The sequence below is a fragment of the Pseudomonas sp. B424 genome (assembly GCF_055408345.1).
Map to the genome: position 1 here is coordinate 223509 of NZ_JBUZTL010000003.1, position 112899 is coordinate 336407.

Annotated in this window: 102 protein-coding genes (2 of these 102 running past the window's edge); 49 read left to right on the forward strand and 53 right to left on the reverse strand. The window is 60.4% G+C overall.

Features of this window, described 5'->3' with window-relative positions; translation table 11 throughout:
- Together metF and ACZRMS_RS05770 are read left to right on the forward strand one after the other, a co-directional pair.
- Window positions 1–82: the final stretch of a methylenetetrahydrofolate reductase [NAD(P)H] gene (metF, locus tag ACZRMS_RS05765; RefSeq protein WP_463994485.1), read on the forward strand. 764 nt of this gene lie to the left of the window's left edge; the window shows 82 of its 846 coding nt (coding positions 765–846); the start codon falls outside the window, past its left edge; the stop codon is at window positions 80–82.
- A gap of 385 nt (window positions 83–467) precedes the next feature.
- Window positions 468–2327, forward strand: a complete 1860-nt coding sequence (locus tag ACZRMS_RS05770) for a DEAD/DEAH box helicase (RefSeq protein ID WP_463994486.1) — start codon at window positions 468–470, stop codon at window positions 2325–2327.
- 134 nt (window positions 2328–2461) lie between these two features.
- Here the strand turns inward: ACZRMS_RS05770 and ACZRMS_RS05775 are convergent, their stop codons facing one another.
- Window positions 2462–3037 (reverse strand): YceI family protein, encoded by a 576-nt coding sequence (locus ACZRMS_RS05775; RefSeq protein ID WP_048361234.1) that lies wholly within the window; start codon window positions 3035–3037, stop codon window positions 2462–2464.
- Between the two features lie 32 nt (window positions 3038–3069).
- A complete protein-coding gene (locus ACZRMS_RS05780) occupies window positions 3070–3621 on the reverse strand; it encodes a cytochrome b (protein ID WP_463994487.1) in 552 nt (183 codons plus the stop codon).
- Window positions 3622–3898: 277 nt separating this feature from the next.
- Between ACZRMS_RS05780 and ACZRMS_RS05785 the strand changes: the two genes are divergently transcribed.
- The 3 genes from ACZRMS_RS05785 (at window position 3899) to ACZRMS_RS05795 (ending at window position 6977) form a co-directional block, all read left to right on the forward strand.
- Window positions 3899–5305 (forward strand): adenosylmethionine--8-amino-7-oxononanoate transaminase, encoded by a 1407-nt coding sequence (locus ACZRMS_RS05785; RefSeq protein WP_463994488.1) that lies wholly within the window; start codon window positions 3899–3901, stop codon window positions 5303–5305.
- A gap of 147 nt (window positions 5306–5452) precedes the next feature.
- On the forward strand, window positions 5453–6172 hold the full coding sequence (locus ACZRMS_RS05790) for a 16S rRNA (uracil(1498)-N(3))-methyltransferase (RefSeq protein WP_463994489.1): 720 nt from the start codon (window positions 5453–5455) through the stop codon (window positions 6170–6172).
- A gap of 457 nt (window positions 6173–6629) precedes the next feature.
- Window positions 6630–6977: a DUF6124 family protein gene (locus ACZRMS_RS05795; protein WP_463994490.1), complete on the forward strand. Its 348-nt coding sequence runs from the start codon at window positions 6630–6632 to the stop codon at window positions 6975–6977.
- Window positions 6978–7063: 86 nt separating this feature from the next.
- Here ACZRMS_RS05795 and ACZRMS_RS05800 read toward each other — a convergent pair whose 3' ends face one another.
- Genes ACZRMS_RS05800 through ACZRMS_RS05810 form a run of 3 tightly spaced genes read right to left on the reverse strand, consistent with a single transcriptional unit; the run spans window position 7064 to window position 9602 of the window.
- A complete protein-coding gene (locus ACZRMS_RS05800) occupies window positions 7064–7966 on the reverse strand; it encodes a transporter substrate-binding domain-containing protein (protein WP_463994491.1) in 903 nt (300 codons plus the stop codon).
- Between the two features lie 23 nt (window positions 7967–7989).
- Entirely contained in the window at window positions 7990–8340 is a 351-nt protein-coding gene (locus ACZRMS_RS05805) for a RidA family protein (protein ID WP_463994492.1), read from the reverse strand.
- 29 nt (window positions 8341–8369) lie between these two features.
- Window positions 8370–9602 (reverse strand): D-amino acid dehydrogenase, encoded by a 1233-nt coding sequence (locus tag ACZRMS_RS05810; protein ID WP_463994493.1) that lies wholly within the window; start codon window positions 9600–9602, stop codon window positions 8370–8372.
- Between the two features lie 109 nt (window positions 9603–9711).
- Between ACZRMS_RS05810 and ACZRMS_RS05815 the strand changes: the two genes are divergently transcribed.
- Window positions 9712–10620: a LysR family transcriptional regulator gene (locus ACZRMS_RS05815; protein ID WP_463994494.1), complete on the forward strand. Its 909-nt coding sequence runs from the start codon at window positions 9712–9714 to the stop codon at window positions 10618–10620.
- 110 nt (window positions 10621–10730) lie between these two features.
- Here the strand turns inward: ACZRMS_RS05815 and ACZRMS_RS05820 are convergent, their stop codons facing one another.
- From ACZRMS_RS05820 to ACZRMS_RS05830, 3 genes are all read right to left on the reverse strand, one after another.
- Entirely contained in the window at window positions 10731–12722 is a 1992-nt protein-coding gene (locus ACZRMS_RS05820) for a pyrroloquinoline quinone-dependent dehydrogenase (protein WP_463994495.1), read from the reverse strand.
- Entirely contained in the window at window positions 12719–13093 is a 375-nt protein-coding gene (locus tag ACZRMS_RS05825) for a hypothetical protein (protein ID WP_463994496.1), read from the reverse strand. Before ACZRMS_RS05825 ends, ACZRMS_RS05820 begins: the two co-directional genes overlap by 4 nt.
- Before the next feature lie 139 nt (window positions 13094–13232).
- Entirely contained in the window at window positions 13233–14492 is a 1260-nt protein-coding gene (locus tag ACZRMS_RS05830; RefSeq protein ID WP_463994497.1) for a cation:proton antiporter, read from the reverse strand.
- A 199-nt stretch (window positions 14493–14691) separates the two neighbouring features.
- Here ACZRMS_RS05830 and ACZRMS_RS05835 point away from each other — a divergent pair, with 199 nt between their 5' ends.
- Both ACZRMS_RS05835 and ACZRMS_RS05840 read left to right on the forward strand, forming a co-directional pair.
- Window positions 14692–15525 (forward strand): EamA family transporter, encoded by an 834-nt coding sequence (locus ACZRMS_RS05835; RefSeq protein ID WP_463994498.1) that lies wholly within the window; start codon window positions 14692–14694, stop codon window positions 15523–15525.
- 13 nt (window positions 15526–15538) lie between these two features.
- On the forward strand, window positions 15539–15925 hold the full coding sequence (locus tag ACZRMS_RS05840) for an MAPEG family protein (RefSeq protein ID WP_463994499.1): 387 nt from the start codon (window positions 15539–15541) through the stop codon (window positions 15923–15925).
- A 128-nt stretch (window positions 15926–16053) separates the two neighbouring features.
- On the opposite strand, the gene mltA is transcribed toward ACZRMS_RS05840, so the two are convergent.
- Window positions 16054–17202, reverse strand: coding sequence for a murein transglycosylase A (gene mltA / locus ACZRMS_RS05845; RefSeq protein ID WP_463994500.1), 1149 nt, complete (start codon window positions 17200–17202; stop codon window positions 16054–16056).
- 128 nt (window positions 17203–17330) lie between these two features.
- Here mltA and ACZRMS_RS05850 point away from each other — a divergent pair, with 128 nt between their 5' ends.
- Entirely contained in the window at window positions 17331–17780 is a 450-nt protein-coding gene (locus ACZRMS_RS05850) for a c-type cytochrome (RefSeq protein ID WP_463994501.1), read from the forward strand.
- 62 nt (window positions 17781–17842) lie between these two features.
- Here the strand turns inward: ACZRMS_RS05850 and ACZRMS_RS05855 are convergent, their stop codons facing one another.
- The 4 genes from ACZRMS_RS05855 to ACZRMS_RS05870 all read right to left on the reverse strand — a co-directional run bounded on the left by ACZRMS_RS05855 (window position 17843) and on the right by ACZRMS_RS05870 (window position 22365).
- Window positions 17843–18238: a DUF1090 domain-containing protein gene (locus ACZRMS_RS05855; protein WP_048361220.1), complete on the reverse strand. Its 396-nt coding sequence runs from the start codon at window positions 18236–18238 to the stop codon at window positions 17843–17845.
- A gap of 68 nt (window positions 18239–18306) precedes the next feature.
- On the reverse strand, window positions 18307–19971 hold the full coding sequence (gene ligB / locus ACZRMS_RS05860) for an NAD-dependent DNA ligase LigB (protein ID WP_463994502.1): 1665 nt from the start codon (window positions 19969–19971) through the stop codon (window positions 18307–18309).
- Between the two features lie 188 nt (window positions 19972–20159).
- Window positions 20160–21350, reverse strand: coding sequence for a methionine adenosyltransferase (gene metK, locus ACZRMS_RS05865; protein WP_463994503.1), 1191 nt, complete (start codon window positions 21348–21350; stop codon window positions 20160–20162).
- A gap of 19 nt (window positions 21351–21369) precedes the next feature.
- Window positions 21370–22365: an ArsR/SmtB family transcription factor gene (locus ACZRMS_RS05870; protein ID WP_463994504.1), complete on the reverse strand. Its 996-nt coding sequence runs from the start codon at window positions 22363–22365 to the stop codon at window positions 21370–21372.
- 261 nt (window positions 22366–22626) lie between these two features.
- Here ACZRMS_RS05870 and tkt point away from each other — a divergent pair, with 261 nt between their 5' ends.
- From tkt to fba, 5 genes are all read left to right on the forward strand, one after another.
- Window positions 22627–24624 carry a transketolase gene (tkt, locus tag ACZRMS_RS05875; protein ID WP_463994505.1) on the forward strand — a complete coding sequence of 666 codons (1998 nt, stop codon included), beginning with the start codon at window positions 22627–22629 and terminating at the stop codon, window positions 24622–24624.
- 150 nt (window positions 24625–24774) lie between these two features.
- Complete coding sequence (gene epd / locus ACZRMS_RS05880) at window positions 24775–25830, forward strand: erythrose-4-phosphate dehydrogenase (protein ID WP_048361216.1); 1056 nt, start codon at window positions 24775–24777, stop codon at window positions 25828–25830.
- Window positions 25831–25856: 26 nt separating this feature from the next.
- Window positions 25857–27020: a phosphoglycerate kinase gene (locus ACZRMS_RS05885; protein ID WP_463994506.1), complete on the forward strand. Its 1164-nt coding sequence runs from the start codon at window positions 25857–25859 to the stop codon at window positions 27018–27020.
- A 32-nt stretch (window positions 27021–27052) separates the two neighbouring features.
- Entirely contained in the window at window positions 27053–27271 is a 219-nt protein-coding gene (locus ACZRMS_RS05890; RefSeq protein ID WP_048361466.1) for a lipoprotein, read from the forward strand.
- A 249-nt stretch (window positions 27272–27520) separates the two neighbouring features.
- On the forward strand, window positions 27521–28585 hold the full coding sequence (fba, locus tag ACZRMS_RS05895; RefSeq protein ID WP_004419605.1) for a class II fructose-bisphosphate aldolase: 1065 nt from the start codon (window positions 27521–27523) through the stop codon (window positions 28583–28585).
- Window positions 28586–28680: 95 nt separating this feature from the next.
- Here fba and ACZRMS_RS05900 read toward each other — a convergent pair whose 3' ends face one another.
- Window positions 28681–29079, reverse strand: coding sequence for a hypothetical protein (locus ACZRMS_RS05900; protein ID WP_463994507.1), 399 nt, complete (start codon window positions 29077–29079; stop codon window positions 28681–28683).
- A 188-nt stretch (window positions 29080–29267) separates the two neighbouring features.
- Between ACZRMS_RS05900 and ACZRMS_RS05905 the strand changes: the two genes are divergently transcribed.
- Together ACZRMS_RS05905 and ACZRMS_RS05910 are read left to right on the forward strand one after the other, a co-directional pair.
- The gene (locus ACZRMS_RS05905) at window positions 29268–29768 is read left to right on the forward strand and encodes a M48 metallopeptidase family protein (protein WP_463994508.1); all 501 of its coding nucleotides are present in this window, start codon (window positions 29268–29270) and stop codon (window positions 29766–29768) included.
- A gap of 130 nt (window positions 29769–29898) precedes the next feature.
- Complete coding sequence (locus tag ACZRMS_RS05910; RefSeq protein ID WP_463994509.1) at window positions 29899–30195, forward strand: winged helix-turn-helix domain-containing protein; 297 nt, start codon at window positions 29899–29901, stop codon at window positions 30193–30195.
- Window positions 30196–30201: 6 nt separating this feature from the next.
- On the opposite strand, the gene ACZRMS_RS05915 is transcribed toward ACZRMS_RS05910, so the two are convergent.
- The 11 genes from ACZRMS_RS05915 to betI form a co-directional block, all read right to left on the reverse strand.
- Window positions 30202–30654, reverse strand: a complete 453-nt coding sequence (locus ACZRMS_RS05915; protein ID WP_463994510.1) for a GNAT family N-acetyltransferase — start codon at window positions 30652–30654, stop codon at window positions 30202–30204.
- Between the two features lie 64 nt (window positions 30655–30718).
- The gene (gene yccS, locus ACZRMS_RS05920; RefSeq protein WP_463994511.1) at window positions 30719–32893 is read right to left on the reverse strand and encodes a YccS family putative transporter; all 2175 of its coding nucleotides are present in this window, start codon (window positions 32891–32893) and stop codon (window positions 30719–30721) included.
- 187 nt (window positions 32894–33080) lie between these two features.
- Window positions 33081–34259: a BaiN/RdsA family NAD(P)/FAD-dependent oxidoreductase gene (locus tag ACZRMS_RS05925; protein ID WP_463994512.1), complete on the reverse strand. Its 1179-nt coding sequence runs from the start codon at window positions 34257–34259 to the stop codon at window positions 33081–33083.
- Between the two features lie 154 nt (window positions 34260–34413).
- Window positions 34414–35751 carry an ATP-dependent RNA helicase DbpA gene (gene dbpA, locus ACZRMS_RS05930; protein ID WP_241486165.1) on the reverse strand — a complete coding sequence of 446 codons (1338 nt, stop codon included), beginning with the start codon at window positions 35749–35751 and terminating at the stop codon, window positions 34414–34416.
- 150 nt (window positions 35752–35901) lie between these two features.
- Window positions 35902–37332, reverse strand: coding sequence for a multidrug transporter subunit MdtD (gene mdtD / locus ACZRMS_RS05935; protein ID WP_463994513.1), 1431 nt, complete (start codon window positions 37330–37332; stop codon window positions 35902–35904).
- Window positions 37333–37468: 136 nt separating this feature from the next.
- Window positions 37469–38806, reverse strand: coding sequence for a TldD/PmbA family protein (locus ACZRMS_RS05940; RefSeq protein WP_463994514.1), 1338 nt, complete (start codon window positions 38804–38806; stop codon window positions 37469–37471).
- Complete coding sequence (locus ACZRMS_RS05945) at window positions 38806–40248, reverse strand: TldD/PmbA family protein (RefSeq protein WP_463994515.1); 1443 nt, start codon at window positions 40246–40248, stop codon at window positions 38806–38808. Before ACZRMS_RS05945 ends, ACZRMS_RS05940 begins: the two co-directional genes overlap by 1 nt.
- Window positions 40249–40415: 167 nt before the next feature.
- Window positions 40416–41111, reverse strand: a complete 696-nt coding sequence (locus tag ACZRMS_RS05950) for an RraA family protein (protein ID WP_463994516.1) — start codon at window positions 41109–41111, stop codon at window positions 40416–40418.
- A gap of 292 nt (window positions 41112–41403) precedes the next feature.
- Window positions 41404–43107, reverse strand: a complete 1704-nt coding sequence (betA, locus tag ACZRMS_RS05955; protein ID WP_463994517.1) for a choline dehydrogenase — start codon at window positions 43105–43107, stop codon at window positions 41404–41406.
- A gap of 149 nt (window positions 43108–43256) precedes the next feature.
- A complete protein-coding gene (betB, locus tag ACZRMS_RS05960; protein WP_463994518.1) occupies window positions 43257–44729 on the reverse strand; it encodes a betaine-aldehyde dehydrogenase in 1473 nt (490 codons plus the stop codon).
- 109 nt (window positions 44730–44838) lie between these two features.
- Window positions 44839–45432, reverse strand: a complete 594-nt coding sequence (gene betI / locus ACZRMS_RS05965) for a transcriptional regulator BetI (RefSeq protein WP_463994519.1) — start codon at window positions 45430–45432, stop codon at window positions 44839–44841.
- A 476-nt stretch (window positions 45433–45908) separates the two neighbouring features.
- Here betI and ACZRMS_RS05970 point away from each other — a divergent pair, with 476 nt between their 5' ends.
- On the forward strand, window positions 45909–47846 hold the full coding sequence (locus ACZRMS_RS05970) for a BCCT family transporter (protein WP_463994629.1): 1938 nt from the start codon (window positions 45909–45911) through the stop codon (window positions 47844–47846).
- Between the two features lie 111 nt (window positions 47847–47957).
- Here ACZRMS_RS05970 and choV read toward each other — a convergent pair whose 3' ends face one another.
- The 3 genes from choV to ACZRMS_RS05985 all read right to left on the reverse strand — a co-directional run bounded on the left by choV (window position 47958) and on the right by ACZRMS_RS05985 (window position 50991).
- Complete coding sequence (choV, locus tag ACZRMS_RS05975) at window positions 47958–49136, reverse strand: choline ABC transporter ATP-binding protein (RefSeq protein WP_463994520.1); 1179 nt, start codon at window positions 49134–49136, stop codon at window positions 47958–47960.
- Window positions 49133–49978, reverse strand: coding sequence for a choline ABC transporter permease subunit (gene choW / locus ACZRMS_RS05980; RefSeq protein ID WP_463994521.1), 846 nt, complete (start codon window positions 49976–49978; stop codon window positions 49133–49135). Before choW ends, choV begins: the two co-directional genes overlap by 4 nt.
- 68 nt (window positions 49979–50046) lie before the next feature.
- Entirely contained in the window at window positions 50047–50991 is a 945-nt protein-coding gene (locus ACZRMS_RS05985) for a choline ABC transporter substrate-binding protein (protein WP_463994522.1), read from the reverse strand.
- Between the two features lie 345 nt (window positions 50992–51336).
- Here ACZRMS_RS05985 and ACZRMS_RS05990 point away from each other — a divergent pair, with 345 nt between their 5' ends.
- Both ACZRMS_RS05990 and gbdR read left to right on the forward strand, forming a co-directional pair.
- Window positions 51337–52713 (forward strand): L-serine ammonia-lyase, encoded by a 1377-nt coding sequence (locus tag ACZRMS_RS05990; RefSeq protein WP_463994523.1) that lies wholly within the window; start codon window positions 51337–51339, stop codon window positions 52711–52713.
- A gap of 434 nt (window positions 52714–53147) precedes the next feature.
- On the forward strand, window positions 53148–54251 hold the full coding sequence (gene gbdR / locus ACZRMS_RS05995) for a choline metabolism transcriptional regulator GbdR (protein WP_463994524.1): 1104 nt from the start codon (window positions 53148–53150) through the stop codon (window positions 54249–54251).
- Between the two features lie 101 nt (window positions 54252–54352).
- Here gbdR and ACZRMS_RS06000 read toward each other — a convergent pair whose 3' ends face one another.
- From ACZRMS_RS06000 to ACZRMS_RS06020, 5 genes are all read right to left on the reverse strand, one after another.
- Complete coding sequence (locus ACZRMS_RS06000) at window positions 54353–54610, reverse strand: hypothetical protein (RefSeq protein ID WP_463994525.1); 258 nt, start codon at window positions 54608–54610, stop codon at window positions 54353–54355.
- 111 nt (window positions 54611–54721) lie between these two features.
- Entirely contained in the window at window positions 54722–55189 is a 468-nt protein-coding gene (locus tag ACZRMS_RS06005) for a thioesterase family protein (RefSeq protein ID WP_463994526.1), read from the reverse strand.
- Window positions 55190–55200: 11 nt separating this feature from the next.
- Window positions 55201–56166, reverse strand: a complete 966-nt coding sequence (locus tag ACZRMS_RS06010; protein ID WP_463994527.1) for an L-carnitine dehydrogenase — start codon at window positions 56164–56166, stop codon at window positions 55201–55203.
- Window positions 56167–56304: 138 nt separating this feature from the next.
- Window positions 56305–57192, reverse strand: a complete 888-nt coding sequence (cdhC, locus tag ACZRMS_RS06015) for a 3-dehydrocarnitine:acetyl-CoA trimethylamine transferase CdhC (protein WP_463994528.1) — start codon at window positions 57190–57192, stop codon at window positions 56305–56307.
- Window positions 57193–57264: 72 nt separating this feature from the next.
- A complete protein-coding gene (locus ACZRMS_RS06020) occupies window positions 57265–58191 on the reverse strand; it encodes a choline ABC transporter substrate-binding protein (RefSeq protein ID WP_463994529.1) in 927 nt (308 codons plus the stop codon).
- A gap of 165 nt (window positions 58192–58356) precedes the next feature.
- On the opposite strand from ACZRMS_RS06020, the gene ACZRMS_RS06025 reads away from it, so the two are divergent.
- Together ACZRMS_RS06025 and ACZRMS_RS06030 are read left to right on the forward strand one after the other, a co-directional pair.
- Complete coding sequence (locus ACZRMS_RS06025) at window positions 58357–59298, forward strand: GlxA family transcriptional regulator (RefSeq protein ID WP_463994530.1); 942 nt, start codon at window positions 58357–58359, stop codon at window positions 59296–59298.
- 359 nt (window positions 59299–59657) lie between these two features.
- Window positions 59658–59882: a hypothetical protein gene (locus ACZRMS_RS06030; RefSeq protein WP_463994531.1), complete on the forward strand. Its 225-nt coding sequence runs from the start codon at window positions 59658–59660 to the stop codon at window positions 59880–59882.
- Between the two features lie 16 nt (window positions 59883–59898).
- Here ACZRMS_RS06030 and ACZRMS_RS06035 read toward each other — a convergent pair whose 3' ends face one another.
- Both ACZRMS_RS06035 and ACZRMS_RS06040 read right to left on the reverse strand, forming a co-directional pair.
- Entirely contained in the window at window positions 59899–60306 is a 408-nt protein-coding gene (locus ACZRMS_RS06035; RefSeq protein ID WP_463994532.1) for a DUF3010 family protein, read from the reverse strand.
- Between the two features lie 130 nt (window positions 60307–60436).
- Window positions 60437–60838 (reverse strand): lysozyme inhibitor LprI family protein, encoded by a 402-nt coding sequence (locus ACZRMS_RS06040; protein WP_463994533.1) that lies wholly within the window; start codon window positions 60836–60838, stop codon window positions 60437–60439.
- 229 nt (window positions 60839–61067) lie between these two features.
- On the opposite strand from ACZRMS_RS06040, the gene ACZRMS_RS06045 reads away from it, so the two are divergent.
- The 7 genes from ACZRMS_RS06045 (at window position 61068) to ACZRMS_RS06075 (ending at window position 69965) form a co-directional block, all read left to right on the forward strand.
- On the forward strand, window positions 61068–62045 hold the full coding sequence (locus ACZRMS_RS06045) for a dipeptidase (RefSeq protein ID WP_048361185.1): 978 nt from the start codon (window positions 61068–61070) through the stop codon (window positions 62043–62045).
- Window positions 62046–62111: 66 nt separating this feature from the next.
- Window positions 62112–62642, forward strand: coding sequence for a DUF5943 domain-containing protein (locus ACZRMS_RS06050; RefSeq protein WP_463994534.1), 531 nt, complete (start codon window positions 62112–62114; stop codon window positions 62640–62642).
- A gap of 15 nt (window positions 62643–62657) precedes the next feature.
- Complete coding sequence (gene dgcA, locus ACZRMS_RS06055; RefSeq protein ID WP_463994535.1) at window positions 62658–64718, forward strand: dimethylglycine demethylation protein DgcA; 2061 nt, start codon at window positions 62658–62660, stop codon at window positions 64716–64718.
- Window positions 64719–64852: 134 nt separating this feature from the next.
- Window positions 64853–66796, forward strand: a complete 1944-nt coding sequence (dgcB, locus tag ACZRMS_RS06060; protein ID WP_463994536.1) for a dimethylglycine demethylation protein DgcB — start codon at window positions 64853–64855, stop codon at window positions 66794–66796.
- Window positions 66793–68034, forward strand: coding sequence for an electron transfer flavoprotein subunit alpha (gene etfA / locus ACZRMS_RS06065; protein WP_463994537.1), 1242 nt, complete (start codon window positions 66793–66795; stop codon window positions 68032–68034). Before dgcB ends, etfA begins: the two co-directional genes overlap by 4 nt.
- A gap of 60 nt (window positions 68035–68094) precedes the next feature.
- Window positions 68095–68865, forward strand: a complete 771-nt coding sequence (gene etfB, locus ACZRMS_RS06070) for an electron transfer flavoprotein subunit beta (protein WP_463994538.1) — start codon at window positions 68095–68097, stop codon at window positions 68863–68865.
- A gap of 527 nt (window positions 68866–69392) precedes the next feature.
- Complete coding sequence (locus ACZRMS_RS06075; protein ID WP_463994539.1) at window positions 69393–69965, forward strand: N-acetyltransferase family protein; 573 nt, start codon at window positions 69393–69395, stop codon at window positions 69963–69965.
- Between the two features lie 26 nt (window positions 69966–69991).
- Here ACZRMS_RS06075 and gbcA read toward each other — a convergent pair whose 3' ends face one another.
- Window positions 69992–71284, reverse strand: a complete 1293-nt coding sequence (gene gbcA / locus ACZRMS_RS06080) for a glycine-betaine demethylase subunit GbcA (RefSeq protein ID WP_463994540.1) — start codon at window positions 71282–71284, stop codon at window positions 69992–69994.
- A 282-nt stretch (window positions 71285–71566) separates the two neighbouring features.
- Between gbcA and gbcB the strand changes: the two genes are divergently transcribed.
- From gbcB to ACZRMS_RS06095, 3 genes are all read left to right on the forward strand, one after another.
- Window positions 71567–72667 (forward strand): glycine-betaine demethylase subunit GbcB, encoded by a 1101-nt coding sequence (gbcB, locus tag ACZRMS_RS06085; protein ID WP_463994541.1) that lies wholly within the window; start codon window positions 71567–71569, stop codon window positions 72665–72667.
- Between the two features lie 412 nt (window positions 72668–73079).
- The gene (locus tag ACZRMS_RS06090; RefSeq protein ID WP_463994542.1) at window positions 73080–73304 is read left to right on the forward strand and encodes a hypothetical protein; all 225 of its coding nucleotides are present in this window, start codon (window positions 73080–73082) and stop codon (window positions 73302–73304) included.
- The gene (locus ACZRMS_RS06095; RefSeq protein ID WP_048361176.1) at window positions 73301–73603 is read left to right on the forward strand and encodes a cell division protein ZapA; all 303 of its coding nucleotides are present in this window, start codon (window positions 73301–73303) and stop codon (window positions 73601–73603) included. Before ACZRMS_RS06090 ends, ACZRMS_RS06095 begins: the two co-directional genes overlap by 4 nt.
- A gap of 132 nt (window positions 73604–73735) precedes the next feature.
- Here ACZRMS_RS06095 and ACZRMS_RS06100 read toward each other — a convergent pair whose 3' ends face one another.
- Entirely contained in the window at window positions 73736–74776 is a 1041-nt protein-coding gene (locus ACZRMS_RS06100) for a threonine aldolase family protein (protein ID WP_463994543.1), read from the reverse strand.
- Window positions 74777–75127: 351 nt separating this feature from the next.
- On the opposite strand from ACZRMS_RS06100, the gene glyA reads away from it, so the two are divergent.
- The 7 genes from glyA to fdhA all read left to right on the forward strand — a co-directional run bounded on the left by glyA (window position 75128) and on the right by fdhA (window position 84001).
- Window positions 75128–76381: a serine hydroxymethyltransferase gene (gene glyA, locus ACZRMS_RS06105; protein ID WP_463994544.1), complete on the forward strand. Its 1254-nt coding sequence runs from the start codon at window positions 75128–75130 to the stop codon at window positions 76379–76381.
- A gap of 22 nt (window positions 76382–76403) precedes the next feature.
- Window positions 76404–77654, forward strand: a complete 1251-nt coding sequence (locus ACZRMS_RS06110; RefSeq protein ID WP_463994545.1) for a sarcosine oxidase subunit beta — start codon at window positions 76404–76406, stop codon at window positions 77652–77654.
- 14 nt (window positions 77655–77668) lie between these two features.
- Entirely contained in the window at window positions 77669–78001 is a 333-nt protein-coding gene (locus ACZRMS_RS06115) for a sarcosine oxidase subunit delta (protein WP_463994546.1), read from the forward strand.
- The gene (locus ACZRMS_RS06120; protein WP_463994547.1) at window positions 77998–81015 is read left to right on the forward strand and encodes a sarcosine oxidase subunit alpha; all 3018 of its coding nucleotides are present in this window, start codon (window positions 77998–78000) and stop codon (window positions 81013–81015) included. The genes ACZRMS_RS06115 and ACZRMS_RS06120 overlap by 4 nt, the downstream gene beginning before the upstream one ends.
- Window positions 81016–81095: 80 nt before the next feature.
- Window positions 81096–81728 carry a sarcosine oxidase subunit gamma gene (locus ACZRMS_RS06125; protein WP_463994548.1) on the forward strand — a complete coding sequence of 211 codons (633 nt, stop codon included), beginning with the start codon at window positions 81096–81098 and terminating at the stop codon, window positions 81726–81728.
- 147 nt (window positions 81729–81875) lie between these two features.
- Entirely contained in the window at window positions 81876–82733 is an 858-nt protein-coding gene (gene purU / locus ACZRMS_RS06130) for a formyltetrahydrofolate deformylase (RefSeq protein ID WP_463994549.1), read from the forward strand.
- A 74-nt stretch (window positions 82734–82807) separates the two neighbouring features.
- A complete protein-coding gene (gene fdhA / locus ACZRMS_RS06135) occupies window positions 82808–84001 on the forward strand; it encodes a formaldehyde dehydrogenase, glutathione-independent (protein WP_463994550.1) in 1194 nt (397 codons plus the stop codon).
- A 108-nt stretch (window positions 84002–84109) separates the two neighbouring features.
- Here fdhA and ACZRMS_RS06140 read toward each other — a convergent pair whose 3' ends face one another.
- On the reverse strand, window positions 84110–84784 hold the full coding sequence (locus ACZRMS_RS06140; RefSeq protein ID WP_463994551.1) for an anti-sigma factor: 675 nt from the start codon (window positions 84782–84784) through the stop codon (window positions 84110–84112).
- Entirely contained in the window at window positions 84781–85413 is a 633-nt protein-coding gene (locus ACZRMS_RS06145; RefSeq protein ID WP_463994552.1) for a sigma-70 family RNA polymerase sigma factor, read from the reverse strand. The genes ACZRMS_RS06140 and ACZRMS_RS06145 overlap by 4 nt, the downstream gene beginning before the upstream one ends.
- A gap of 197 nt (window positions 85414–85610) precedes the next feature.
- Between ACZRMS_RS06145 and ACZRMS_RS06150 the strand changes: the two genes are divergently transcribed.
- Window positions 85611–86168 (forward strand): DUF2780 domain-containing protein, encoded by a 558-nt coding sequence (locus ACZRMS_RS06150; RefSeq protein WP_463994553.1) that lies wholly within the window; start codon window positions 85611–85613, stop codon window positions 86166–86168.
- A gap of 3 nt (window positions 86169–86171) precedes the next feature.
- On the opposite strand, the gene ACZRMS_RS06155 is transcribed toward ACZRMS_RS06150, so the two are convergent.
- The gene (locus ACZRMS_RS06155) at window positions 86172–87059 is read right to left on the reverse strand and encodes an acyltransferase (protein WP_463994554.1); all 888 of its coding nucleotides are present in this window, start codon (window positions 87057–87059) and stop codon (window positions 86172–86174) included.
- Window positions 87060–87245: 186 nt separating this feature from the next.
- On the opposite strand from ACZRMS_RS06155, the gene rloA2 reads away from it, so the two are divergent.
- A complete protein-coding gene (gene rloA2 / locus ACZRMS_RS06160) occupies window positions 87246–87746 on the forward strand; it encodes a retropepsin-like aspartic peptidase RloA2 (RefSeq protein ID WP_463994555.1) in 501 nt (166 codons plus the stop codon).
- Window positions 87747–87840: 94 nt separating this feature from the next.
- Here the strand turns inward: rloA2 and ACZRMS_RS06165 are convergent, their stop codons facing one another.
- The 7 genes from ACZRMS_RS06165 to ACZRMS_RS06195 all read right to left on the reverse strand — a co-directional run bounded on the left by ACZRMS_RS06165 (window position 87841) and on the right by ACZRMS_RS06195 (window position 96122).
- Window positions 87841–88017 carry a hypothetical protein gene (locus ACZRMS_RS06165; protein ID WP_463994556.1) on the reverse strand — a complete coding sequence of 59 codons (177 nt, stop codon included), beginning with the start codon at window positions 88015–88017 and terminating at the stop codon, window positions 87841–87843.
- Window positions 88014–89126, reverse strand: a complete 1113-nt coding sequence (locus ACZRMS_RS06170; protein ID WP_463994557.1) for a PepSY-associated TM helix domain-containing protein — start codon at window positions 89124–89126, stop codon at window positions 88014–88016. The genes ACZRMS_RS06165 and ACZRMS_RS06170 overlap by 4 nt, the downstream gene beginning before the upstream one ends.
- Window positions 89127–89254: 128 nt before the next feature.
- Window positions 89255–91669 carry a TonB-dependent siderophore receptor gene (locus ACZRMS_RS06175; RefSeq protein WP_463994558.1) on the reverse strand — a complete coding sequence of 805 codons (2415 nt, stop codon included), beginning with the start codon at window positions 91667–91669 and terminating at the stop codon, window positions 89255–89257.
- 90 nt (window positions 91670–91759) lie between these two features.
- Complete coding sequence (locus ACZRMS_RS06180; RefSeq protein ID WP_463994559.1) at window positions 91760–92737, reverse strand: FecR domain-containing protein; 978 nt, start codon at window positions 92735–92737, stop codon at window positions 91760–91762.
- A complete protein-coding gene (locus tag ACZRMS_RS06185; protein ID WP_463994560.1) occupies window positions 92734–93258 on the reverse strand; it encodes an RNA polymerase sigma factor in 525 nt (174 codons plus the stop codon). The genes ACZRMS_RS06180 and ACZRMS_RS06185 overlap by 4 nt, the downstream gene beginning before the upstream one ends.
- 222 nt (window positions 93259–93480) lie before the next feature.
- A complete protein-coding gene (locus tag ACZRMS_RS06190) occupies window positions 93481–94191 on the reverse strand; it encodes a 3'-5' exonuclease (protein WP_463994561.1) in 711 nt (236 codons plus the stop codon).
- Window positions 94188–96122: a putative nucleotidyltransferase substrate binding domain-containing protein gene (locus tag ACZRMS_RS06195; protein WP_463994562.1), complete on the reverse strand. Its 1935-nt coding sequence runs from the start codon at window positions 96120–96122 to the stop codon at window positions 94188–94190. Before ACZRMS_RS06195 ends, ACZRMS_RS06190 begins: the two co-directional genes overlap by 4 nt.
- A 291-nt stretch (window positions 96123–96413) precedes the next feature.
- Here ACZRMS_RS06195 and ACZRMS_RS06200 point away from each other — a divergent pair, with 291 nt between their 5' ends.
- The gene (locus ACZRMS_RS06200) at window positions 96414–96854 is read left to right on the forward strand and encodes a response regulator (RefSeq protein ID WP_463994563.1); all 441 of its coding nucleotides are present in this window, start codon (window positions 96414–96416) and stop codon (window positions 96852–96854) included.
- Window positions 96855–96925: 71 nt separating this feature from the next.
- On the opposite strand, the gene ACZRMS_RS06205 is transcribed toward ACZRMS_RS06200, so the two are convergent.
- Window positions 96926–99103: a malate synthase G gene (locus ACZRMS_RS06205; RefSeq protein WP_463994564.1), complete on the reverse strand. Its 2178-nt coding sequence runs from the start codon at window positions 99101–99103 to the stop codon at window positions 96926–96928.
- Between the two features lie 426 nt (window positions 99104–99529).
- On the opposite strand from ACZRMS_RS06205, the gene ACZRMS_RS06210 reads away from it, so the two are divergent.
- Window positions 99530–100048, forward strand: coding sequence for a glycine cleavage system transcriptional repressor (locus ACZRMS_RS06210; protein WP_048361156.1), 519 nt, complete (start codon window positions 99530–99532; stop codon window positions 100046–100048).
- A 3-nt stretch (window positions 100049–100051) separates the two neighbouring features.
- Here ACZRMS_RS06210 and rarD read toward each other — a convergent pair whose 3' ends face one another.
- The 5 genes from rarD to ACZRMS_RS06235 all read right to left on the reverse strand — a co-directional run bounded on the left by rarD (window position 100052) and on the right by ACZRMS_RS06235 (window position 105867).
- On the reverse strand, window positions 100052–100939 hold the full coding sequence (gene rarD, locus ACZRMS_RS06215; protein ID WP_463994565.1) for an EamA family transporter RarD: 888 nt from the start codon (window positions 100937–100939) through the stop codon (window positions 100052–100054).
- Between the two features lie 174 nt (window positions 100940–101113).
- Window positions 101114–102088 carry a serine/threonine protein kinase gene (locus ACZRMS_RS06220; RefSeq protein ID WP_048361154.1) on the reverse strand — a complete coding sequence of 325 codons (975 nt, stop codon included), beginning with the start codon at window positions 102086–102088 and terminating at the stop codon, window positions 101114–101116.
- A gap of 191 nt (window positions 102089–102279) precedes the next feature.
- Window positions 102280–104181, reverse strand: coding sequence for a PhoX family protein (locus ACZRMS_RS06225; RefSeq protein WP_463994566.1), 1902 nt, complete (start codon window positions 104179–104181; stop codon window positions 102280–102282).
- A 123-nt stretch (window positions 104182–104304) separates the two neighbouring features.
- On the reverse strand, window positions 104305–105069 hold the full coding sequence (locus ACZRMS_RS06230; protein ID WP_463994567.1) for a TOBE domain-containing protein: 765 nt from the start codon (window positions 105067–105069) through the stop codon (window positions 104305–104307).
- Window positions 105070–105126: 57 nt separating this feature from the next.
- Window positions 105127–105867: a ComF family protein gene (locus ACZRMS_RS06235; RefSeq protein ID WP_463994568.1), complete on the reverse strand. Its 741-nt coding sequence runs from the start codon at window positions 105865–105867 to the stop codon at window positions 105127–105129.
- Between the two features lie 87 nt (window positions 105868–105954).
- On the opposite strand from ACZRMS_RS06235, the gene bioB reads away from it, so the two are divergent.
- The 7 genes from bioB to ACZRMS_RS06270 form a co-directional block, all read left to right on the forward strand.
- Complete coding sequence (gene bioB / locus ACZRMS_RS06240) at window positions 105955–107010, forward strand: biotin synthase BioB (RefSeq protein WP_463994569.1); 1056 nt, start codon at window positions 105955–105957, stop codon at window positions 107008–107010.
- Window positions 107011–107139: 129 nt separating this feature from the next.
- Entirely contained in the window at window positions 107140–108312 is a 1173-nt protein-coding gene (gene bioF / locus ACZRMS_RS06245; protein ID WP_463994570.1) for an 8-amino-7-oxononanoate synthase, read from the forward strand.
- The gene (locus ACZRMS_RS06250; RefSeq protein ID WP_463994571.1) at window positions 108305–109036 is read left to right on the forward strand and encodes an alpha/beta fold hydrolase; all 732 of its coding nucleotides are present in this window, start codon (window positions 108305–108307) and stop codon (window positions 109034–109036) included. The genes bioF and ACZRMS_RS06250 overlap by 8 nt, the downstream gene beginning before the upstream one ends.
- Complete coding sequence (bioC, locus tag ACZRMS_RS06255) at window positions 109029–109841, forward strand: malonyl-ACP O-methyltransferase BioC (RefSeq protein ID WP_463994572.1); 813 nt, start codon at window positions 109029–109031, stop codon at window positions 109839–109841. Before ACZRMS_RS06250 ends, bioC begins: the two co-directional genes overlap by 8 nt.
- Window positions 109838–110518: a dethiobiotin synthase gene (gene bioD / locus ACZRMS_RS06260; RefSeq protein WP_463994573.1), complete on the forward strand. Its 681-nt coding sequence runs from the start codon at window positions 109838–109840 to the stop codon at window positions 110516–110518. Before bioC ends, bioD begins: the two co-directional genes overlap by 4 nt.
- Before the next feature lie 279 nt (window positions 110519–110797).
- The gene (locus ACZRMS_RS06265) at window positions 110798–112603 is read left to right on the forward strand and encodes a phenylacyl-CoA dehydrogenase (RefSeq protein ID WP_463994574.1); all 1806 of its coding nucleotides are present in this window, start codon (window positions 110798–110800) and stop codon (window positions 112601–112603) included.
- Between the two features lie 252 nt (window positions 112604–112855).
- On the forward strand, window positions 112856–112899 hold the start of the coding sequence (locus tag ACZRMS_RS06270) for an acyl-CoA dehydrogenase C-terminal domain-containing protein (protein WP_463994575.1). 1735 nt of this gene lie beyond the right edge of the window; the window shows 44 of its 1779 coding nt (coding positions 1–44); the start codon lies at window positions 112856–112858; its stop codon lies off the right edge, out of view.

The window sequence follows — 112899 nt, forward strand, 5'->3', positions numbered from 1 at the left end:
CGCCCCAGGGTTGCACTTCTATACCCTCAACCAGGCCGATCCGAGCCTGGCGATCTGGAACAACCTCAAGCTGCCGCGGTAAAACATAGTTGCAACGCCTCTCTCTGTGGGAGCGGGCTTGCTCGCGATTGTATCGACGCGATCTATCTGGTGGCCCGCGTCGGCTGCATCGCGAGCAAGCCCGTTCCCACAGTTGTACACCACCACCATTAGCCGTTGGGCAGCATGAAATCGGCGCGCCGTGATTGCTCTGTTATACTCCGGCCTTTCCGCCAGGCTTACGCCCGGCCGCTCGTCCTTGTACAAGTCACTCAACCCCGCTACTGCGCAGCTCTTGCCCGCGCGAGCGGTGCGAATGAGCCTTGTGGACTGGAGCAGGACCGGACGGGATTGCGTCACCTTAAACGCCATTCACGCCAGGCAAGACTATCCCTTTGGGCCAAGCCCTAACTAGAACAGGATTTCTCATGTCCTTTGCTTCCCTCGGTCTCTCCGAGGCTTTAGTCCGCGCCATTGAAGCTGCGGGCTATACCGAGCCTACTCCGGTGCAACAGCGGGCCATTCCCGCCGTGTTGCAAGGTCGCGACCTGATGGTTGCGGCTCAGACAGGTACTGGTAAAACCGGCGGCTTCGCTCTTCCGATTCTGGAAAAGCTGTTCCCCAACGGCCACCCGGACAAATCCCAGCGTCACGGCCCACGCCAGCCACGCGTCCTGGTCCTGACCCCGACTCGCGAACTGGCCGCCCAGGTGCACGAGAGCTTCAAGCTCTATGCCCGCGACTTGAAGTTCGTCAGCGCCTGTGTTTTCGGCGGTGTTGGCACCAACCCGCAGGTTCAAGCCCTGGCTCGCGGTGTTGACGTACTGGTTGCCTGCCCGGGTCGTTTGCTCGATCTGGCCGGTCAAGGCAGTGTTGACCTGTCCCACGTTGAAATCCTGGTGCTCGATGAAGCCGACCGGATGCTCGACATGGGCTTCGTTCACGACGTGAAGAAAGTTCTCGCCCGTCTGCCGTCCAAGCGTCAAAACCTGCTGTTTTCGGCGACGTTCTCCAAGGACATCACCGATCTGGCCGGCAAGCTGCTGCGCAACCCGGAACGCATCGAAGTTACGCCGCCGAACACCACGGTAGAGCGTATCGAACAGCGCGTTTTCCGTCTGCCGGCCACGCACAAGCGTGCCCTGTTGGCGCATTTGATCACCGCAGGCGCCTGGGAACAGGTGCTGGTGTTCACCCGCACCAAACACGGCGCCAACCGTCTGGCCGAATACCTGGACAAGCACGGCCTCAGCGCTGTGGCCATCCACGGTAACAAGAGCCAGAACGCACGGACCAAAGCCCTGGCCGACTTCAAGGCCGGTGCCGTACGTATCCTGGTAGCTACCGACATCGCCGCTCGCGGTCTGGATATCGATCAGCTGCCGCACGTGGTCAACTTCGAGCTGCCAAACGTCGATGAAGACTACGTTCACCGTATCGGCCGTACTGGCCGTGCCGGTCGTTCGGGCGAGGCGATCTCGCTGGTAGCTCCGGACGAAGAAAAACTGCTGAAAAGCATCGAGCGCATGACCAAGCAGAAAATCGCCGATGGCGACCTGATGGGTTTTGACTCCAGCACCGTCGAGGCCGAAAAGCCTGAAGTGCGCGAGCGTCCGGATGTGCGTAACCCGCGCAACCCGCCACGCGGCCCACGCGGCGACGGTCCGGGTAACCCGGGCGGTGGCGGCGGTCGTAAAGACAAAGGCAAGGAAAAGAGCAAAGAGAAGCCGGCGGCTGCTCGCAGCGAGCGTCCTGCTCGTGAGCAAAAGCCACGCGAAGCTCAGCCTGCCCGCGAACAGCGTCAGCCAGCACCTCGCTCGGAGGCCAATGCCAACCGCGCGCCGGACGAGTTCCGCGATGACGATGTGGATAACTTTGGTAACCGCGCTGATTACGTCAGCCCGTACCAGAACAAGAACAACCAGGGCCGTGGTCGCCGCCCGGGTGCTCCGGCAACCGGCACTGGCACTGGCACAGCGCCAGCCGCCCGTACCGGTGGCCGTCAAAATGCCCCGCGTACTGGCACCGGCGCCAGCACTGGCACCCCGCCAGCCAAGCGCAGTGGCCCACGTAGCGGCGCCCCGCGTGACGGTCAAGCCCGTCGCGACAACCGCCCGGCCCGTGACGATGCCCGTCAAGAGCCAGCGGTTAAAGGCCCACGTGAGAATCAGCCGAAGATCATGCACAAGGAGTCGAAAAGCGATCGCTTCCCGACACCTGAGCAGCTCGATCAACTGCCGAACCGTCCTCGTGGCGAAAAGCCTGCGCTGTTGACTCGTAACCGCTGAGTCAAGTCAAAAGCCCCTCACCCCACGCACTCCCTTTGGGGGAGGGCTGGGGGTGAGGGGCTTTTGATTCGCGCACAAAAAACGCCCCGGCTCTCGCAAGCCGGGGCGTTTTTTTTAGCCGTATAAAAGCGCTATTACTTGGCCTTCACGCCTTCCAGCGAGATGTCCAGGGTCAGCGTCTGGTCTGCGCCCGGGCTCTTGATGCCGAAGTCGTTCAGGTTCACAGACGTGGTCGCGTTGAAGCCAGCGCGTTCGCCACCCCACGGGTCCTTGCCTTCGCCGTTGAACGTTGCCTTGAACGTCACTGGCTTGGTCACGCCGTGCAGGGTCAGGTCGCCTGTTACGTCAGCTGTTTTCTCGCCAGTCGGTACAACCTTGGTCGACTTGAAGGTCGCTTCCGGGTACTTGCTCACGTCCAGGAAATCTTTGCTGGCGATATGCTTGTCACGTTCTGCGTGGTTGGAGAACAGGCTTGCGGTTTTCAGGGTGACGTCAATTTTGCTGTCGGCAGGCTTGGCAGCATCCCACGAGAACGTGCCGCTCCAGTCCTTGAAAGTACCGTGAATGAAGCTGAAGCCCAGGTGGCTGACTTTCCAGTCGATAAAGGCGTGCTGGCCTTCCTTGTCGATGGTGTAGTCAGCAGCCATGGCCTGACCTGCGGTCAGCAGTGCAGTACCGAGAGCCAGCGCAGCGAGGGTCTTTTTCAACATATTTTCTATTCCTTTTGAGTTGAGGTTGGACATCAGGCTTTGCGCCCCAGCATACGAGCCAGGGTCGCATCACGATCTATAAAGTGGTGTTTCAAAGCGATCAGGCCATGCAGGCCGGCAAATACCACCACGGCCCAGGCCAGCCACAGATGCACGACACCGGCCACATCGGCCTGGTCCGGCAGGTTGGAAATCAGTGCAGGCACTTCAAACAGGCCGAATACCGGGATGCCCACGCCTTCGGCAGTGGAGATAAGGTAGCCGGCGATCATTACGGCAAACAAGCCCAGGTACAAAAAGCCATGGCCGAGTTTGGCGCCGATACGCGTCGCCCGGCTGTAGCTGGCCAGTGCCGGCGGGGCCGGGCTGAACCAGATCCATACAACCCGTAACAACATCACGGCGAGCAGCGTCAGACCAATGCTTTTATGCAGGTCGGGCGCTTCTTTGCGCCATGGGCTGTAATAGTCCAGACCTACCATCCACAAACCCAGGCCGAACAAGCCGAACACCGCCAAGGCAACGGTCCAATGCATGAAAATGCTGACCGCTCCATATCGGGAAGAAGAGTTACGTAGCTGCATTGCCAACATCCTGTAGGAACTTGAGCCTAAGACTAATGGTTTACCTATCGATTGAAAGCGCATTTTTTTGCTGCAAGGTATCGATAAATACGATCTGTAGCCTGTGAGGCCGATATTAAGCAAGCGTTAACAAGATTTAATGTCGCTCCTGCAGGCCGACCAGCGTCTTTAAGTTCAATACCTGAAATCGTAATGTGTTGTTACACGGTCGCGCATTGCTTAGGCTTGCGCGATTGTTTGCCCGCACACGCCGGGAGCCAGCGCCAGGAGAGTGGAAATGGGCCTGAATAATCAATGGATGCAGCGCGACCTTGCCGTGTTATGGCACCCCTGCACCCAAATGAAAGATCACGAGCAGCTGCCGTTGATCCCGATCAAGCGCGGCGAAGGCGTGTGGTTGGAAGACTTCGAAGGCAAGCGTTACCTGGATGCGGTGAGCTCCTGGTGGGTCAATGTGTTTGGCCACTGCAACCCGCGTATCAACCAGCGCATCAAGGATCAGGTCGACCAGCTGGAGCACGTGATTCTTGCCGGGTTCAGCCATCAGCCGGTGATTGAGCTGTCCGAGCGTCTGGTGAAGATGACGCCTGAAGGCCTGACCCGCTGTTTCTACGCCGATAACGGTTCGTCGTGCATCGAAGTCTCGCTGAAGATGAGCTTTCACTACTGGCTAAATCGCGGCCAGCCGGACAAAAAACGCTTTGTGACCCTGACCAACAGCTACCACGGCGAAACCATGGCGGCGATGTCGGTGGGTGACGTGCCGTTGTTCACCGAGACCTACAAGGCCTTGCTGCTCGACACCATCAAGGTACCGAGCCCCGATTGCTACCTGCGGCCTGAGGGCGTGAGCTGGGAAGAGCACTCGCGCACGATGTTTCTGGCCATGGAGCAGACCCTGGCCGAGAACCACGACACCGTCGCGGCAGTCATCGTCGAACCGCTGATCCAGGGCGCGGGCGGCATGCGCATGTATCACCCGGTGTACCTCACGTTGCTGCGTGAAGCCTGTGACCGTTACGGCGTGCACCTGATCCTCGACGAAATTGCGGTGGGCTTTGGCCGCACCGGCACCATGTTTGCCTGTGAGCAGGCCGGTATTACCCCGGACTTTCTGTGCCTGTCCAAGGCGTTAACCGGTGGCTACTTGCCGTTGGCTGCCTGCGTGACCACCGATGAGGTGTACAGCGCGTTCTACGACGACTACCCGACCTTGCGCGCCTTCCTGCATTCCCACAGCTACACAGGCAATCCGCTGGCGTGTGCGGCAGCCCTGGCGACGTTGGATATCTTCGAAGAAGACAACGTGATCGAGAACAACAAGGCCCTGGCCCAGCGCATGGCCAGTGCGACCGCGCATTTGGTTGACCATCCCCATGTATCCGAAGTGCGCCAGACCGGTATGGTTTTGGCCATCGAAATGGTCCAGGACAAAGCCAGCAAAACCGCTTACCCATGGCAGGAACGCCGAGGGCTGAAAGTCTTCCAGCATGCACTGGAGCGTGGTGCGCTGTTGCGTCCGCTGGGCAGCGTGGTGTATTTCTTGCCGCCTTACGTGATTACCCCGGAGCAGATCGACTTTTTGGCCGAAGTGGCCAGTGAAGGGATCGACATTGCGACCCGCAACACTATCAGCGTGGCCGTACCGTCGAACTTTCATCCGGACTTCCGCGACCCGGGTTAAACCGGGCACACCCTGAATCTCCTGTGGGAGCGAGCCTGCTCGTGATGCAGACGACGCGGTTTTAAGATGAACCGTGGTGATGCCATCGCGAGCATGCTCGCTCCCACAGTGACGTGTGATCAGCATTCGAACTTTCAGAGAACTTACATGAGATTGTCCCGCTTCTTTATCGACGCCCCCTTGAGTCTTGGTGAACATGAATTGCCTGAGGCTCAGGCGCATTACATTGGCCGCGTGCTGCGCATGTCGGAGGGCGATGCCCTGCAAGTGTTCGACGGCTCGGGTTACGAGTTTCAGGGGCGCTTGCTGGAAGTCGGCAAAAAACGCGTACGTGTGTTGCTGGACGAAACCTTCGCCGGGCAAATCGAGTCGCCATTGGCCATCCACTTGGGCCAGGGCCTGTCCCGTGGCGAGCGCATGGACTGGGCGATTCAAAAGGCTACCGAGCTGGGGGTGACTGAAATCACGCCGATCATGAGCGAGCGCTGCGAAGTGCGGCTCAAGGACGAGCGCGCCGACAAGCGACTGGCTCACTGGCGCCAGGTGGCGATCAGCGCCTGCGAGCAATGCGGCCGTTCACGGGTACCGGTGATTCATCCGCCGGTGTTGCTCGGCGACTGGATCAAAACCACCGAAGCGGATTTGAAGCTGGTATTGCACCCGGTGTCAGAACCCTTGGCCAGCCACGAGAAACCTGCGCGCCTGGCGTTCTTGATCGGCCCCGAAGGCGGCCTGACCGATAACGAAGTCGACCAGGCCCAGGCAGCCGGCTACCAGCCAGCGCGCCTTGGCCCGCGGGTGTTGCGCACCGAAACCGCCCCGGTTGTGGCCCTGGCCGTGGCGCAGCAGTTATGGGGTGATTTCTAAGTCAGCCTCACCCCTTTTTTGCTTTTGTGGGAGCGGGCTTGCTCGCGATTTGATCGACGCGGTTATCCAGATAAACCGCGGCACCTGCATCGCGAGCAAGCCCGCTCCCACAAAAGGCGTGGCTTCCAATTTCAGTCGTTTCGTACGACGTTTCTCTTTCATTCTCGTGAAACATCCGAGAAGATTCCGCTCGCTTGCGCCTGTTCAAATCGGGGAATAGTCTCGGCCGATCGCTGCAAAACAGCGGTCGGGTTTAGTCGCCCGGTTTATGAGCAAGGCGCAAGGCGCCACCTTAGTGAGGCGCTTTTTTTCGGCCCCGCTTTATGGTGGCCGTGCGCAGGGCGCCTTCGGGCGCGCCGGTTTCCGAGCTCACCGGTCGACTAACCTGCGTACGGCTGCCACCCATTCGTTTAGTCGCGACATGGTGGTAGCTCCCTAAATGAGCTTGGAGCTGAGCATGAAAAAAATCACCCCCGATCCCCCTGCTTTACCCCTCGATGCTGCTGACAGTCACGACCCGTTGCTGGACCGTGCCGCCGTCGAACGTGCGCTCAATTACTACCTGCAAAACCATAAGCCTCATCGCCCCATAGGCACGGCCATGCTGGCCATCCCGGACTGTGTCAATTCAGAAGCGGCTTTGGCCGAGGCGTCAGACTTGTTGCGCTGTGCGGGTGCCTGCGCGAATGAGGCGGGGAATGGCTTGAGCGGGCCTGCGCGCGATTTGGTGTTGTCGGTCATGCACTTGGTGGAGCTGGCCAAGGGTTATGTCGACAAGTCGCTGGACACGCTGGCAACGCACTGAAGCAGCACGCGCCTGAGTGCAGCAGGCGCGTCTTGGGACAGCTGGTTTGAAGGTGAGGGTGTAACGGACGACTTTTTTTGACGCCCTTACTCCACCGGATCACTCACCGGCGAGGCGATGATTTTCTTCAGCTCGGCAGTCATCGGAAACTCCAGGTTCAGGCCGTTGGGCGGGATTGGTTGCTCGAACCAGCGCTGGTAGATGCCGGTGATTTCTGCGGACTGATACAGGTCAGCCAGGGTCTTGTTGACCACTGCCAGGAACTGCGGGTCATCTTTGCGCACCATGCAGCTGTAGATTTCCCGGGATTGCTCATCCCCTACAACCACCCATTTGTGCGGATCACGGGCCTTGGCGCGTTCGCCGTAAAGCAGCGCGTCGTCCATGTAGAAGGCTACGGCGCGGCCGGTTTCGAGCATCTTGAATGCTTCGCCGTGGTCTTTGGCGCTGATCACGTTCATGCCCATCTTGTGGTCGGCGCTGTAGCTCTTGATAAAGCGCTCGTTGGTGGTACCCGCCGTGGTGACTACGTTTTTTTCGCGCAAGTCATCGAAGCCTTTGATGCCGCTGTCTTTGGCGGTCAGTAACTGGCCTTTGACGTAAATGAACCCATATGAAAATGCCACCTGCTTTTGCCGCTCGGCCGTTACGCCGGTTGAGCCGCATTCCAGGTCAACCGTACCGTTTTGCACCAGCGGGATGCGGGTTTGAGAGGTCACAAGGTTGTATTTGACCTTCAACGGCTTGTCGCCCACTTGATGCTGGATGCGTTCGACGATTTTGTTCGCCAGGTCCACCGAATAGCCCATCGGCTTACCGCTGTTATCACCGACATAAGAAAACGGCACCGAGGCATCGCGATAACCCAGGGTAATACTCCCGGAATCGGCGATTTTCTTGAGTGTGCCCTGCAGTGGGGCCTCATTGGCGTGCACGGTATGGCTGATCAACAGGCCCAGGGTGCAACTGATCAAGGTGAGTTTTTTCATTTTGTTTTTCCCCCTAAAACAGATTAATGACGTACAGCGATCACGCTTATTTCCACCAGCACCTGCGGCCGCGCCAGTTCGGCTTGCAGGGTAGTACGGGTGGGCGCCTTGCCTGCCGACAGCCAGGCTGACCACACGGTATTCATGGCCGCGAAGTCGCGCTGAATGTTTTGCAGGTAAATCGTGGCATTAAGAATGTGGTCCTTGTCGCTGCCGGTCTCGGCCAACAGAGCGTCGATCTTGCTCAAGACCTCTTGAGTCTGCGTCGTAATATCGTCGCTTTGCGTGGGAACTTGTCCGGACAGAAATACCAGCGCCTCGAAAGTCGCGGCGGCGCTCAAACGGTCATTGCTGTTGAAGCGGTGAATCGTCATCGGGCTTTCCTTCTTGTTGGGTGCCGCACTCAGGCGGCCAGGCCTTGCATATCAATGGACGTTTTACGTTGCGCAATCAGCTCGCTCAGCAGGCGCCCGCTGCCGCAGGCCAGGGTGAAGCCCAGTGCGCCGTGGCCCAGGTTGAGCCACAGGTTGCGATAGCCGCTGGCGCCAAGGATGGGCACGCCACTGGGTGTTGCAGGACGCATGCCGGCCCACTCGATGGCGTCGTTATAGTTGCCCGAGTCCGGGAAGGTACTGGCGGCCAGTTGGCGCATTTGCGCCAGGCGTTTGGGGTCCAGTGAAGCGTCGAAGCCGACGATGTCGACCATCGCGGCAATGCGCAATTGCTCGCCGATGCGGGCGTACACAATCTTGCGGTCGTAGTCGGTGATGCTCACTTGTGGTGCTTTTAGCGGGTCGTTCAGGGCCAGGGTGAGGCTGTAACCCTTGAGCGGATACAGTGGCAGCTTCAACCCCGGCAGGCGCAGGGCCGGGCTGTTGTGGCCGGCAGCGAGCACAAGCTGCTCGACCGCCAGCACTTCATCGCCCATTTCCACAGCCTGCACCGCACCGTTGGCATGCCGAAGCCGGGTGACGGTTTTACCCAGCTTGAAGGTGCAACGGCCACTGGCTTTCAAACGGGCGACCAGTTGCTGGCAGAAGGAGTGGCAATCACCGACTTCTTCACTGGGGGTGTAGATGCCGCCGACAAACGCGGACCCCTGCAGGCCCGGCTCCAGGCTGGCGCACTCGCTGGCGGACAGCGCTTGCTGAAATGAGTTGTGGATAACTTTTTTACGGGCTTTATCGAAGTTTGCGGGCTCACGGAACGCCACCAGTTTGCCGTTGCGCTGCCATGCGAAACCGTCCAGGTGATCTTCTTCGCGCCATTGCTGCAGCGTGGCTTGACTGAGCAGTGCCAGGCGCAGCAAGTGGGCACCATTGCGCTGATTGACCGAACTGCGACATGCCGCCATAAACGAGGCCAGCCAGCGCCATTGAGCCGGGTCCATGCGCGGGCGCAGTTTGAGTGGCGAGTCCCCGCGCAGCATCCAGCCCATTGCTTGCCAGGGCACCCCGGCATCGGCCAGCGGAGCCACATAGCGGTAGGAAAGCTGGCCGCCATTGGCGAAGCTGGTCTGGCTGCCCAGGGTTGGCTGAGCTTCGATCACGGTCACTTCAAAGCCGTCGCGCACCAGTGCATACGCCGTTGCCAGCCCGATAACACCCCCGCCGATGATGCACACTCGCTTTGCCATATCTGTCCTTAGCCCACTGTTGAACGGGCTTCAGGTTAGGGGCAGGTGACAGGCGGCGAACAATGAATAAAGATGGTCCTCCCATAAACAAAGGTTATGGACTGCTGCCATGCGCTTGCGTCATATCGAGGTGTTCCAGGCTATTCGCCAGACCGGTTCTGTCAGTGCGGCGGCGCAACTGCTGCATGTATCGCAGCCTGCGGTCAGCAAAGTGTTGCAGCATGCCGAGCAGCGACTGGGCTTTGCGCTGTTTTTACGTGTGCGCGGCAAACTCCAGCCGACCCCCGAGGCGCTGCTGCTGGAGCGTGAAGTCAACAAGGTGACTGAAAGCCTGCAAGGCGTGCAGCGTCTGGCCGAGAGCCTGCGGCGCGAACCGGGGCACCGGTTGCGTATCGGTAGCACGCCGGCATTGGCCCTGTCGTTGATGCCACCGGTGATCAGTGAGTGGACGCGCCGTTATCCTGATATCAGCTGTGAGCTGGTCAGTGCCCATAGTCGTGAGCTGATACAGAACCTGTTGATGCGCGAACTGGACGTGGCCCTGACCTTCAAGTTGCCTGACCATCCGGGGCTCAAGGCCCAGGCGTTGGCCCACGGTGTGCTGGTGGCGCTGGCACCGCGGGGGTTCTGGCCGGATGAAACCGAAGGCGTACCGCTGGCGCTGGAGGAACTGGCGAATGCTCCGATGATCGGGCTGAGCAGTGCCGATCCGCTGTTTGCGCATCTGGACAGCTACCTCAAGACTATTGACCCGCCGCCGCGTATCAGTATCGCCGTACAAACCTATTCGTTGGCGCGGGCGATGGTGGAGTCGGGTGCCGGGTTGACGGTGATTGATCCGTTTACGGCGTTGGGAGCTTCACGGGCGAGCACTTTGATCCGGCCATTGAGCCCGGCGCTGCCGATTACGCTGTATGCGCTGACCCGGGCGGACGAAGCCCCGGCGCATATGCTGGAAGGGTTGCTGCAACTGTTCGCTGAGCGGGCCAGCGAGCAGTTGCAGCGGTTGGCGGGCTGACCACATTTAAAAATGTGGGAGCGGGCTTGCTCGCGATGCAGCCAGCGCGGTGTGCCTGAGCCACCGCGTTGATGCAATCGCGGGCAAGCCCGCTCCCACAGGGTTTGGCGTTATTTCGGCAGCGCGTACACCACCACCTGATCCCCCACCTGATCTTTCATGATCGAGTTGCCGCCCGCGACAAACGCCACGTACTGCCGGCCCTTGTATTCATACACGGCGGGGTTGGCCACGGCGGGGGCCATGACGATGTCTGACCACAGCTCCTTGCCGTCTTCCAGCGCATAAGCCCGCACCTTGGCATCCATGGACGCGCCGATAAACACCACGCCACCTGCGGTCACTGCCGGGCCACCAATGGTTGGCGAGCCCATGCTCTCAGGCATGTACCAGCCGTATTGCTGGACCGCACCCATTGGACGGCGCCATTTCACATCACCGGTGCGCATGTCGATCGCCACGATTTCACCGAAAGGCGGCGCCCAGCAAGGCATGCCTGCCCAGTTCTGCGCGTTCAGCAGGCTCATCCCGAAAGGCGCGCCGATCTGCGGGTAGAACCCGTTTTCGTTGCCCGCGGTTTTCGGCTGTTTGTCGTAGGAAGCGCGATCCCACAGCTTGATCATCTGCACAATGTGCGAGGTGTTCACAATGGCGACCTGGCTGACCGGGTCAAATGCCACACCGCCCCATTGCACGCCCCCGGCACTGTCCGGATAGGCCAGTACGCCGTTGCCTTTGGTGCTGGGTGGCGAGTACATGCCGTTATATTCCAGGCCGTCCCACATTTTCGAGCACTGGCCAAAACCGACGATGTCGGCGATTTTCCAGATTGGCGGCTTTTTGGACTGGTCCATCAACGGTGCAGGTTTGGTCGGGAACGGTTGTGTCGGCGAGTAGACTTCCCCGGCCACGTCACCTTGTGGCACCGGGCGTTCTTCAATTGGCCACACGTCCTCACCGGTTCGGCGGTCAACCGTGAACAGGAAGCCCATTTTGGTTGCTTGCACCAACGCAGCCACGGGTTTGCCATTGACGGTAATGTCCATCAGCGTCGGCGCGGAGTTTATGTCGTAGTCCCACAAGTCGTGGTGAACCCACTGACGGGACCAGACAACCTTGCCCGTATTGATATCCAGAGCGGTGGTCGAGGTACCCAGCGGGATCGGTTTGGTCCGGTTGCCGCCCCAATAGTTGGGCGAAGGTGAGGACACGGGGATGTACAGCAAGCCCAGTGCCGGGTCGTATGACATGGCGGTCCAGATGTTGGCGGTACCGGTTTTACCTGCCTCTTCATCGGGGATCGGTTTGAACTCCCACTCCAGTGCGCCTGTACGGGCGTTGAGGGCAAACAGCGAGCCCGGCGACTCGACTTCATATTCCCAGTCTTTACCGGCCCAGCCGACGATCAGCTTGTCACCGATAACGGTAGGTGGTTGCAGCTGCGACAGCGGCCATTTGGCGTTGACGGTGTTCCATTGGTTGACGTCCACCACACCGTTCTTGCCGAAGCCTTCGCACGGCTTGCCGGTGTCGGCATCCACCGCATACAGCTGCGCGGTCATGTTGCCCAGATACACCATCTTCTGGCAGGCCACGCCCGCTTGCGGGGTCTTCTCCTGCCAATACGACACGCCGCGTGATTTGAGCGCGGGCTGTGTTTCGGCCACCAGTTGCGACTTGGTGTCGTAGGTCCACTTCTCTTTGCCGGTCTCTGGCTCCAGGGCGATGATCCGGTAAAAAGGCGTGCCGACGTACAGCGTGTCATTGGCAAAAATAGGGGTGGCGGACCAGACCGACGGCGGTATTTTGCCGGTGCCGGAGGACATGTCTCCGGTGAAGTACTGCCAGACCTTGGTCAGTTTGCCGACGTTGTCCTTGTTGATTTGAGTCAGTGGCGAATACTTCTGCGCACTCAGTTGTCCGTGAAAGCTGTCCCATTCCTTGCCGCTGGGAATGGGCAGTTTGGCGTCTTCGGCAGAGATGCTGGACGGCGCCAGCAACGGAGGTGGAACGGTGTAGGTGTCTTGCGCGTGGGCGTTGGAAACACCTGCCAGCAAGCACAGCGCCGGTGCAGTCAAAAGATGTTTTTTGATCCCGTTCATATCGCGCTCCTTGTTGGCTTGGCGCCAAAGGTTTCAATGACAACACCCACGGCGTAGACCACCAGAACGGCAACGGACCACCAGCCGTGCAGCAGGCTCGCGGCGAAAATCGTCCCGATTGCACCGGCCCAACTCAAAAAGATGACGAAGTTTCGCAGGCCTCCTGCCTTGGTTTGAACCAGCAGTACGCCCAAAATAAACAGCACGAATTCGGCAAGCATCGTTGTGATTGCCCCCCCGGAATCGGTTACGCCGGACAACGGGGTGAAGAATCGCCAGGCCGTAATGGCCAGGGCGACCAGGGCCGTAATGATCATGATGTAGGCACCGAGATGGCGCCTGGGCGGTGCATAGACAGCAGAAGTACTCATCCCTTTCTCCTTTCCGTTTCATGCCTTCAGGCATCAGGAGGGTGAGTGTAGCCAAGGCGGGAGAAAAGACAGGGAGGAAGCAAACGGCAGGAATCTTTGTGGGAGCGTCGCACCGACGCTCCCACAGGAATTGTGAGTGTCAGTGCGCTTGCTCAACCTCTGCCGGCGCATCCTTGGTCACGTGCCGCACCAGTTTGCCGATGGTCAAACCCTGGAACAGGATCGACGACAGCACCACGATGTAGGTGATGCTCAGGATAAGGTCGCGCTCCGGGCCCAGTGGCAAGGCCAGAGCCAGTGCCACCGAGACACCACCGCGCAGGCCGCCCCAGGTCAGGATGCGGATGGTGCCGCGGGGCACGGTGCGCCAGCGGCGCAGAAGTACAATGGCCGGGGCCACGGTCAACAGGCGCGAGAGCAAAATGGCCACGGCCAGTACGCTGGCAGCCAGCAAATGCAGCCACGAGAACGGCAGCAGCAACAGCTCCATGCCGATCAGCGCAAACAGCAGCGCATTCAGCATGTCATCGAGCAATTCCCAGAAGCCGTCCATGTAGCGACGGGTCATCTCGTTCATGGCCTTGTTGCGGCCCAGATTGCCGATGATCAGACCGGCGACCACCATCGCAATCGGCGCCGACACATGCAGCTCACTGGCCATGGCCGACCCGCCGATCACCAGTGCAAGGGTCAGCATCACTTCGATCTGGTATTGCTCGATGCTCTTGATCATCCGGTACACCAGGTAACCGATCAGACCACCGAACACCACGCCGCCAATGGCTTCGTGGACAAACAGCATCGCGGTGGCGCTCAGGCTCGGGGTTTCGCCCAGTTGCACAATGCCCAGCAACACGGTGAACACCACAACGGCAGTGCCGTCATTGAACAGGCTCTCGCCGACGATGGTGGTTTTCAGCGGCTTGGAGGCGTTGGCGGTACGCAACACACCGAGCACGGCAATCGGGTCGGTGGGGGAAATCAGGGCACCGAACAACAGGCAGTACAAAAAGCTGATATGCCAGCCGAACAAGCCGAAAATCCAGTACGCCAGGCTGCCGATCACCGTGGTGGCGATCAACACGCCGACCGTGGCCAGCAGACCAATGGGCCAGCGATAGCTGCGTACGTCGCTGAAGTTCACGTGCAGGGCGCCGGCAAACAGCAGGAACGACAGCATCCAGTTCATCAGCAAGTCGCCGAAGTCGATCTGGCCGATCAGCTCTTGCACACGCTCTTCGAGACCCGGATAACCGAGCACGCTCAAGCCTTGCAACAGCAGGGAAAACATCAGGGCGGTGACCATCACGCCAATCGTCGGCGGCAGGCCGATAAAGCGGAAGTTCACGTAAGTCAGTAGCGAGGTCAGGCAGATAAACGCAGCAACAAGCTCAAGCATCCGGGATCCTGTGGTGGCGAGAATGAATGGAAACCCGATAGGGTCGGGCTATGTTTGGATGCCGGCGGGGGCGTCAGGGGCACATCCCCGGGGTGCGGCAAACGGACGCGAAGTCCGGGGTCATTGACCTCGACGTTGCACTGAGGTTGCATGGCGGACCTGGCGATGGTTGCAGGTTTATAAAAACAAGGAGTCTGTGGTGCTGGCAACAGCGTTGGTGTTGGTCGCGGCTGTGTTGCACGCGATCTGGAATACCCTGATCAAATTCAGTGGCGAGCGCTTTCTGGTTATCGCGTGCATGGACACGGTAGCGCTGGTGCTGGTTGCGGCACTGGTGGGCTTCGCGTCATTCCCGCCGCCTGAAATCTGGCCGTGGATTTTTGCCTCGGTGCTCTTCGAGCTGCTGTATCGGGTGCTGTTGATTCGCGCTTATCGGGTCGGTGATCTGGGGCTGGTGTATCCATTGATGCGAGGGCTTTCGCCACTGGTGGTGCTGGCGCTGACGCTGACCTTTGCCGGAGAAGCGCTTACCGGGCAGCAAATCATTGGCATTTTGCTAATCCCGTGCGGCATGGCCTGCCTGCTGTGGCAGGGCGGCGGCGGTGATCGTCTGCCGTGGTCGCTGCTGCCGGTGGTCGCACTGATCGGCCTGTGCATTGGCTGCTATACCTTCCTGGATGGTCAGGCTTTAAGGCGCTGGCCGCACCCTCTGGATTATCTGGTCTGGGTCACGTTGCTCAGTGCCTGGCCGTTTCCGCTGCTGGCGATCACCCGCAAGCGGGCTGCGTTTGCGCTGTTTTGGCGTACGCAATGGCGCTTGGGTGTGGCGGTGGGGGTTTGCGTACTGGCCAGCTATGCGCTGGTGCTGTGGGCGATGCAACTGGGCTCGATTGCCGAGGCAGCGGCCCTGCGCGAAGTCAGTGTGATCCTGGTGGTGCTGTTTGGTATGCGCTACCTCAAAGAACCTTTTGGCGGTCCGAGGCTCTTAGCCTGTGGGCTGGTGCTGATCGGCATGCTCGTGATGAAACTCTAAAAAGGAAATTCCAATGACGGTTGCCTTCTGGTGTGTACTGATTGCCTTCTGCCTGACTTACGTGTGCACCGCTTTTGCCAAGTTCAGCGATGGCAAGTTCGGGCCCAGGCAAAACCATGATCCACGTGCATTTCTCGACAACCTTGAAGGTTTTGCCAAGCGTGCCCACAGTGCCCAGCTCAACAGTTTTGAAGTGACACCGGCGTTTGCGGCAGCGGTGATCATTGCCGATATCGTGGGCAACGCCCAGCCTGTGACCATTGATGTGCTGGCGGTGTTATTCATTACCAGCCGCCTGCTGTACATCATTTGCTACCTGGCCGACTGGGCGATCCTGCGCTCCATCGTGTGGTTTATCGGCATGGGGCTGGTGGTCAGCTTCTTTTTTGTGTCGATGTAACGCAATCGGCACACTGTCTGTGGGAGCGAGCTTGCTCGCGATGCAGGCGATACGGTGTGCCTTATGCATCGCGGTGATGCCATCGCGAGCAAGCCCGCTCCCACAAAGATTTCAGTGCGTGCAGGTGCTTACTGCGGCAACGCCGCGCCTTTAGGCCACAGCAGCCAGATATTGCCTTTCTGTTTCATGTCTCCGGCGATTTGCCCTGCTTCAGGGCCGGTGCCGACAAAAAAGTCAGCCCGCACTTCGCCGGCAATGGCGCCGCCGGTGTCCTGGGCCGCAACCGGACGCACGATGGGCTGTCCGTCGGCTTGTGTGGTCGACAGCCACAGCAGGCTGCCCAGCGGGATCACCTTGCGGTCCACCGCTACGCTGTAACCGGCCGTTAGTGGCACGTTCAACGAGCCGCGCGGGCCTTCATTGCTGTCGGGGTTCTGGGTGAAGAACACGTAGCTGGGGTTGCTGGCCAGCATCTCGTGGACGCGCTGCGGGTTGGCCATCGCCCAGGCGTGAATGGTACCCATGGTCACGTCTTCTTTTTTCAGTTCGCCCTGCTCAACCAGCCAGCGGCCGATCGGCTTGTACGGGTGGCCGTTCTGATCGGCATAGCCGATGCGCAACTGACGGCCATCGTCGAGTTGTACCCGGCCCGAGCCCTGGATTTGCAGAAACTGCAGGTCCATCGGGTCGGTCAACCACGCCAGTACCGGCGCATTCAAGCCTTTACTGTTGATGGTTTCTGCGGTGTCGTAAGGCTTGAGCACACGGCCTTCAAGGCGCCCGCGCAGGCGTTTGCCCTTGAGCTCGGGGTAGATGCTGTCCAGGTTGACCACGATCAGGTCGGGCGGTATGCCATAGATCGGCACATTGGCGGCCTGGGTCGACTTGAGGCTGCCAGGGTAAACCGGTTCGTAGTAGCCGGTGATCAGGCCGTCGCTGCTGCCTTCGGCCGAGCGCAAGCTGTACACGTCCAGGTGTGATTGCAGGAAGCTGCTGATGTCGGCCACGCTCGGGCTCTCAGGCAAGGCGGCGGCATCGCCGCACACGGGGCCCCAGTTGGCGTCGGCCTTGAGTCGGGTACAGGCGCTGCGCCATGAAGCAAAACCGCTTTGCAGGTCACTGCCCGTCACTTCAGGCAGTGCGCTCCAGTCAGCCTTGCTGTAGGTGGTGTGTGGCTCGGGTTTGGCGGCGTTTTTGTCCTTGTCGGTGCCATTGCAACCGGCCAGCAACATGACAACGGGCAAGGCCCAGACCAGTGGCTTGAAAAATCTACTCATAGATGAAGTTCCTTCGAGGATTGCCAAGGTCATCTGACCGTCAGGCAGCCCTTGTATTCAATAGGGGTATTGGTCTTTGCAGGTGACGCGAGGATACTGGCGACCGAATTCTGTGACCTGAAGCGACCATGACTTTTAAACGATTGACTGTTGTAGTGCTGGCTTGCCTGACGCTGTCGGCGTGTGGCGGGGTGGATCCCGATTCGCCGCTGGGCCAGCGTAAAGCGATTTTCAAGCAAATGCTAAAGACCAGCGAAGACCTGGGTGGCATGTTGCGTGGCCGGATTGCGTTCGATGGCCCGCGCTTTACCGAAGGAGCGATCAAACTGGATGCTTTGGCTCATGAGCCATGGAGACATTTCCCTCAAGTCAAAGAGACCGATCAGACCAGCGCAACCGATGATGTCTGGCAAAAGCAGGCGCGTTTTCAGCAGTTGGCGCGGGAGTTGGAGGCGGCAACCGGAGAGCTGGTCATTGCCAGCCAGGTAAAGCCCTACAAAGCCGGCAACCTTGCGCCTGCCGTGCAGAAAGTCGAAGACACCTGCAGCGCGTGCCACAAGGAGTTCAGGAATCACTGAGTAACAACGAGCCATATCTACCTGTGTGGGAGCGGCGCTCCCACACAGGTTTTCAGTGAGGCTTACTTATCCAGCTGATCCAGCGCTTCTTGCAGTTCCTTGCGCGATTCGGCCAGTTTGTTTTTGCGCTTGTCGATTTTTTCCGGATCGCCTTTCTTCATGGCTTTGTCCAGGTCGGCCTGACGCTTGCTGACTTCGTGCTTGGCTTCCAGCACCTTGTTTTCGCGTTCCTTGCGCAGGCCCGCGTCGGTGCAATGGGCGGTCACTTCGCTCAGGGCTTTTTCCAGGCCAGCCACCTGATTGTCGTTGCCGTGGGCACGGGCTTGCTCAAGTTGCAGGGTGATGGCTTGTTTCTTGGCCGCGCAGCCGGTCAGTTCCGGTGCTGCATCAGCGGCCATCAACGGGGCAGCCAGCAGGCCGCAGACAGTAAACAGGGCGAGCGGTGAAAGTAATTTCATAAATGGCTCCATGATAAAAAATGACAATACAAATCCAGAAAACCGAAGTGCTGCAGTAGCTCGGGTAGCTAGTCGAAACCGGCAATCCCGGCAGCACGTAAAACTTCACTTAAAGCCTGTACGTTCGGATCACGAAAAAACGCGCTCAATTGTGTAGCACGCCGGGCGCCAATGCCAGGATGTGCCTGCCAGTCCTGAGGGCTGCGTGCGAGCAGTGCTTGCCATGACTGCCCCAAAGGTGCGCCGCCTGCGGGGGGCAAGCCCAGTGCTTTTACCCAGCGCTCGAACGATTGGCGCCGTGCGCCGTTCAAACTGTTGAGCAAGCGCTCGCTGCTGCGTTCGCCGAAGCCGGCAATGTTAGCAAGCTGTGCGGCATCCAGGGTCAACCAATCGAGCAGGTTGTTGATTCGTCCGCTCTGGACCAGCCGGTTCCAGGTTCCTGGCCCGACAAATGGCAGTGCTAAAGCCTTTTTGCTGCTTAGCCATATCAAGCGCGCCAAAAACTGGCTTTCGCACCCGGGGGTCGGTTGCCAGCAGCTCAGGGCGTGGTAGTTATCGGGATGGGGGACCTGTATTTCAATGCGTTCGCTGGCGCGTGACACCACGCTGTCCAGACGTGGAATGGTCATGCCCGCCAGGCTGATGGCGACCTGATCACCGGGGCGGATGTCCAGGCTTTGCCAGCGTCGCAGGGAGCCGGCACTGATGCGTTTGATCCGGCGGTCGTCGAGGCGCACCGGGGTCAGTTCCAGCATCGGCGTGATACGCCCGGTACGGCCGATGTTGAACGTGACCTTGCGCACCTCGCTCACTGCCTGGGCATGGGGGTATTTCCAGGCGGCAGCCCAGTTCGGCGGTTTGGGTTGCCAGCGTTCGGCAGCCGGGCGCTGGCTTTGGCGTAGCACTACACCGTCGCTGGCAAAGGGCAATGCTTCGTTGTACCAGTGCTCGCGCCACTGCCGGGCGTGTTCGAAATGCTCGATTGGCTGGCTGTAGGTCTGACTGTCGGTAAACCCCAGGGCACTCAGTTGGTTGAGCCGCTCGATTTGGGATGCTGGCCCCAGGGGCCAGTCCCAGACAAACAGACCGATCCCTTGACCTTGCTCCGGGCTCATCCGGTTACGTGCCATGAGCCCGGCAACGGTGCTGCGGGCATTAACGCTGCCCTCCTTGGCCTGCACGTGACCTTGCAGGCGCCAATACAGCTCGCCCTGCAGCACGGTGTCGAGCGGTTGCGGCAATTGCAGGGGAATGGAGGGGATGAGGCGGGCCGAACGAGTCCAGTCCTGGCCCTGCCGGCCATCGCCCCGGCTGATGACATGGATCAGCTGACCTTGCTGATAGACCAGCGTTACGGCTACACCGTCGACCTTGGGCTGGATCCATAAGCCCTGGCGGCCTTCGATCCATTGTGTAACCGCCTTTTCATCGGCCAGCTTGGCCAGGCCGGTTTGCACCACCGGGTGCGGCACCGGTCCGCTGGCCGTGCGCAGCGGGTTATCCACAGGCGCATCGGCAAAGCAGCGCTGCCAGTGTTCAAGACGGTTACGCGACTGGTCGTAGGCCGCGTCGCTGACCTGGGAAATACCCTGGCGATGGTAGCTGTCGTCCCAGCCGTTGAGCTGTTGTTTCAGGGCCTGATAATCAGCCTCGTCAGGGCAGGCATCGGCCTGGGTGTGAAAGGTCAGAAGGGCGAGCGCAAGCCCGCTGAAAATACGTAGTGTGGCCAGCATCGTGAGCGTCCTTGCCCGGGGTGGAAGCTTAAGGCTAGTGGAGGATTTTCGAGGCGCGATCCAGGAGATTTACCAGGTATTTCCTTATGCCCCCTTTCGGTGGGGCAAGGCGTTATCCCCGTTGATCTGGACACATAAAAAAGCCCCGAACAGTTGCCTGTCCGGGGCTTTTTATGCAGCAGGTTTAATTACAAACCGGCAGCAGTGCGCAGCTCTTCAGCGCGGTCGGTACGCTCCCACGTGAACGTGGTGAAGGTATCGTCGCCAACCGTTTTGGTCTGCGGCGTGCGGCCGAAGTGGCCGTAAGCTGCAGTTTCCTGGTACATCGGGTGCAGCAGGTCAAGCATGGTGGTGATGGCGTATGGACGCAGGTCGAACACGTCACGTACCAGCTTGATGATTTTGTCGTCGCTGATTTTGCCAGTGCCGAAGGTGTTCAACGAAATCGAAGTCGGTTGAGCAACGCCGATAGCGTAGGAAACCTGGATCTCGCAGCGCTCAGCCAAGCCGGCAGCCACGATGTTCTTGGCAACATAACGACCCGCGTAGGCAGCCGAACGGTCAACCTTGGATGGATCTTTACCCGAGAACGCGCCGCCGCCGTGACGGGCCATGCCGCCGTAGGTGTCAACGATGATCTTGCGACCGGTCAGGCCGCAGTCGCCCACCGGGCCACCGATGATGAACTGGCCGGTAGGGTTGATGTGGAACTGGGTGTCCTTGTGCAGCAGATCGGCTGGCAGCACGTGCTTGACGATCAGTTCCATCACGCCTTCGCGCAGGTCTTTGTACGACACTTCAGGGTTGTGCTGGGTCGACAGCACGATGGCGTCGATGGCTACAACCTTGCCGTCTTCGTAACGGCAAGTCACCTGGGACTTGGCGTCCGGGCGCAGCCAAGGCAGCAGGCCGGATTTACGGGCTTCGGCCTGGCGCTGAACCAGCTGGTGCGAGAAGGTGATCGGTGCTGGCATCAGCACGTCGGTTTCGTTGCTGGCGTAGCCGAACATCAGGCCCTGGTCGCCGGCGCCCTGATCTTCAGGCTTGGCACGGTCAACACCCTGGTTGATGTCAGGGGACTGCTTGCCGATGATGTTCATCACGCCGCAGGTCGCGCCGTCGAAGCCTACGTCGGAGCTGTTGTAGCCGATGTCGGTGATGACATCACGAACGATCTGCTCCAGATCAACCCAGGCCGAAGTGGTGACTTCGCCCGCGATGATTGCTACGCCGGTTTTCACCAGAGTCTCGCACGCCACACGGGCGAACTTGTCTTCAGCAATAATGGCGTCCAGCACCGCGTCAGAAATCTGGTCGGCGATTTTGTCCGGATGCCCTTCAGACACGGACTCGGAGGTGAAAAGGGAGTATTCGCTCATCTCGACGGTTTCCTAATATTTACCGATGGTGAGTGTCGCCAGATGGCCGCTGAAAGTGGCGGACCTGAATCTGGAAACCATTACGTAAGCCTACATAGAGGCTTTCCCCGGGAACGAGTCCCGCAGCGGTGGCCCAATGGGCCAGATCATCTTGTTCAAAACCCAGCCATAAATCACCGCAAGCCTCGCGGGCCCACGCCTGATTATGGCTGCACAACTCTGTTACCAGCAGGCTACCGCCCGGTTGCAACAAAGTTGCCAGTTGCTTCAAAGCTTCGGCCGGTGCAGCGAAATGGTGCAGGACCATGTTCACGACCACGCAGTCGGCTTGCAGCTGTGCCTCGTGCAGCGCGTCGGCCAGGATCAGGCTGACGTTGTTCAGTGACTCGCGTTCACACAGCTGGCGGGCCAGCTCAAGCATTACCGGGCTGTTGTCCAGTGCCGTGACCTGATGGAAGCGGCGGGCCAGGTCGGGCAAGAAGCTGCCGTCGCCGGGGCCGACTTCCAGGGCGGTGGCCGCTGGGTTGAAGCTCAGTTTATCGAGCAGCGTTAAAACGCTGTCCCGGTATTGCGGCAAGCCGGCGATCAAATCCTGTTGAGCGCGAAACTTCTCGGCTATGCGAGAGAAAAAGTCCTGACTGGCGGCTGCACGTTGCTCGTGTACCGCGCTGATTCGCGCCTGTACATCGGCAGGCAAGGTCAGGTTATCGACCTCTTCCAGCAGTGCTGCATGCAGTCTGCCGCCCAGTTGTTCGGTGTGGGGCAGGGCGCGGCGATAAAAAATCGCATTGCCTTCGCGCCGTGTCGCTACCAGCCTGGCTTGAGACAGCACCTTGAGGTGGTGGCTCATCCCGGATTGGCCGGTGGCAAAAATGTGCGTCAGCTCCAGCACACCAAACGAATCGTTGGCCAACGCGCGCAGCACGTTGAGCCGCAGCGGGTCGCCTCCAGCCTTGCACAGGGCGGAGAGCTCGTCGCAATCGTCATGGCGGATTGAAGGCACGCGTAAGTTCATGGGGCCGCAGTCTAGTTACCCGCTCAAGCCCCCGCAAGTTCAATATCGAAAAGTTTTGATATTGGTCGATAAGTGGCACGTTTGTCGGATGGGGTGTGCTTATTAACGAAATGAAATGTCCGATCCTCAACAGATTGACCGCCGGATCAAAGGAAAAACGTTTCAGCTGACTATCTGTCATTGCCCCGAGGGCGGTGCGTGAGGGAAAATGCTCGCCTTTTTTCCGTTTCGATTTAACTTTCAATACCCAGGAGAACAGCGATGCCCAGCCGTCGTGAGCGTGCCAACGCCATTCGTGCACTCAGCATGGATGCCGTGCAAAAAGCCAACAGCGGCCATCCAGGTGCCCCTATGGGTATGGCGGATATCGCCGAAGTACTGTGGCGCGATTATCTGAAGCACAACCCGAGCAATCCTTCGTTCGCTGACCGTGACCGCTTCGTGCTGTCCAACGGCCACGGCTCGATGCTGATCTACTCGTTGTTGCACCTGACCGGCTATGACCTGTCGATCGACGATCTGAAAAACTTCCGCCAGCTGCACAGCCGTACCCCGGGTCACCCGGAGCTGGGCTACACGCCGGGCGTTGAAACCACCACTGGCCCGTTGGGTCAGGGCCTGGCCAACGCCGTGGGCTTTGCCCTGGCAGAAAAAGTCATGGGCGCGCAGTTCAACCGTCCAGGCCATAACGTTGTCGATCACCACACCTACGTGTTCCTGGGTGATGGCTGCATGATGGAAGGCATTTCCCACGAAGTTGGCTCCCTGGCCGGCACTCTGGGTCTGGGCAAGCTGATCGCGTTCTACGATGACAACGGCATCTCCATCGATGGGGAAGTAGAAGGCTGGTTCACCGACGACACGCCAAAGCGTTTCGAAGCCTACAACTGGCAAGTGATCCGCAACGTTGACGGTCACGACCCGGAAGAAATCAAGACCGCGATCGAAACTGCACGCAAAAGCGCCCAGCCAACGCTGATCTGCTGCAAGACCACCATCGGTTTCGGCTCGCCGAACAAGCAGGGCAAAGAAGACTGCCACGGTGCTCCGCTGGGCAACGACGAAATTGCCCTGACCCGCACGGCCCTGAACTGGAACCACGGTCCATTTGAAATCCCGGCTGACATCTACGCCGAATGGGATGCCAAGGAAGTCGGTGCTGCAGTTGAATCCGAGTGGGACAAGCGCTTCGCTGCCTACGCTGCCGAGTTCCCGGAACTGGCAGGCGAGCTGTCCCGTCGCCTGAGCGGCAAGCTGCCAGCTGACTTCGATGCCAAGGCCAATGCCTACATCGCTGAAGTTGCAGCCAAAGGCGAAACCATCGCCAGCCGCAAAGCCAGCCAAAATGCCCTGAACGCCTTTGGTCCTCTGCTGCCAGAACTGCTGGGCGGCTCCGCTGACCTGGCCGGTTCCAACCTGACCATCTGGAAAGGCTGCAAAGGCGTGACGGCTGAAGATGCCAGCGGCAACTACATGTACTACGGTGTGCGTGAGTTCGGCATGAGCGCGATCATGAACGGCGTTGCTGTTCACGGCGGCCTGGTGCCTTACGGCGCGACCTTCCTGATGTTCATGGAATACGCCCGCAACGCCATCCGCATGTCGGCCCTGATGAAGCAGCGTGTGATCTATGTGTTCACCCACGACTCCATCGGTCTGGGCGAAGACGGCCCGACGCACCAGCCGATCGAGCAATTGACCAGCCTGCGTACCACGCCGAATCTGGACACCTGGCGCCCGGCCGATGCGGTGGAATCCGCAGCAGCCTGGAAATTCGCCCTGGAGCGCAACGACGGCCCGTCCGCGTTGATCTTCTCGCGTCAGAACCTCAACCACCAAACCCGTGACGCCGGTCAGATCGCCGACATCAACCGTGGTGGTTACGTGCTCAAGGACTGCGCAGGCGAGCCTGAGCTGATCCTGATCTCGGCCGGTTCCGAAGTGGGCCTGGCAGTTCAGGCTTACGAAGAGCTGACCAAGCAGGGCCGCAAGGTACGTGTGGTTTCCATGCCATGCACCAGCGTGTACGAAGCTCAGGACGCGGGCTACAAGCAGTCGGTTCTGCCGCTGCAGGTTAGCGCGCGTATCGCGATCGAAGCGTCCCACGCAGACTACTGGTACAAGTACGTGGGCCTGGAAGGCCGCGTGATCGGCATGACCACCTACGGCGAGTCGGCGCCTGCGCCTGCCTTGTTCGAAGAGTTCGGTTTCACCCTGGAAAACATCCTGGGTCAGGCTGAAGAGCTGCTGGAAGACTGATCCAGAAGTTGCGTCGTCTGAGCTGCCCTCTTCGCGAGCAGGCTCGCTCCCACAGGGATCTACATAGCCTGTGTGGGAGCGAGCCTGCTCGCGAAAGCGTGGCTCATGTAACGCTGGATTGAAGGATTCACCTTGGTAATCGAGAACCCCATGCCTCAACCGCGTCCTTACAAAGTTGCACTCAACGGCTACGGCCGGATTGGTCGTTGCGTCTTGCGTGCGTTGTTTGAGCGAGGGGCTGCTGCCGGGTTTGAAATTGTTGCACTCAATGATTTGGCCGATATGGCCAGTCTCGAATATTTGACGCGCTTCGACTCCACTCATGGCCGGTTCCCCGGCGAGATACGGATCGAAGGCGACTGCCTGCATATCAATGGCGACTGCGTGAAAGTGTTCCGCAGTGCCACCCCCGAGGGGATCGACTGGGCTGCGTTGGGCGTTGATCTGGTGCTGGAATGCTCCGGCGTTTACAACACCCGCGCCGACGGCCAGCGTTTTCTTGATGCCGGGGCTCCCCGCGTATTGTTTTCGCAACCGATGGCCAGCGACGCGGATGTCGACGCAACCATCGTGTACGGCGTCAACCAGCACAGCCTGACCGGCGAAGAGCGGCTGGTGTCCAATGCCTCCTGCACCACCAACTGCGGCGTGCCGCTGTTGCGTTTGCTGGACCAGGCGTTTGGCCTTGAGTACGTGTCGATCACCACCATTCACTCGGCAATGAACGATCAGCCGGTGATTGATGCCTACCACCACGAAGACCTGCGCCGTACACGCTCGGCGTTTCAGTCGGTGATTCCGGTTTCCACCGGCCTGGCCAAAGGCATCGAACGCCTGTTGCCGGAACTTGCCGGCCGAATTCAGGCCAAAGCGGTACGAGTCCCGACCCTGAACGTGTCGTGCCTTGATATCACCCTGACCACGGCGCGCGACACGGACGCCGCGGAAGTTAACCGCGTACTGCGCGAGGCTGCCACCAGCGGCCCGCTCAAAGGCCTGCTGGCCTACACCGAACTGCCCCACGCCAGTTGTGATTTCAACCATGACCCGCATTCGGCCATTGTCGATGCCAGCCAGACACGCGTTTCCGGCCCACGGCTGGTGAACCTGCTGGCCTGGTTCGACAACGAATGGGGTTTTGCCAATCGAATGATCGACGTGGCAGAGCACTATCTGCACGTTACCCACCCAAAAACTGCTCTCTAACATTAGAAACTCAGGAATTGCGACCCATGACCGTGTTGAAGATGACCGACCTCGATCTGCAAGGTAAACGCGTACTGATCCGCGAAGACCTCAACGTCCCCGTCAAGGACGGTGTAGTCACCAGCGATGCGCGCATCCTTGCTTCGCTGCCGACCATCAAGCTGGCGTTGGAAAAAGGCGCGGCGGTAATGGTCTGCTCGCACCTGGGGCGCCCGACTGAAGGTGAGTTTTCGGCTGAAAACAGCCTCAAGCCGGTGGCCGAGTACCTGAGCAAGGCCCTGGGCCGCGAAGTGCCGCTGGTCAGCGACTACCTCAATGGCGTCGAGATCAAGGCCGGCGACATCGTGCTGTTCGAAAACGTGCGCTTCAACAAGGGCGAAAAGAAAAACGCCGACGAACTGGCCCAGCAATACGCTGCCCTGTGCGACGTGTTTGTGATGGACGCTTTCGGCACTGCCCACCGCGCTGAAGGTTCGACCCACGGCGTCGCCAAGTTCGCCAAGGTTGCGGCTGCTGGCCCGTTGCTGGCTGCTGAACTGGACGCACTGGGCAAGGCGCTGGGTGCGCCGGCCAAGCCGATGGCCGCTATTGTTGCCGGCTCCAAGGTGTCGACCAAGCTTGAAGTGCTCAACAGCCTGAGCCAGATCTGCGACCTGCTGATCGTGGGTGGCGGTATCGCCAACACTTTCCTGGCCGCTGCCGGTCACCCGGTAGGCAAATCGCTGTACGAACCTGATCTGCTGGACACCGCTCGCGCCATCGCCGCCAAGGTCAACGTGCCTTTGCCGACTGATGTGGTTGTGGCCAAGGAGTTCGCCGAAAGCGCCGCTGCTACCGTGAAGCTGATTGCTGACGTGGCTGCTGACGACATGATCCTGGACATCGGCCCGCAAACCGCCGCGCATTTCGCCGAGCTGCTGAAGTCGTCAAAGACTATTCTGTGGAACGGTCCGGTTGGAGTGTTCGAATTCGACCAGTTCGGCAACGGCACCAAAGTGCTGGCCCAGGCTATTGCTGACAGCTCGGCGTTCTCGATTGCCGGCGGTGGCGACACCCTGGCTGCTATCGACAAGTACGGCATTGCTGACCAGATTTCCTATATATCCACCGGTGGCGGCGCATTCCTTGAGTTCGTCGAAGGCAAAGTACTGCCTGCGGTTGAAGTGCTGGAAAGCCGCGCCAAAGCCTGATGGTGTTTCAGGCCCTGAAAGGAAGCATGGACATGGTCAAGTTGTTACCGCTGTTGATGGTCGCGGGCTTTTTGGCCGGTTGCGCCAGTTCCGGCCAGCCAGTGCCCGAGGCTGCAACCCCTGAAGAGAGCGGTTGCTACCAGGCTGACTGGCAGGCGCAAAGCGTACCGCTGGTCAATAAACGCTCAGGGCCTGAAGCGCTGGAAAAGTACGAGTCGCCCAAAGCTTCACAAGAGCGCGGTTGCCCCTGATTTGAAATACAGCCTACTTGTGGGAGCGAGCCTGCTCGCAAAGGCATCAGCACGGTGAGGCAGATTTACCGAGTTGCCTGCATCGCGAGCAGGCCCGCTCCCACGAAGCTATAGCTGAAGCTGTAACGTTTCAGCTACGCAGAATTCGCATTTCAGGGGCAAACCCCTGATCCGCAATAACTTGAATAGCAGCCGCCGCTACGGCAGGCTTGCACGATTAACGACCCTTGTCCGGGAGAGACACACACAATGGCACTTATCAGCATGCGCCAGATGTTGGACCACGCCGCCGAATTCGGCTACGGCGTTCCAGCCTTCAACGTCAACAACCTTGAGCAGATGCGCGCCATCATGGAAGCCGCTGACAAGACCGACTCCCCGGTGATCGTTCAGGCTTCGGCCGGTGCGCGCAAGTACGCAGGTGCTCCATTCCTGCGTCACCTGATCCTGGCTGCAATCGAAGAATTCCCGCATATCCCGGTGTGCATGCACCAGGACCACGGCACCAGCCCTGATGTGTGCCAGCGCTCGATCCAGCTGGGCTTCAGCTCGGTAATGATGGACGGCTCGCTGGGCGAAGACGGCAAAACCCCGACTGACTACGACTACAACGTTCGCGTTACTCAGCAAACAGTTGCTCTGGCGCACGCTTGCGGTGTGTCGGTTGAAGGCGAGCTGGGCTGCCTGGGTTCCCTGGAAACCGGCATGGCTGGCGAAGAAGACGGTATCGGCGCAGAAGGCGTTCTGGATCACAGCCAGATGCTGACCGACCCGGAAGAAGCCGCTGACTTCGTAAAACGCACCCAGGTGGATGCCCTGGCAATCGCCATCGGTACTTCCCACGGCGCTTACAAGTTCACCAAGCCACCTACCGGTGACGTACTGGCGATCGACCGCATCAAGGAAATCCACAAACGCATCCCCAACACTCACCTGGTGATGCACGGCTCGTCCTCTGTTCCACAAGAGTGGCTGGCGATCATCAACGAGTTCGGCGGCGACATCAAAGAAACCTACGGTGTGCCGGTAGAAGAAATCGTTGAAGGCATCAAGCACGGCGTGCGCAAGGTCAACATCGACACCGACCTGCGTCTGGCATCGACTGGCGCCATGCGTCGCCTGATGGCTACCAACCCGAGCGAGTTCGACCCGCGCAAGTTCTTCGGCGCAACCGTAACTGCCATGCGTGACGTGTGTATCGCTCGTTACGAAGCCTTCGGTACTGCCGGTAATGCTTCGAAGATCAAGCCGATCTCTCTGGAAGCCATGTACCAGCGTTACCTAAAAGGTGAGCTGAACGCCAAGGTCAACTAAGACCCCGGCGCGTACTGAAAAGCCCGCAGCGATGCGGGCTTTTTTGTGGGTGTCAGTTGCAGCCCTCACCCCAACCCTCTCCCTCCGGAAGAGAGCTAGGGTGAGGGTTGTGCCTTTAACTGCTCCGGATCGACGCCGTTAGCCCTGAGCAGCGCATCCACCAGCGAGCGGGACATCTCGACCGAGTGCACCAGCGACCACACCAGCCCGCGCTCAATGCCACTGGCGAATACGGTGATTTCGTCCGAGACCTCTTCTGCGCTCTTGAGCATGAGCGAAACATGGGACAACGCCTCTATCGCACGAATATCAGGTAGCACGGCAAACGGTGATTTCGGGCTTATGAGCTGCGCCCGGGTGGGCTTGAGGCTGGCGAGGGAAGCAGGCGGGGCGTGTTGCAGGGCGTCCAGAATTTGCCCGGTGGCGTCATCGTGCTGATGATCATCGCGCTCGATGCGGCTTGCTTTGGGATCGTCGGGCGGCGTCTTTTTCATGTCGGTTCCACAGGGATCATCGGCGACTGGTGAAGATAGCCCTGCGGCTTTCCAGGCTGCAAGCGGCGCTTGTGAACATCGGGTTTTCTCGGAAATTTCCGGCTTTTGGCTGCCTAAAAGTCTGACGTGGGCGCCCGGGGATTGAATTCGCTACACTGGCGCACTTTTACGCTGTGCGTTGGCGCCCCATGACTGTTCTCAAATACCTCCAGGCTTACCCCCAGACCTTGCAAGAGCAGGTGCGCCAAATGATTGAGCGCGACCAGCTGGGCAGTTACCTGAGCGAGCGTTACCCGCAGCGTCACGCGGTGCAAAGTGACAAGGCCCTGTACGCTTACGCGCAGGAGATCAAACAGGAACACCTGCGCAATGCGCCGTCTTTTGACAAGGTGCTGTTTGATAACAAGCTGGACCTGACCCACCGCGCGCTGGGTTTGCACACTGCCATTTCGCGGGTTCAGGGCGGCAAGCTCAAGGCCAAGAAAGAGCTGCGTGTAGCATCATTGTTCAAGGATGCAGCCCCTGAGTTTTTGAAGATGATCGTGGTTCACGAGCTGGCTCATCTCAAGGAATCAGATCACAACAAGGCGTTTTACAAACTGTGCGAGTACATGTTGCCGGGTTATCACCAGCTGGAGTTTGACCTGCGGGTGTATCTGACATGGCGGGATATGCAGGGCAAAACCTGACACTTATCTTGTGGGAGCGAGCCTGCTCGCGATTGCATCACCGTAGTCCGGCAGAAAAACCGCATTACCTGCATCGCGAGCAGGCTCGCTCCCGCAGAAAGCCAGTAACCATCCGCACCAGGAGTTCTGTATGGAAGTCAGCAAAACCAAAAGCAGCTTTTACCGGCGTTTGTACGTGGCCTGGTTGATCGACAGCCAGACCGCCAGCAGCGTGCCTGCACTGACCGAGGTGACCGGCATGCCGCGCCGTACGGCGCAGGACACCATTGCCGCCCTGGCTGATCTGGATATTGCCTGCGAGTTTGAACAGCAGGACGGCGCCCGCAACCATGCCGGGCGCTATCAGATTCACAGTTGGGGGCCGATCGACAAAGCCTGGGTCGGCGAGCATCTGGTGCAGATCAGGCAGGTGCTGGGTTATCCCTGAAGCGGCTTAGCCCCGGCGCATGCCAATGTGCGGGATCTCGTCTTCAAGATAGGTGTCGCCCTCGGCACGAAACCCGTGTTGCTCATAGAACGGCTGCAAATGCGCCTGAGCAGAAAGGAACACGGGTTGCCCCGACCAGTAGTCTTCGATGTTTTCCAGGGCTTTCTCGATCAGGGTGTGCCCCAGCTTTTGCCCGCGACCTTCAGGGGCAATGATCACGCGGCCAATCACTACGTCGCCGCCCTGGGATTCAGGGTCGAGCAGGCGCGCATATGCCACCAGCTGATCGTCCTGCCAACCCATCAGGTGCAACGTATCCCCGGTCAGGTCTTGCCCGTCGACGTCCTGATAGGCGCATTTCTGCTCGGCAACAAATACCTTTGAGCGTAATTCCAGAATGGCGTAGAGCTGTTCTTTGCCAAGGTCGTTGTGATGTTTGCAGAGCCAGTCAGTGGTCACGGTCTTGTCCTTGTTGGAGAGGTGATTAGCCGATAGTAGGCGTGATGCTGACTGGCGCCAAGTTCTAAGGTGCCTTGACCAAATGCGCCGCCAGGGTGCGCAACGGTCCGAGTTGACGGCAAATCAGCGCCAGCTGGGTTTGCACCAGCCGCTGGTTTTCATCGATCTCGTCCGGCATTTGTTCAAGCTCGTTGGCCAGTGTTTCTTCCTCGTCACTCTGTACCGCCACCGCTTGTTTGCTGGCCAGGCCTTGAGCGATCTGGTCGATGCTGTCGGCAATCCTGCGCCCGGCGCCTTCGATCAACTGCTCGCGCACTTCGCCGGGCAATTCGGCGTCGCGGTGGGCGCCCAGGCCTGACAGGTAGCTGAGCAAGGTGTGGGACAGCACCAGAAAGCGGAAACCCATGTCGGCATCCTTACGGAAGTGCCCCGGTTCCATCAGCATGTTGGCCAGGGTGGTCGACAGGGCTGCATCGGCGTTGTGGGCGTTACGTCGCGCCAGCCGATACGCCAGGTTGTCGCTTTTGCCCTGAGCGTACTGCTGCATGATCTGGCGCAGGTACAGGCTGTTGCAGCTCAAGGTATTGGCCAGCACCTGGTTCAGGCGACGGCCCTGCCAGTCCGGCAAGAACAGGAACACCGCCGCCGCCGCAATGACACTGCCCACCAGGGTATCGAACAGTCGGGGCAGGAACAGCCCGTAACCGTCACCCACCTGGTTGAAGCAAAACAGGATCATCAGGGTAATGGCCGCGGTGCTCAGCGTGTAGCGCGTGGTGCGGTTGATAAAGAACACCACCCCGGCCACGACGGCAAACATCGACTGCACCAAGGGGTTGGGGAACAGATCGAACAGTGCCCAGCCCACGGCCAGGCCGATGGCGGTACCGATGATGCGCTGGCTGAACTTGCGCCGCGTGGCGCCGTAGCTCGGTTGGCAAACGAACAGCGTGGTGAGGATGATCCAGTAGCCCTGGCTCGGGTGAATCCAGTGCACCATCGCAAAACCGATGCTCAGCGCCAAGGGCAGGCGCAAGGCGTGACGGAAGATCAGCGACGTTGGCGTCAGGTGCTGGCGCAGGCGTGACCAGACATCCTTGAGGTTGCGCGGCGAGCGGTCCAGCAGACTGCTGTCGGTGGCATCCGCCAGGGTGTCGGGGTTGCTTGCGTCGCTCAACAGGCGGTCGAGGGTGCCCAGGTTGGCCGCCAGTGCCCGTAGCGAACGCAGCAGCCCGCGCCATGCCGGGTTGCTCTGGATGCGCAGGTGTTCGAGGGAGGCGTGCAAGTCGCCCAGCGCCTCGGCAAAGCTGTCGTCATAGACAAACGGCTGGCGCAGCTTGATCGACTCCGACAGGCGCTGGCAGGCCACGCCTTGCTGGCGCAGCAGGCGTTGGCAGCGGAACATGACATCACTGTGAAAGAAGGCATCGGCCAGCGCGTTGTACGGGTAATGGGAAGAGCTGGCGCGCTCGTGGATGTCCTGCGCGAGGAAGTACAGCTTGAGGTAGCGGCTGAGCTTGGAGCCCGGCCGTGAGTTGCCGACCCGGTGCAGGATGATTTCTTTGGCGGTGTTCAGTGCCGCTACAACCCGGCCGTTTTGCCGGGCCAGTTCCAGTCGGCCTGCTTCGACATCCAGCTTGCGGATCGGCTCAAACAGCGAGGACTTTATTTTCAGGTACAGGCCCAGCTCCCAGAACAGCCGGGCCAGGCTTTGCTGTACCGGTTGATTGGAAAACAGCGCCTGCCACAGCACCGACAGCATCCCGTACCACGCCGCGCCCGCCACCAGCAGCAAGGGTTCGTGCCAGAAATTGGTGACTTCGCCGCCACGCTGGTCGACGCCGATCATGGTGTAGACGGCCAGAATCAGTGTGGCCGAAGCAATCGCCCCGTAGCGCTCACCCAGTGCTCCGAGCATGGTCAGGCCGAAGCTGGCCAGCGCGAGCGCGCAGACCATCAACCAAGGGTAGGGGAAAAGCAGTTCGACACTGAGTGCAGAGGCGGTGAAACACACCAGCGTTACCAGCAAGGCGTTGAGACGGCCTTGCCAGCTGTCATCGGTCTCAGACAGCGCGCTGGCGATAATCCCCAGAAACAGCGGGATCAGCAGCGACATCTCATCCTGGTACCAGCAAAAAGCCATGCTGCCGGTCAGGGCGATAAATACCCGGACGCTGTAACTGAACTTGTCCAGAGCCCACAAGCGGCGCAGGGAGTGCTGAAAGCTTTTTGATGACATGGAGTGGCGGTGCCTGGCTCGTGATTCGCTAACTTGAGCCAGATAAGACGACAGCGCAATGGCACTGTCACATCGAACACAAAATATTTTTTGGGGTTGCCATCGCGAGCAGGCTCGCTCCCACAAGAGCAGTGCAATTTACCTGTGGGAGCGAGCCTGCTCGCGAAAGCCGCGATACGGTCCTGGACTAGACGTACTGCGCCGCCGCATACCCCGAAGCCCACGCCCACTGAAAGTTGAAGCCACCCAGGTGGCCGCTCACATCCAGCACTTCGCCCACAAAGTACAAACCGGGGCTTTTCAGCGACTCCATGGTCTTGGACGATACTTCGCGAGTGTCGACCCCGCCCAGCGTCACTTCGGCGGTGCGATAACCTTCGGTGCCGGCCGGTACCACTTTCCAGCTCGCCAGTTTTTCAGCCACCTGCGCCAGCTCGGCCGGGGTGTACTGCTTCATGGGTTTGGACTCGAACCAGTGCTCGGCCAGCAGGTTGGCCATCTTCTTGGTGAAGATCTCGCCAAGCAGGGTTTTGAGCTCGCTGTTGGGGCGTTCGGCTTGCTGGGTTTGCAACCAGCTCAGTGCGTCGAGGTCGGGCAGCAGGTTGATTTCGACCGTGTCGCCGGTGTTCCAGAACGACGAAATCTGCAAGATCGCCGGCCCGCTCAAGCCCCGATGGGTGAACAGGATATTTTCGCGAAAGCTTTGATCGTTGCAGCTCACCAGGCAATCCACCGAGGTGCCCGACAGTTCGGTGCAGATCTCTTTGAGCTGATCGGTGATGGTGAACGGCACCAGGCCTGCGCGGGTAGGCAGCAGAGTGTGGCCGAACTGTTTGGCGATTTGATAACCAAAACCGGTGGCGCCGAGGGTCGGGATCGACAGCCCGCCAGTGGCGACGACCAGCGACTGGCAGTCAACCGGCCCCAGGGTGGTGTTGAGGCTGTAGCCGTTGTCGGTCTTTTCGATCTGCTCGACCGAGGTGTCCAGGTGCAGGCTCACGCCCGCTTTTTGGCACTCATCGAGGAGCATTTCGAGGATGTCGCTGGACTTGTTGTCGCAGAACAGTTGGCCGAGTTTTTTCTCGTGATACGGCACGCCGTGCTTGCACACCAGCTCGATGAAATCCCACTGGGTGTAGCGCGCCAGGGCCGACTTGCAGAAGTGCGGGTTCTGCGACAGGAAATTGTTGGGTTCGGTGTACATGTTGGTGAAGTTGCAGCGGCCACCGCCCGACATCAGGATCTTTTTGCCCGCCTTGTTGGCGTGGTCGATCAGCATGACCTTGCGTCCACGGCCGGCAGCAGTCAGCGCGCACATCAAACCTGCGGCGCCAGCGCCAATAATCACAACGTCGGTAGAGCGCAAAGCGGTGTCCTCACAAAATTTATATTCAAGCCAAACCTAATGTGGGAACGGGCTTGCTCGCGATTGCAGCACCTCGGTCATTCAGCTGAACCGAGTTGTTTGCATCGCGAGCAAGCCCGCTCCCACATTTGATCGCCAGTGTTCAGGCGATCTCTTACAAAACCCGCACGCGCAGTACGCGGCCTTTGATTTTGCCTTCGCTCAAGCGCTGTGCAGCCTGTTTGGCCACGGTACGGTCAACAGCCACGTAGGCCTGGAAGTCAAAGATCGCGATTTTGCCGACCTGGGCACCCGGGATGCCCGCGTCGCCAGTCAGGGCACCAAGGATGTCGCCCGGGCGAACCTTGTCTTTACGACCTGCGCCGATCACCAGTGTGCTCATGGCCGGCAGCAAAGGTGCGCCGCCCTGAGAGGTGAGGGTGTCCAGGGTTTCCCAGTTCAGAGGGGCTTTCTGCAGTTGCTCGATGGCCTGGGCGCGGTGCGCTTCGGACGGTGCAACCAGGCTGATCGCAACACCTTTTTCGCCAGCGCGGCCGGTACGGCCAACACGGTGAATGTGGATTTCCGAGTCACGGGCCAGCTCAACGTTGAGCACCATGTCCAGGGCGTCGATGTCCAGACCACGGGCTGCAACGTCAGTGGCAACCAGTACCGAAGTCGAACGGTTGGCAAACATCGCCAGCACCTGGTCACGGTCGCGCTGTTCCAGATCGCCGTGCAGGCCGACTGCCGAAATGCCCTTGGACGTCAGGTGATCAACGGTTTCCTGAACCTGCTGCTTGGTGAAGCAGAACGCGACGCACGATTGCGGGCGGAAGTGGCCCAGCACCTTGGTCACAGCGCTCATGCGCTCTTCAGGCGAGATCTCGTAGAAACGCTGTTCGATCTGGCTGTCAGTGTGCAATGCCTCAGCTTTTACTTGCTGCGGGTTGCGCATGAACTTGGACGACAGCTGCTTGATGCCGGCCGGGTAGGTGGCCGAGAACAGCAGGGTCTGACGACGTTCCGGGGTTTTAACAATGATGTCTTCGATGGCGTCGTAGAAGCCCATGTCCAGCATGCGGTCGGCTTCGTCGAGGACCAGGGTGTTCAGGCCGTCCAGTACCAGCGAGCCTTTACGCAAGTGCTGCTGGATACGGCCCGGGGTGCCGACGATGATGTGCGCGCCGTGTTCCAGCGAACCGATTTGCGGGCCGAAAGACACGCCACCACACAGGGTCAGCACTTTGATGTTGTCTTCGGCGCGGGCCAGACGGCGGATTTCCTTGGCAACCTGGTCGGCCAGTTCGCGGGTCGGGCAGATCACGAGGGCCTGGCAACCAAAGAAGCGCGGGTTGATCGGGTTCAGCAGGCCGATGCCGAAGGCGGCAGTTTTGCCGCTGCCGGTCTTCGCCTGGGCGATCAGGTCCATGCCTTTGAGGATCACCGGCAAGCTCTGCGCCTGGATCGGCGTCATCTGGGCATAACCGAGGGAGTCGAGGTTAGCCAGCATGGCGGCGGACAGAGGCAGAGTGTTAAAAGCGGTGGCAATGGTGGTCACGAGACTGGCCTGCAAAACAAAATGTCGCGCAGTGTACCAGTCCCATGCCCTTTGCCTGAACATTCTGGACGAGATGTCATCCGGTTCTGTTTAAAAAGCCACTTAATGTTCCAGTTCATGCTCCGAGTTGGCCTTGGGTTTACGCCCGTCCTGGGGTGACAGTTGCAGGAAAATAGCCGCCGCCAGCATTGCCATGATCCCGACTGTCAGGAAGGTCAGCTGGAACGCCCCGAGTACCGTATCCACCCCGTCGCCACCGCCATCGCCCGTAAAACCGCCGAGCAAGGCCCCGGCGCAGGCAACGCCCAGGCTCAAGGACAATTGCGCCACCACCGACAGCAAACTGTTGCCGCTGCTGGCGCTGGCGTCATCAAGGTCGATCAGGGTGACGGTATTCATCGCGGTGAACTGCAGCGAGTTGATCGCCCCCAACACCGCCAGCATCGACAACAACAGCGGATAAGGCGTGTGCTCGGTGACCAGGCCCATGCTGGCGAGCATCAGGCCCAGGGCAAAGGTGTTGGCCGTGAGCACGGTGCGATAACCGGCGCGTTCAATCAGCGGGCGGGCGACCCACTTGGCCAGCATGGCGGCTGCGGCCAGCGGCAGCATGCTCATCCCGGCCTGTGACGGGGAATAACCCAGGGCGACTTGCAGCAGCAGCGGCACCAGAAACGGCAGGGCGCCGCTGCCCAGGCGAGCAAACAGATTACCGAGAATGCCCACCGCAAAGGTTTTGGTTTTAAACAGGGCCGGCGAAAACAGCGGGTTGCTGATATTGCCCGCCCGCAACCAATAGGCGGCCAGGCACGCCATACCGGCGAACAGCAACAACATCACGCGCAGATGGGGCATGTGCAACTCGCCCAGGCCCTCCATGGCAATGGTGATGAAAATCATCGCCGCACCGAACAGCACAAAGCCCAGCCCGTCGAAACGGGTGCGCTCGCTGCCGCGCAGATCCGGAATGAAGTGCCACACCGCCCAGCAACCGAGAATGCCCACCGGCAGGTTGATCAGGAAGATCCAGTGCCAGCTCAGGTACTGCACCATCCAGCCGCCCATGGTCGGGCCGATCAGCGGGCCGAGCAGGCCGGGGATGGTGATAAAGCCCATGATCCGCACCAGTTCCGAGCGCGGGTAAGCCTTGAGCACCACCAGTCGGCCGATGGGCAGCATCAAGGCACCGCCCAGACCCTGGATGATCCGCGCGCCGATCAGCTCGTTGAGAGTGTTGGACAAGGCACAGAGCAACGAACCAAAACTGAACAGGAGGATGGCGCTGAAGAAGATTTTTTTGGTGCCGAAGCGGTCGGCGATCCAGCCCGAAGCGGGGATCAGCAGGGCCACGGTGAGCATGTACGCAACGATCACCCCTTGCATGCGCAGCGGGTTTTCTTTCAGGTCGCTGGCCATGTCGGGCAGGGCGGTGTTGAGGATGGTGCCGTCGAGGGACTGCATGAAAAACGCGATGGCCACCACCCATGGCAGCCAGCGTAATGTTTCAGGACTCAGAACCGGGCGTACGGGCATAAGGCCTCTTTTTATGAACTGTCAAAAATCCAATGTGGGAGCGGGCTTGCTCGCGATTGAATCGCTGCGGTTTACCTGAAAAATCCGGGCGCCGCATCGCGAGCAACCCGCTCCCACTACTGATCGGTGGCGATGCTTACAGGGTCAATGTCAGCTTTTTGACCAATGCCCCCGGCAGCAGGTTCGAGGCTGTCTGGCGCTGATCGTAAGTGCTGGCCGACAGCAACAGTTCGCGCTCCACCGTCAATGCTTCGAGTTGCGAGCCCAGCAGACTATAGACGCTGTCATCAAAGCGCATGGTGTTGACCGGGGCCTTTATTTCGCCGTTTTCGACCCAGAACGTCGCGAAGCGGGTCATGCCGGTCAGGCGCGCCGCCGGCTGGTCCGAGTAGTTCAAGTACCACAGGTTGCTGATGTACAGCCCGGTGCCCAATTGCTTGAGGATATCGGCCTGTTCCAGGGTGCCCGCCGCCATCGCCAGTGCGCTCGGTGCTTCGCCCCAAGGTGCGCCATTAACCTCAAGGCCATATTCGGCTGCGCTGCGCGAGCCCACCAGTTGCTGGTTGGCTTTGCCGTGTTTGACCAGCGACAAGTCCTGGCGCGGGTAGCCCTCGCCGGAAAACGCCGGGCTCAGTGACTGGCTGACCTGCTCGTCAAAAGACACCAGCGGGCTCAGTTGCGCATCCCCGGCGTAGAGTTTTTGCAACGGGCTGGATTTGCTGGCCAGTGCCTGGGCCGAAAAGCCGCCCCAGCACAGCATGCTCATCACTTCTTCCAGCGCCGCCGGGGCCAGGTAGGCGCGGTACTCGCCGGGGGCCAGGGCATGCAGCGGGCGATCCAGAAAGCTCAGTTGCTCGCGGGCCAGTTGCATGCGCCGGGCGAAACGCTCGCTGTCCCAGTCGGCCCCGGCGTAGCTGGCTTTCACCGCTTGGCCGTTGCTGTGAAACAGGCTCCAGTCGAAGTTGAAGCTGTTGGCCTGGTGCCAGCCAAATGCGCCTTCGGAGCTGGCATAGCCGTAGCTGATAGGGCCGCTGGCATAAAAGCCCACCAGATCCACGCCCTCGCAGGCGCTGCGGATTTCTTCCAGGACCCGGGCGGTGTCCGGCAGTGGTCGACCCTGTACGTTATCGCTGTGCCAGGGCTGCGGGTTCAGCAGCAAATACGGGTCGGCGGGCAGCATCGGCAGGGTTTCGCGCAGTTGCTGCAATGCGTCGGCCAGGCGTTGGCTGTCGACCTCCAGCTCGCCAGCCAGGGTGAGGCTGACATCGGCATGGCGGCCGTCGTTGATCAGCTTGAGGCTCAGGCTGGCTTGCTGCACAAGCCCGGCCTGACGCACCTTGCCTTTGTTGAAACGGATAAATTCCGAGGCCTCGGCGTCATAGCCCAGGGTGAATTGCTCAGGGGGGCGGATCGCGTCGCCCAGCCATTGCACCAATGCCTTGAACTGCTCTGCCTGACTCAATGGGGTACTCATCAGGCATCGCCTCCAAACACGTCAATATTGCTGAACACACACGCGGGGGATGCATGCCCCACGCGGATCACCTGGTTGGGTTCGCCCTTGCCGCAGTTCGGGGTGCCCAGCACCTTGAAGGTACTGGCGTCGCCCACGGCGCTGAGGTTGCGCCAGAACTGCTCGGAAATACCGCGATAGTTCGGGTTTTTAACCACGCCCTTGAGCTCGCCGTTCTCGATCAACTGGCCCCACTCACACCCGAACTGGAACTTGTTGCGCGCATCGTCAATCGACCAAGAACGGTTGGTGGCCATCAGAATTCCGTTTTCGATCCCGCCAATCAGTTGGTCCATCGACTGATCGCCGGGTTCGATATTGAGGTTGGCCATGCGGTCAATCGGCGGCCGGTTCCAGCCGCAGGCGCGGCTGTTGGCCACGCCTTCAAGGCCCGAACGGAACTGCGACAGCGCGCCGCCCAGCGGACGCAACAGCAAGCCTTCGCGAATCAGGTATTGCTTGTGCGCGGGGGTACCGTCGTCATCGAAGCTGTAGCTGGCCAGCTGTTCCGGGATATCGGGGTCGAAGGTCACATTCAGCAGTTTGGAGCCGTACTGCAGGCTGCCGAAGTCGCTGGTTTTGACGAAACTGGTGCCCGCGTAATTGCGCTCGTCACCGAGGATGCGGTCCAGCTCCAGCGGGTGGCCGATGGACTCGTGGATTTGCAGGATCATCTGGTCGGGCATCAGCAGCAGGTCGCGTTTGCCGGCCGGGGTGTTGGGGGCCAGCAGCAGCTTCAGGGCCTGATCGGCGACCTTGGGCGCGGCGCCGATCAGCCCGCAGCGGCTGATGACATCGGCGCCACCCTGCTGGCCAAAATTCTCGCGGCCCAGGCTGCGGGTCTGGCTGTCGTTGCCGTCATAGGCGGTGACGCTCATGCCCGGGAATACAAAACGCTGCGCCCGGCGCAACTCGGCGCCTGCGCTGTTGAGGTAGATCTGCTCGACGTGATTGAGGCCGAGCGACACGTCCCAGCTCACCAGACGCTCGTCCTTGGGCACGGCGGCGGATTCGGCACCGAGCAGCTCGAAGCATTGGTTGAGTGACGGGAAGGCCTGGTCGAGATTGGGCGAGAAGTAGTCGGCGCGCTCGTGGGACACCGGCTCCTGGCTCAGATCGAGCAGTGCATGGGCTGCAATCAGTTGCGCCTGGGCTTCGGCACGTTCGAGGGCCGCCTGCAAACCGGCCAGGGACAGGTCATTGGTGGCGGCGTAGGCTTCGACGCCCTTGAGCCGCACCGTCAGCATCGCGCCCTGGTCGTGATTGAATGAAGGAGGTTCTGCGACGTTCTTGCGTACCGACAGGTATTGCCCGGACTCACGTACATAGCGCAGCGAAAAGAACTCGGCCCGGGTGCGCAGTGCGGCAAAGCGCTGCTTGAGCTGAGGGTAGAAATCGAACATGCACAGACCTCCGAAAAACATACAGGTCTGTGGGAGCGGCGGTGCGACGATTCGGCTTGCTCGCGATTGCATCGCCGCGGTTTGCCTGAAAAGTCCGGGCGTCTGCATCGCAAGCAAGTCGAATCGTCCAACCGCCGCTCCCACAAAGGGATGGGTCGCCTGGCGCGTTAAACCGGGCAACCCTTGGCACGGAGGATAGCGTCAAAGCGATCAGGGTCCAGGGTGCCTGCTTCAATTGCCTTGAGTGTTGCTTGTTCACGAGCCAGCAGGTCGTGGCAGCGGATCAGCAATTCCGGCAGTTCACTGCGTGAAGCCGCGACCACGCCGTCGCCGTCGCCGATCATCAGGTCGCCGGGCATTACCAGCATGCCGGCACACGAGATCGGCACGTTGATCTCGCCGCCGCCGTCAGTGCTCGGGCCACGGTGTACGCCGCCGATGGCGTAGGCCGGCAGTTCACCGGTTTGCCATTCGTCGAGGTCGCGCAGGGCGCCGTTGATCACCACGCCGACAATCCCGGCCTTGAGTGCCATGGCGCGCATGATGCCGCCGAACACGGCGCGGGTCAGGTCGGCACTGCCGTCGATCACCAGCACATCGCCCGGGCGGGCCATCTGCATGGCTTTGAGGATCATCAGGTTGTCGCCTGGACGCACGCGAACGGTCAGTGCGCTGCCCAGCATCGGGCGGGTGCCGTGGAACGGCTTGAGGCCCAGACCGCCGACGTTACGGCCCAGACAGTCACTGACCGCGGCTGCCGGGATTTTGCTGAATTCCGAGAGCCATTTTGGATCGAGAGGTTCTGCGTTTGGATTAATCAGGAAGCCGGTCGGCCATTTGCTCGAAGAGACGACATCAAACATAGAAAACCTCTTGGCCAGGCAAGGCTGGCGTGTCGGGTGGGGCGGGGGGTGTGGCGCGGAACGAGGCAATAGAGTAGGCCGTCGTCAAGGCCGGGGGCAAGCAGGGGAAGATGAAACATAAGAGTTGCACAAAATGCGTAGCAGCTGGCGAAGGAACGAGGCTGCGTCCGGTTGCGAAGCGACCGTGAAACCAGAGTACGCGATTCTTCAGAAGAATCGCGTAATCTGAATTTACGACGGCTGTGCCGCCGGACGTAACCTCGCTCGGCTCGTCAACTGCTACGGATGGTGCTTACTGCGCGGTACGGCTGACGTCACGCAACGGCTTGCCACGTACCGGTGCATCGCCTGCTACGTAGTAGTCGGCAGTGCTGCGCGGCAGTGGCTGGCGGCCACGAATCTTGTCGGCGATTTTCTCGGCGATCATGATCGTCGGCGCGTTCAGGTTGCCGGTGGTGATCAGCGGCATGATCGAGGCATCGACCACACGCAGACCCTGCATCCCGTGTACACGGCCTTCGCCGTCTACTACAGCCATCTCGTCGGTGCCCATCTTGCACGAGCAGGACGGGTGGAAGGCAGTCTCGGCGTGTTCGCGGATAAAGGTATCCAGCTCTTCGTCGGTCTGCTTGTCGATGCCCGGGCTGATTTCGCGGCCACGGTAAGCATCCAGCGCAGGCTGTTGCATGATTTCGCGGGTCAGGCGGATGCCGTCACGGAATTCCTGCCAGTCTTGCTCGGCTGCCATGTAGTTGAACAGGATGCTCGGGTACTCACGCGGGTCCTTGGACTTCACGTTGATCCGGCCACGGCTCGGCGAACGCATGGAGCCCATGTGCGCCTGGAAACCGTGCTCTTTCACGCCATTGCTGCCGTTGTAGTTAATCGCTACCGGCAGGAAGTGGTACTGAATGTTCGGCCATTCGAATTCTTCACGGGTGCGGATAAAACCACCGGCTTCAAACTGGTTGCTGGCACCAATGCCTTTGCCCAGGAACAGCCACTCGGCACCAATGGCCGGCTGGTTGTACCAGAGCAGCGACGGGTAGAGCGAAACCGGCTGGGTGCACGCGTACTGCAGGTACAGCTCAAGGTGATCCTGCAGGTTCTGGCCAACACCCGGCAGGTCGTGGACCACCGGGATGTCGAGGCTTTTCAGCAGTTCGGCCGGGCCCACGCCGGAGCGTTGCAGCACGGTTGGCGAACCGATTGCACCGCTGCACAGCAGGACTTCTTTACGGGCCTTGGCCAGAATGCGGGTGTCGCTGTCGCCGACCATGTAAGTCACGCCCACGGCGCGCTTGCCTTCAAACTCGATCTTGTCGGTCAGGGCGTGGGTGACGATGGTCAGGGTCGAACGCTGCTTGGCCGTGTCCAGGTAACCGCGAGCGGTGCTGGCGCGACGACCGTTTGGCGTCACGGTCCGGTCCATCGGGCCGAAACCTTCTTGCTGGTAGCCGTTCAGGTCTTCGGTACGCGGGTAGCCGGCTTGCACGCCAGCTTCCACCATGGCGTGGAACAACACGTTGTTGCCCTGCTTTGGCGTGGTCACGCTGACCGGGCCATCGCCACCGTGGTAGTCGTTGGCGCCGATGTCGCGGGTTTCGGCTTTACGGAAGTACGGCAGGCAGTTCAGGTAATCCCAGTCTTCCAGACCTGGCAGTTTTGCCCAGCCGTCGTAGTCCATCGCGTTGCCGCGGATGTAGCACATGCCGTTGATCAGGGACGAACCGCCCAGACCTTTGCCACGGCCACATTCCATGCGGCGATTGTCCATGTGTGGCTCTGGATCGGTTTCGAAAGCCCAGTTGTAGCGACGGCCTTGCAGCGGAAACGCCAGTGCCGCAGGCATCTGGGTACGGAAATCGAAACGGTAGTCCGGGCCGCCAGCTTCAAGCAGCAGCACGGTGACGCCTTGGTCTTCAGTCAGACGGGTCGCCAGGGTGTTACCGGCAGAGCCGGCACCGATGATGATGTAATCGAATTCTTGGGACATTAAATGCACCCTCTTTAGTTGTGTCAGATCAAACCTGACCCTGTGGGAGCGGGCTTTCCCGCGATTGCATCAGCGCGGTGCAACGGATGCACCGCGTCGCCTGAATCGCGAGCAGGCTCGCTCCCACAGGGTTTGTATGGGCAGTCGGTTTAGAACACCGACACGTAGTCGCCCAACTCAACCTGGACCGATTTGATCTGGGTGTACTGCGCCAGCGAGCTGATGCCGTTTTCACGGCCAATGCCCGACTGCTTGTAGCCGCCGACCGGCATTTTTGCGTCGGACTCGCCCCAGGCGTTGATCCAGCAAATGCCCGCTTCCAGTTGATGAATCACGCGGTGGGCGCGGTTCAGGTCCTTGGTCACGACGCCGGCAGCCAGGCCGAACTCGGTGTCGTTGGCGCGGCGGATCACTTCTTCTTCGGTGTCGTAGGTGAGGATGCTCATCACCGGGCCGAAGATTTCTTCTTTGACGATGGTCATCTCGTCGGTGCAGTCGGTGAACACGGTCGGTGCCACGAATGCGCCCTTGGCCAGGAAGCCTTCGGTCAGACGTTCGCCGCCACACAGCACGCGAGCGCCTTCTTCTTTACCTTTGGCAATGTAGCCCAGCACGCTTTCCATGTGAGCAAAGCTGACCAGCGGGCCGAAGTTGGTGTTTTCGTCTTCCGGGTTGCCGATGCGGATGCGCGCAACGCGCTCCAGAATCTTGGCTTCGAATGCGGCTTTCAGCGCAGTCGGGATGAACACGCGAGTGCCGTTGGTGCACACCTGGCCCGAGCTGTAGAAGTTGGCCATCATCGCGGTATCTGCTGCGCGATCCAGGTCAGCATCGTCAAAAATGATCAATGGCGACTTGCCGCCCAGTTCCATGGTCACGTCTTTCAACGAGGAGCTGGTGGCGCTGGCGGTAACTTTCTTGCCGGTATCGGTGCCGCCGGTGAACGACACTTTTTCGATGCGCGGGTGTTCGGTCAACCAGGTGCCGACTTCACGGCCGCTGCCGGTCAGGACGTTGAACACGCCGTCCGGCAAACCTGCTGCGGTGAAGATTTCAGCCAGCTTCAAGGTGGTCAGGGAAGTGACTTCGCTTGGCTTGAAGATCATCGCGTTACCGGCAGCCAGTGCCGGTGCGGATTTCCACAGGGCGATCTGGATCGGGTAGTTCCACGCGCCGATACCGGCCACAACGCCCAGAGGCTCGCGACGGGTGTAAACGAACGAAGTGTCGCGCAGCGGGATTTGCTCGCCCTGAATGGCGGTCGCCAGGCCTGCGTAGTATTCCAGCACGTCGGCGCCGGTCACGATGTCGACGTAGCGGGTTTCGGAGTACGACTTGCCGGTGTCCAGGGTTTCCAGAGCGGCCAGTTCATCGTTGCGCTCGCGCAGGATGTCCACGGCGCGACGCAGGATGCGCGAACGCTCCATGGAGGTCATGGCAGCCCAGATTTTCTGGCCTTTTTCAGCGCTGACAACGGCGCGTTCAACGTCTTCTTTGGTAGCGCGTTGCACTTGAGCGAGGACTTCGCCGTTAGCCGGGTTGATGGCATCGAAGGTTGCATCGCTGCTGGCGTCGGTGTAACCGCCGTCGATGTAGAGTTTTTGCAGTTCGAAACGGGCCATAAAATCCTCGCAAGTGCATAAGTGGTTGGCGTTGATCGTGAACCTGGGTGCCATCTAACTGGGGCAACGCAGATTCACGACAGTTCAGGGGTTAAGCGTTGATTGAGGCCTAACTCACCTGTTTCGCCAGTTGTAGATCCATATATTCGTAGCAGATGCGTTGTGCCTGCTCGGTGTCGAAAGCATCTCCCGACAGGGCACCCCGCAACCATAGACCATCGATCAGCGCTGCAAGGCCGCGTGCTGCATTGCGGGCTTCGGCCAACGGCAGGACACGGCGGAATTGGCAGCACAGGTTCGAGTACAGGCGGTGATCGTTGATCCGCTGTAAACGATGCAATGACGGCTGGTGCATGCTGGCTGCCCAAAAGGCCAGCCAGGTTTTCATTGCCGGGCCACTGACCTGGCTGGCGTCGAAGTTGCCTTCAACGATTACCTGCAAGTGTGCCCGTGGGCTGTCATCGCTCAGCGCCTGGCGCCGTTCGGTGACGTTGTCGATCAAGACGTTCATCAAGTACCGCATGGTGGCGGCAATCAGACCGTTCTTGTCTTTGAAGTAGTGACTGATGATGCCGTTGGACACGCCGGCCAAACGGGCAATCAGCGCAATGCTGGCATCTGCCATTCCGACCTGATCGACAGCCGTTAACGTGGCTTCGATCAACTGCTGGCGGCGTATGGGTTGCATACCGACCTTGGGCATTTTGCAAATCTCCTTGGGCCGCTGAGCAGTGCAAAACGATCACTGAACGACGGCCAGTCTATTTTGTTTTGATTGAACGTTCAATCAACAAAGAATAAGCTCTGCGACAAATCGTCGCGATTTATGTCGTTTCCCTACGCATGAGTGGCGCAAAACGACACGGTAAATTCCCATGGAACCCAGGCAGAAGCAGGCTTTCGCAGGCGCTGACGGGAGATCCAAACAGGCACAACGCATCAGACCAGGCGGGGCAGCCCTTGATTTCAAGGGGACGCACACAGGTGTTGAACGCGGTCTGGGAGGGTCCGGTTTTTTAGCGGTGTCTTTATATCACTCGACCGTTGGTCGCTAACTAAGCGTTTGGTCGAGTGTTGCTTTGCATCAAGTTCTTCTCTCGCGCTGCCTGGAGCATCCGTGCCATGAGTTCTGCTTCTCTTATAAAGACCCCACCGCAAAAGGTGACGGTCAACGGTTGGGTGTTTTATACCTCCACTGCCTTGATACTTTTGCTGACTGCCATTTTGATCGCTGCCCCCGAAGAAGCCGGCCGAATCCTGGGCATCGCCCAAGAGTGGCTGTCGCGCAGTTTCGGCTGGTACTACATGGTGGTGATCGCCGCTTACCTGATCTTTGTGGTCGGGCTGGCGTTTTCGTCCTATGGCAAGTTGAAACTGGGGACCAAGCAAGACACCCCGGACTTCAGCTATGGCGCCTGGGCCGGGATGCTGTTCTCGTCCGGTATCGGTATTTCGCTGCTGTATTTCGGCGCTTCCGAGCCGCTGGACCACTACTTCAACCCGCCTGAAGGCGTGTCGGGCAGCCATGAAGCGGCGCGCCAGGCGTTGCAGCTGACCTTCCTGCACTGGGGCCTGCACGGTTGGGCGATTTACGCACTGGTCGGTCTGGCCGTGGCTTACTTTGCCTACCGTCACAACCAGCCGCTGGCATTGCGTTCGGCGCTGTACCCGCTGATGGGCGAGCGCTGGGTCAAAGGTGCTGCGGGGCATGCGGTCGACGGCTTCGGCATGTTCGTGACCCTGCTTGGCCTGGTGACCAACCTGGGGATCGGCTCGATGCAAGTGTCGTCCGGGCTTGAGAACCTGTTCGGCATGGAGCACAGCAATACCAACCTGCTGATCGTGATCATCGTGATGAGCACCGTGGCCACCATTGCTGCTGTGTCGGGGGTTGAAAACGGCATCCGCCGCCTGTCCAACCTGAACATTGTTCTGTTCAGCGGCCTGCTGATTTTCGTGCTGCTGTTTGGCCCGACCCTGCACCTGCTTAATGGCTTGGTGCAAAACACCGGCGATTACCTCAACGGTATCGTCATGAAAACCTTCGATCTGTATGTGTATGCCGGCGACAGCAAAAAGACCGAAGGCTGGCTGGGCCTGTGGACCCTGTTCTACTGGGCGTGGTGGATTTCCTGGGCCCCGTTTGTCGGCATGTTCATCGCGCGTATTTCCCGTGGTCGTACCGTGCGTGAACTGGTCGCGGGCGTGTTGCTGATTCCGCTGGGCTTCACCCTGGCGTGGTTGTCGATCTTCGGTAACTCGGCACTGGACCTGGTGGTTAACCAGGGTGCGGTGGAGCTGGGCAGAACCGCGCTTGAGCAGCCGTCGATGGCGATTTACCAACTGCTTGAGCACTACCCGGCGTCGAAAATCGTGATCGGCGTATCGATCTTTGTCGGCTTTGTGCTGTTCCTGACCCCGGCGGATTCCGGCGCGGTGATGATGGCCAACTTGTCGTGCAAAGGCGGCGATGTGGACGAAGACGCGCCGCACTGGCTGCGGATTTTCTGGTCGGCGGTGATCACTCTGGTGACCATCGGCCTGCTGTTCGCGGGTAACTTCGCGGCCATGCAAACCATGGTGGTACTGGCCGGTCTGCCGTTCTCGGTGGTGTTGATCCTGTTCATGTTTGGCCTGCACAAAGCCATGCGTCAGGACACGCAGATGGAACAGGAGCAAGCGGAACTGGCCGCCCGTGGCCGTCGTGGCTTCAGCGAGCGCTTGAGCGCACAGGACCTGCAGCCGACCCAGGCCGTGGTACAGCGCTTTATGGACAAGCACGTGACCCCGGCACTGGAAGATGCGGCGGTGCAACTGCGCAGCCAGGGCCTGGACGTGCAGACCCTGCTGGGCAGCGCCAAGCGTTGCATGGGCGTGCGGGTGGAGATGGAGGAAGGCAACCCGTTTGTCTACGAAGTCAGCCTGGACGGCTATCTGGCCGCGCCGAGCGAGTCCGAACAGGACGAAGTGCGCAGCCGTTACTACCGGGCCGAGGTGTACTTGCACAACGGTAACCAGGAGTACGACCTGATGGGCTTCACCCAGGAGCAAATCAGTCGCGACGTGCTCGATCAGTTTGAAAGCCATCGCCAGCTCCTTGGCAGGGTGTACAGCTAAGAACTGAGACCTCGTGTGGGAGCGGGCTTGCTCGCGATGCAAGCGGCGCGGTGTATCCGATGCACCGCGGTGATGCCATCGCGAGCAAGCCCGCTCCCACAGGGTAGTGAGTTACCCTAGATTTTTGCCTAGTAACGCGTGATACAGCTCGGTATCGCCCAGTATCCCCACCACTTTGTGATTGTCGTGCAGCACCAGTTTGTTGCCGGTCTGGTAGCGGATTTGCAGCGCGTCGCGCATGCCGATCCCGCTGTCCACCAGTGTCGGCCCGCGCCCCAATCCCTCTACCGCCTGCCCGCGGGTCCAGTGCTGCAGGTCCATGACACTGGCGCCCTGGCGCACACCCTTGATGGTGTTGCCTTCTGCCAGGTCAATCCACGAGTCATCCCCCGGATCAATGCATACCGAACCGTTAATGCGTTTGCAGTTGTCCAGTGTGCGCATCAGGCTGCGCCCGCACAGAACGTTCAACGGGTTGGTGTGGGCCACGAAGGTGCGCACATAGTCGTCGGCCGGGTTGAGCACGATCTCTTCCGGTTTGCTGTACTGGATGATCTTGCCGTCTTTCATGATTGCGATGCGGCTGCCCAGCTTCAGCGCTTCGTCCAGGTCGTGGCTCACAAACACGATGGTCTTGCTCAGCTTGCGTTGCAGCTCCAGCAACTCATCCTGCAAGCCCTGGCGGATTAACGGGTCGAGGGCCGAAAACGGTTCATCCATCAGCAGAATGTCGGCATCCATCGCCAGTGCCCGCGCCAGGCCAACCCGTTGCTGCATGCCGCCACTCAACTCATCGGGCTTTTTATTGCGCCATTGTGTCAGGCCTACCAGCTCCAGCTTTTCGTCCACCAGCTTGCGCCGTTCCTTTTCAGGGCGACCCTGCATCTCCAGGCCGAAACTGATGTTCTCGCGCACCGTCAGCCAGGGCATCAGGGCGAACTTTTGAAACACCATGGCGATGCGTTTGGTGCGCATCATCTTCAGCTCTGCGGGGGTACACGAAGCGATGTCGATCTGCTTGCCTTCGTGTTCCACAAACAACTGGCCACGGCTGACCGTGTTGAGCCCGTTGATGCAGCGCAGCAGGCTGGACTTGCCCGAACCGGATAAGCCCATCAGCACGCAGATTTCACCTTTGTCGATGTCCAGGCTGGCTTTTTCGACGCCTACGATCTGCCCGGTTTTTTTCAGGATCTGATCCCGCGACAGCCCCTGGTCCAGCAGGCTCAGGGCCTCACGGGGGTCTTTGGCGAAGATCACGTCAACCTTGTCGAAGCGAATAATACTCATGCGTCAGCTCCCGCTTTGGCTTCCGGCTGTTTGCAGATGCGGTCGAGCATGATGGCCAGCAACACAATCGCCAGCCCGGCTTCAAAGCCCAGGGCGATATCGGCGGTATTGAGTGCGTTGACCACCGGTTTGCCCAGGCCATCAGCCCCTACCAGGGCCGCGATTACCACCATCGACAGTGACAGCATGATGCATTGGGTTATCCCGGCCGCGATGCTCGGCATGGCGTGGGGCAGTTCGATGCGGGTGAGCAACTGGCGGCGCGAACAGCCAAATGCCTTGCCGGCATCGAGCAGTTCATGGGGCACGTCGCGAATGCCCAGGTACGTCAGGCGGATCGGTGCCGCAATCGCAAACACCACGGTGGAGATCAGCCCCGGCACCACACCCAGGCCAAACAGGGTCAGGGTCGGGATCAGGTAAACGAAGGTGGGTACGGTCTGCATCAAGTCCAGTACCGGGCGCATGAAGGTATAAAACATCGGCTTGTGCGCTGCGAGAATCCCCAGCGGTACCCCGATGATCACGCACACAAAGGTGGCGAACAGCACTTGGGCCAGGGTTTCCATGGTCTCCTGCCAATAACCCAGATTGAGGATCAGCAGAAACGACAGCGCGACGAAAACGGTGAGCCCCCACTTGCGCTGAATAAAGTGTGCCAGCAGGGCAATCAGCCCGATAAACACGAAAGGGTTGAACCAGGTCAGCGCAAAGGTCACGGCGTGGATCATTGCTTCCAGCGTGCTCGCGATGGCATCGAAGGTGCTGGCACCGTGTTTGGTCAACCAGTCGACGAAGCTTGCGATGTATTCGCCCAGAGGGATTTTTTGATCGATGAGCATGGTAGTGAACGTCCGCATGCAAGGGGATTGAAACGGAGCCAGACGGGCAAGCCGTCTGGCGCCCGCGATTACTTCGCGAGGCTGGCTTTCACGGCCTCAAGGCCCGGTTTGCCATCGATCGTGGTCACGCCTGCCAACCAGGTCTGGAGCACCTGAGGGTTCTGTTTGAGCCAGGCTTTGGCGGCCACATCCGGTTTGATCTTGTCGTCCAGCACCTTGCCCATCAGGGTGCTTTCCATGTCGAGGGTGAATACGAGGTTTTTCAGCAGTTGGCCGACGTTGCTGCATTCCTCGCTGTAGCCCTTGCGGGTGTTGGTGTAGATCGTCGCCTGGCCGTAATTGGGGCCGAAGAAATCATCGCCGCCGGTGAGGTACTTCATCTTGAAACGGGTGTTCATCGGGTGCGGTTCCCAGCCCAGGAACACCACATCGGTGCCACGGCGCTGGGCGCGATCAACCTGCGACAACATCCCGGCTTCGCTGGACTCCACTACCTTGAAACCCGCGTCTTTCAAGCCGAACGCGTTCTTGTCGATCATGGTCTGGATCATGCGGTTGCCATCGTTGCCCGGCTCGATGCCGTAGATCTTGCCGTCCAGTTCCTTCTTGAATTTGGGCAGGTCGGAGAAATCCTTGAGGCCCTTGTTATAGAGCGCTTCGGGTACGGCGAGGGTGTACTTGGCGTTCTCCAGGTTGGCGCGTACGGTTTCGACAGTGCCCGCGTCACGGTAGGCCTTGATGTCGTTTTCCATGGTCGGCATCCAGTTGCCCAGGAACACGTCCATGTTCTTGCCGTCAGCCAGCGACTTGTAGGTGACCGGCACGGAAATCATGGTGGTTTTGGTTTTGTAGCCGAGTGCCTTGAGCACCTCGCTGGTGACCGCAGTGGTGACGGTGATGTCGGTCCAGCCGACATCCGAGAAGTTAACCGTATTGCATTGCTCCGGTTCTGCAGCCTGGGTGATGACGGGCAGACTCAGCAATGCAGCCAACAACAATGGGGAACCTTTCATGTGGGGACTCCTGGTGTCTAGGTGGCGGTTTCCGATCGAAAAGCCGCACGTAATCAGTTGCGGTTGGGCGATGCCCGGCAGGCGTGTTGCCGGCGCATCCAGCAATCGAGTCGAGACTGATCATGTAACAGTGAAAATCAAACGCCTACAGGGGGAGTCGCATCCAGTACAGGGAGGGTCGTATCTGATACCTGCGAGGTCGTATCTAGACGAATGATGCTTAAAAACCACCTTTTTCATGCATCTTCGCCGAGGGCGCTGGCAGGCAAAGGCGGGTCGTAGCTGGACGTTTTTGTCGGTCGCAAACCCCCCATGATGGATGCATTCCTTGCGAGGCTCGTGCTCATGGCTATCAGCGTATTTGACCTGTTCAAGATCGGCATCGGCCCCTCCAGCTCACACACCGTGGGCCCGATGCGCGCCGCAGCGCTGTTTGTGCAGGGGTTGCGCGAGCGGAGCCAGTTGCAGCAGGTGCGCCGCATCGAAGTGCAACTCTATGGCTCCCTGTCCGCCACCGGCATTGGCCACGGCAGCGACAACGCTGTGATCATGGGCCTGATGGGTGAATGGCCGGACGCGATTGACCCGTCCTGCATTGGTTCGCGTATCGCTGAGCTGCGCGAAACCGGAACCCTGTTACTCGACGGCTATTTGCCGATCCCGTTTGTGTGGGCGCAGGACATGCGCCTGATCGACGAAAACCTGCCGTTTCATCCCAATGCCATGACGCTGGTGGCGTACACCGGGCAGGGCGAATTGCACTGCGATACCTACTACTCGGTAGGCGGTGGTTTTGTAGTGGATGCCGCGCAAGCGGCCAGCGGGGTGCTGGACATGGATCGCACTGCGTTGCCGTATGACTTTGGCAGCGCCGCGCAACTGCTCGACCTGTGCCGTGAGCATCACCTGAGCGTGGCTGCATTAATGATGGCCAACGAACGAACGTGGCGCAGCGAAGACGAAATCCGTTGCGGCCTGATCAAACTCTGGCGCGCCATGCAGGACTGCGTTGAGCAAGGCTTGAAGCACGAAGGCATCCTGCCTGGCGGTTTGAATGTGCGCCGCCGCGCTGCCCGTTTGCACCGCAGCCTGCAGGAAATCGGCAAGCCCAATGTGATCGGTTCCACCCTTAGCGCCATGGAGTGGGTCAACCTGTTCGCACTGGCGGTCAACGAAGAAAACGCCGCAGGCGGGCGCATGGTCACGGCGCCCACCAACGGCGCGGCCGGCATCATCCCGGCGGTGCTGCATTACTTCATGAAATTCAGCGATGAAGTCAGCGAAGCCCATGTGGTGGACTACTTGCTGAGCGCGGCGGCCATCGGCATTTTGTGTAAAAAGAACGCCTCGATTTCCGGCGCGGAAGTGGGCTGTCAGGGCGAAGTCGGCTCGGCTTGTGCCATGGCCGCGGCCGGGCTGGCGCAAATCCTCGGTGCTACGCCCGAGCAGCTGTGCAACGCCGCTGAAATCGGTTTGGAGCACAACCTGGGCTTGACCTGCGACCCGGTGGGCGGGCTGGTGCAAGTACCGTGCATCGAGCGCAACGCCATCGCGGCGGTTAAAGCGATCAACGCCGCGCAAATGGCCTTGCGCGGCGACGGCCAGCACTTTATCTCCCTGGACCGGGTGATCCGCACCATGCGCGACACCGGCGCCGACATGCATGACAAATACAAGGAAACCTCACGGGGCGGTTTGGCGGTCAGTGCGGTGGAATGCTGAAGCCTGACGACACACAACCCTTGTGGCAGAGGGCTTGCTCGCGATGACGTCCAGGCCAGCCGTGTCGCCTGCATCGCGAGCAAGCCCGCTCCCACAGAAGAGACACACCTGCCAGCGCTGTTTAAGAGCACGCCGACCCTTTTTGGCGCATTCGTACTTTTCGTGACATTCTATTTCGGACCTTTCCTGCTCCCTTCCCACAAGTGATACCAATGTGCTCAACAGCGCAGGGGCTGCCTGTGTATGCCCCGTTTAATCGCTGTTTTGTCATGACCCATCCAGACACTTTGCGACGTCGTTTTCAGGCTTTGTTGAATGGCCATTCAAGTTTAGGCATGGCATTTGCGTTGTCATGACAAAGCCCCATGAAATGGAGGCCATAACAAGAGCCTGTGCCTGAGGCCATCACCCGCTTTGTGTGAGGAGATACCGCGATGACGTCGTTCAACTCCGGGGCCCAACCCCAGAACCGTACGCCTCAATCCATCGGCTTTCTGCTGCTGGACAATTTCACGCTCATTTCTTTGGCCTCTGCGATAGAGCCTTTGCGCATGGCCAACCAGTTGTCGGGCCGTGAATTGTATCGCTGGAGCACCCTCAGTGCGGATGGTAGCCAGGTATGGGCCAGTGACGGCCTGCAAGTGACCCCCGACGCCAGCATGCACAAGGCCCCGGCGCTGGATATGGTCATCGTGTGTGGCGGTATTGGCATTCAACGCACTGTCAGCCGTGAGCACGTGTCATGGCTGCAAAGCCAGGCGCGCCAATCCCGCCGCCTGGGCGCCGTGTGCACCGGCAGCTGGGCCCTGGCCTACGCCGGTTTGCTCGACGGTTTCGATTGCAGCGTGCATTGGGAATGCCTGGCCTCGATGCAGGAAGCCTTCCCGCGTGTGGCCATGAGCACCCGCCTGTTTACCCTCGACCGCAGCCGCTTCACCAGCTCGGGCGGCACCGCGCCACTGGACATGATGCTGCACCTGATCAGCCGCGATCATGGTCGCGAGCTGTCGGCGGCCATCTCTGAAATGTTTGTGTATGAACGCATTCGCAACGAGCAGGACCACCAGCGTGTACCGCTTAAACATATGCTTGGCACCAACCAGCCCAAGCTGCAGGAAATCGTTGCGCTGATGGAAGCCAACCTCGAAGAGCCCATCGACCTCGACGAACTGGCGGTTTACGTCACCGTGTCGCGGCGTCAGCTGGAGCGGCTGTTCCAGAAGTACCTGCACTGCTCGCCGTCGCGTTACTACCTCAAGTTGCGGCTGGTGCGGGCGCGGCAGTTGCTCAAGCAAACACCGATGTCGATTATCGAAGTGGCGGCGGTCTGCGGGTTTGTGTCGACGCCGCACTTTTCCAAGTGCTACCGCGAATACTTCGGCATACCGCCACGGGACGAGCGCGTGGGTTCCAATACTGCACAGCAAACCACCCTGGTGCAGATCCCGCAGTCCCTGCTGATGACCCCGCTGGCCGGACCGATGTCAGCCTTGAACCAGGCGCGCAACGAGTCGACGTTTGCCAGTGTGAGGCTTTAAAACAAGCAGTAGCGGGAGCGGGCTTGCTCGCGATGCAGGCACCGCGGTCCAACGGACAGACCGCATTTTCTGCATCGCGAGCAAGCCCGCTCCTGCTCGGCTCAGTGCAACTGCGTTTGCTTGAACTTCATCAGCCCCGGCAGCAACTGCTGGTCAATTGCCTGGCGCACCGCTGGCAGAATCGTCGCGCTGCCGGAGTAGAGTTTTTCGACCAGCCCCTTGAGTGCGCGAGCATTGGTTTCATTCAGCCCGCACACCACGGCCGTGCAGGCTTGCTCTGCATTGCCCGACACCTCGAACCCCAGTGCGCGCAGCTGGCTCACCAGATCCTGCTCATCAATCAAATCCGCGTGCATCATGATTTTTTGTCCTTTGTATGAGGCGCGATCGAAGCTTGATTCTGGTAGGGCTTTGGTCAGTGGGCAAGGCCGGGTTGGCGATATGTCTGATATGCCTAAGAACAGGTCGTTTTAAGGCAAGGCGATCGTGCGGCCCACATATGCAGGTGTAGGCAGATCGCGTTGCTCGCGCTCAATCGCTTGCAACAGCACCCGCGTATGTTCGTTGAACGGTGCAGAGCGCGGGCCTGCCAGGTCGACATGCAACAGCATTTGCTCATTGCCGGCCAGGGTTTGCTCATCACCGGCCAGGTGCAGGCTGTGATAAACGTGCAGGCGTTTTTTATCGTGGCCAATGAGCTGGGTACGCACCTCCACCCGGGCGCCGAGTTTCACTTCGTGCAGGTAATTGAGATGGGCTTCCAGGGTGAACAACGAGTGACCGCCGGCTTCGCGGCTCTGGCTGTCCAGCCCCAGGCGGTCCATCAGGGCGTCGGTGGCGTAGCTGAAAATCAGCAGGTAAAAGGCGTCGCGCAAGTGGCCGTTGTAATCGACCCATTCTTCAAGAATGGGGGTGCTGTAGGTGGTGAGGGTGGGCATGGGAGCCTCGGTCAGTCGTTGATGGCCATGCCATGTTTGAGTTTGGTTGCGTTCACCGCTTCCATCACCGCCAGCAGGCAGTCATCACGGTAGCTTTCCAGCGCGGCAATGCTGTGGTGGCCCAGTTGTTCTGCGGTGCCTTCAACCACATCGTCGATCAGTTTTTCGCTGAGTTCGGGCGCGGGCAAGTAGGTCCATGGCAGTTTCAGGGCCGGGCCGAACTGGTTCATGAAGTGCCGCATCCCGGCATCGCCACCGGCCAGGGTGTAGGTCAAAAAGGTGCCCATGAACGACCAGCGCAAACCCGCGCCAAAGCGTATGGCGTCGTCAATTTCACCGGTGGTGGCCACCCCGTCATTGACCAGGTGCAACGCTTCGCGCCACAAGGCTTCGAGCAGGCGGTCGGCAATAAAACCGGGTACTTCCTTGCGCACATGCAGGGGGCGCATGCCCAGGGATTGATAGACCCTGATTGCCGCTTGAATGGCTTCGGGTGCGGTTTTTTGCCCGCCCACCACTTCGACCAGTGGCAGCAGGTAAACCGGGTTGAACGGGTGCCCGACGATGCAGCGCTCCGGGTGCGTGGAGGCTTCATAGAATTCGCTGGGCAGCAGGCCCGAGGTACTGGAACCGATCAATGCATCGGGTTTGGCGGCGGCGCTGATTTTGCTGTGCAGTTCGAGTTTCAGGTCTAGTCGCTCGGGGGCGCTTTCCTGAATGAAATCGGCGTCGCGCACGCATTCCTCAATGGTGCTGACAAACCGCAACCGGTCCAGGGATGCACCTTCGCAGAGGCCGCTTTTCACCAGGGCCGGCCAGGCCTTGGCGACGCGTTTGCGCAGGGCAGCTTCGGCGCCGGGGGCCGGGTCCCAGGCCACCACGTCCAGCCCGTGGGCGAGGGCGCGGGCAACCCAGCCGCTGCCAATGACACCGCTGCCCAGGGCAGCGAAGGTTTTAATTTCGGTGATGAAGGTCATGGTCTGTTCCTGGATAAAAACAATGTGATGCCGTGGGAGCGAGCCTGATCGCGAAGGCCCCAAGGGCGCCTCGATAACTCAGTTAACAGGCGTTATCGTTGACGACCTTCGCGAGCAGGCTCGCTCCCACAGGGATTTTCAGCGGCGCTCTTTAAGGCCCATCTTCACCCGCCCTTCTGCCGGGCTCAGTACCCGGGCGCCCAGGCGACTGAGGATCTCGGTGGCGCGTTCCACCAGTTGGCCGTTGGTGGCCAGCACCCCGCGGTCCAGCCACAAGTTGTCTTCGAGCCCGACCCGCACGTTGCCGCCCAGCAGTACCGCCTGTGCGGCCATCGGCATTTGCATGCGGCCAATCCCGAAACCGGCCCACACCGCATTGGCGGGCAGGTTGTCGACCATGGCTTTCATGCTGGTGGTGTCCGCCGGAGCGCCCCACGGGATGCCCAGACACAGCTGAAACAGCGGGTCGTCGAGCAAGCCTTCCTTGATCATCTGCTTGGCGAACCACAGATGGCCGGTATCGAAAATTTCCAGTTCGGCTTTCACACCCAGTTCCTGGATACGCTTGGCGCCCGCCCGCAGCTGTGCCGGGGTGGACACGTAAATCGTGTCGCCGTCGCCAAAGTTCAGGGTGCCGCAGTCCAGGGTGCAGATTTCCGGCAACAACGCCTCGACGTGAGCCAGGCGGGTCAGCGGGCCCACCAGATCGGTGTTGGGGCCAAACTCCATCGGGTTCTCGCCGGGCCCGATGTGCAAGTCGCCGCCCATCCCGGCCGTGAGGTTGACGATGATGTCGATGTCCGCCTCGCGGATGCGCTCCATCAGTTCGCGGTACAGCGCCACATCGCGGCTGAACTGCCCGGTTTTTGGATCGCGCACATGGCAATGCACCACGGTGGCCCCGGCCTTGGCCGCTTCCACGGCAGCGTCGGCAATTTGTTTGGGGGTGACCGGCACTAAAGGGCTGCGGCCGCTGGTGTCGCCGGCACCGGTGAGTGCGCAGGTGATGATGACGTCGTGGTTCATGGGGCATTTCCTTGGGGCGTAGAGCGCCACACCGCAGCCATTGCAGGCTGCGAGGGCGGGCTCGGTGTTGAATTATTTAGCGCTGAGTTTCAGGTGCTCGGCAGCGGGTTTGCCATCCACTGTGGTGACGCCTTCAAGCCAGCGCTGCAGGTCTTGCGGATGGTCCTTGAGCCACTGGCGGGCGGAGACTTGAGCGTCCTTGTGATCCAGCAGCGGTTGCATCATGCGGCTCTCGTCTTCGGCACTGAAGGTCAGGTTGCTGAGCAAGCGGCTGACGTTGGGGCAGCGGCTGGCGTAGTCAGGGGTGGTGACGGTCCATACCGTGGCCAGGCCCTCATCCGGGCCCAGGGCATTTTCGCTGCCGGTCAGGTAGGTCATGTCCTGATTGATATTCATCGGGTGCGGGGTCCAGCCGAAGAACACAATCGGCTCGTTGCGTTTAACCGCGCGGGTCACCGCCGAGAGCATCCCGGCTTCACTGGACTCCACCAACTGGAACTTGCCCAGACCAAACTGGTTTTTCTCGATCATGGCCTTGATCTGGGTATTGGCGCCGGAGCCCGGCTCAATCCCGTAAATCTTGCCGCCCAGTTCTTTCTCGAATTTGGCGATGTCAGCAAAACTCTTGAGTCCCTTGTCAGCCATATAGGTCGGTACGGCGAGCATGGCTTTGGCGTCTTTAAGGCTCGGTTCGGCCAGTACCGTGACCTGTTTGGCGTCCACAAACGGGGTAATGCTCTGGTTCATGATCGGGTTCCAGTAGCCCAGAAACATGTCCAGCCGCTTGTCACGCAGGCCGGCGAAGATGATTTGCTGAGAGGCACTGGTTTGTTTGGTTTTATAGCCCAGACCGTCGAGCAGGGTTTGCGCCATGGCGCTGGTGGCGATCACGTCGGTCCAGTTGACCACGCCCATGCGTACGTTCTTGCACGATGCATCCTCAGCCGCCAACACGTAGGGGCTCAGTACCAACAGGCAACAGCTGATCAGTCGTTTCATGGGTGGGGCCTCGGCAGGTTGTTATTGGGGGTATCGGCGTCTTTGTGCGCCGTGATGCCAAGGTACGCAGGCTGCCTGTTGCGCAACCGCACTGGGGCGACGTGGATTTGCACTGCAGCGACCTGACTGTGTTTCAATCCGCTGAACCGACGTGCGAGTACCCCTATGGCCCAGGCTTTTTACTTCCTTCTGCTGCCCGGCTTTTCCTCAATGGGCTTTATTTCGGCCATCGAGCCGCTGCGGGTGGCTAACCGTTTTCGCGGCGAGCTGTACCGCTGGCACGTGCTCAGCTGCGAGGGGGGCGCCGTGTTGGCGAGCAACGGCATGTCGGTCAATGCCGAGGGCGGGCTGGGGGCACTTGAAGCCGGGGCGACATTGTTGGTGGTGGCCGGTTTTGATCCGCTGACCCACGTAACCCCGGCGCTGATTCAGTGGCTGCGGCGGCTGGACAGCGAGGGCGTAACCTTGGGCGGCATCGACACGGGCAGCGTGGTACTGGCGCAGGCGGGCCTGCTCGACGGCTATCGCCTGACCCTGCACTGGGAGGCGCTGGAGGCGTTCAAGGAGTCATACCCCAAGCTGCACGTGACACAGGAGCTGTTTGAAATTGACCGCCAGCGCATTACCTGTGCGGGCGGCACTGCCTCCATCGACCTGATGCTGGATCTGATTGCCCAGGCCTATGGGCCGGAGTTGGCGATTCAGGTGTCCGAGCAGTTCGTGCTTGGCCGCATCCGCCCGCGCAAAGACCACCAGCGCATGCAGGTCGCCAGCCGCTATGGCATCCACAACAAAAAACTGGTGCAGGTGATTGGCGAGATGGAACAACACAGCGAGCCGCCGCTGAGCACCTCGCAACTGGCGCTGGGCATCAACGTTACCCGGCGCCAGCTGGAGCGCCTGTTCCGTTTGCACCTGAACGACACTCCGCGCAACTTCTACCTGGGCCTGCGCCTGGAAAAAGCCCGGCAACTGCTGCGCCAGACCGACATGAGCGTGCTGGACATCAGCATTGCGTGCGGCTTTGAATCACCGTCGTACTTCACCCGCAGCTACCGGGCACGGTTTACCTGTGCGCCGAGGCAGGACCGGGTGACCGGGGGGTGATGCAAGGGCGGGGCACAGCAAAACACGGGGTCTTGAAAGAGTGAGTTTTTAGGCAATGCCTGACGCAATGTATGCGCCTTTTCCCAGGTGGTGTCCCTTGCTCGGCGATCTGCAGGCTTTCTATAGTTCGCCCCTTCATTGAAATTCAATGATTGGACGTCGCGGTCCAAACATATAACCTCACAGGTGCCATCTTGAACGATGGCATTTTGCTGCTCTGTATACGTGTTATGGCAGCTGTGTGAGGGACACCTTCGGGTGTGCCGGTTTGTTATGTGTCCGGTCCGCGAACCCTTGCACAGCTGTCACCCATCAGCATCGCGGCTGAGGGGTGCCAGTTACTCATGAAGGTATTACACATGACTGACTCTATCTCCCGGCAATCCGAAACCCCCATCCTCCAGATCAACCCGAACGCCACGCCTGCCCAGCTCTGCGAGTTTGTGAGCCGTCGTGTTCATGCGGCCAAGGATTTAGCCCGTCTGCTTACGTGTGTGTGCATCGACAGCCCTATCGGTAAAGACCTGACGAGCTGCTCAGAAGTGTTTGATCTATTGCTCAGCGACAGCGCTGAGGTTCTGTAAACGCTGGAGTGGCGGCTCAGCCTTTGAGCAACGCTGCACACGCTGCCTTGAACGCTTCATGCTGATACTTGTTCAGCGAGGCGGGCAGGTCGAAGGCGTGCTTTTTGTATTGGGCGTTGAGGGTTTGCGGGGATAGCAGCTGCACTTCGCAATCGTCCAGCAACTGGATAAGGCCTTCGATCTTGAACGTGATCGGGCCACCGGCGAACTCACCCTTTTTACTGCGCTTTTTGATCACGATCCGGGTGATGGCGTTGGCCTTCACAAAAGCGGCCATCTGCGCTGCGAAAGCTTTGACGCTGGCGGCGTCTTCATCGTCGTCCAGGGCGATTTTCTTGGTGGCGTTGGCCACATGCTCAAGGTCCTGGTTGGTGAGGGCGAAAATAGCTTCGCTGCCTTTGATTTCGATACCGCAAATAGTCATAAAAACTCTGGTCGATAAGAAAAAGCTGTTCTTGTGGGAGCGGGCTTGCTCGCGATGCAAACGACTCGGTCTTTAAGTTGAACCGCGGTGATGCTATCGCGAGCAAGCCCGCTCCCACACACTAAAGGGGTCACTGCTGCCCGATCGATTCCAAAAACTCCGAGCGGTCGTCGCTGATGCGGGCCATGCAGTCGTTCTGGGCGATGTTGAAGGCTTCAGTTCCGGCAGTGGCGGGGAACACGGCAATCGCGCAATCGGCATCCCGCTGGTGCAGCCACAGCGCCTGGGCGGTCTTGATTTTGCTGATGATGTTATTGAGCTGGGTCGGGTTATTGCCGTACAGCGACGTCATGCGCTCCTGCAAGGCCTCGTAGTTTTCGGTCAACAACAGCTCGGCAGCATTCTTGCTGTACACCGAACAGGCCAGGGTTTGCTGGTCGTTTTCTACCGCATCACACGGGTTGTAGTCGGCATCATCGGCGGCGTAGGCGCCGCTGCTGATCAACGCCAAGGCCAGGAGAATCGATTTCATTGCGGCTTCCTAATCCATAGTTGAGGCGGATTCTGTCTTAAGCGTCGGCCAAAGAACAGTCACGCAGCATAGGCCATGACACCGCCGTTGACCCCTTTGTCGTGGATTGACGCTTTCGGCAATTGCGCTGTCGCTTTTGCACCCGGCTGGTTTTGACCCCGGGCCTATGCTGGCCCCAAAGCGCCGGCAGACGATTCGGCGCACCAAAACGCCAATAAGGGGACGCCTGATGAGCCCAGCCGAGTTGCACGCCGACAGCATCGTTATCGACGGGCTGATCATTGCCAAATGGAACCGCGAGCTGTTCGAAGACATGCGCAAAGGCGGCCTCACGGCGGCCAACTGCACCGTGTCTGTCTGGGAAGGTTTTCAGGCCACGATCAATAACATCGTGGCCAGCCAGACCCTGATCCGTGAAAACAGCGACCTGGTGATCCCGGTCAAGACCACTGCCGACATTCGGCGCGCCAAGGCGCTGGGCAAAACCGGCATCATCTTCGGCTTCCAGAACGCCCATGCTTTTGAAGACCAGCTCGGCTACATCGAGATCTTTAAGCAACTGGGCGTGGGCGTGGTGCAGATGTGCTACAACACCCAGAATCTGGTGGGTACCGGCTGCTACGAACGCGATGGCGGGCTCTCGGGCTTTGGCCGCGAAGTGGTGGCCGAAATGAACCGCGTCGGGATCATGTGCGACCTGTCCCACGTGGGCTCAAAAACCTCGGAAGAGGTGATTCTGGAATCGAAAAAACCGGTCTGCTACTCCCACTGCCTGCCGTCCGGCCTTAAAGAACACCCGCGCAACAAATCCGACGCTGAACTCAAATTCATAGCCGACCATGGCGGCTTTGTCGGCGTGACCATGTTCGCGCCGTTTCTGGCCAAGGGCATCGATTCGACCATCGACGATTACGCCGAGGCCATCGAGTACACGATGAATATCGTCGGTGAAGACGCCATTGGCATTGGCACCGACTTCACCCAGGGCCACGGTCAGGACTTCTTCGAAATGCTGACCCACGACAAGGGCTATGCCCGGCGTCTGACCAGCTTCGGCAAGATTATCAACCCGCTGGGCATCCGCACCGTGGGCGAGTTCCCCAACCTCACCGAGACCCTGCTCAAGCGCGGCCACCCCGAGCGCGTGGTGCGCAAGATCATGGGCGAGAACTGGGTCAACGTGCTCAAGGACGTCTGGGGCGAATAACGCCACGGCCTCACCCGCCGGGTGAGGGCGAAACGAATATCTACCGAATTTCTGGAGCTTTATTCCATGGCTAAAATCGCCCCGCAATTGCCTATCGAAGTCGACAGCGAAACCGGCGTCTGGACCTCCGACGCCCTGCCGATGCTCTACGTACCCCGGCATTTTTTCGTCAACAACCACATGGGCATCGAAGAAGTCCTGGGCGCTGACGCCTATGCCGAAATCCTCTACAAAGCCGGCTACAAATCCGCCTGGCACTGGTGCGAAAAAGAAGCTGAATGCCACGGCATCGAAGGCGTCGCAGTGTTCGAGCACTACATGAAACGCCTGTCCCAGCGCGGCTGGGGCCTGTTCAAGATCCAGGATATCGACCTGGATAAAGGTACCGCCACCATCAAGCTCGAACACTCCTGTTTCGTCTACGTGTACGGCAAGGTCGGGCGCAAGGTCGACTACATGTTCACCGGCTGGTTTGCCGGCGCCATGGACCAGATTCTGCAAGCGCGCGGCAGCAGTATCCGCACGGTGGCCGAACAGGTGTACAGCGGCTCGGAAGAAGGCCACGACCACGGCTTGTTTATCGTCAAACCGTTGTAAGGCGAGGATCGGGATATGGCGTTCGAAGCAATGTTTGAGCCGATTCAAATCGGCAAACTGACCATCCGCAACCGTGTGCTCAGCACCGCCCACGCCGAGGTCTATGCCACCGATGGCGGCATGACCACCGAGCGTTACGTGCAGTACTACGAAGAAAAGGCCAAGGGCGGTATTGGCCTGGCGATCTGCGGCGGCTCATCGGTGGTGGCCATCGACAGCCCGCAAGAGTGGTGGAGTTCGGTCAACCTGAGCACCGACCGCATTATCCCGCACTTCCAGAACCTGGCCGACGCCATGCACAAGCATGGCGCCAAGATCATGATCCAGATAACCCACATGGGCCGCCGCTCGCGCTGGGACGGCTTTAACTGGCCGACCCTGATGTCACCCTCCGGCGTGCGCGAACCGGTGCACCGTGCCACCTGCAAAACCATCGAGCCCGAAGAGATCTGGCGCGTGATTGGCAACTACGCCAGCGCCGCCGGCCGGGCCAAAAAGGGCGGGCTGGACGGCGTGGAACTGTCGGCGGTGCACCAGCACATGATCGACCAGTTCTGGAGCCCGCGGGTCAACAAACGCACCGATGAATGGGGCGGCAGTTTCGAGAACCGCATGCGCTTTGGCCTCGAAGTGCTCAAGGCCGTGCGCGCTGAAGTCGGCCCGGATTTTTGCGTGGGCATTCGCCTGTGCGGCGACGAATTCCACCCCGATGGCTTGAGCCACGAGGACATGAAACAGATCGCCAAGTACTACGACGACACCGGCATGCTCGACTTTATCGGCGTGGTCGGCTCGGGCTGTGATACCCACAACACCCTGGCCAACGTGATCCCGAACATGAGTTATCCACCGGAGCCGTTTTTGCATTTGGCGGCCGGTATCAAAGAAGTGGTCAAGGCGCCTGTGCTGCACGCGCAAAACATCAAGGACCCGAACCAGGCCACACGCATTCTGGAAGGCGGTTATGTGGACATGGTGGGCATGACCCGCGCCCACATCGCCGACCCGCACCTGATTGCCAAAATCAAAATGGGCCAGATCGACCAGATCAAACAATGCGTGGGCGCCAACTACTGCATCGACCGCCAATACCAGGGGCTGGACGTGCTGTGCATTCAAAACGCGGCCACCAGCCGTGAATACATGGGCGTGCCGCACATCATCGAAAAATCCGCCGGGGTCAAACGCAAGGTGGTGATCGTCGGCGCCGGCCCGGCCGGGATGGAAGCGGCGCGGGTAGCCGCCGAGCGTGGGCATGACGTGACCCTGTTCGAGAAAAAGGAGGCCATCGGCGGGCAAATCACCACCGCATCCAAAGCCCCGCAACGGGACCAGATGGCCGGCATCACCCGCTGGTTCCAACTGGAGCTGGCGCGACTGAAGGTTGACCTGCGCCTGGGTACGGCGGCCGATGCGGCAACGATTCTCGACCTGCGCCCCGACATTGTGGTGCTGGCTGTCGGCGGGCATCCGTTTGTGGAACAGAACGAACACTGGGGCGCGGCCGAAGGCCTGGTGGTCAGCAGTTGGGACGTACTCGACGGCAAGGTCGAGCCGGGCAAAAACGTGCTGGTGTACGACACCATTTGCGAGTTCACCGGCATGTCGGTAGCCGACTATGCCGCCGACAAAGGCAGCCAGGTCGAGATCGTCACCGACGATACCAAGCCCGGCGTGGCGATTGGCGGCACGTCCTTCCCCACCTACTACCGCAGCCTGTACCCCAAGGAAGTGATCATGACCGGGGACATGATGCTGGAGAAGGTCTACCGCGAGGGCGACAAGCTGATTGCCGTGCTGGAGAACGAGTACACCGGGGCCAAGGAAGAGCGCGTGGTGGATCAGGTGATCATTGAAAACGGCGTGCGTCCGGATGAAGAACTGTATTACGGGCTCAAGCCGGATTCGCGCAACAAGGGCCAGATCGACGTCGAAGCCTTGTTCGCAATCAAGCCGCAGCCATGCCTGAGCGAAGCGGGGGACGGGTACTTGCTGTTCCGCATTGGCGACTGCGTGGCACAGCGCAACGTGCATGCGGCGATCTATGACGCTTTGCGGTTGTGCAAAGACTTCTGACCTGACACCGAACCAATGTGGGAGCGGGCTTGCTCGCGATTCAGACGACGCGGTTTGTCTGGTGCATCGTGTTGATGCCATCGCGGGCAAGCCCGCTCCCACGGTAGACCTTTGTGGTCTTTGGGAGCTTCACCATGCTCAATATTGTTCTCCCTGTTTTGTTGTTCTTCGCCCTTGGCCTGGCTGTACTGGGTGCCGTGCGCCGCATGAACATGTGGCGCCGTGGCCGCCCGGCCAAGGTCGATCTGCTGGGTGGCCTGCTGGCCATGCCGCGCCGTTACATGGTCGATCTGCATCACGTGGTGGCCCGCGACAAATACATGGCCAACACCCACGTCGCCACGGCCGGGGGCTTTGTGCTGGCGGCGGGGCTGGCGATCCTGGTCCACGGCCTGGGCCTGCATAACCGTATCCTCGGCTATGCCTTGCTGTTTGCCACGGCGCTGATGTTTGTCGGCGCACTCTTTGTGTTCAAGCGTCGTCTCAACCCGCCGGCGCGATTGTCCAAAGGCCCGTGGATGCGCCTGCCGAAAAGCCTGCTGGTGTTTTCGGCGAGCTTTTTCATCCTCACCTTGCCGGTGGCCGGCCTGTTGCCCGAAGGCTTTGGCGGCTGGATGCTGGCGGCGGTGCTGGCCGTTGGCGTGGCGTGGGGGGTGTGCGAGCTGTTCCTGGGCATGACCTGGGGCGGGCCGATGAAGCACGCCTTTGCCGGTGCTTTGCACCTGGCCTGGCACCGCCGTGCCGAGCGCTTTGCTGGCGGTCGCTCCACGGGCTTGAAACCGCTGGACCTGGATGACCGCAGCGCGCCACTGGGTGTGGAAAAACCCAAGGATTTCACCTGGAACCAACTGCTCGGCTTTGACGCCTGTGTGCAATGCGGCAAGTGCGAAGCCGCCTGCCCGGCCTATGCCGCAGGCCAGCCGTTGAACCCCAAAAAGCTGATTCAGGACATGGTGGTCGGCCTGGCAGGCGGCACCGATGCGCACTTCGCCGGCAGCCCGTACCCCGGCAAGCCGATTGGCGAACATGGCGGCAACCCCCATCAACCGATCATCAACGGTCTGGTGGACGCCGATACGCTATGGTCCTGCACCACCTGCCGTGCCTGCGTCGAAGAGTGCCCGATGATGATCGAGCACGTGGATGCCATCGTTGACATGCGCCGCTTCCTGACCCTGGAAAAAGGCGCGACTCCCAACAACGGTGCCCAGGTGCTGGACAACCTGATCGCCACCGACAACCCCGGCGGTTTTGCACCGGGCGGGCGGATGAACTGGGCGGCGGATCTGAACCTTGGCCTGATGCGCGACAATCCCTCGGCTGACGTGCTGTTCTGGGTCGGCGACGGTGCGTTCGACATGCGCAACCAGCGCACCTTGCGCGCCTTCGTCAAAGTGCTGAAAGCAGCCAAGGTCAACTTTGCCGTGCTCGGCCTGGAAGAGCGCGACAGCGGCGATGTTGCCCGACGCCTGGGCGACGAAGCGACCTTTCAGGCCCTGGCCAAACGCAATATCCAGACCCTGGCGCAGTACCGGTTCAAGCGCATCGTGACCTGCGACCCCCACAGCTTCCATGTGCTGAAAAACGAATACGGCGCCTTTGGCGGCGACTACCTCGTGCAGCATCACAGCACCTATATGGCTGAGTTGATCGCTGCCGGCCTGCTCAATCTGGCTGAGGATGCGGGTGGCAGCGTGACCTATCACGACCCGTGTTACCTGGGCCGCTACAACGGCGAATACGAGGCCCCCCGTGCGGTGCTGCGAGCGCTGGGCATTGAAGTCAAAGAGATGCAGCGCTCGGGCTTTCGTTCCCGTTGCTGCGGCGGTGGCGGCGGGGCGCCGATTACTGACATCCCGGGCAAACAGCGGATTCCCGACATGCGTATGGACGACATCCGCGAAACCGGCGCCGAGCGCGTGGCGGTGGGTTGCCCGCAATGCACCGCGATGCTCGAAGGCGTGGTCGAGCCGCGTCCGCTGATCAAAGACATTGCCGAGCTGGTGGCCGACGCCCTGATTGAAGACGCGTCGCCCGCCAGACCGACCCGGCGTGAAGCCCCCGAGGTGCTCGCATGAGTGACATTATTCGCCGCGACCCACGTGCCGAGTGGATCGCCCGCAACCGGCTGCACCCGCTGCATGCGGCCATGCAGCCGAACCTGCAAAGCTGGATGGGGCCCAACGGCGTGCTGCGCAAAAATGTGCACGGCGTGGGCTTTATCGGCCCCAACGGCATCAAGCGGATCGACCGCAGCGGCGCGCAGCAGGGCGGGGCAACCCGGCGCTCGGCCAGCGTTGCAGTGCAATTGCCGCTGCATCAGGTGCCGGCCCCGGCGTTTTATATCTGCGTAGTGCCGGACATGGTTGGCGGGCGCCTGAGTAGCCACGACCGCGACCTGCTGGGCCTGGCCCATCAATTGGCAGGCACGGACGGCGCGGTGCTGGCGGTGGTGTTTGGCGAATCCAGGGAAACGGCCTTTGCCACGGCGGGTGTTGACCGACTGCTGTTTCTGGACAGTGAGGGTTATGCACCGGAGCAGCGGGTGCTGGGGCTTCGGGCTGTGGATAACCAGTTCTCGCCCCGGCATTGGCTCTTGCCGGACAGTCGAAATGGCGGCGGCGAATTGGGCCGGCGCTTTGCTGCCAGCCTGGGCGAACGCCCGGCCACCCGGGTGTGGCAGGTCAAGGATGGAGCGTGCATCGGCCGCGCCGGTGCTGGCTTGCAGGACGTGGCGCAACCGTTGCCGCGCCTGGTCCTTGCCGCTGCCGAGTGCGCCGAACCGGTCAGCGAAACCCGTCATGAAGCCGTGACGGTGCAGTTATCCACAGCCGTGGTGGACTGCTTGCCACGGATTGAAGACTTGGGGGCGGTGGAGGTCGACCCGGCGGCAATTCCCATGGCCGAAGCCGAATTTATCGTCAGCGGCGGCAACGGGGTTAAAGACTGGGGACTTTTCCACAGGGCAACTGCCGCGCTGGGCGCCACGGAAGGGGCCTCACGGGTGGCGGTGGACGACGGCTTCATGGGCCGCGACCGGCAAGTCGGCGCCAGCGGTACCTGGGTCACGGCGCGGGTCTACGTGGCGGTCGGCATCAGCGGCGCGATCCAGCACCTGCAAGGCATCGGTGCGTGCGACAAGGTGGTGGCGATCAACCTCGACCCGGGCTGCGACATGATCAAGCGTGCGGACTTGTCGGTGATTGGGGACGGTGCAGCAGTGCTTGAGGCATTGATCGTGGCTGTGGATAACTGGCGTAACGCATCTTCTGTGGAAGCGGGCCTGGTCGCGAATCAGGCGACTCGGTCTGCCTGATACACCGCGGCGACCCTATCGCGAGCAAGCCCGCTCCCACATTGTCCTGGAGATTCATGTATGACCATCGCCACCGTTGCACTGGTTTCAATCGGCATCCACCCCGCCTCCGGCCGTCCGCGACGGGCCGAACAGGACGCACGCGCCGTCGAACTGGGCCTGGACCTGGCTGGGGATAACTTGCACGTACTGCACGCAGGCAACCCCCACGAACCCGCGCTGCGGGCCTACCTGGGCATGGGGCTGGACGAGTTGCACGTGCTGGAGCAACCGGACGGCGCAGATGCCGTGCCGGTATTGCGCGATTACATCCGCGAAGCGGGCGTGCAGCTTGTGCTCAGCGGCAGCCAGGCAGAAACGGGTGAAGGTTCCGGGATGTTGCCGTACCTGCTGGCCGAGCAACTGGGCTGGCCGCTGCTGGTGGGCGTGGCGCAGATTGAATCTATCCACAACGGCGTGGCACTGGTGCTGCAGGCTTTACCCCGTGGCCAGCGGCGACAGCTCAAAGTGCGGCTGCCCTTTATGGCCACTGTGGATAACGCGGCGCCCAAGGCCCGGCAAAGCGCTTACGGCCCTGCAACCCGGGGGGCGATCAACGCCGAAGTGGTTGAAGTGACGGTCGATGAGTTATCCACAGTTGGGGTTCTACAACCGGCCAAACCCCGGCCCAAGCGTTTGAAAGTGATCAAGGCCAAAAGTGGCGCGGATCGCATGAAAGCCGCCACAGCCAAGGCCGCTGGCGGCTCGGGTCAGGTGCTCAAGGGTGTCAGCGCGCAAGAGGGCGCTCAGGCCATTTTGAAGTTGCTGATTGAAGAAGGCGTAGTGCGCTGACCTTTACCCACAAACTCTGTTAGCGCTTATGTGGATAAGTTGTTTGCTGTCAGCTAAGACCTATATAAAACGTGGCTTTCAGGGTTCTGGTCAAAAAACGATCAAATACACACTTTATCCACTGCTCACCTGCAAAACCCCTTAATAATCGGTGCTTTAAGGGGTTTTCCACAGCGAAGGCAGGCGGTGCATAAGTTGCGCACAATCTCTGTTGGTGGATATGTGGATAAGGTGTTTGCGACTGGCTACAGGCCACGTGTTTCGTGGCTTACAGTGCGCTGTACAAAAAACGACCAATTGCGCTTTCCGGGACAACTTGTCCACTTCCCCACAATTGCTGTGGGTGTGCCTGTGGACAAGTTGTTGGTGAAGGGCTACAGCCCTTTGATTACGTGGGGTACAGGCAACTGGTTAAAAATCGTACATCCGGTGGAAACAATTGGATAAAAAGCCTTGGTGCCAGTGTGTTGTTGTCCTTCGTATGGCCGCGTTAGAAAAGGCGCTCAATGCCTTTTGGAGTCAGATCTATGCCCGTTTTATTTCGTCCAGGCGTGCGTGCAGATGCACGGGATATTGCCCGTTTGTTTCAAATATCATCCGAAGGTTGCGCCGATTACATCTGGAGCAAATTGGCGCAGCCGGGGGAAGAACTGCTGGATGTCGGCGCAATTCGCTACGCACGGCAAGGGGTGACCTTCTCGTATGAGAACTGCCTGGTCGCCGAGGCGCAGGGCCAGGTGATTGGCATGATGCACAGCTACGCGATGCGTAACGATCCGGCGGCTGAGCCGCAGACTGATCCGGTGCTGGCGGCTTACGACGGTATGGAGATCCCCGACACGCTGTATATCTCAAGTCTGGCGCTGCATGAGGGCTGGCGAAACCAGGGGCTGGGCCAGCAGTTTTTGGTATATGCCCGTGAGCGTTGCCGCGACTTGGAGCTGAAGGGCTTGAGCCTGATCGACTATGCGGCCAACACCGGTGCCTTGCGCTTTTACGAGCGTCAGGGCTTTCAGATCGTCAAAACTTGCCAGATCACGCCTCACCCGCTGATTCGTGTCACGGGTGAGGCGCATCTGATGCACTGCCCGCACGCCTGATAAGCATGCCTGTGGGGGGGTAGGGTTTACTGGGCCACTACCCCTTTCAGATAGGCCGCTGGCGCCGCCCCCAGGTTGCTCAGCAGCCGCTCGCTGTACCAGTCCACAAAGTTGACCACACCAAACTCGTACGTCTGGGAATACGGCCCCGGCTGGTAGGCGACGGAGTTGATGCCGCGCTGGTTTTCTTCGGCCAGTTTGCGGTCCTGATTGTTGGTGGCGTCCCACACGTTGCGCATACGCTCCACGTCGTAGTCCACGCCTTCCACCGCGTCTTTGTGCACCAGCCATTTGGTGGTCACGACGGTTTCTTGCGCGCTGATCGGCCACACGGTGAACACGATGATGTGATCGCCCATGCAGTGGTTCCATGAGTGCGGCAAATGCAGGATGCGCATCGAGCCCAGGTCCGGGTTTTTGATCCGCCCCATGAGCTTGGCGCAGCCCTGTTTGCCATCCAGGGTCATCGACACCGTGCCCTTGAGCAGCGGCATGCGCACGATGCGGTTGCGCAGGCCAAAACTGGCGTGGGCGTAAGGGATCTTTTCTGCATCCCAGGCGGCGGCGGAGGCGGTGACGTGATCCTTGAATGCCTGATCGGCGCGGGGGTCGGTGACATCGTCCCATTCCAGCAGGGTTTTCAACAGTTCCGGGTGCGACGCGTTGCAGTGATAGCACTCGCGGTTGTTTTCCAGCACCAGCTTCCAGTTGGCTTTTTCCACCAGGGTGGTGTGAATCGCCACCTTGGTGTTTTCCATGTCGTAGGGTTCCATGTAGTGGTTCAGCGTGGCCAGGAACTCGTCGATGGCGGGCGGGTTCTCGGCCAGGCTGATAAAGATGTAGCCGCCAGCGGTTTTGACGTTCACCGGCTTGAGGCCGTATTGCTTCATGTCAAAGTCGGCGCCCATCTCGGTGCCGGCAAACAGCAGGCGCCCGTCCAGCTCATAGGTCCACTGGTGGTAATGGCACACCAGCTTGGCGACTTTGCCTTTTTCGCTGGTACACAGCCGTGAGCCACGATGGCGGCACACGTTGTGGAACGCGTGGACCTGACCTTCGGCGCCCCGGATCACGATGATCGGGTTTTTGCCCACTTGCAGGGTCAGAAAGTTGCCCTTGGCCGGGATTTCGCAGGTCATGCCTGCAATCAGCCACTCCTTCTGGAAGATCTCCTGCATGTCGATTTCGAACAGGCGTTCGTCGCTATAGAACGGCTGCGGCAGCGAAAACGTTCGCTCGCGGGTTTGCAGCATCTCGGCGGTGGCCTTGCGAGCGGGTTCCAGTGGATCGCCCAGGCTCAGGGTTGTGGTGATGTCCATTGTTGTAATCCTCATGGCCATTCTGTGTGGCCCGAAAGTGGCTGATCAGGGGTGCGACGCAAGGCAAAGCATTTGATGTGGTCAGTGGCGCTGAGTGTGCGTTCGAAGTGCCGGGATGCCATATCTGCGGGCGACATGGCCAAATCTGTTCCCGACGCGCGAGCCCCTGTTTTCAGGGGCTGGTCGCCATAAGCATGTGAATGTCGCGAATGGATAAATGGCTGGCTCGGGGCATGCGCAGAATCGCCAGCAAGAGGCCGGTTGTCGGCCGTGGAGAAACCCATGTCCAACAGCTTTCTGAATCCGGTAACTACCCAGACCTGGGCCAACGGCCGACACATCGTGCGATGCGTCAAAGTGATTCAGGAAACCTGGGACGTGCGCACCTTCTGTTTTATGGCTGACCAGCCGATCCTGTTCTTTTTCAAGCCGGGGCAGTTCGTGACCCTGGAGCTGGAAATCGACGGCGACCCGGTGATGCGCTCCTACACCATCTCCAGCTCGCCCTCGGTGCCTTACAGCTTTTCGGTGACCATTAAGCGCGTGCCGGGCGGGCGGGTGTCCAACTGGTTGCACGACACCCTCAGTGAAGGCCAGGAGCTGGCCGTTCACGGCCCGGTCGGGCTGTTCAACGCCATCGACGCCCCGAGCCCCAAGGTGCTGTATTTGAGCGGCGGGGTGGGGATTACCCCGGTGATGTCGATGGCGCGCTGGTTTTACGACACCAACGCCAATGTCGACATGGTGTTTATCCACAGCGCCCGTTCGCCCAAAGACATCATTTACCACCGCGAGCTGGAGCACATGGCTTCGCGCATCGACAATTTCAGTTTGCACCTGATCTGCGAAAAACATGGTCTGGGCGAACCCTGGGCCGGGTATCGCGGTTACCTGAACCACAAGATGCTGGAGCTGATGGCGCCCGACTTCATGGAGCGCGAAGTGTTTTGCTGCGGGCCGACGCCATACATGAGTGCGGTCAAGCGCCTGCTGGAAGCCAACGGTTTCGATATGAGCCGTTATCACGAAGAGTCTTTCGGTGCGACACCGCCCGAAGCCCGGGCCGATGCGGTGGAGCAAGCCGAACAGGCCGCCGAGGCACCGGAGCTGGACCTGGCGGATTTGAACCAGGTGGAATTCACCGCCTCCGGCAAAAGCATCCGCGTGGGGCCGGCCGAAACCGTGCATGCGGCGGCTGCCAAGCTGGGGTTGTTGATCCCCAAGGCCTGCGGCATGGGGATTTGCGGCACGTGCAAGGTGTTGAAACTGGGCGGCGAAGTCGAGATGGAGCACAACGGCGGCATCACCGACGAAGACGTTGCCGAAGGCTACATCCTGTCGTGCTGCAGCGTGCCGAAGGGGGATGTGCGGATCGAGTTTTGAGGTTCGCCGCGTTCCGGTGGGAGCGGGCTTGCTCGCGATGGCATCACCGCAGGCGGTCAGCTGAACCGCGTTGCCTGAATCGCGAGCAATCGGGCGTCGAGCGGGCCCATCCAGCAGGGTATTTGGTGATATGGGGAACAAAGGCCCGAAACCACAGTCTTTAGGGCTCTGAAAGGCAGGTTGCCGCTAGGCTCTGTTCTCGTTTCATTGCGACCCGAAGGGCCGATAACCCATTTGGCGCAGGGCGGCGTTGCTCGCAGCTTATTTGGAACAACCCGACCACGCTGCTCGCGCCTTGCCCTGCACCACATGGGCTATCGGCGCGGCCGCAATGAAACGGGAACAGACCCTAGCTTAGCCGGTGACTTTTCTTTATCGTACGCGCCCTCTGAAACTGCTTGAGATCACTACCATGATGGAATCATCCCTTAGCAAACTGGAACAACTGGTCAGCGACCTGGTTCAGCAAAAGCAAGAACTGCTGGATGCCAAAGAACAGCTGAGCGCTGAATTGGCTTTGGCCAAAGACGAAAACGAAAGCCTGCAATTGAGCCTGATGGAGCAGGAAGAGAAGCAAGGTGCAACCGCTGCCCGCATCCAGGCACTGGTTGAGCGCGCGAGCCCTGTCAGCGCATGAGCGTGGACAGAGACGGAGTAAATGTCGTCTCGATTCTGGGTAACGACTACACGATCAAAGCGCCTGAGGGGGAGCAACAAACCCTGATGGCAGCCACGGTCATGTTGAAAGCCGCCCTGGCCGACACGAAAAGAAAGTATCCGAGCTTGATCGGGGACAAATTGCTGGTGCTGGCGGCGCTGAATCTGTGTTCACAGCAGATTGAGCTCAAGCAGCAACACAAACAGGAACTCGACCGTTATCAAGAGCAAGTCAGCGCCACGGTCGATGTGATTGAGCGAACAATCGGGCAATCCTGATCGTTCGTAAACCAATCACCCCTGTGTGAGCGGGCTTGCTCGCGATTCAGGCAACGCGGTTTGTCTGTACGACCGCGCTGATGCCATCGCGAGCAAGCCCGCTCCCACATTAGTATTGATGTTGCGTCCGCTTTAAGCTGACATCACCTCACGAATATCCGCCGCCAATTCCCGAACACGCGCTTCCTCGGTGTCCCACGAGCACATGAAGCGTGCGCCGCCTTTGCCGATAAAGGTGTAGAAACGCCAGCCCTTGGCGGTCAGCGCAGCCACTGCCGGTTCCGACAGTTGCAGGAACACGCCGTTGGCCTCCACCGGGAACATCAGCTCAACCCCCGGAATGTCACTCACCAGCTGGCTCAGCAACTGGGCGCAGTGGTTGGCGTGGCGGGAGTGTTTGAGCCATGCATCGTTTTCCAGCAACCCCACCCAGGGTGCTGACAAAAAGCGCATTTTCGACGCCAGTTGCCCGGCCTGTTTGCAGCGGTAGTCAAAGTCCACGGACAGGTCGTGGTTGAAGAACAGAATCGCTTCGCCCACCGCCATACCGTTTTTGGTCCCGCCAAAGCACAGCACGTCCACGCCGGCTTTCCAGCTCAGCTCTGCCGGCGTGCAGCCCAGGAAGGCGCAGGCGTTGGAGAAGCGGGCACCGTCCATGTGCAGCAACAAGCCCAGCTCTTTGCAGGTGGCGCTGATGGCGCGGATTTCTTCCGGGCGGTACACGCTACCGACTTCAGTGGCCTGGGTGATGGTGACCACCCGCGGTTTCGGGTAGTGGATGTTTTTGCGCTTGAGGGCGATTTCGCGGATCGACTCGGGGGTGATCTTGCCGTTCTCGGTACGGGCGATCAGCAGCTTGGAGCCGTTGGAGAAGAATTCCGGGGCGCCGCACTCGTCGGTTTCGACGTGGGCAGTCTCGGAGCAGATCACGCTGTGGAAGCTCTGGCACAACGACGACAGTGCCAGGGAGTTGGCGGCGGTGCCGTTGAAGGCGAAATACACTTCGCAGTCGGTTTCGAACAGTTTGCGAAAGTCGTTGGACGCACGCAGGGTCCACTCATCGTCGCCGTATGAGCGTTGGTGGCCGTGGTTGGCTTTTTCCATGGCAGACCAGACTTCGGGGCAGATACCGGAGTAGTTGTCGCTGGCGAATTGTTGGCTCTTGTCAGTCATTTCCCGGTTCCTTGGTCGAAGTTCGTGCTGCACTTTATCCAAGAATCTTGCGAGTGCACAGACACGACGCTGTATGCGGAAACACCCTACAAAAGAATAGTCCAATAACCTTGCGGCCAAAGGGTGGGAGCGGACTTGCCCGCGATGGCATCAACACGGTTTACCAGACGGGCCGCGCCGCCAGTATCGCGAGCAAGCCCGCTCCCGCAGGGTTATACGAAACCATGTCGTAAACGCACCATTGCGTGGCGCCCATAGGCATTTGGTCCGCCTGCGCCAGCTCTACCATCAGGCTCAAAGGGCATAAGCCCCACCGAGACCAAAAGGCGCGCTGGCGCTGGGAGACACGCAATGTTCAGCAAGCAGGATCAGATCCAGGGCTACGACGATGCCTTGTTAGCGGCCATGAATGCCGAAGATCAGCGTCAGGAAGATCACATCGAGCTGATCGCCTCCGAGAACTACACCAGCCAGCGCGTGATGCAAGCCCAGGGCAGCGGTCTGACCAACAAGTACGCCGAAGGCTACCCCGGCAAACGTTACTACGGCGGTTGCGAGCATGTGGATAAAGTCGAGCAACTGGCCATCGACCGCGCCAAGCAACTGTTTGGCGCCGATTACGCCAACGTGCAGCCGCATTCGGGCAGCCAGGCCAACGCGGCGGTGTACCTGGCGTTACTGAATGCCGGTGACACTGTTCTGGGCATGAGCCTGGCCCACGGCGGTCATTTGACCCACGGCGCCAGCGTCAGTTTCTCCGGCAAGTTGTACAACGCCGTGCAGTACGGCATTGACACCGCCACCGGCCTGATCGACTACGACGAAGTAGAGCGCCTGGCCGTTGAGCATCAGCCCAAGATGATCATTGCCGGCTTCTCGGCTTACTCCAAATTCCTCGATTTCCCGCGCTTTCGTCAGATTGCCGACAAGGTCGGCGCCTACCTGTTTGTCGACATGGCCCACGTGGCCGGTCTGGTCGCCGCTGGGTTGTACCCGAACCCGCTGCCGTACGCTGACGTGGTCACCACCACCACCCACAAAACCCTGCGCGGGCCCCGTGGCGGGTTGATCCTGGCCAAGTCCAACGAGGCCCTGGAAAAGAAACTCAACTCGGCGGTGTTCCCCGGTGGTCAGGGCGGCCCGCTGATGCATGTGATCGCGGCCAAGGCGGTGTGCTTTAAAGAAGCGCTGGAGCCGGGCTTCAAAACCTATCAAAAGCAGGTGATTGAAAACGCCCAGGCCATGGCTGAAGTGTTTATCAAGCGCGGCTATGACGTGGTTTCGGGCGGCACCGACAACCATCTGTTCCTGCTCAGCCTGATCCGCCAGGGCCTGACCGGCAAAGACGCCGATGCCGCGCTGGGCCGTGCCCATATCACGGTCAACAAAAACGCCGTCCCCAACGATCCGCAATCGCCGTTCGTGACCTCGGGCCTGCGCATCGGCACCCCGGCGGTGACCACGCGCGGTTTCAAAGTGGCGCAATGCACGGAGCTGGCGGGCTGGATCTGCGACATCCTCGATCACCTGGGCGATGCCGACATTGAGGCCGACGTTGCCCGCCAGGTGACTTCGCTGTGCAAAGACTTCCCGGTTTATCGCTGAGCGCGTTTTTGGAGTAAACCCTATGCAACGGTATTCAGGCTTCGGCCTCTTCAAACACTCCCTCAGCCACCACGAAAACTGGCAGAAGATGTGGCGTACCCCGACCCCGAAAAAGGTCTATGACGTGATCATCGTCGGTGGTGGCGGGCACGGGCTGGCGACGGCCTACTACCTGGCCAAGGAACACGGCATCACCAACGTGGCGGTGGTCGAAAAGGGCTGGCTGGGCGGCGGCAACACGGCGCGCAACACCACCATCGTGCGTTCCAACTACTTGTGGGACGAGTCGGCGCACCTTTACGAGCACGCCATGAAGTTGTGGGAAGGCTTGTCCCAGGACTTGAACTACAACGTCATGTTCTCCCAGCGCGGTGTGTACAACCTGTGCCACACCCTGCAAGACATTCGCGACTCGGAACGCCGGGTCAGCGCCAACCGCCTCAACGGCGTGGACGGCGAACTGCTGAATGCCAGGCAAGTGGCGGACGAGATTCCGTACCTCGATTGCTCAAAAAACACCCGCTACCCGGTGCTGGGCGCCACCGTACAACGCCGTGGCGGCGTGGCCCGCCATGACGCTGTGGCCTGGGGCTTTGCCCGTGCCGCAGACGCGCTGGGCGTGGACCTGATCCAGCAAACCGAAGTGCTGGGCTTTCGCAAGGAAAACGGCGTGTGCATCGGCGTTGAAACCAGCAAGGGTTTTATCGGCGCCAAGCGCGTGGGTGTGGTCACGGCCGGCAACTCCGGGCACATGGCGCGTCAGGCCGGGTTCCGCTTGCCAATCGAGTCGCACCCGCTGCAGGCCCTGGTGTCGGAGCCGATCAAACCGATCATCGATAGCGTGATCATGTCCAACGCCGTGCACGGTTACATCAGCCAGTCCGACAAGGGCGATCTGGTGATCGGTGCCGGGATCGACGGTTACAACGGTTACGGCCAGCGCGGCTCGTACCCGGTGATCGAACACACCATCCAGGCGATTGTGGAAATGTTCCCGGTACTGTCCCGCGTACGCATGAACCGCCAGTGGGGCGGCATCGTCGACACCACGCCCGACGCCTGCCCGATCATCTCCAAAACCCCGGTGCCCAACCTGTTCTTCAACTGCGGCTGGGGCACGGGCGGCTTCAAGGCCACGCCGGGCTCGGGCAACGTGTTTGCCGCCAGTCTGGCCAAGGGTGAAATGCACCCATTGGCTGCCCCGTTTTCCATTGACCGGTTCTACACCGGTGCACTGATCGACGAACACGGCGCTGCCGCGGTCGCCCACTAACAGGAGAAACACCCATGCTCCATATCTTCTGTCCCCATTGCGGCGAATTGCGCTCCGAAGAGGAATTCCATGCCAGCGGCCAGGCGCATATCCCGCGCCCTCTTGACCCCAGCGTCTGCACCGACGCCGAGTGGGGCGACTACCTGTTTTTTCGCGACAACCCACGGGGCCTGCACCACGAGCTGTGGAACCACGTCGCCGGTTGCCGTCAGTTTTTCAACGCCACGCGCAACACCGTGACCTATGAAATTCTTGAAACCTACCTGATCGGCACCCAGCCGCAGTTCACTGAAAAGGCGGCACCCTTGACCACCACGGCCACTCGCGAGCAGGGAGAAAAGGTATGAGCCAGACCCATCGCCTGCCTAACGGCGGCCGCGTCGATCGCAGCAAAGTGCTGACCTTTACGTTCAACGGTCAGCAATACCAGGGCTACGAGGGCGACAGCCTGGCCGCAGCCTTGCTGGCCAACGGCGTGGACGTGATTGGCCGCAGCTTCAAATATTCCCGGCCACGGGGCATCTATGCCGCCGGTGCCGAAGAACCCAACGCGGTGCTGCAAATCGGCGCCACCGAAGCCACGCAAATCCCCAACGTGCGCGCCACACAACAGGCGCTGTATCAAGGCCTGGTGGCCGCCAGCACCAACGGCTGGCCCAACGTGAACAACGACGTGATGGGAATTTTGGGCAAGGTCGGCGGCAAGCTGATGCCGCCGGGTTTCTACTACAAAACCTTTATGTACCCACAGTCGTTCTGGATGACTTACGAGAAGTACATCCGCAAGGCTGCAGGTCTGGGCCGTTCGCCGACCCAGAACGATCCCGATACCTATGACTACCTGAACCACCACTGCGACGTGCTGATCGTCGGTGCAGGCCCTGCGGGTTTGGCCGCGGCACTGGCGGCGGCACGCAGCGGCGCGCGGGTGATCGTGGCCGATGAGCAGGAAGAGTTCGGCGGCAGCCTGCTCGACAGTCGTGAAAGCCTGGATGGCAAACCGGCGATGGAATGGGTGGCCAAGGTGATTGCCGAACTCAAGACGTTGCCTGAGGTAGTGCTGCTGCCACGGGCCACGGTTAACGGCTATCACGATCACAACTTCCTGACCATTCACGAACGCCTCACCGACCATCTGGGTGACCGTGCGCCCATTGGCCAGGTGCGTCAGCGTATCCACCGGGTGCGGGCCAAGCGCGTGGTGCTGGCCACCGGCGCGTGCGAGCGGCCATTGGTGTACGGCAACAACGACGTGCCGGGCAATATGCTGGCGGGCGCGGTGTCCACGTACGTGCGCCGCTACGGCGTGGTACCGGGTAAAAAACTGGTGCTCAGTACCAACAACGATCATGCGTATCGTGTCGCACTGGATTGGCTGGATGCAGGCCAGCAGGTGGTCGCAATTGCCGATGCCCGCAGCAACCCGCGCGGCTCGCTGGTCGAAGAAGCCCGGGCCAAGGGCATTCGCATTTTGACGGGCAGCGCGGTGATCGAAACCCGTGGCAGCAAACACGTGACCGGCGCCCGAGTGGCGGCGATTGACCTTAAATCCCACAGCGTCGCCAGCCCCGGCGAATGGCTGGAGTGCGATCTGGTGGCGACTTCGGGCGGTTACAGCCCGGTGGTGCACCTGGCCTCACACCTGGGCGGCAAGCCGACCTGGCGTGAAGACATCCTGGGTTTCGTACCTGGCGAAGCCCCGCAAAAACGGGTGTGCGTGGGCGGCATCAACGGCGTTTATCCCCTCGGCGACAGCCTGGCCGATGGTTTTGAAGGCGGCGTGCGCGCGGCCAGTGAAGCCGGGTTCAAACCGGTTGAGGGCGTGTTGCCCAAAGCCCTGAACCTGCATCAGGAACCCACGCTGGCACTGTTTCAAGTGCCCCACGAAAAAGCCACGGCGCGGGCTCCCAAGCAATTTGTCGACCTGCAAAACGACGTCACGGCCGCCGCCATCGAACTGGCCACCCGTGAAGGCTTTGAATCGGTCGAGCACGTCAAACGCTACACCGCGCTGGGCTTTGGCACCGACCAGGGCAAGCTGGGCAACGTCAACGGGCTGGCCATTGCGGCGCGTTCGCTGAACGTGACCATCCCGCAGATGGGCACCACCATGTTCCGCCCCAACTACACGCCGGTCACGTTTGGCGCAGTGGCGGGCCGGCATTGCGGGCACATTTTCGAGCCCGTGCGTTACACCGCGCTGCAAGCCTGGCACGTCAAACAGGGCGCCGAGTTTGAGGACGTCGGCCAGTGGAAACGCCCGTGGTACTTCCCGCGTAACGGCGAAGACCTGCACGCAGCGGTCAAGCGCGAGTGCCAGGCGGTGCGTGACAGCGTCGGTATTCTCGATGCTTCGACCCTGGGCAAAATCGACATCCAGGGCCCGGATGCGCGGGAATTCCTGAACCGCATCTACACCAATGCCTGGACCAAACTCGACGTCGGCAAGGCCCGCTACGGCCTGATGTGCAAAGAAGACGGCATGGTCTTCGACGACGGCGTAACGGCCTGTCTGGCCGACAACCATTTTGTAATGACCACCACCACCGGCGGCGCGGCCCGCGTGCTGCAATGGCTGGAAATCTACCAGCAGACCGAGTGGCCGGAGCTGAAGGTGTACTTCACCTCGGTCACCGACCACTACGCGACCCTGACCCTGTCCGGCCCCAACAGCCGCAAGCTGCTGAGCGAAGTGACCGACATCGATCTGGACCGCGAAGCGTTCCCGTTCATGACCTGGAAGGAAGGTCTGGTGGGCGGTGTACCGGCGCGGGTGTTCCGTATCTCGTTTACCGGCGAGCTGTCGTACGAGGTCAATATCCAGGCCGACTACGGGATGGGCGTACTGGAAAAAATCGTCGAGGCGGGCAAGCAATACAACCTCACCCCCTACGGCACCGAGACCATGCACGTGCTGCGGGCCGAGAAGGGTTTCATCATCGTCGGCCAGGACACCGACGGCTCCATGACCCCGGATGACCTGAACATGGGCTGGTGTGTGGGCCGCACCAAACCGTTCTCGTGGATCGGCTGGCGCGGGATGAACCGCGAAGACTGCGTGCGTGACCAGCGCAAGCAACTGGTGGGGCTCAAGCCTGTCGACGGGACCAAATGGCTGCCGGAAGGCGCGCAACTGGTGTTCGACCCAAAGCAGACGATCCCGATGACGATGGTCGGTCACGTGACGTCCAGCTATGCCCACAACTCACTGGGTTATTCGTTTGCCATGGGTGTGGTCAAGGGTGGCTTGAAGCGCATCGGTGAGCGGGTGTTCTCACCGCAAGCGGATGGCAGCGTGATTGAGGCTGAAATCGTGTCTTCGGTGTTCTTCGACCCGAAAGGCGAACGGCAGAATATTTGAGTGGAGCCCTTTCGCGAGCAGGCTCGCTCCCACGGGGAATGGTGGGAGTCAATCAACACAACATTGCTAACGGGTGACCCATGACCACAGCCAACGTTTACCAACAGCGCCCGGACTCGGGCGCGAAAGCCGAGTCATCGCTGCACCACGCCAACCTCGCCGGCCTGATCGGCAAGGGCCGTAAAAATCCGGGTGTGACCGTGCGCGAGAAAAAATTGCTGGGCCATCTGACCCTGCGCGGCGACGCCAAAGACCCGGCCTTTGCCGAAGGCGTGCACAAGGCCCTGGGCCTGGAACTGCCCGTGGCCCTGAGTCTGGTGGCGAAGGGCGAAACCTCGCTGCAATGGATGGGGCCGGATGAGTGGTTGCTGATCGTCCCCGGCGGCCAGGAATTCGCCGTGGAACAAGCGTTGCGGGCGGCGCTGGCCGGGCTGCATATCTCGGTGGTCAACGTCAGCGGCGGGCAACAACTGCTGGAACTGAGCGGACCGAATGTGCGCCAGGTACTGATGAAATCCACCAGCTATGACGTGCATCCGGATAACTTCCCGGTGGGTAAGGCAGTAGGGACGGTGTTTGCCAAATCACAGCTGGTGATCCGCCATACCGGCGAAGACACCTGGGAACTGCTGATCCGGCGCAGCTTTTCGGATTATTGGTGGCTATGGTTGCAGGATGCGGCAGCGGAGTACGGGCTGAACGTCGAAGCGTAAATATGATCCTGCCTGCGCCTCTGTGGGATCGGGCCTGCTCGCGATTGCAACACCACGGTCAGCCGGATGTACCGCGTTGTTTGCATCGCGAGCAAGCCCGCGCCCACAGAGGTCGTGTGCGTTCCAACAACAATCAAGGAGCACCCCATGAGCCGCGCCCCCGATACCTGGATTCTTACCGCGGACTGCCCGAGCCTTCTGGGCACGGTGGATGCGGTGACGCGTTATCTGTTCGAGCATCGCTGCTACGTCACCGAGCACCACTCCTTCGACGATCAGCGCTCCGCCCGATTCTTCATCCGTGTCGAATTTCGCCAGCCCGACGGCTTCGACGAACACCAGTTTCGCGCGGGTCTGGCCGAGCGTGGCCAGGCCTTCGGCATGACCTTCGAACTGACGCCGCCCCATCACCGGCCCAAAGTGCTGATCATGGTGTCCAAGGCCGACCACTGCCTTAACGACCTGCTGTACCGCCAGCGCATCGGCCAGTTGTCGATGGACGTAGTGGCCGTGGTGTCCAACCACCCCGATCTGGAACCGCTGGCCCGCTGGCACGACATCCCCTATCACCACTTCGCCCTGGACCCGACTGACAAGCCGGCGCAAGAGGCCAGGGTGTGGCAAGTGATCGAAGACACCGGCGCCGAACTGGTGATCCTCGCCCGCTATATGCAAGTGCTGTCCCCCGAGCTGTGCCGCAAGCTCGACGGCAAGGCGATCAATATCCACCACTCGTTGCTGCCCGGTTTCAAAGGTGCCAAACCCTATCACCAGGCCTACGAGAAGGGGGTCAAGCTGGTGGGCGCCACGGCGCATTACATCAATAACGACCTGGACGAAGGCCCGATCATCGCTCAGGGGGTGGAGGCGGTTGATCACAGCTATTACCCCGAAGACTTGATCGCCAAGGGGCGCGACATCGAAGCCCAGACCCTGGCCCGAGGTGTGGGCTATCACATAGAGCGGCGCGTTTTCCTAAATGGAGGTCGTACGGTGGTGCTCTGACGGCGCGGCAAGTTCTAAGCTGCACGCAGCAAGCTGCAAGTAACTCCCTCCAACAACAACTAAGGGTGAATACGATGGCTGACAACCGCGGTGTGGTGTACCTGGGCAATGGCCAGGTTGAAGTGCAAAGCATTCCTTTCCCGAAGATGCAGAACCCTCAAGGCAAGCCCATTCACCACGGCGTGATTCTGCGGGTGGTGTCGACCAATATCTGTGGTTCCGACCAGCATATGGTGCGTGGCCGCACCACGGCGCAAACCGGGCTGGTGCTGGGGCATGAGATCACCGGCGAGGTGATCGAGGCCGGGCGCGATGTGGAACATCTGAAAGTCGGCGATCTGGTGTCGGTGCCGTTCAACGTGGCGTGCGGGCGTTGCCGCAGCTGCAAGGAACAAAACACCGGTGTATGCCTGACCGTCAACCCGGCCCGTCCCGGCGGCGCATATGGTTACGTGGACATGGGCGACTGGGTCGGCGGTCAGGCTGAATATGTATTGGTGCCTTATGCCGATTTCAACCTGCTCAAGTTGCCGGACCGCGATGCCGCGATGGAAAAAATTCGCGACCTGACGTGCCTCTCCGACATTCTGCCCACCGGCTACCACGGCGCAGTGACTGCGGGCGTCGGCCCCGGCAGCACGGTGTATATCGCCGGTGCGGGCCCGGTGGGGCTGGCGGCGGCAGCTTCAGCGCGTTTGCTGGGGGCGGCAGTGGTGATTGTCGGTGACGTCAACCCGATCCGCCTGGCCCACGCCAAGGCCCAGGGTTTTGAAATCGCCGACCTGTCCAAAGACACCCCTCTGCACGAACAAATCGCCGATCTGCTGGGTGAACCTGAAGTGGATTGCGCGGTGGATGCGGTGGGCTTTGAGGCTCGCGGTCACGGCCATGACGGGGTCAAACACGAAGCTCCGGCCACCGTGCTCAACTCGTTGATGGGCGTGGTGCGGGTGGCGGGTAAAATCGGCATCCCGGGCCTGTACGTCACCGAAGACCCGGGTGCAGTCGATGCCGCAGCGAAAATGGGCAGCCTGAGCATTCGCTTTGGCCTGGGCTGGGCCAAATCCCACAGCTTCCACACTGGCCAGACCCCGGTAATGAAATACAACCGTCAGCTGATGCAAGCCATCATGTGGGACCGGATCAAAATTGCCGACATCGTCGGCGTGGAAGTGATCAGCCTGAACGACGCGCCACGGGGTTATGGCGAGTTCGATGCCGGTGTACCGAAGAAGTTTGTGATCGACCCGCACAAAATGTTCAGCTAGGCGTGACCCTGAGGGAGCGACCTTGCTCGCGATGCAAACCACTCGGTACATCTGAATAACCGAGGTGCTGCAATCGCGAGCAAGCCCGCTCCCACACGTCAGTGTGTTTCATAGACTGGCCAGCGGGCCCTGATACAGCACAGGGCCAGTTGGCTGCCCGGTCGGCGACCCGCCTTGGGGTTCAAGGCTCACGGCAAGTACCACCGAAGACCTGATCAATTGCTGCTGGCTTTGGCCAAGCGCCAGCCGTCCACCACCTGCCTGGGGAATCAGACCCAGAGACACCGGTTTCCCATCCACCGCAATTGCCCACAGTTCCAGACTACGCCCTGCCTCTACGCTGGCCAGTTCCAGCGGCTCAATGTCCAAGTAATCGGCGTGTGCTTCGATGCGCAGGCCGGGCTGTGCCGTGCCGCTGAGCAAGGTGGCGTTGTACTGGACGCTGTCGTGGTTGTAGAGCAGGCCCAGGGTCGCAGCGATGACCAATGCACATGCCGCCGCGCCGATACGCAGCCCGGTCCAGAACGGACGTTTTTCAGGCACGTGAAGTTTTTGCGGCTCGATGCGCGCGACGATGGCCTGCCACACATGTTCAGGTACCGGTTGCTCGGCCAGCGGTTCGGTCAGGCTGGCCAGGCTGGCTTCCCATCCGGCCACTTCGGCACGCAGGGCGGCATCGTCCAGCAACAAGTGCTCAAAGCGTCTGCGGGCGGTGGCCGGCATCAGGCCGATGGCGTAATCGGCGGCCAGCGCACGGCGCAGGCCGGGGGTCTGATAGTTCATGATTCCAGGCACCTGCGCAGACGCTCCATGCCCCGCCGAATCCAGGATTTGACTGAGCCCAGGGGCGCCGCCAACTGCTCTGCCAGCTCGCTGGCGCTGAGCCCGTGAAAGTAGGCAATGGTGATGGACTGGCGCTGCTGGCGGTCGAGCTGCTCCAGGCAATGGTTGAGGGCACTGGCTTCGCGGTCGCTGTTCAACTGGTCGTGGGCGCTGGGGGCTTCGTCTGCCAGGGCATCCTGTTGCAGGTCGTTCAGGGGTTGCTCGCGGTATTTGCGCAGTTGGTCGATGGCCTGATGACGGGTGATGCTGACCATCCAGGTCATGGGTGCAGACTGGTGCGCCTGATAGCGCACGGCGTTATGCCAGATGCGTACAAAGCTTTCTTGCACCACCTCTTCGGCCAGGTCGCGACGGCCCATGCAGCGCAGCGCAACGCTGTGCAGGTACGGAGCAACGTTGCGGTACAGGCTTTCGAAGGCGCGTCGGTTGCCCAGCGCGCACTGGGCCAAAAGCTGTGTGAGGTGATCGGCGTCGGCGATGCTGATAACAGTGCTCCAGTCAGTCTTTGCGACCGTGTAGGGCCTATTTCTGGCTGAGCGTAGTTCAGGATGCAGGGTTGTTCCAATCATGGGCAGTACCTCGATGCCGGATATACGCATGCCCGGGCAAAGCGGATGCAGTACACCTGCCTTTTTTTCAATTAAGATTGCGGCCCGTTTGACCCGATAGTGGCACTTGGGAACATCTGCCGGGATGGCGGGTCAAATACACAGTTTTACTGCTCCGTTAAAGCGGGGCAGTTTTTGGGTTCTATGAGGTTGATGCGATGAAAAAGTTGAGCGGCGTGGCACTGGCAACATTGATGACTGTGGCGGCAAGCCCGGTGTTTGCAGGTTTCAGCATGAGCGACGTGGCGGGTATCGCTGCTCAGGTGCAGGGCGGCAACGGCAATGGCGCGAGCACGGACAAGTCGCTGCAGGCAGCAGGCCTGTTGAGCGAGTTGTCCAAGCTGAACGTCAAGCCTGAACAGGCTGCGGGCGGTGTGGGTGCGATGCTGAGCCTGGCCAAGAACCAATTGGCCCCGACCGACTATTCGGCATTGACCGATAAAGTCCCGGGCATCAGCAAATTGTCCGGCGCGGGTGCGCTGGGCCAGTTGAGCCAGCTGGGCGGTTTGCTGGGCAAGTCCGATGGCGTCAGCTCGGCTGCCACCAGCGCGGTCAGCAATGTGTCTAACACTGCACAACTGGACGACGCGTTCAAAGCCCTGGGCATGGACAGCGGCATGATCGGCCAATTCGCACCGATCATTCTTCAGTACCTGGGTGGCCAGGGCGTCGGCACTTCGCTGCTGGGCAAGCTGGGTAGCGCCTGGGGCGTCTAAGAATTAACCGAGCTCGGCACGCAAGGTGCTGATGCGCTGGTCTTTCTTGATCCAGAGCTGGTTGACCCAGCTCTGGACATGCTCACGAAACACCGGATCGTTCTCGTAATCTCCCTGCCATAACGCCGCGTCCAGTTCGCGGGTCTGTATGTCGACAATCACCTTGGGCACCTGCCCGCTGATCAATGCCCAAAAACCCGGAATCTTTGCCTGTGGGTACACCACGGTCACGTCGAGCACGGCATCCAGCTGTTCGCCCAAGGCTGCCAGCACAAATGCCACGCCGCCCGCCTTGGGCTTGAGCAGGTAGGTGTAGGGCGAATGCTGTAGCGCGCGTTTGGCCGGGGTAAAGCGCGTGCCCTCAAGGTAATTGACCACAGTGACCGGCTGGCGCTTGAACAGCTCGCAGGCGGCCCGGGTGATCTTGAGGTCCTGGCCCTTGAGTTCCGGGTGCCTGGCCAGGAAGGCTTTGGAGTAGCGCTTCATGAACGGGTAGTCGAGTGCCCACCAGGCCAGGCCCAGAAAGGGCACCCAGATCAGTTCTTTTTTGAGGAAGAATTTGAAGAACGGTGTGCGTCGGTTCAGGCCCTGCATCAGAGCGGGGATATCGACCCACGACTGGTGATTGCTGATCACCAGATACGAGGTATCACGGCTCAGGCCTTCGGCACCGCGAATGTCCCATAGGGTGGGCAGGCACAGGGCAAAAATACGTTTGTCGATCTCTGACCAGGTCTCGGCGATCCACATGACTGCCCGCGAGTTGTAGTCGCGCAGACGGCCCGGCGATACCAGTTTGAGCAGGGCAAACAGCATCAAGGGCCCGAACAGGAGCAGGGTGTTACAGAGCAATAACAGGGTGACCAGACAGCCGGTGAGCAGGCGGCGCATAAGCAACTCTTGAACGTTTAAGGGCTGGCCATGATAAGCAGGGCAGTCTGGAACGCCAAATCGGCGTGCTGACGAATGTTTCACGCGTGGTGGTCTAACGTGCTTTTGTAGCCGTTGCCACGTCGAGCAATCGAACCAAATCCGGCCTCAGGGTCTAACCTGCACGTTCAAAAGGAAACTGCCTCCATGAAGTCTGTTCTAGTCTTGTTGTCCCTCTTGGCGTTGCCGGTGATGGCCGCCGAGCCGACCCTTTACGGGCGTTACGAATACATCAAGCTGCCGGAAATCGGTGAGACCCTTAAAGCCAAGATGGACACCGGCGCCCTGACCGCGTCGTTGTCGGCCAGAAACATCCAGACCTTCACCCGTGATGGTGACGAGTGGGTGCGCTTTCAGCTGGCGACCGAGGGCGCGAGCAACAAGGTGTACGAGCACAAGGTGGCGCGCATCAGCAAAATCAAAAGCCGCTCTGATGAAGACGACGAGAAGGATGTCCCCGAAAGCGCCAAGCGCCCGGTAGTCGATCTGGAGATGTGCCTGGGCAACGTCAAACGCACGGTAGAGGTCAACCTTACCGACCGCAGCAGCTTCAACTACCCGCTGCTGATCGGTGCCAAGGCCTTGCGTGAGTTCGGTGCAGCGGTGAACCCGGCGCGTCGTTACACGGCAGACAAGCCCGATTGCTGATTTAGGTGGGAGCGGGCTTGCCCGCGATGGTATCGACGCGATTTAACTGCAAGACCGAGTCGATACCATCGCGGGCAAGCCAGCTCCCACCTGCTCAGCGCTTGAGCAGCCCGCGCACGCTGACCCACACCGGAATGCCCAAGCCAATCCAGCTCAGTACATCCCACGCGCCGTCACCCAATAGCGCGCTGAACAGTCCGGTCACGCAGACAAGCCCGATCGCCAGCGGGATGGAGAACACCTTCCAGAAGTTCGACTGACGCGGTTTCATTGAGCGTTCTCCCTGGCTGCGCGTCGCCGCACCCACCACAGGTACAGGCCGCTGCCGAGCACCACGATGGTCAGCAGATCGAGGGCCGCCCACAGGATTTTCATCGGCATGCCGCCGTAGTCGCCAAAGTGCAGCGGCTGGGACATGCCCATGGCGTCCATGTACCACGGGCGCTCGCCCACGGCGGTAACCTTGAGGGTTGTGGCGTCGATCAGTACCGGCGTCAGCAGGTGCGCAGTCAGGTGAGTGCCGCCTTTCATAAAGACCGCGTAATGGTGCTCGCTGGAGAACCGGGTGCCGGGGAAGGCAATAAAGTCCGGGCGCATGCCGGGCGCGGCTTCGTCGGCGATGTCCAGCAGGCGATCGGCGGGGGCCAGGTGCGTCAGTGGCGGCGCACCCCGGTAGGGCTCGGTCATGGCGCTGAGGCTGTCAGTGCGCCAGGCGGCGATGATCAGGTCGGCACAGGCGCTGATCACACCGGTCACGCCCACCACCAGGGCCCAGGTCAGGGTCACGACGCCAATCAGGTTGTGCAGGTCGAGCCAGCGCAGGCGTGTGGACTTGTCGGCGCGCACGGTCGCGAATTCGTGGCGGCGCATAAACGGCAGGTACAGCACTGCGCCGGAGATGATTGCCAGCACAAACAACAGCCCCATGAAGGCCAGCAGCAGCTTGCCGGGCAGCCCGGCAAACATGTCCACGTGCAGGCGCAGCATGACCATCATGATTCCGCCGTTGGCTGACGGCAGCTCCAGCGCTTCGCCGGTGCGCGCATCGAGCATAAAGGTGTGGGACGAATTGGGCTCGGTGCCAGCGGTGGCGGCCATGATTGCGATGACGGCGTTGGGTTCGTCGTCTTCACTGCCGAAGTACTGCATCACCTCGTTGGGACGGTGGGCCTGGGCGGCGCTGACCAGTTGTTGCAGATTGAGGCGCGGCGTATCGGCTGGCATCTCACGCAGCTCAGGGCTGTTGCCCAGCAGGTGATCGATTTCATGGTGAAAAATCAGCGGCAGGCCGGTCAGCGCGAGCATCAGCAAAAATGCGGTGCAAATCAGGCTGGTCCAGGTGTGGATAAAAGACCAGCGGCGGATGGTTTTGCTTTTCATGAAGCTCCATAACGTCTCTGTGGGAGCGAGCCTGCTCGCGAAAGCATCTCCCCCGGTTTGTCAGGTACACCGAGTTGTTTGCATCGCGAGCAGGCTCGCTCCCACGGGGGACATTTCAATACAGTGGTTTAGAACTCCAGCTGCGCCGAAAATTGCACGGTGCGCGGGTCGCCAATGTAATGGCTGTTGAGCCAATATTCTTTGTTGGCCAGGTTGCTGACGTTCATGCGCAAGGTCAGATCGTTTTCCGAAATCTTCATGCGGTAACGCGCACCGGCATCGAAGGTGGTGAACGACGGCAGCTGATAGTCGTTGGCAACGTCGGTGTATTGCTTGCCGGTGTAGAACGCACCGCCGGTCAGCGCAAGGCCGGGGACGGTATTGATGTCGTATTCGGCATAGACCTTGGCCAGTTGTTTGGCCACATCGACCGGGGCGTTGCCATCGTTGGCCTTGGAATCGGCGTCCTTGACCTTCGGATCAAGCAAGGTAAACCCGCCGACCACTGTCAGTTCCGGTGTGACCTTGCCGGTCACGCTGAACTCCAGGCCGTTGTTCACCTGCTTGCCGCTTTCGGTGTAAATCATTGTCTCGTTGAGGAAGCCGTTGGGCTTTTCGATATTGAACAAGGCCAGGGTAAACAGCGTTTCGCCCACGGTGGCCTTGGCACCTACTTCGTATTGTTTGCTGACCTGTGGCGCAAATATTTCACCTGAGTTGATTGCGTTCCAGGGAGCCGTTCCGCCTGCTTGTAGCCCTTCAATGTACGTCGCGTACGTGGTCAGCCAAGGCACTGGTTTGTAGATAAGCGAAACGCTGGGCGAAGTTTTGCTCTCGTCGTAGCGGGTTTTTTTCGCTGGTGTGGAGTAGACGAAGTCATTGGCATAAGACTTGATCTGGGTACGGGTCACGCCGAGGATGCTCGACCATTGATCGTTGAACGTGATGACGTCGCCGATCAGGAAGTTATTGGTTTCGGAGGTGCTCGCCAGCCGCTGATTGCCATTGCCGATCGAGTAGCTGGGTTTACCGACTTGCTCACTGCTGCCAAACGGCAAGGGGCCGCCGCCCACGTCGACGTATTGCGGAGGGGAGCTGGGAACATGGTCTTCGTACTGACGAATGCGTGAGTTGTTGCCCTGATAACCCAAGGTCATCTTGTGGCCAATGGCGCCTGTATCGAAGGCCGCATCAAGGAAGAGGTAGGCGGAGTTCTCGACATGTTCAATCGGCGCGAAGGCGTACAGCGGCTGGGTGTAAACCCCGGGGCTGGAAACAGTCGGGCCGGTGTAGGTGTTTTCTTCGGTGAACTTCTGGGTGGCAATGGCGCCGCGCAGGGTATAGGTGTCGTTCAGGCGCCACGTGGCGCGAATTCCGCCCTTGTCGGTTTCGTTATCCGAGAATGACCATTTCTGGCTGTACAGCTTGTTGTTGTCGAGCTGCGAAGCGCGTGGACGCAGAGCCTGGTCATTAAAGTACCAATAGCTGGTCAGGCCGCGGATCTGGGTTTTCTTGTGCGATGCGTCGAACTGGATTTGCAGGTCGTCGCTGACGTTCCAGTCCACGGCGAGGCTGATCAGCTCGCGGCGACGCTTCTGCATGTCGATTGCGGTTTCGCCGTCTTGAGTCAGCAGGTTCAGGCGATAGGCAAATTTGCCTTCATCGTCGATTTTGCCGCCGAAGTCGCCGTGCAGGTAATAGTTCTCCCCGCCGGCATTGCCCAGGGTCACGCTGCGATAGTTTTCGTAGGTCGGGCGCTTAAGCACGTAGTTGGCCAGGCCGCCGGGCGAGGCGGGACCATACAAAAAGCCGGTCAGGCCAGTGATTACTTCGAGCTGTTCGGTTTCTTCGAGATAGTTGCCCGCGTCCGCGAGTGTGCTGAAACGCAGGCCATCGTTGGCAATGTTCAGGTTACCCGCGCCGCTGAAACCCCGGATGTTCACGGCACTCGCATAGCCCGCACCGGTGGGGGAAAACATCTGAGTGAACGGGTTGCGCTTGAACACGTCATCCAGCGAGGTGGCCTGCATGTTTTTGAGCAGGGCCTGGGAGGTCACGCTCATGGAGTACGGCGTGTCCTGCAGTTTCATCCCGCCCAGGGCGCCGACGTTGCTGAGGTTTTCGCTGACGTAACCGGCCGCTTCCGAGCCCTCTGTCACCGCACTGGCGTTGACGTTCACGTCGCCCAGCGTCAAGGCGCCTTCAACCACTGGCACCAGGGTGTAGCTGCCGCTACCGCTCTGTTGCAGCTGCAACCCACTCCCCCGCAACGCTTCACGCAGTGCCGTTGTGGCTTCGAGCTGGCCGTTTACCGGCGCCGAAGTTTTGCCCGCCAGCAGGGACGAGTCGATGGCCAGGGTGATGCCGGCCTGGCTGGCGATCTGGTTCAGGGTGGCCGCCAACGGTCCGGCTGGCAGGTTGTAGTTGCGCGCAGACGATGCCTGCTCGGCGGCGATCAGCAGGGTGCTGGTCAGCGGGGCGCTAAAGGCAATGGCGACGGCTAACAGGCTGGGGCGCAAAAACGTGTCGAGGGTGCGGGACATTCGGCGGGTTCCTGAATGGAAATGTTTCTCAATGCCTATCTGCCGAATGAGATTTGAAAAGTGATAGGGCTGATTGAAAATAATTTAGATTCAGTTCGCCAGAGGCTTGGGACTGACAGTGACCCACCATGGCGTGCGCTGCTGGATCTGTACCGGCAAGGTCGGCATCAGGGCATTGAGTGCCAGTTCGATGTTGTTCAGCGGGAAGCTGCCGGTGATGCGCAGGTCGGCCACTTCGGGGTCTACACCCAGGTGGCCCCGTTGGTAGCGATTGAGTTCACTGACCATGTCGGCCAGGCGCACGTTGTCGAGTACCAGCATGCCCCGTGTCCAGGCGTCGGCCCCGGGGCTGACGGCCAGCATCTGGCCAAGCCGGTCGCGGTGCATCAGCACTTGCTGGCCTTCGTTGTAGATCGTTTGTTCGACGCTGTTTTCAGGATGCGCCTCGACCCGCGATTGCAACACGCTCAGGCGCGTGCCGTCGTCTTCGCGCTTGACCATGAACCGTGTGCCCAATGCGCGCAGGCTGCCATCGCGGGTTTGTACGATAAACGGTCGGGGATCACCATGGCCGGTCTCAACCATGATCTCGCCTTCTTGCAGGATGATTCGGCGGGTCGAGTCATCAAACCGCACATCGACTGCGCTGTGGGTATTGAGGTTCAGCAGCGTGCCATCGGCCAGTCGCAACTGGCGCTGTTCACCGGTGGCGGTGCGTTGGTCGGCCATCCAGTAATCGATCGGCAGGTAATTTTTACCGGCGAACAACGCCAGCCCGCACGCCAGAGCGACACTGGCCAGGCCGCTGCCGATTTTGCGTACCCGTTCCTGCACGCCAGTGCGGGCCTTGAGCAAGGCGTTGCGTGCCGGGACGCTGGCAGTGCTGAAGCGGTGGTCGAGCATGCCCAGTTGCAGCCAGGCGCGGGCGTGCTCGTCGCTGGCGCTGTACCACTTGGTGAATTCGGCCTGTTCCACGTCGCTGCCATTGCCGCAATCCAGGCACAACTGCCATGCAATGGCGGCGTCCAGCACCTGGGCCGAGACCGGTTTTGAACTGACCGGCTTCATGTTGGCTCGCCATACAGAGCGATGTAGCACTGGCGGATGCCCTGGGCCAGGTATTGGCGCACACGGGGCACCGACACACCCAGGCGCCCGGCGATTTCGGCGTGGGTCAGGCCATCGATGCGGCTATAGAGGAAGGCGGCGCGGGACTTGCTGGACAGCTTGCCCAGCAGGCGGTCGATGGCCTTGAGGTCTTCAAGGATCAGTTGCTGTTCTTCGGGTGAGGGTTGCTCGGCCTCGGGGATCAGCATCAGCTCGTTGAGGTAGGCCTGTTCCAGTGCGGCACGGCGAAAGTAGTCAAACAGCAGCCCTTTGGCGATGGCTGCCAAAAAGGCCCGTGGCTCGCGGGGGGCTTGCAGTTCGGTGCGGCCCAAAAGGCGCAAAAAGGTGTCCTGGCTCAGGTCTTCAGCCCGCTGCGGGCAGGCCACGTTGCGCCGTAACCACGACAGCAGCCAGCCGCGATGGTCGCGATAAAGCGCTCCAACCAGCTCACTGTGTGGGTTTTGGACTGACGACAAAGACATCACCGACTGCAAGTTTTAACTAACGATAATTATTCGCGATTGTGTCAGAGCGAATGGTCCTACGCAATTGACGCTCATCGGATGAGGGGTTAATGGCTTTGGATCGGCGGACAGGTTTTCGGCGGGAGCGGGTGTGCTCGCAATGGGATCGCTGCGGTGTGTGCGATGTACCGGGTTGCCTGAATCGCAGGCAAGCCAGCTTCCACAGAGGCGGGGGGGGGGTTAAAAACTGTGCACCTGTTTGCGTCGCTGCCACTGGTTCAGCCGTTGTTGCAGGGCCTGTGGGCTGTCGATGCCCTGGGTGCGGGCGCGGCTGAACAGGATCAGCGCCAGTTCGGCAGTGGCCAGGGCGTCGGCGCTGGCGTTGTGGCGGTCTTCGATCTGGAGGCTGAAGTGGTTGACCCACTGATCCAGCCCGGCGTCGCGCAAATTGACCTTGGGGCAAAGCATCGGGGCCAGTGCCGCCACATCCAGGAACGGGTGTTGCAGACGGTAGCCAAGGCTGTCTTTAAGGGCGCGGGTAAGCATGTGCTGGTCAAACGGCGCATGGAACGCCAGCAGGGGGCTGTCGCCAACAAAGGCCATGAAGTCGAGCAGGGCATCTGCCGGATCGCTGCCTGCGGCAATGGCGGCAGGGCCCAGCCCATGCAGCAGCACGCTGGGGTTGAGGGGGGCATCGGGGCGCAGAAAGGTGCGTTCAAACGCCTGGCCCAGGTCGATCGCGCCATCTTCAATCACCACCGCGCCAATCGACAGCACTTGATCGCGATTGAGGTTCAGGCCGCTGGTTTCCAGGTCAACCACGACCCAGCGTTGCTTGCGTATTGTGGTGTCGCTCAACCCCGATGCGGGCGGCAGTTGCAGCAGGCGCTGTTGCTGCTCAGGGCTGAGCTGCGGTTTTTTGCGCGGCAATAACCATGACAGCAGGTTCATAGCTGATACCGCAGGGCCAGGCTGCTTTGCAGGCGCTGGGCCTGGCGCAGGGCTTCACGCAAGATGCGCCGGTCCAGCTGGTTCAGGCTGTCCGGGTCGACCCGGTTGGAGTACGGGCGGTTTTCCCGGGTTTGCAGTTGGTGCTGCTGCATGCGGGTCTGCTGGATAAAGTGATAGGCCTCTTCATACGCGGCGCCGTCCAGCGGTTCGATCACTTCGAGGGCGACCAGTTGGCGCAGGCGCTCAAGCGTGTTGTTGGCTTCAACCCCGTGGGCCAGCGCCAGCAAGCGCGCACCGTCAACGAAAGGCGTGAGGCCCTGGACCTTGAGGTCGAGGGTGGCTTTGTCGCCACCTTTGCGTTCCAGCACAAACTCACGGAAACGCCCCACGGGCGGGCGATGGCGCAATGCGTTGTCGGCCATCATGCGCTGGAACAGACGGTTGTCGGCCACCTGTTCAAGGATGCCACGGCGCAGTTGCGCACAGCCCTGTTCATCGCCCCAGACCACTCGCAGGTCGAAATAGATGCTCGATGCCAACAGGTTTTCGGGTGAGGTTTCACGAATAAAGGCGGCAAAGCGGCGTGCCCATTCGGTACGTGACAGGCACAGGTCGGGGTTGCCGGCCATGATGTTGCCCTTGCACAGAGTGAAGCCGCAGGCTGCCAGGTGATGGTTGATCTGTTGTGCGATGGGCAGCAGGCGCTGGCGAATTTCTGCGGCCTGGGTGGCGTCCCTGGCTTCGAACAGGATGCCGTTGTCCTGGTCGGTGTGCAGGGTTTGCTCGCGTCGCCCTTCGCTGCCAAAGCACAGCCAGGTGAACGGCACACCCGGATCGCCCTTGTCGGCCAGTACCAGCTCGATAACCCGGCATACGGTGTGGTCGTTGAGCTGGGTAATGATGTGGGTGATTTGTGTGGAGGACGCGCCGTGGGCCAGCATGCGTTCCACCAGTTGCCCGATTTCGCCGCGCAGGTTGATCAGGGTGTCCAGCCGTGGCGCGTGGCGGATGGTGCGCGCCAGGTGCACCAGATCGACCCGCTGCAGGGAAAACAGGTCGCGCTCTGACACTACACCGCACAGGCGCTGATCCTTGACCAGGCAGACGTGGGCAATGTGCCGCTCGGTCATGGCGATGGCCGCGTCGAAGGCGCTGTGGTCGGGGCTCAGGTAAAACGGCCCGGGGGTCATGTGCAGCTCGATGGCTTGGGTGAAATCCTCGACGCCGCTGGCCACCACCTGGCGCAGGTCGCGCAGGGTGAAGATCCCCAGCGGTGCCTTGTGTTCGTTGACAACGACTATGCTGCCCACTTGCTGTTCATGCATCAGGCGCACGGCTTCGCGCAGTGCGGTGTCCGGGGCGCAGGTCACGGGGTGACGCATGGCCAGTTCACCCAGGCGGGTATTGAGCGAATACTGGGTGCCCAGGGTTTCGGCGGCTTTTTGCTGGACCTGTTGATTGACCTTGTCGAGCAGGCTGCTGACGCCACGCAAGGCAAAGTCGCGGAACTCATCGGACAGGGCAAAAAGTTTGATAAACGCGGGTTTGTTCAGTTGCAGGCAAAATGTATCTTCAGCAGCGCGGTGTTCGGTGCGGGTGGCGCGCTCGCCCAGCAGCGCAGCCAGGGGGAAGCACTCGCCGGCAGTGATCTCGAAGGTGGTCTGGGCGGCCTCGCGGCCGGCATGGGTGCGTTCGCCCACCACGCGGCCCTGCTTGACGATATAGAAGTGTTCCACCGGCCCGTCGGTCGGTCGGATGATGCTTTCACCCGGGGCATAGAAGCGCAGTTGGCACTGCTCGACCAGGTAAGCCAGGTGAGTGTTTTCCATTTGGTTGAAGGGCGGGAATCGCTGCAAGAACTGCATGGTGCCGTGAATGTTCTGCAGCACCGCGGTCTTCCCTGCCTGGAGAAACGCATCCGATTTGCTCATTGCTGTTACCGCGTTGTTGGTTGTAAACCGTTGTTGTTATGACCGGACAGGGCAGGGCCCCATGGCGTGTTTCTATCCCTCATGCTCGGCGGTCTGCGCGCGGGTGCCCATTGGACGTAAGTCTATGGGCAGCGTTATGTTGAGTGTTGTGAGAACGGGTACATGATTTTTGTACATACTTGTACCGTAATGCTTGGAAATAGATGCGCCTGCGTGCACATTGGCGCACGGTGGGAAGTACGGAGTACACCGGAGGGATATTTCACCTACACGGATGTATTTGAGAAACGTATGACTGAACATGACATTTTGACCGACGCCGAGCGCGCGGCCTTACAAGAGGTGATGCAGGCGTCTGAATTGTTCTCGCCCTGTGTATTGATTGTTGATGATGATCCATTGACCCGTGATCTGTTGGCCGAGTTTTTGGAGCTCAACGCAATCGAGTGCCTGAAGGCGTGCAATGAAGAACAGGCGTTGGCGCTTCTGGCGTCCGGGAAGCCGGTTCACCTGATGCTCACCGACTTGCGCATGCAGCCCTACGATGGCTTGCACCTGATCCGCAAAGTACGCGAATCAGAGCGGGCGGCCTTGCCGATTATCATCATGTCGGGCGATGCGAGTGTGCGTGACGCCATCGATGCCATGCACCTGAGCGTGGTGGACTTTCTGCTTAAACCTATCGATACCGACAAGTTGCTGGTGCTGGTCCGCAAGGAGTTGAATATCTAGTTGCTTGCCGCTGACAGATACAAAAAAGCCCCGGAAACCGGGGCTTTTTGTTATCTACCGTTTGGCGTTATTTACAGACCGTTTTTGGCCTTGAACTCACGACGACGACGGTGCAACACAGGCTCGGTGTAGCCGTTGGGCTGGCGGGTGCCTTCGATCACCAGTTCGACCGCCGCCTGGAAGGCGATGTTGCTGTCGAAGTCCGGCGCCAATGGGCGGTACAGCGCGTCGTTGGCGTTCTGGCGGTCGACCACCGGCGCCATGCGCTTGAGGCTTTCCATGACCTGGGTTTCGCTGACGATGCCGTGTCGCAGCCAGTTGGCGATGTGCTGGCTGGAGATACGCAGCGTGGCACGGTCTTCCATCAGGCCGATGTCGTTGATATCCGGAACCTTTGAACAACCCACGCCCTGGTCGATCCAGCGCACGACGTAACCCAGAATGCCCTGGGAGTTGTTGTCCAGTTCGTTCTGGATCTGCTCCGGCGTCCACTGCGGGTTGACGGCCAGCGGGATGGTCAGGATGTCGTCGACCGATGCCGGGGCGCGCTTGGCCAGTTCGGCCTGACGGGCAAACACGTCAACCTTGTGGTAATGCAGTGCGTGCAACGCAGCGGCAGTCGGCGATGGCACCCAGGCGGTGTTGGCACCGGCCAGCGGGTGAGCGATTTTCTGCTCCAGCATGGCGGCCATCAGGTCGGGCATGGCCCACATGCCTTTACCGATTTGCGCACGGCCTTGCAGACCGGTGCTCAAACCGACATCGACGTTGTTGTTTTCGTAGGCTGAAATCCACTTCTCGGCCTTCATGTCCGCCTTGCGCACCATCGGCCCGGCTTCCATCGAGGTGTGAATCTCGTCGCCCGTGCGGTCCAGGAAGCCCGTATTGATAAACACCACACGCTCGCTGGCGGCCTTGATGCACGCCTTGAGGTTGATCGTAGTGCGGCGCTCTTCGTCCATGATCCCGACTTTGAGCGTGTTGCGTGGCAGCTTGAGCACGTCTTCGATGCGGCCGAACAGCTCGTTGGTGAACGCGGCTTCTTCAGCGCCGTGCATCTTCGGTTTGACGATATAGACCGAGCCCGTGCGGCTGTTGCTGCGTGTGGCCTTGCCATTAAGGCTGTGGATCGCGGCCAGGCTGGTCAGCAGGCCGTCGAGAATGCCTTCCGGCACTTCGTTGCCGTCTTTGTCCAGGATGGCGTCGATGGTCATCAAGTGGCCAACGTTACGCACGAACAGCAGCGAACGGCCGTGCAGGCTGACGGTGCCGCCGTTTGGCGCGCTGTACTCGCGATCCGGGTTCATGGTGCGGGTGAAGGTTTCACCGCCCTTGGACACCTGTTCGCTCAGGTCGCCCTTCATCAGGCCGAGCCAGTTGCGGTAGATCACCACCTTGTCATCCGCGTCGACGGCAGCAACCGAGTCTTCGCAGTCCATGATGGTGGTCAGGGCCGCTTCCATCAGTACGTCTTTGACCCCGGCTGCGTCGGTCTGGCCAACCGGGCTTGCGGCGTCGACCTGGATTTCGAAGTGCAGGCCGTTGTGCTTGAGCAGCACGGCGGTCGGTGCAGCGGCGGATCCGTGGTAGCCGATCAGTTGCGCGGTGTCGCGCAGGCCGGTGCTGGCGCCACCCTTGAGGGTGACCTGCAAGGCGCCGCCAACGATGGCGTAGCCGGTTGAATCAACGTGAGTGCCGCCGGCCAGAGGCGCGGCTTCATCGAGAAAGGCGCGGGCGAAGGCAATGACCTTGTCGCCACGGACCTTGTTGTAGCCTTTGCCCTTGGCGGCGCCATCGGCTTCGCTGATGGCATCGGTGCCGTACAACGCGTCATACAGCGAACCCCAGCGGGCGTTCGAGGCGTTGAGGGCAAAGCGCGCATTCATCACCGGCACCACCAATTGGGGGCCTGCCATGCGGGCGATTTCGTCATCGACGTTTTGCGTCGTTGCCTGGAAGTCTGCGGCTTCTGGCTGCAGATACCCGATGTCCTGGAGGAAGGCTTTATAAGCCACGGCGTCATGGGCCTTGCCGGCCTGAGCCTGGTGCCAGGCGTCGATCCGCGCCTGCAAGTCATCGCGTTTGGCGAGCAGTGCTTTGTTCTTGGGTGCCAGGTCATTGATGACCTTGTCGGCACCGGCCCAGAACTGGTCGGCGGTGAGGCCGGTACCGGGGATAGCTTCGTTGTTTACGAAGTCGAACAGGACTTTGGCGACCTGCAGGCCACCGACGTGAACGTGTTCAGTCATTGCTTGCCTCACTCATTTTTATTTAAAGCCTGACACCGCCTTGGCTCATGCGGGCGGGGTGGTGCGGGGTATTGCAGACGCCTTGGCGGACCATGTTGCAAATTATGTAGTGGTCGTCGAGGCATACTACATGATCAATTGCAGATGTGAAAATCAGACTAATCACGTCGTTCTGCGACCATTTTTACGCTATCGGTCACGCAGAAGAACAAGATGTTCTCAAGAAATATGCAGGTTGTCCCGGATAATTCTAAAAACAGTACACAATTTGTGATTTCCAATACCTTTTGTGGGAGCGGGCTTGCTCGCGATGGTATCGCTCTGGTTTGCCTGTCAGACCGTGCTGCCTGAATCGCGAGCAAGCCCGCTCCCACACTGACGGCAGTGCCTATACTCAACCGACCCCCTAATAAGAGAGTCCACGCCATGAACCATCTTGTGATTACGGTCTTTGCCCAGGACAAGGCCGGGCAGGTTGAGCGTATTGCTCAATGCATCGCCGAGCATGGCGGCAATTGGCTGGAGAGTCGAATGTCGAGGATGGCCGGGCAATTTGCCGGGATTCTGCGGGTGGGCGTGCCTGCCGAAGCCCATGATGAGCTGGTCGATGCGCTGCACAGTCTGGCCAAGGAAGGGATTCGGGTATTGATTGCCGAAAGCGGTATCGAGCAATCCTGCACCTGGAAGCCCATCGCCATGGAACTGGTGGGCAACGACCGCCCCGGCATTGTGCGCGACATCACCCGGGTGCTGACGGAGCAGGGGGTGAATCTGGAGCGGCTGGTAACAGATGTGCGGCCCGCGCCGATGAGCAACGAGCCGCTGTTTCATGCCGAGGCGATTTTGGCAGTGCCTCTGACCCTGTCGCTGGATGTACTGCAAAAGCGCCTGGAAACCCTGGCGGATGAGCTGGTGGTTGATCTCAAATTCAGCACCGAGGAGTAGGGTTCAGCCGCGCTGGCGCATGCTGAACCAGGCATCGAGGCTATACACCACCAGGCCGGCCCAGATAAACGCAAAGGCGAGCAGGGTGCTTTCGGACAAGTGCTCGCCATACACCGATATCGCCAGAATCAACACCAGCGTCGGTGCGATGTATTGCATAAAGCCCAAGGTGGTGTAGGGCAAATGCCGTGCGGCGGCGTTGAAACACACCAGCGGTATCAGCGTTGCCGGGCCTGCTGCCACGAGCAGCCACGCTTCTGAGGTGCTCCAGAATTGCCCATGGGCGCTGTTGGCTTCGGGATGCATCAGCAACCAGCCAATGGCGACCGGCACCAGAATCCAGGTTTCGACCACCAGCCCCGGCAACGCCTTGACCGGCGCCTGTTTGCGGATCAGTCCGTAAAAGCCAAAGCTGAGCGCCAGGACCAGCGAGACCCACGGCAGGCTGCCGACTTGCCACACCTGTTGCGCCACACCGACGGCGGCCAGGCCCACGGCAATCCACTGCAGGCGGCGCAGGCGTTCGCCCAGCAGCAACATGCCGAGCAGCACGTTCACCAGCGGGTTGATGTAGTAACCCAGGCTGGCTTCGAGCATGCGGTCGTTATTCACCGCCCACACGTAGGTCAGCCAGTTGACGGCGATCAGCAGGCCGCTGATGGTCAGCACGCCAATGCGTTTGGGGTTGTCGCGCAGCTCCTGCCACCAGCCGGGGTGCTTCCACACGAGCAGCAACAGCGAGCCGAACAACGCCGACCAGAGCACCCGGTTCACGATGATTTCGGCGGCCGGGACGCTGGCCAGCAGTTTGAAGTAGAGCGGGAAGATGCCCCAGATGACATAGGCGGTGAGGCCTAAAATATACCCGCGACGCGGGTTGGCGGCTTGCATGCAGAATCCTTGCTTAGGCAACTAACGGGTACGGAAGAGACCGAGAGTGTAAGCAGGTTTTTCCATTTGTGGGAGCGGGCTTGCTCGCGATTGCATCACCGCGATTATCCAGAGGCACCGCGTCGCCTGAATCGCGAGCAAGCCCGCTCCCACGAGAGCAACAATGAGGGCTGATCAGAACAGCTTCAGCGGCTCTTCATTGAGCGCCGACAGTTGCTCGCGCAACGCCAGTACCTGGTCGCCCCAATACCGTTCGCTGCCAAACCACGGGAAGCTGTGGGGGAAGGCCGGGTCGTCCCAGCGGCGGGCCAGCCACGCGCTGTAGTGCATCAGGCGCAAGGCGCGAAGCGGTTCTATCAGCGCCAGTTCACGGGGGTTGAAATCATGGAATTCACTGTAGCCGTCCATCAGTTCAGACAACTGGCCCAGGCATTCCTGGCGGTCTCCGGCCAGCATCATCCACAAGTCCTGCACGGCAGGGCCCATACGGCAGTCGTCGAGGTCGACGATGTGGAACACTTCATCGCGGCACATCATGTTGCCGGGGTGGCAATCGCCGTGCATGCGGATGTTGGTGTGCGGGGTGGCGGCATACACGTCTTCAACGCGCTTGAGCAGGTCACGGGCGACTGACTCGTAGGCCGGGAGCAGGCTGCGCGGAATGAAGTTGCCTTCAAGCAGGGTGGTCAGCGAGTCGTGGCCGAAGTTCTTCACGCCCAGTGCTTCGCGATGTTCGAACGGCTTGGTCGCGCCCACGGCGTGCAGGCGGCCGAGCAGTTGCCCGAGGCGGTACAGCTGGTCGAGATTGCCCGGCTCCGGTGCCCGGCCACCACGGCGCGGGAACAGGGTGAAGCGAAAGCCTGCGTGTTCGAACAGGCTTTCACCGTTGTGAATCATGGGTGCGACCACCGGGACATCAAGCTCGGCCAGTTCGAAGGTGAAACGGTGTTCTTCGAGGATGGCTTCGTTGGTCCAGCGCTGTGGCCGGTAGAATTTTGCGATCAGCGGTTCCGAGTCTTCGATACCGACCTGGTACACACGATTTTCGTAGCTGTTGAGCGCGAGCACGCGGGCATCGCTCAGGAAACCGATGCTCTCGACGGCGTCGAGCACCAGATCAGGGGTAAGTGTTGCAAACGGATGAGACATGCTGACTCCTGCGCGCAGCAGGCTGCCGCGTCCGGCCATGCATGTTAGCGCAGACCGGGTGGCTGAGGGCGATTGAATATAGTCTGGCCCCCTTGTGGGAGCGGGCTCGCTCGCGATGCATGCGACGCGGTGTTTCTGGATCACCGCAGTGATGCAATCGCGAGCAGGCTCGCTCCCACAAGACTTTTTTGTTATGCGCCGACGATGCCGCCGTCTTCCCGGCTGATGGCCATGACCGAGGAGCGCGGCTTGCCGTTGGGCAGGTGCTCGGGGAAGGTGGAACCGCCGTTTTCACCCGGGTGCTGAATGCCCACAAACAGGGTTTTGTGGTCTGGCGAGAAGCTGATGCCGGTGACTTCGCAGCCAACCGGGCCGACCATGAAACGACGGATTTCACCGCTGGCCGGGTCGGCGCAGAGCATCTGGTTATTGCCCATGCCGGCAAAGTCGCCGGCGTTGCTGTAATCACCGTCGGTGAGGATCCACAGGCGGCCGGCGTCGTCGAACCCCATGCCGTCCGGGCTATTGAACATGTTTTGTGGCGTGATGTTGGTCGAGCCGCCCTTGGGTTGACTGGCATGAACCGCCGGGTTGCCGGCCACCACAAACAGGTCCCAGTCGAAGGTGTCTGCGCCGTGGTCACCGTTTGGGGCTTTCCAGCGCAGGATTTGCCCGTACACATTCTTCTCGCGGGGGTTGGGGCCGCCGACCGGCTGGCCGTCTTCGCCGCGCTTGGCGTTGTTGGTCAGGGTGCAATAGACCTGGCCGTCCTTGGGGCTGACCACGATCCATTCCGGGCGGTCCATGCGGGTAGCGCCGACGGTGCTGGCGGCCATGCGTGCGTGGATCAACACTTCGCCCTGATTGGCGAAGCCGTTACTGGCATCGACGCCGTTCTTGCCGTGGCTCAGTTCGATCCACTGGCCCTGGCCCTTGGGGCGGTCAGGGTTGTTGTCGCCGTTGTCGAAGCGCGCCACATACAGCGTGCCGTGGTCCAGCAGGTCGCGATTGGCCTTTGGGTTCTGGTGGTCGATTTTGTCGCGGCTGATGAATCTGTAGATGAACTCGCCGCGCTCATCGTCGCCCATATAGACCACGGCATGGCCGTCACCGGTTTCGGCCAGGGCGGCGTTTTCGTGTTTGAAACGGCCCAGTGCGGTGCGTTTTACCGGTGTTGAGAGGGGATCGAACGGGTCGATTTCCACCACCCAGCCGTGACGGTTGAGCTCGTTGGGATTGACCGCCAGGTCGAAGCGCGGGTCGTGCTGGTGCCAGTTGATCTCTTTGCTGGCGACGACGGCGCCATAGCGTTTTTGCGCGGCATCGAAGGCCTGTTCGGGATCAGAGCTGCCGAAGCAATCGGTGAAGTTTTCTTCGCAGGTCAGGTAGGTGCCCCATGGGGTCTTGCCGTTGGCGCAGTTCTGGAAGGTCCCCAGCGCGCGGGTGCCGCTGCTGTCGGCCCGGGTACGGAGCAAGGGATGCCCGGCAGCGGGGCCGCTCAGGCGAATCGGGGTGTTGGCGTGGATGCGCCGGTTAAAGGGCGAACCCTGCACGAACTGCCAGCCGTCACCCTTGCGCTGGATCTCGATCACCGATACGCCTTCAGTGGCCTGGGCCTTGTGCACTTCTTGCGCAGAGGCCGGCGAGCCGCCGTGGGGGTAGAGGTAGCGATAGTTGGTGTATTCGTTGTTGATCGCCATCAGGGCGCGGTTCGGGTCATCCGCGAAGGCGAACAGGCTCATGCCGTCATTGTTGTCGCCAAACTGCACTTCCTGGGCGCTGGCGGTGCCGTTGCCGGTGGGGTCAAACGCCGGGCCGCCGGCTTGCAGCGGCTGGCCCCAGCTGATGAGCACCGAGGCACGGTAGCCGGGCGGCAGGGTGATGGTGTCGGCGGTGGCCGCGCTGATGCTGTCGAACCCCAGTAACTGGCCATTGGCGTTACTCACGCCGGTTGCCAGGGCGCTGCGACTCAGCAGGCCGCCGCCCAGAAACATCGCTGCACCGCACAAGGCGCCAGCACTGATAAAACCACGTCGACTGAGGCCGATGATCTGCTCAAGGTCGGTGGGCTGGTTTTCTTCTAATAGGCTCATGGCTGGCTCGGCTCGGGACGGTTTTGGCAGTCACCATAAGCAGCGGGTATGACAGGGATGTTTCAGACCTTCGATGAAAAGCCCCTCTCCCTCTGTGTAGAGGGTTGGGGTGAGGGTGGCGGTTTAGAGTGCAGTGCCGAGCAGCACCAGCGACGGCGCAAACTGCACGCTCACCGCGCTGCCAGCGCCCAGACCTTGTGTATCCAGATGTTGCGGCTCGGCCAGGGCGCACAGGGTCTGGCCGCTGGGCAGGCTGATGCGAACTTCGCTGGGGCCATTGTCGGTGTGCAGGATCTGCTCAATCTGCCCGCCCAGCTGATTGTGCTCGGGGCTTGGCGGCTGTCCGGCGCCCATCAGTTGCAGCCAGCCGGCCTTGATCAGTGCCACTGCCGGGCTGCCAATGGCCAGTTCCAGGCGCTGGGTGCTGTCGTGGGTAATTTGTGCGTGCAGGGTCAGGCCGCCGGGGAGTTCAAGCTGGACCAGGTCGTTGTGGCCATGGCCGTGGATGGCAATAACGGTGCCATGCAACTGATTGCGGGCGCTGGTGCGCAGCATCAGGCGTCCCAGCAGGTCGAGGTCTTCGCTGTCTTCGGCGGCGTCCAGCACCTGACTCTGCAATACCTGCAGGCGTTGATACAGGCGCAGTACCCGTTCACCGGCAAGGGACAGCCGGGCGCCGCCACCGCCTTTGCCGCCGATGCTGCGTTCCACCAGCGGGGTTTGGGCCAGGTTGTTCAGTTCATCGATCGCATCCCATGCGGCCTTGTAGCTGATGCCTGCACTTTTTGCCGCTGCTGTGATGGAACCCTGCTCGGCGATGTGCTGCAACAGGGCGATGCGTTGCGGGCGGCGGACGATGTGTTGGGCAAGCAAGGTGGGCAGGTGCATGGCGGCTGGTTCGCAAGGCGGGACGTGCCCGGAAAGTGCCTGCTCGACCGGGTGGCGTCAAGGTGGCCCGTCAGGTTTTGGGGTGCGGGCCAGGCAGTACACGTCAACCCGCCGCGCTCCGGCCCTGATGAGCAGGCGGGCCAGGTTTTCGGCGGTAGCGCCTGTGGTCAGCACGTCATCGACCAGGGCCAGATGCAACCCGCGCACTTGCGCGCCCGGTGCAAGGCTGAAGGCCTGCTGCAAATTGCGTTTACGGGCTTTGGCGTCCAGCGCCTGCTGCGCGGTGGTGTCCTGAGTTCGCAGCAGCCAGTGCTCGCGTCGAGGGATGTTCAGCGTGCTGCTGAGCCACTGGGCGAGCATGGCGGCCTGGTTGTAGCCGCGCTGACGCAGCCGCGCAGTGGACAGGGGCACCGGGAGCAGGAAGTCGGGCTGGGGGTTGTCTGAGTTGAAGCTATCGAGCAGCGATTGGCCGAGAAGTTCGGCTAACAGTCGCCCATAAGGCCACTTGCTGTGGTGTTTGAAGCGAATGATCAGACTGTCGACCGGAAACCCGTACAGCCAGGGTGCATGCACTTGCTGGAACGCGGGAGGCTGCTTGATGCAGTGGCCGCAAGTCAGGCCGGCCATCGGCAGTGGCAAGGCGCAGCGCTGGCAACGGTCACCCAGCCACGGCAACTCCAGCTCGCAGGCGACGCACAGGGGGCGTGCTGTGCAGCAGCGCTCATCGCACAATAAACACGATTGGTTATTTAATAACCAGATGTAAACCAGCTTAATCCATTGTGGTTGACAGTTCATGTCACATCCTTAAACATGCCGACATCCGTGCCGTATCTGAGGTGTTTGCCTCGGGTTCTAGTCAAAGCATAAACAAGAGAAACGCCGATGAGCGCCAGCAGCCTTGCCAACTTGCGACATGATTGGTCTTTAGCCGAGGTCCGGGCGATGTTTACCCAGCCTTTCAATGACCTGCTTTTCGACGCGCAGACCGTTCACCGCAAGCATTTCGATGCCAACCGGGTACAGGTTTCTACGCTGTTGTCGATCAAGACCGGTGCCTGCCCGGAAGATTGCAAATATTGTCCGCAGTCGGGCCACTACAACACCGGCCTGGCCAAAGAGAAGTTGATGCAGGTACAAAAGGTGCTGGAAGAGGCGCAGCGGGCCAAGGCCATCGGCGCCACCCGTTTTTGCATGGGCGCGGCCTGGAAGCACCCGTCTGCCAAAGACATGCCTTATGTGCTGGAAATGGTCAAAGGGGTGAAGGCCATGGGCCTGGAAACCTGCATGACCCTGGGCAAGCTGGATCAGGATCAAACCGCTGCGCTGGCCCACGCCGGTCTCGATTACTACAACCACAACCTCGACACCTCGCCTGAGTTTTACACCAGCATCATCACTACCCGAACGTACAGCGAACGCCTGCAAACCCTGAGCTACGTGCGCGACAGCGGGATGAAGATCTGCTCCGGCGGCATTCTGGGCATGGGCGAGTCGCTGGATGACCGCGCCAATCTGCTGATCCAGCTGGCCAACCTGCCGGAGCACCCGGAGTCGGTACCGATCAACATGCTGGTGAAAGTGGCCGGTACACCGATGGAAAACGCCGAAGACATCGACCCGTTTGATTTCATTCGCATGCTGGCGGTGGCGCGGATCATGATGCCTTTGAGCCATGTTCGTCTGTCGGCCGGGCGTGAGGCGATGAACGAACAAATGCAGGCGCTGGCGTTCTTTGCCGGGGCCAACTCGATTTTCTATGGTGACAAACTGCTGACCACGGCCAACCCTCAGGCTGACAAGGACATGCAGTTATTTGCGCGCCTGGGCATCCTGCCCGAAGCCCGGGAAGAGCACGCCGACGAAGTGCATCAGGCGGTTATCGAGCACGCGCTGAGAGATCAGAAATCCAGCGAGCAGTTCTATAACGCTGCGGTTTAACACCTGCGCAGACCTGTAGCCGCTGCCGCAGGCTGCGACGGGCCTGCAAGACCTTCGCTTTACCGAAGCCGGGGCCGTTTCGCTGCCCATCGCAGCCTGCGGCAGCGGTTACAAGGGATTATGGTCAACATGTCTTTTGATTTAAGCGCCCGCCTGGCCGCTCGCCGTGCCGATAATCTGTATCGTCAACGCCCGCTGCTTGAAAGCCCGCAAGGCCCGCAAGTAGTGGTCGACGGCCAGCCGCTGCTGGCCTTTTGCAACAACGACTATCTGGGCCTGGCCAATCACCCGCAGGTGATCGAAGCCTGGCAGGCCGGGGCGTCGCGCTGGGGTGTGGGCGGCGGGGCGTCGCATCTGGTCATTGGCCACAGCACCCCGCATCACGCCCTGGAAGAAGCGCTGGCCGAGTTCACCGGCCGCCCGCGAGCGCTGTTGTTCAGCAACGGTTACATGGCCAACTTGGGTGCCGTCACGGCGCTGGTGGGCCAGGGCGATACGGTGCTCGAAGACCGTCTGAACCATGCCTCGCTGCTGGATGCGGGGTTGTTGAGCGGGGCCCGGTTCAATCGCTATCTGCATAACGACGCGACCAGTCTGGCCCGGCGCCTGGAGAAGGTCTGCGGCAATACGCTGGTGGTCACCGATGGTGTGTTCAGCATGGACGGCGACCTGGCCGACCTGCCAGCGCTGGCCCGTGAAGCCAGGGCCAGGGGCGCCTGGTTGATGGTGGATGATGCCCACGGTTTCGGCCCGCTGGGTGCCAAGGGTGGCGGCATTGTCGAGCACTTCGGGTTGAGCGCGCAGGATGTGCCGGTGCTGGTCGGTACGCTGGGCAAGGCCTTTGGCACCAGCGGTGCCTTCGTGGCGGGCAGCGAAGAGCTGATCGAAAGCCTGATCCAGTTCGCCCGGCCTTACATCTACACCACCAGCCAGCCACCTGCCCTGGCCTGCGCGACCTTGAAAAGCCTTGAGCTGTTGCGCACCGAACACTGGCGACGTGAGCATCTGAACACCCTGGTGGGTCAATTTCGTCGTGGCGCCGAGCAGATCGGCCTGCAGTTGATGGACAGCTTCACCCCGATCCAGCCGATCATGATTGGCGACAGTGGCCGGGCTGTGCGCTTGTCGCAGATGTTGCGCGAGCGCGGCTTGCTGGTGACCGCGATCCGTCCGCCAACGGTGCCCGCAGGCAGTGCCCGTTTGCGTGTGACCTTGTCGGCTGCCCACACAGAGGTGCAGGTGCAGCTATTGTTAAATGCACTCGACGACTGTTGGCGCACGATGGAGTTAGACCATGCGTGATCGTTTGATTTTGCTGCCGGGCTGGGGCCTGGGGGTTTCCCCTCTGGAGCCCTTGGCCGAGGCATTGCGCGCGCTGGACGAGCACCTGCGGGTCGAAATCGAACCGCTGCCGGTGCTGTTGTCGGCGGACCTTGAAGACTGGCTCGATGAACTCGATTCGACCTTGCCCGACGACGTCTGGCTGGGTGGCTGGTCGCTGGGCGGGATGCTCGCCAGCGAGTTGGCCGCACGTCGGGGGGATCGTTGTTGCGGGCTGGTGACGTTGGCCAGCAACCCCAGCTTTGTCAGCCGCGAGGATTGGCCCAGCGCCATGCCGGCTTCCACGTTTGAACCGTTTCTCAACGGCTTTCGCGATGCACCTAACACGACCCTGAAGCGTTTTTGTCTGCTGTGCAGCAAAGGCTCGATTGAGCCTCGCGCACTGGCCGGCCTGCTTCTGGGCGGGGCACCGAAAGCTCAGCCGGACACGCTGCTGGCGGGCCTTGAAGTGCTTGGCAAGCTGGACACCCGTGCAGCGTTGCAGGCGTTTGGCGGGCCGCAACTGCATCTGTTTGCCGGGCAGGATGAGCTGGTGCCGGTGCAGGCCGCGACCGATGTGCTGGCGTTATTACCCGATGTCGAAGTGGGTCTGATTGAACAGGCCTGTCATGCATTTTTACTGGAAGCCCCCCACGAATTGGCGGCGGCGATCCAGGCTTTTTTACACGAGTTGGGTGATGAATGATTTAAGTGTTGCGATGCTTGCGGCCAGCTTGCCGGACAAGCGTCAAGTCGCAGTTTCGTTTTCCCGTGCGGCGTCCAGTTACGACAGCGTTGCCGAGTTGCAACGTGACGTTGGCCACGAACTGATTGCCCGTTTGCCAGTGGGTCTGGCCCCGCAACGCTGGCTGGACCTGGGAAGTGGCACGGGCTATTTCAGTCGCGTGCTGGGCCAGCGTTTTGGCCACAGCCAGGGGCTGGCGCTGGACATCGCCGAAGGCATGCTGGCTTACGCCCGGCCTTTGGGGGGGGCGCAGCATTTCATCGCCGGTGATGCCGAAAGCCTGCCGCTGCAATCGAACAGCTGCGATGTGATTTTCTCCAGCCTGGCGCTGCAATGGTGTGCCGACTTCAGGGCCGTGCTGAGCGAGGCTCATCGCGTGCTCAAGCCTGGCGGGGTGCTGGCATTTGCCAGTTTGTGCGTGGGCACCCTGAGCGAGTTGCGTGACAGTTGGCGGGCAGTCGATGGCCAGGTTCACGTAAATCGGTTTCGTGAGTTCCAGACCTATCAGCAACTGTGTGCCGACAGTCAGTTTCAGGTCGCCAGTTTGCACAATCAGGCCCATGTGCTGCATTACCCGCAAGTTCGCCAACTGACCCACGAGCTCAAAGCGCTGGGGGCTCACAATCTGAACCCCGGTCGCCCGGAAGGATTGACCGGCAGGGCACGGCTTCAGGGGCTGATTGGTGCTTATGAGCAGTTTCGTCAACCCCTCGGGCTACCGGCGACGTATCAGGTGGTCTACGGCATCCTGGAGAAAACGCGATGAGCCCTGCGTACTTCATTACCGGTACCGACACTGATGTGGGCAAAACCACGGTCGCGGCAGGTTTGCTGCATGCCGCCCGCGCAGCCGGGTTGAGCACGGCCGCTGGCAAGCCGGTGGCGTCAGGCTGTGACGTCACGCCCCGGGGGTTGCGCAATGCCGATGCGCTGGCGCTGATGGCTGAGTGCTCCATCGCGCTGAGTTATGACGAGGTCAATCCGGTGGCGTTCGAGCCGGCGATCGCGCCGCACATTGCCGCCCGCGAAGCCGGGGTTGTGGTGACGGTGCAATCGTTGCTGGGCCCCATGCGAAAGGTGTTGGCCAGGCAGGCGGACTTCACCCTGATCGAAGGCGCTGGCGGCTGGCGCGTGCCATTGTCGGGGCAAGACAGCTTGTCGGACCTGGCGCAGGCACTGGATCTGCCGGTGATACTGGTGGTGGGCGTACGGCTGGGCTGCATCAGTCATGCATTGTTGACCGCCGAGGCGATTGCCCGCGATGGCCTGCAACTGGCCGGCTGGGTGGCCAATATCATCGGCCCCAAAACCTCACGCCTGGAAGAAAACCTCGCCACCCTGACGGAACGTTTGCCTGCGCCCTGTCTGGGCCGGGTGCCGAAGCTCAAATCAGCGTCGGCGCAGTCCGTGGCTGAATATCTGCAACTCGATTTGCTGGACTGAAAACCGCTTCAATCCAGACCACGATCTATGGTGGGAGCGGGCCTGCCCGCGATGGCATCGGCTCTGTCTGACAGACTGTCCGCGTCGCCTGTATCGCGAGCAGGCTCGCTCCCACCATTCCGTTTCCCTTTGCCTGACAAATCCGACCTAAGACGAACGGCGGTATCGCGCTGCTTGACAATAAATAAGCGTAAACGTATGTTTCAAACACCCGTTTGACCGCCATAACAAATCCACGCGGTTGTTCATCCCCGGATTCATCAGCAGAGGTTTATCGCTATGCCTGACTACAAGGCCCCCTTGCGTGATATTCGCTTCGTTCGTGACGAACTGCTCGGTTACGAAGCGCATTATCAAAGCCTGCCGGCTTGCCAGGACGCTACTCCAGATATGGTTGACGCCATTCTCGAAGAAGGCGCCAAGTTTTGTGAGCAGGTGCTGGCACCTCTGAACCGCGTGGGTGACATTGAAGGCTGCACCTGGAGTGAATCCGGCGTTAAAACCCCTACCGGTTTCAAAGAAGCCTACAAACAATTTGTTGAAGGCGGCTGGCCTAGCCTGGCGCACGACGTAGAGCACGGCGGCCAGGGCTTGCCTGAGTCTCTGGGTCTGGCTGTGAGCGAAATGGTTGGCGCGGCCAACTGGTCGTGGGGCATGTACCCGGGCCTGTCCCATGGTGCGATGAACACCATCTCCGAGCACGGTACCCCTGAGCAGCAAGAGACCTACCTGAGCAAACTGGTGACCGGCGAATGGACCGGCACCATGTGCCTGACCGAGTCGCACTGCGGTACTGACCTGGGCCTGTTGCGCACCAAGGCTGAGCCCCAGGCTGATGGCTCGTACAAGATTTCCGGCACCAAGATCTTCATCTCGGCCGGTGAACACGACATGGCCGACAACATCGTCCATATCGTACTGGCCCGCCTGCCGGATGCACCGGCTGGCACCAAAGGCATTTCGCTGTTCATCGTGCCCAAGTTCAAGGCTAACGCCGATGGCAGCATCGGTGAGCGCAACGCCGTGTCCTGTGGCTCCCTTGAGCACAAAATGGGCATCCACGGCAATGCGACCTGCGTGATGAACTTCGACGGCGCCACGGGTTTCCTGATCGGCCCGCCGAACAAAGGCCTGAACTGCATGTTCACCTTTATGAATACCGCGCGTCTGGGCACCGCCCTGCAGGGCCTGTCCCACGCTGAAATCGGCTTCCAGGGTGGTCTGAAATACGCCCGTGACCGTCTGCAAATGCGTTCGTTGACCGGCCCAAAAGCCCCTGAAAAGGCGGCTGACCCGATCATCGTTCACCCGGACGTACGCCGCATGTTGTTGACCATGAAGGCCTTCGCCGAAGGCAACCGTGCGATGGTTTACTTCACTGCCAAGCAAGTCGACATCGTGAAATACGGCGTTGATGAAGAAGAGAAGAAGAAAGCAGACGCACTGCTGGCTTTCATGACGCCGATCGCTAAAGCCTTCATGACTGAAGTCGGTTTTGAGTCCGCCAACCACGGCGTTCAAATCTACGGCGGTCACGGCTTTATCGCTGAGTGGGGCATGGAGCAGAACGTTCGCGACAGCCGCATTTCGATGCTGTACGAAGGCACCACCGGTATCCAGGCACTCGACCTGCTGGGCCGTAAAGTGCTGATGACCCAAGGCGAAGCCCTCAAGGGTTTCACCAAAATCGTGCACAAGTTCTGCCAGAGCAACGAAGGCAACGAAGCCGTTCAGGAATTCGTGACTCCGCTGGCTGCACTGAACAAGGAATGGGGCGAGCTGACCATGAAGGTCGGTATGGCGGCGATGAAAGACCGTGAAGAAGTGGGTGCGGCCTCGGTCGACTACCTGATGTATTCCGGTTATGCGTGCCTGGCGTACTTCTGGGCTGACATGGCCCGCCTGGCAGCTGAGAAACTGGCTGCTGGCACGTCCGAAGAAGCGTTCTACAAAGCCAAGCTGCAAACGGCGCGCTTCTACTTCCAGCGCATCTTGCCGCGCACCCGTACCCACGTTGCCACCATGCTGTCGGGTGCCGCTAACCTGATGGACATGAAAGAAGAAGACTTCGACCTGGGCTACTAAGCTTCGGCGAGTCATCTAAAAAGCCGCGTTCCCTTTGGGGCGCGGTTTTTTGGTTTTTGGTGCTCGCCAAAAAAAACCAGTGGGAGCGAGCCTGCTCGCGAAAGCTTTCGCGAGCAGGCTCGCTCCCACATTAGATATGCTTTCGTGACTTGTTTGTAGTTCGAGGTCACAGCATGACCCTATGTATCGCAATTGTCGTTAAGCTAGACTGGGTCCTACATTAATCGCCGTTTCCAGATTACGAGGTTTGCCATGGCTGACTACAAAGCGCCCCTGCGCGATATGCGCTTCGTCCT

What these genes read in the sequence shown, in the direction of transcription:
- ACZRMS_RS05770 (WP_463994486.1), top strand. Translation starts at nt 468, where the DNA reads ATGTCCTTTGCTTCCCTCGGTCTCTCCGAGGCTTTAGTCCGCGCCATT.
- ACZRMS_RS05775 (WP_048361234.1), bottom strand. Translation starts at nt 3,037, where the DNA reads ATGTTGAAAAAGACCCTCGCTGCGCTGGCTCTCGGTACTGCACTGCTG.
- ACZRMS_RS05780 (WP_463994487.1), bottom strand. Translation starts at nt 3,621, where the DNA reads ATGCAGCTACGTAACTCTTCTTCCCGATATGGAGCGGTCAGCATTTTC.
- ACZRMS_RS05785 (WP_463994488.1), top strand. Translation starts at nt 3,899, where the DNA reads ATGGGCCTGAATAATCAATGGATGCAGCGCGACCTTGCCGTGTTATGG.
- ACZRMS_RS05790 (WP_463994489.1), top strand. Translation starts at nt 5,453, where the DNA reads ATGAGATTGTCCCGCTTCTTTATCGACGCCCCCTTGAGTCTTGGTGAA.
- ACZRMS_RS05795 (WP_463994490.1), top strand. Translation starts at nt 6,630, where the DNA reads ATGAAAAAAATCACCCCCGATCCCCCTGCTTTACCCCTCGATGCTGCT.
- ACZRMS_RS05800 (WP_463994491.1), bottom strand. Translation starts at nt 7,966, where the DNA reads ATGAAAAAACTCACCTTGATCAGTTGCACCCTGGGCCTGTTGATCAGC.
- ACZRMS_RS05805 (WP_463994492.1), bottom strand. Translation starts at nt 8,340, where the DNA reads ATGACGATTCACCGCTTCAACAGCAATGACCGTTTGAGCGCCGCCGCG.
- ACZRMS_RS05810 (WP_463994493.1), bottom strand. Translation starts at nt 9,602, where the DNA reads ATGGCAAAGCGAGTGTGCATCATCGGCGGGGGTGTTATCGGGCTGGCA.
- ACZRMS_RS05815 (WP_463994494.1), top strand. Translation starts at nt 9,712, where the DNA reads ATGCGCTTGCGTCATATCGAGGTGTTCCAGGCTATTCGCCAGACCGGT.
- ACZRMS_RS05820 (WP_463994495.1), bottom strand. Translation starts at nt 12,722, where the DNA reads ATGAACGGGATCAAAAAACATCTTTTGACTGCACCGGCGCTGTGCTTG.
- ACZRMS_RS05825 (WP_463994496.1), bottom strand. Translation starts at nt 13,093, where the DNA reads ATGAGTACTTCTGCTGTCTATGCACCGCCCAGGCGCCATCTCGGTGCC.
- ACZRMS_RS05830 (WP_463994497.1), bottom strand. Translation starts at nt 14,492, where the DNA reads ATGCTTGAGCTTGTTGCTGCGTTTATCTGCCTGACCTCGCTACTGACT.
- ACZRMS_RS05840 (WP_463994499.1), top strand. Translation starts at nt 15,539, where the DNA reads ATGACGGTTGCCTTCTGGTGTGTACTGATTGCCTTCTGCCTGACTTAC.
- mltA (WP_463994500.1), bottom strand. Translation starts at nt 17,202, where the DNA reads ATGAGTAGATTTTTCAAGCCACTGGTCTGGGCCTTGCCCGTTGTCATG.
- ACZRMS_RS05850 (WP_463994501.1), top strand. Translation starts at nt 17,331, where the DNA reads ATGACTTTTAAACGATTGACTGTTGTAGTGCTGGCTTGCCTGACGCTG.
- ACZRMS_RS05855 (WP_048361220.1), bottom strand. Translation starts at nt 18,238, where the DNA reads ATGAAATTACTTTCACCGCTCGCCCTGTTTACTGTCTGCGGCCTGCTG.
- ligB (WP_463994502.1), bottom strand. Translation starts at nt 19,971, where the DNA reads ATGCTGGCCACACTACGTATTTTCAGCGGGCTTGCGCTCGCCCTTCTG.
- metK (WP_463994503.1), bottom strand. Translation starts at nt 21,350, where the DNA reads ATGAGCGAATACTCCCTTTTCACCTCCGAGTCCGTGTCTGAAGGGCAT.
- ACZRMS_RS05870 (WP_463994504.1), bottom strand. Translation starts at nt 22,365, where the DNA reads ATGAACTTACGCGTGCCTTCAATCCGCCATGACGATTGCGACGAGCTC.
- tkt (WP_463994505.1), top strand. Translation starts at nt 22,627, where the DNA reads ATGCCCAGCCGTCGTGAGCGTGCCAACGCCATTCGTGCACTCAGCATG.
- epd (WP_048361216.1), top strand. Translation starts at nt 24,775, where the DNA reads ATGCCTCAACCGCGTCCTTACAAAGTTGCACTCAACGGCTACGGCCGG.
- ACZRMS_RS05885 (WP_463994506.1), top strand. Translation starts at nt 25,857, where the DNA reads ATGACCGTGTTGAAGATGACCGACCTCGATCTGCAAGGTAAACGCGTA.
- ACZRMS_RS05890 (WP_048361466.1), top strand. Translation starts at nt 27,053, where the DNA reads ATGGTCAAGTTGTTACCGCTGTTGATGGTCGCGGGCTTTTTGGCCGGT.
- fba (WP_004419605.1), top strand. Translation starts at nt 27,521, where the DNA reads ATGGCACTTATCAGCATGCGCCAGATGTTGGACCACGCCGCCGAATTC.
- ACZRMS_RS05900 (WP_463994507.1), bottom strand. Translation starts at nt 29,079, where the DNA reads ATGAAAAAGACGCCGCCCGACGATCCCAAAGCAAGCCGCATCGAGCGC.
- ACZRMS_RS05905 (WP_463994508.1), top strand. Translation starts at nt 29,268, where the DNA reads ATGACTGTTCTCAAATACCTCCAGGCTTACCCCCAGACCTTGCAAGAG.
- ACZRMS_RS05910 (WP_463994509.1), top strand. Translation starts at nt 29,899, where the DNA reads ATGGAAGTCAGCAAAACCAAAAGCAGCTTTTACCGGCGTTTGTACGTG.
- yccS (WP_463994511.1), bottom strand. Translation starts at nt 32,893, where the DNA reads ATGTCATCAAAAAGCTTTCAGCACTCCCTGCGCCGCTTGTGGGCTCTG.
- dbpA (WP_241486165.1), bottom strand. Translation starts at nt 35,751, where the DNA reads ATGCTGGCTAACCTCGACTCCCTCGGTTATGCCCAGATGACGCCGATC.
- mdtD (WP_463994513.1), bottom strand. Translation starts at nt 37,332, where the DNA reads ATGCCCGTACGCCCGGTTCTGAGTCCTGAAACATTACGCTGGCTGCCA.
- ACZRMS_RS05940 (WP_463994514.1), bottom strand. Translation starts at nt 38,806, where the DNA reads ATGAGTACCCCATTGAGTCAGGCAGAGCAGTTCAAGGCATTGGTGCAA.
- ACZRMS_RS05945 (WP_463994515.1), bottom strand. Translation starts at nt 40,248, where the DNA reads ATGTTCGATTTCTACCCTCAGCTCAAGCAGCGCTTTGCCGCACTGCGC.
- ACZRMS_RS05950 (WP_463994516.1), bottom strand. Translation starts at nt 41,111, where the DNA reads ATGTTTGATGTCGTCTCTTCGAGCAAATGGCCGACCGGCTTCCTGATT.
- betA (WP_463994517.1), bottom strand. Translation starts at nt 43,107, where the DNA reads ATGTCCCAAGAATTCGATTACATCATCATCGGTGCCGGCTCTGCCGGT.
- betB (WP_463994518.1), bottom strand. Translation starts at nt 44,729, where the DNA reads ATGGCCCGTTTCGAACTGCAAAAACTCTACATCGACGGCGGTTACACC.
- betI (WP_463994519.1), bottom strand. Translation starts at nt 45,432, where the DNA reads ATGCCCAAGGTCGGTATGCAACCCATACGCCGCCAGCAGTTGATCGAA.
- choV (WP_463994520.1), bottom strand. Translation starts at nt 49,136, where the DNA reads ATGAGTATTATTCGCTTCGACAAGGTTGACGTGATCTTCGCCAAAGAC.
- choW (WP_463994521.1), bottom strand. Translation starts at nt 49,978, where the DNA reads ATGCTCATCGATCAAAAAATCCCTCTGGGCGAATACATCGCAAGCTTC.
- ACZRMS_RS05985 (WP_463994522.1), bottom strand. Translation starts at nt 50,991, where the DNA reads ATGAAAGGTTCCCCATTGTTGTTGGCTGCATTGCTGAGTCTGCCCGTC.
- ACZRMS_RS05990 (WP_463994523.1), top strand. Translation starts at nt 51,337, where the DNA reads ATGGCTATCAGCGTATTTGACCTGTTCAAGATCGGCATCGGCCCCTCC.
- gbdR (WP_463994524.1), top strand. Translation starts at nt 53,148, where the DNA reads ATGACGTCGTTCAACTCCGGGGCCCAACCCCAGAACCGTACGCCTCAA.
- ACZRMS_RS06000 (WP_463994525.1), bottom strand. Translation starts at nt 54,610, where the DNA reads ATGATGCACGCGGATTTGATTGATGAGCAGGATCTGGTGAGCCAGCTG.
- ACZRMS_RS06005 (WP_463994526.1), bottom strand. Translation starts at nt 55,189, where the DNA reads ATGCCCACCCTCACCACCTACAGCACCCCCATTCTTGAAGAATGGGTC.
- ACZRMS_RS06010 (WP_463994527.1), bottom strand. Translation starts at nt 56,166, where the DNA reads ATGACCTTCATCACCGAAATTAAAACCTTCGCTGCCCTGGGCAGCGGT.
- cdhC (WP_463994528.1), bottom strand. Translation starts at nt 57,192, where the DNA reads ATGAACCACGACGTCATCATCACCTGCGCACTCACCGGTGCCGGCGAC.
- ACZRMS_RS06020 (WP_463994529.1), bottom strand. Translation starts at nt 58,191, where the DNA reads ATGAAACGACTGATCAGCTGTTGCCTGTTGGTACTGAGCCCCTACGTG.
- ACZRMS_RS06025 (WP_463994530.1), top strand. Translation starts at nt 58,357, where the DNA reads ATGGCCCAGGCTTTTTACTTCCTTCTGCTGCCCGGCTTTTCCTCAATG.
- ACZRMS_RS06030 (WP_463994531.1), top strand. Translation starts at nt 59,658, where the DNA reads ATGACTGACTCTATCTCCCGGCAATCCGAAACCCCCATCCTCCAGATC.
- ACZRMS_RS06035 (WP_463994532.1), bottom strand. Translation starts at nt 60,306, where the DNA reads ATGACTATTTGCGGTATCGAAATCAAAGGCAGCGAAGCTATTTTCGCC.
- ACZRMS_RS06040 (WP_463994533.1), bottom strand. Translation starts at nt 60,838, where the DNA reads ATGAAATCGATTCTCCTGGCCTTGGCGTTGATCAGCAGCGGCGCCTAC.
- ACZRMS_RS06045 (WP_048361185.1), top strand. Translation starts at nt 61,068, where the DNA reads ATGAGCCCAGCCGAGTTGCACGCCGACAGCATCGTTATCGACGGGCTG.
- ACZRMS_RS06050 (WP_463994534.1), top strand. Translation starts at nt 62,112, where the DNA reads ATGGCTAAAATCGCCCCGCAATTGCCTATCGAAGTCGACAGCGAAACC.
- dgcA (WP_463994535.1), top strand. Translation starts at nt 62,658, where the DNA reads ATGGCGTTCGAAGCAATGTTTGAGCCGATTCAAATCGGCAAACTGACC.
- dgcB (WP_463994536.1), top strand. Translation starts at nt 64,853, where the DNA reads ATGCTCAATATTGTTCTCCCTGTTTTGTTGTTCTTCGCCCTTGGCCTG.
- etfA (WP_463994537.1), top strand. Translation starts at nt 66,793, where the DNA reads ATGAGTGACATTATTCGCCGCGACCCACGTGCCGAGTGGATCGCCCGC.
- etfB (WP_463994538.1), top strand. Translation starts at nt 68,095, where the DNA reads ATGACCATCGCCACCGTTGCACTGGTTTCAATCGGCATCCACCCCGCC.
- ACZRMS_RS06075 (WP_463994539.1), top strand. Translation starts at nt 69,393, where the DNA reads ATGCCCGTTTTATTTCGTCCAGGCGTGCGTGCAGATGCACGGGATATT.
- gbcA (WP_463994540.1), bottom strand. Translation starts at nt 71,284, where the DNA reads ATGGACATCACCACAACCCTGAGCCTGGGCGATCCACTGGAACCCGCT.
- gbcB (WP_463994541.1), top strand. Translation starts at nt 71,567, where the DNA reads ATGTCCAACAGCTTTCTGAATCCGGTAACTACCCAGACCTGGGCCAAC.
- ACZRMS_RS06090 (WP_463994542.1), top strand. Translation starts at nt 73,080, where the DNA reads ATGATGGAATCATCCCTTAGCAAACTGGAACAACTGGTCAGCGACCTG.
- ACZRMS_RS06095 (WP_048361176.1), top strand. Translation starts at nt 73,301, where the DNA reads ATGAGCGTGGACAGAGACGGAGTAAATGTCGTCTCGATTCTGGGTAAC.
- ACZRMS_RS06100 (WP_463994543.1), bottom strand. Translation starts at nt 74,776, where the DNA reads ATGACTGACAAGAGCCAACAATTCGCCAGCGACAACTACTCCGGTATC.
- glyA (WP_463994544.1), top strand. Translation starts at nt 75,128, where the DNA reads ATGTTCAGCAAGCAGGATCAGATCCAGGGCTACGACGATGCCTTGTTA.
- ACZRMS_RS06110 (WP_463994545.1), top strand. Translation starts at nt 76,404, where the DNA reads ATGCAACGGTATTCAGGCTTCGGCCTCTTCAAACACTCCCTCAGCCAC.
- ACZRMS_RS06115 (WP_463994546.1), top strand. Translation starts at nt 77,669, where the DNA reads ATGCTCCATATCTTCTGTCCCCATTGCGGCGAATTGCGCTCCGAAGAG.
- ACZRMS_RS06120 (WP_463994547.1), top strand. Translation starts at nt 77,998, where the DNA reads ATGAGCCAGACCCATCGCCTGCCTAACGGCGGCCGCGTCGATCGCAGC.
- ACZRMS_RS06125 (WP_463994548.1), top strand. Translation starts at nt 81,096, where the DNA reads ATGACCACAGCCAACGTTTACCAACAGCGCCCGGACTCGGGCGCGAAA.
- purU (WP_463994549.1), top strand. Translation starts at nt 81,876, where the DNA reads ATGAGCCGCGCCCCCGATACCTGGATTCTTACCGCGGACTGCCCGAGC.
- fdhA (WP_463994550.1), top strand. Translation starts at nt 82,808, where the DNA reads ATGGCTGACAACCGCGGTGTGGTGTACCTGGGCAATGGCCAGGTTGAA.
- ACZRMS_RS06140 (WP_463994551.1), bottom strand. Translation starts at nt 84,784, where the DNA reads ATGAACTATCAGACCCCCGGCCTGCGCCGTGCGCTGGCCGCCGATTAC.
- ACZRMS_RS06145 (WP_463994552.1), bottom strand. Translation starts at nt 85,413, where the DNA reads ATGATTGGAACAACCCTGCATCCTGAACTACGCTCAGCCAGAAATAGG.
- ACZRMS_RS06150 (WP_463994553.1), top strand. Translation starts at nt 85,611, where the DNA reads ATGAAAAAGTTGAGCGGCGTGGCACTGGCAACATTGATGACTGTGGCG.
- ACZRMS_RS06155 (WP_463994554.1), bottom strand. Translation starts at nt 87,059, where the DNA reads ATGCGCCGCCTGCTCACCGGCTGTCTGGTCACCCTGTTATTGCTCTGT.
- rloA2 (WP_463994555.1), top strand. Translation starts at nt 87,246, where the DNA reads ATGAAGTCTGTTCTAGTCTTGTTGTCCCTCTTGGCGTTGCCGGTGATG.
- ACZRMS_RS06165 (WP_463994556.1), bottom strand. Translation starts at nt 88,017, where the DNA reads ATGAAACCGCGTCAGTCGAACTTCTGGAAGGTGTTCTCCATCCCGCTG.
- ACZRMS_RS06170 (WP_463994557.1), bottom strand. Translation starts at nt 89,126, where the DNA reads ATGAAAAGCAAAACCATCCGCCGCTGGTCTTTTATCCACACCTGGACC.
- ACZRMS_RS06175 (WP_463994558.1), bottom strand. Translation starts at nt 91,669, where the DNA reads ATGTCCCGCACCCTCGACACGTTTTTGCGCCCCAGCCTGTTAGCCGTC.
- ACZRMS_RS06180 (WP_463994559.1), bottom strand. Translation starts at nt 92,737, where the DNA reads ATGAAGCCGGTCAGTTCAAAACCGGTCTCGGCCCAGGTGCTGGACGCC.
- ACZRMS_RS06185 (WP_463994560.1), bottom strand. Translation starts at nt 93,258, where the DNA reads ATGTCTTTGTCGTCAGTCCAAAACCCACACAGTGAGCTGGTTGGAGCG.
- ACZRMS_RS06190 (WP_463994561.1), bottom strand. Translation starts at nt 94,191, where the DNA reads ATGAACCTGCTGTCATGGTTATTGCCGCGCAAAAAACCGCAGCTCAGC.
- ACZRMS_RS06195 (WP_463994562.1), bottom strand. Translation starts at nt 96,122, where the DNA reads ATGAGCAAATCGGATGCGTTTCTCCAGGCAGGGAAGACCGCGGTGCTG.
- ACZRMS_RS06200 (WP_463994563.1), top strand. Translation starts at nt 96,414, where the DNA reads ATGACTGAACATGACATTTTGACCGACGCCGAGCGCGCGGCCTTACAA.
- ACZRMS_RS06205 (WP_463994564.1), bottom strand. Translation starts at nt 99,103, where the DNA reads ATGACTGAACACGTTCACGTCGGTGGCCTGCAGGTCGCCAAAGTCCTG.
- ACZRMS_RS06210 (WP_048361156.1), top strand. Translation starts at nt 99,530, where the DNA reads ATGAACCATCTTGTGATTACGGTCTTTGCCCAGGACAAGGCCGGGCAG.
- rarD (WP_463994565.1), bottom strand. Translation starts at nt 100,939, where the DNA reads ATGCAAGCCGCCAACCCGCGTCGCGGGTATATTTTAGGCCTCACCGCC.
- ACZRMS_RS06220 (WP_048361154.1), bottom strand. Translation starts at nt 102,088, where the DNA reads ATGTCTCATCCGTTTGCAACACTTACCCCTGATCTGGTGCTCGACGCC.
- ACZRMS_RS06225 (WP_463994566.1), bottom strand. Translation starts at nt 104,181, where the DNA reads ATGAGCCTATTAGAAGAAAACCAGCCCACCGACCTTGAGCAGATCATC.
- ACZRMS_RS06230 (WP_463994567.1), bottom strand. Translation starts at nt 105,069, where the DNA reads ATGCACCTGCCCACCTTGCTTGCCCAACACATCGTCCGCCGCCCGCAA.
- ACZRMS_RS06235 (WP_463994568.1), bottom strand. Translation starts at nt 105,867, where the DNA reads ATGAACTGTCAACCACAATGGATTAAGCTGGTTTACATCTGGTTATTA.
- bioB (WP_463994569.1), top strand. Translation starts at nt 105,955, where the DNA reads ATGAGCGCCAGCAGCCTTGCCAACTTGCGACATGATTGGTCTTTAGCC.
- bioF (WP_463994570.1), top strand. Translation starts at nt 107,140, where the DNA reads ATGTCTTTTGATTTAAGCGCCCGCCTGGCCGCTCGCCGTGCCGATAAT.
- ACZRMS_RS06250 (WP_463994571.1), top strand. Translation starts at nt 108,305, where the DNA reads ATGCGTGATCGTTTGATTTTGCTGCCGGGCTGGGGCCTGGGGGTTTCC.
- bioC (WP_463994572.1), top strand. Translation starts at nt 109,029, where the DNA reads ATGAATGATTTAAGTGTTGCGATGCTTGCGGCCAGCTTGCCGGACAAG.
- bioD (WP_463994573.1), top strand. Translation starts at nt 109,838, where the DNA reads ATGAGCCCTGCGTACTTCATTACCGGTACCGACACTGATGTGGGCAAA.
- ACZRMS_RS06265 (WP_463994574.1), top strand. Translation starts at nt 110,798, where the DNA reads ATGCCTGACTACAAGGCCCCCTTGCGTGATATTCGCTTCGTTCGTGAC.